Here is a 112,597-nt window from a genome sequence, read left to right as displayed (position 1 = left end):
GGCGCGCCGATTAAAGACATCGTAATCGTTGGCTTCGATAACATCAAGAATCTGGCGATAGAGCATGAGCGCTGACCACACCGGCCAACGGGCATCCCGCTCTAGGTAGGCCACCCCCACTTCGGCTTCCCGATAAAATTGCCGTGCCCGCTGAATTTGAAAGCGCATCAGTGCCCGCCAGCGATCGTCAATCACTCCCCGCTGCAAATCTTCTTCGGTGTAGTTAAAGGCAGCCAAGTCCTCTAAGGGCAGATAGATACGCCCCCGCCGCATATCTTCGCCCACATCCCGCAGGATATTGGTGAGTTGATTGGCAATGCCAAGGGCAATGGCTTGATCCTTGAGGGTACCTTTAGCCTGATAGGGATCCACCCAAGGGGAACACAGGCGATCGCTATAGGGGTTTCCCCCCATTACCTCAAGGGACATCAAGCCCACCGTACCGGCCACGCGATAGCAATAGAGTTCCAATTCAGCAAAGGTTTCATAGCGACTGCGGTGCAAGTCCATCCGCTGCCCAGCAATCATGTCCCGAAAGGGTTGGATGTCGAGGGGATAGTGTTCCAGCGTCGCTGTCAAGGCCAAGTCCATACCATCGTGGGGACGACCGGCAAAAATGTCCTCAAGGCGGGCTTCCCACTCGTCGAGGGTGGCCATTGTTGTCGTTGCTGCTTGCGGGCCATCCACCAGTTCATCGGTGCGCCGACACCAGACGTAAATCGCCCAAATGGCGCGGCGCTTGGCGGGGGGCATCAACAGCGTGCCGAGGTAAAACGTCTTGGCGTAGGTGGCAGTTACCTGACGACACAGCTCGTAGGCTTCGTCGAGGGAAATCAGGGGAGGGACGTACTCGGCTCTAGGCAGTTGCAGCATTGGCGACAGTCTGAGTAGAGGGTTTGGGGGGCTGTGGGGCGTTGCTCTCTGCGAGCCGCTTCGCGATCGCCTGCGCTGTCAGCTTACCAGAAAGTACCGCACCTTCCATACTCCCTAGGTAGGGCTGCATCGTGTAGCTCCCCGATAGGAAGAAGTTAGGAATGGGCGTGGCCTGATCCGGACGAAAGGCTTGGCGACCGGGGGTGGCTTTATAGACTGAGCGGGGGGTTTTCACCACCGCTGTTTTCAGCACTTTAGCAGGTTCCGGTAGGTGATTGGGGAAGAGCTTGGCCAGTTCCGCAAGGGTCGCCTCGACAATCTCCTCATCACTGCGGCCAATCCACTCAGCAGCAGGCGCCAATACCAGCTCTAGCATTGACTTGTCGGGATCGGCATAGCCCTTGCAGGTTTCGCTCATATCGGCATAGACACTCAGCAGGGGCGATCGCGAGAAGAGCAGGTGATCTACCGTGGGCAATTTGCGATCAAACCAGATTTGGACATTGATCACAGGGACGCCTTCGAGGCCATTGAGTTTCTGGAAAAAGGGCAGGTCTTGCCACGGCTTCGGCAGCAGCAGTTTAATGGCATCCACCGACATCGCTGAGACATAGGCATCCGCTGTAACTTCAAAGCGCTGTTGTCTCTCGCGATCGACCATGACAAAGGACTGCACCGAGAGATCCTCATTGAGGACAATCTCCCGCAGAGCCACATTGGTGTGCACTTCACCGCCCCGCGCCGTCACATAATCCACAATCGGCTGACACAACCGTTCCGGCGGTGCCCCATCCAAGAAGGCAATTTTTGAGCCATAGCGTTCCCGCAGAAAGCGGTTCATGGCCGTCAGGGGAATCGTGGCCGAGACCTCATCGGGGTTCAAAAAGGTGAGTGCCTTCGAGGCCGCAATAAAAATGTCGGAGTTCACCCGCTCATCAATCCCTTGGCGTTGCAGCCATTCCAGAAGGGTGTACTTGTCCATCGCCTCGACGTATTTTTGGCCGCGCACGATCGCTGGCCACAAGCCTATGGCAAAGCGGAATTTCTGCTCCCACGTCAGCATATCGTTGTTGCGCAAAATCGAGAGCAGCACATTAAAAGGCGAAGGAATATCGGGAACATCAAACCACGAGAGCACCCCCGGCTTTTCCGGTTGGTTAAAAATCAGGGCATGACGTTTCCATTGCAGGCGATCGCTAATTCCCAATTCCGCGAGGAGTTGCAGCATATTGGGGTAGGCGCCAAAGAAGGCGTGCAAGCCCGTTTCCACCCAATCCCCATCGGCATCCTGCCATGCTGCCACCAAGCCCCCAAGGACATTGGCACGCTCAAACACCATGGGCGTATGTCCTGCATCCACTAGATACTTGGCACAGGCTAAGCCCGCTAAGCCACCACCGGCAATTGCAACTCGCATGAATGACGCTACCCTAACTGACGAAGATGAACGCAATCCCCTAGGGGGACAAAAAGCTGTTCATATTATATTTACAAAACGTTACGGAGACACCCGCTTTAGGCTAATGTTCAGGTTGAACTTCTTGCTTCTACGCCACGACATCGTTAGATGCCACCACGCACCAAGTTTTGCTCAGTCTATACGTTAGCGTCGTGCACTTAGGCTCTCTGATTAGCATGACTTTATTTTGGCACAAAACAGAAAATAAAGCCGCCCTTTCGCGCTAGCTTGGTGGAGCCATAAAGGGCGTGGCTCTAGACCCATTTTTTTGGTAAATAAATATGACAATTAATGGTTTGGAATTTTCGGTATACACATTTAGGGGGGGATCGGTTATACACAAATAGAGAGCAAACCAAGAAATGTATTGATTGGTTGGGGCAATTTGGCAAGTCTCGGAGGAACACTGTCAATGTTTAGCGATAATAATACAGGTTTTACAAGCTGGCTCGCCGATCTCGTCAATGGAATGGGTCTGGCATGGTGGGTCAAGATAGAAACGAAAACCCCCCCCTGCACCTACTACTTTGGCCCTTTTCTGACGCCCATGGAGGCGGAAAAAGAGAAGGATGGCTACATTGAGGACTTAAAGGCTGAGGGCGCAGAGGGACTTGAGGTCAGTGTCGTGCGCTGCCGTCCTGAAGAGGTGACCATTGACGCCGAAAAAAAGACGCGGGTGCCCCTTAGTGTTGGCATGACATAGGTTAAAGTCTGAATTGGTTCTAAAACTCTGTCCCTACAGCATGGTGCCGTCTTAAAGTTTCTCCTAAGTCTCTGGACGCCAACCCCAACAAGGCTATGTTCAGCATTACCAAGGCGGATGGAATTCTCTGGGCGATCGCCTTTATTACGGGGTGTATTTGCAGTCTCTTTCAGTGGGGTTGGCTGGGGGTCTTGGCACTGGGGGGAATCCTCTACGGCGGGCGTCGTTGGGGCGGTAAGGTTTGGTTGCGGCTGCCTGCGAGTCAAAGTTTCGCGATCGCCACCTTGGTTGCCCTCTTGGCAATGGCCTATGTATGGCTGCGCACGCCCCAGCCGGGGGTGAATGACATCAGCAGTTTGGTGCCGCGTCTTGAGGCGTTGAATCTACCGTCAACGGTGCTTGTCGAGGGACGTGTTGAAACCACACCACTACCTAATCGCGCTGGGCGACGACGCTTTTTCCTAGGGGTGGAGCGTTATCAAAATCTCAGTCAAGTACCGACCCAAAGTGGGGTACTGCAAGGGAGAGCCAGTGGCCGCCTCTATGTGACGCTGCCAGCAGAGGAAGGGGCAAAGCTACATCCCAGCCAACGGATCCAGATTTCGGGGCGGCTCTATCTGCCTCGTGGGGGGGGCAGTGAGTTTTTTCGTGCCTTTAACTTTCGGCGGCAGCTTCAATTGCAGTACACCTTTGCCGGCTTAGCAGGCAACAAGGTCACGATTTTGGATCAGGGATCACCTTGGGGGTTGTGGGCACTGCAGCAGCGAATTGTGCAAGTCCATGCCCAAGGGTTGGGCGATCGCTATGGTGCTGTGGTCTCGGCAATGGTGCTGGGGAACCGCGCGGTGGCCATTCCCTTTGAGGTGCGCGACAGTTTTCGGCGCGTGGGGCTATCCCATGCCTTGGCGGCCTCGGGGTTTCATACGGCCATTCTGTTGGCGGTGGTCTTGGCGGTGGCGCGTTTCTTGCCGCAGCAGTGGCGCTATGGTTTGGGGGCGGGGGTCTTGGTGCTCTTTGCCTGTTTGAGTGGGTTTGCCCCCTCAGCAATTCGCGCTGTCTTGATGGGTTTGGCGGGGTTAGTGGCTTTGGTGAATGGTCAAAAGGGGCAACCCCTTGTGATTTTGCTGGCGATCGCCACTGCCATGCTGATCTACAATCCCCTGTGGATTGAGGACATTGGCTTTCAGTTGAGCTTCCTGGCCACATTGGGTCTAATTGTCAGTGCTCAACCGATCAGCGATCGCCTCGATTGGTTGCCAAACCCCCTGCGCAACCTTGTCGCGGTGCCCCTCGCCGCCACCCTTTGGGTACTGCCCCTCTCTTTGGCGATCTTTGGTATTTTTCCAGTCTATGGTTTGCTGGCCAATGTCGTTGCCAATCTGCCCCTAGTTCTCTTGACAGTTGGCGGCTTCATCAGTGCAATGGTCGGCCTCCTCATTCCGCCTGTGGGATCGGCCCTTGCTTGGCTCCTCTACTATCCCACGGCCTTTCTCCTGTGGCTGATTCAAACCATCGGCCAGTGGCCGGGGGCAACGATCGCCCTTGGCAGTTTGGGTTGGCTCCAAGTCGTCGTTCTCTATGGCCTGATTGTGCTTGTGTGGCTAAGTCCGCGCTGGCGGCGCCGCTGGTTTTTGCTGTTTACCTTTGGTGTCACTCTGGTTCTCGTGCCCTTTATTCTGCGCCAAAACACCCTCTTTCAAGCGACGGTTCTCGCCAATACACAGGTGCCGACACTGGTGATTCAGCAACCAGCGGGGACAGTGGTGATCAATGGGGGGGATTCCCAAGGGCTAACGGCTTTCTTGGCTCAAGAGGGCATTAACCGCATTGATTGGGCGGTGGCCAGCGATCGCCAGTATCGTCAACAACAGGGCTGGCGCGACATTCATGGGATCACCCCAATTCGCCAGTTTACGGATGTGCCAACGGCCAAGAGTGATCCTGCCTACCGCGAAATGTTGACTACCCTCAAGGTGCCCCATCAATCGCTCCCCCTGCGGCAACCCGTTCAACTGGGTCAGGTAAAAATTACTGTCCTGCGGGCGGATCCCGCTATCTTGACCTTGGAGATGGGCAACAGTCAGTGGCTCTTTGTCAGTGATCCGAGTCGCGATGCCGCTCAAACCGATTGGCTAGCCGTAACGCCCGTGGAGCCACCGCAGGTTCTCTGGTGGTGGGGGCGCAAATTAACGCCACGCCTCTTTGAGATTGTCAAGCCGCGCAGTGTCATTCTTGGTCGCAACGCCCTTGATCCCGCGATCGCCCGCTATCTCAAGGAGAAAGAAATTCCCTATTTTGTGGTCGGAGAAGCCGGGGAAGTGCGCTGGCAGGCGGATGGCTCCCTGAAGGCCAATGCCCCTCAAAACGATGGCTTGATTTAGGACTCACTTTGGCGCAATCGCAAGTGCGCGGTTGCCAATGTTTCTTGGAGTACCTGCTGAATGCGCTGCGGATCGGGAGTTTTGCCTCCCATTAAGTCACCAAAATAGACACAGGCCGCTTCCCCCAAGGCCCAAGTATAGGCCGCCGCCCAAGAGGCAGAGAGCACCGATCCCAAACCCGGAATAAACTTAATCAACTGTTGCCCCACCAACCGCGCCACAAATCCGCCACCAATGGTGGTTAAGATGCCCCCGGCTTGTGACGGCGAAAGGGTCTGACCGTACAACTGCCCCAACAGCACCACCATCACCACCTGCACGCCCACGAGGACTGGCATCGTGGCAAAAGGCAAAGGCACTGCCGCCAAGGTTCCCGCCATCACCGCAAAGGGGGCAATGTAGCGCCGCCCCACCTGACGATAGAGGGGAGCCAATTGATCACTGAGATGGGATTGGGCGATTAACTGGCGGAGCAGTTGGGCTTCTGCTTTCGGCAGCACCGTCTCTAGGGTGGCAGCAAGGGCCTCAAAGCCATAAAAAACAGGGGTGTAGCCGTCTTCCTCCAACGTAAAGTCAAGGGGAATGACGCGATCGCTAATGTCAGCAAAGCGTTCCTTCAGGCCGGCGATCGCCAAATTCACCTCAGGCATCTCTGGGGGGTAGGGCGGATGATTGTCTTGATGCGGGGGATACAGCTCGTGCAGACAGGTAATGGCCAAAATGAAGGGAATCTCGGGATGAGCTTTCTTCAATGCCTTTGCCACTTGGTGTAGGCGATCGCCCGCAAAATCTGTTACCTTGACCGTCAAAATAATCACCCGCGCCCGTTGACTTTGCTGCAACAGGTGATCCAATTCCGCCACCACCTCAGCCGTTTGCTCTGGCGTTTCCCCCAAGCCCACCGTATCAGTGAAGGTCAGTAGTGGCAGTTCAGCGGTGGGATAGTCATAGCGCTGTGTTTGCCGCGTATGGGGACGAAAGCCCGCCCCGACAATACTGGCATCGGCACCCGTCATTGCCCGCACAATCGAACTTTTCCCCGATTGGGGTTTGCCAATCAGCAAGACCTCCGTCGCCGGTAACTCCTGCCGTGCCCTAGCCAAGACCGCCGCCAGCGCCGTTGCATCCACCTGAAACCAGCGGCTTAGGAACTGCCCATATTGCCCTAAAAATTTAGGCTTGGGTTTCTCCACGGGCGTCGTCACCGTAGCTGGGGGATTCGCGGTAGATCGCATCCAGTTGGGCACGGGCATCCTCCACACTGAGAGAGCGCATCACCAACAGGGGTTCATCAATCACATGGCCATCGCTATCTAACAGTTCGGGATGGGTCACCCGTGGCGGTGAAAATTGGCGTTGCGATTCAATGCCGAGGGTCAACAAACTGCGAATCAGATTAGCCATGGCCAGTAGTGCCAAGACCGTAAAGGCAACAATATAAATCAACTGCAACATGAAGAGAGCACCTCCGAGCCAAGCGCCGAGAATGGTTTAAGCGTCACAAGATTTGGATAAGCGATAGTGGTGGGCAACCTGCCAGCACTCCATCAAAAGCGTATGCCACTGCATGAGTACCTGTGTATCAACCCCCACTTGTCCATCCGTTGCCCGAAAGAGGCTTTGGGTAGCAATCACATCGTTGAGGGCCGTCTCCACCCGTTCAAGGAGTGCCTGCTGTTCCGCCACGTTCAAGAAGGGAATCACTTCTGTCTGCAAAAGCGATCGCGATCGCGTGAACCAGTACTGAAAATCTTCAAGCAGCGGCTCTAGCAAGACCTTAAGCAGTTGAGGTTCAGGTAAATTTGAGTGCAGCATAGGGATTGATGAGGGCGACCTACTTCTATCTTAAATCTTAAACTCGTTTACATATTGTTACATTGTTAATCTTTGACTGCATCTTTCCTCGGGGCGATCGTTTGGAAGGAATCGAAGAGACGGTGTACCCTAAGAAAAGACTCAAAAATACCGATCTTGTCCCCATTACAAGTGTGCGCAGGTATGGACATCCGCGATTTTTTTGCCCAAAGTGCTGGCCGCTGGTTTTCCCAACGTACCAGTCATCACTTGGCCTTTAAGCAAACCGAGTCAGGCAAGTCTCAGTTAACCATTGAATTACTCTCTGTGGATGATCCTGCGGTCATTGCCCTGTGTCAGCAATATGACATGGATCCCGCTTGGGCAGTGTGCGGCGCACGGGTCAGTTGGGACGGCACGATGGAATGGGACAGCGAGAAGCACGAAGGCTCAACAGTACTGGTGCCGATCATGGATCAGGGGTCGCGGATGGAAGGCAAGCTCCTGCGGGAGATGGGCTATGCCGAAAAAGCACCGGTTGCCGGTCGCTTCAGTATGGGCAGTGATGGTGCCCTGACCTTGATTACCGAATACGAAACGATGTATTCCGAAGAGCGTCTTTGGTTTGCCAGCCCCAATCTACGCCTGCGCACCAGTATTCTCAAGCGCTTTGGTGGCTTTAGTATGGCCTCCTTCTGCTCAGAAATTCGCTTAGGGGTGACGCAACCCGCCAAGTCCTGATGGTCTTTCTCCACGTTGCCATTAACGTCACGGATTTGGAGCGAGCTGCGGCCTTCTATGAAGGGTTGCTGGGGCTTACCCCTGTCGATCGCCCCCTGAAATTTCCCGGCCGCTGGTATCAAATCGGTACGGTGCAAATTCATTTGATCCAAACCGAAAAGGTGCTGGATACTCGTCAAGATCAGCGGTGGGGACGTAACCCCCACTTTGCCCTTGGCGTAACTGATTTAGCTAGTCTCGAGCAACGCCTAGCGGCAGCCGAAATTCCCATGCAGCGCAGTGCCTCAGGACGAGCCGCAATCTTTGTCGCGGATCCCGATGGCAATCTGATTGAACTCAGTCAAGTGTCCTAGAGCACCAGCTTGGCCATTCCCAAGAACTGAATGCCCGTTGGCTCAATGGCAAAACGATAGGGCAAAATTTCCACCCCTTGGTTGTAGGCGGCACGTAAGAGTTGTCCATAGGCGGGGTCGGCACTATCCCCGGGCGCAAAGCGATCGCAATCACCGCGATTGATGAAATAGAGCATACACACACGAGTGTCTGGCTGGGTTTGCCGTAGCCATTGCAGTTCCCGCAGATGCTTTTGGCCTCGCGTGGTCACCGTATCAGGAAACAGGGCTAAGCCCCCTTGCGCCCAAGTGGTATTTTTCACCTCAACATAGGCAGGGGGCTGTTGGGGATGATCCGTCAAGTAAAAGTCAATGCGGCTGCGCTCTTGACCATAGGCCACCTCTCGCTGCTGAGTGCCGTAGCCAGCCAGTTCCGGTAGGATGCCTGCCGCCAATGCCGAAGCAATCACCCGATTCGGCAGACTCGTATTGACCCCTACCCACGTACCATCAACAAAAATCATTTCCCACGTATAGGCCAGCTTGCGCTTGGGATCCGCATGGTAGGAGACTTGGACGGGGGCACCCACTTGGCAAATTCCTGTCATCGGCCCTGTATTCGGGCAGTGGGCTGTGATGCGATCGCCAGAGGTCAACTCAATCTCAGCAAAAAATCGCTGATAGCGCCGACAGAGAATTCCTGCTTGGAGCGGTGGATAGTGCCAACACAATGTGGGAGTCACAGGCGACCCATAGAAAGCGCAAGCCTCTATTCTACCCCCAAAAGTAAAATGCCAGCCCCCCTTGGTGATATGGAAGCCAGCATTCTACGGAATATTAAAGGAGATTTAAGGTTAAGGTCTATATGGGCTGACCTCAATTGAATACCCCTATCATGGCATCACTTCTTGGCAGGGGCGACTTCCCTAATCTTTTCTTTATATTTATGTTGCAAAGGTCTGATCTTTCGTTACATGTCTTAGAGTTTCGCAGTATTGTCCTGAAAACTCCCCTGTCCTCGTCACAAGAAACGCCCCTAAATCCCGTAGTATTAAGATGTATGTCGCAAATCTTAAAAATTTCTGAGGTATGACCGCCGAAACCCCTGATGTTGCGCCCTTAGATCGGTTTGAGTGCCGTGCCTGCGGCTACATCTATGAACCCTCGAAGGGAGACGAGAATCGCTCGATTCCGCCGGGGACAGCCTTTGCTGATCTCCCCGTGAACTGGCGGTGTCCAGTGTGCAGTGCTCCAAAAAAGCAATTTAGCAACATTGGACCTGTGGGATCCCCCTCAGGCTTCAAGGAAAATCTGAACTACGGCTTGGGTGTGAATCGCCTCACCCCCGGCCAAAAAAATATCCTCATTTTTGGTGGTCTTGCCCTTGCCGTTCTTTTTCTACTGAGTTTCTATAATGTTCGCTAAACAAATTGACATTGATTGGCAAAAAATGAAAGGAATCAAGTTCCTGCATTGGCTCTTGGTGACCGTTGGCCTCTGGGTGAGCCTGAGTGCCTCTGCCCTTGCCATCCCCGCCTTGGACTACAACCCTTGGGAAGCCATCCAACTACCAACCACCTCCACCATTCTCGATATGAGCTTTATTGACCGCAATCACGGTTGGTTGGTGGGTGCCAATGCCACACTGATGGAAACTCGCGACGGTGGTCAAACTTGGGAACCGCGCACGCTGGTTTTAGATAATCCTGACTATCGCTTCAACAGCGTTAGCTTCCAAGGGAACGAGGGCTGGATTGTGGGTGAGCCACCCATTATGCTGCACACGACCGATGGTGGCCAATCTTGGAGCCAAATTCCCCTCAATCCCAAACTCCCCGGCTCACCCCGTCTGATCAAAGCCCTCGGCAATGGCGCTGCGGAAATGATGACCGATGTGGGGGCGATTTACCGTACCAAAGACAGCGGCAAAAACTGGCAAGCATTAGTCCAAGAAGCCATTGGCGTCATGCGCAACCTCAACCGTTCGCCCTCTGGTGAGTATGTGGCTGTCTCCTCGCGGGGGAGCTTTTACTCCACATGGGAACCGGGACAAACCGCTTGGGAACCCCACAATCGCACCACTTCGCGCCGCGTCCACAATATGGGCTTTACCCCGGATGGTCGGCTTTGGATGATTGTCAATGGCGGTAAAATTGCCTTTTCTGATCCAGACAATTCCGAGAACTGGGGAGAACTGCTGAGTCCCCTGCGTCGCAATAGTGTTGGCTTCCTTGATCTGGCCTATCGCACACCCAATGAAGTGTGGCTAGCAGGGGGTGCCGGCGTGCTGCTCTGTAGCCAAGATGGTGGCCAAACGTGGCAGCAGGATGTGGACGTGAAAAAAGTCCCCTCCAATTTTTATAAAATTCTTTTCTTTAGTCCCGATCAAGGGTTCATTATTGGCCAGAAGGGGATCTTGCTGCGGTATGTGACTGACTTGACGGCTCCTGCGGCGTAACGTAGAAAATAACTGCCGAGCATCTGGTAGAGTCTCGTTATGAACTCCAGCAGCACTTCATTCTCCCTCCATGAGGGTGGTCGCTTCTTGCGCAATATCTGGTACTATGGCCTGCCAGCCGCTGACCTCAAGCCGGGTCGGTGCCAAGCCAAGGTGCTTTTAGGGGAGCCTATTCTCTTCTGCCGTACCACCACAGGCAAGCCCTTCGCGCTGCGCAATCTCTGCCCTCACCGTGGCATTCCCCTGCACTATGGTCACTTTGATGGGGAAGAGGTGGAGTGCCCCTACCACGGCTGGCGCTTTAATGCCCACGGCCACTGTACGCTGATTCCCTCCCTGACCAGTGATAGTGATGTCGATCTCAAGCACTTTGGTGTGTTGAGCTATCCCGTACGCGAAGTGCAGGGCAATCTCTGGATTTTTTTTCCAGCCAATGAGCGCGATGTTAGTGAACCCACGCTAGAAGTGCCCCTTGTGCCCGGATTTAGTGCCGAGACCCAACCCCAAGCGGTGCAAAAGTTCATCTTTCCGGGACATCTGGATCAGGTGTTTATTAACTTTATGGATCCCTCCCATGCGCCCTTTGTACATGGGGCGTGGTGGTGGCGCAAGCGGGGCAAGCTCTTTGAGAAGGCAAAAACCTTTGATCCGTCGCCCTATGGCTTTACAATGCGCCGCCATCCCCTGTTGCGCAAGTCGTGGGCACACCATATTTTGGGCGGCCATCCTGAGGTGGAAATTATCTATCGGCTGCCGGGGATTCGTATCGAAACCAACTATAGCGATCGCCACACCTTTTGTTTTCTGATTACCCTCACCCCCATTAACGATCAGGAAACTGAACTCACCGCCACCTACTACTGGACCTTTCCGTGGCTAGCTCCCCTGAAACCGCTACTGGCTCCCTTAGCGCGGGAATTTCTCAACCAAGATTTGCGCATTGTGGCCAAGCAGAGCGAAGGTCTGAAGTACAAACCACCCTTGACGCTCATCAAAGAAGCAGATCACCAAGCCAAGTGGTATTACCAGATTAAACGCGAGTACGAAAAAGCCACCCAAGAGGGACGAGAATTTGTCAACCCCCTAAAAACCCAAGTCCTGCGCTGGCGCTAAAGGCAGCAGCCCCTCTGGTACGATCAGAGGGTTAGATCATTCACACTGGCTGTACCTATGCTCCTAGACCTATCGGGAAAACGCGCCCTTGTGACCGGCATTGCCAATAATCGCTCCATTGCTTGGGGGATTGCTCAACAACTCCATGCAGCAGGTGCCGAACTGGCAGTGACGTACCTTCCCGACGAGCGGGGAAAGCTGAAGCAAAAGGTCGAGGAACTCACAGCCCCCCTTGCCCCCAAGTTGCTCCTGCCCCTAGATGTGCAGCAACCTCAACAAATTGACGAGGCCTTTGCGGCGATTCAATCCACATGGGGTGGCTTAGATATTTTGATTCACTGCTTGGCCTTTGCCCAAAAAGAAGATCTCAGTGGTGATTTTTCCGCCGTCTCCCTTGAAGGCTTTAATCTCGCTCTCGACATCAGTGCCTACTCCCTGATCTCTCTCAGCCGTGCCGCTAAACCATTGATGACCAACGGCGGGTCAATCATTACCCTGACCTATTTAGGGGGTGTGCGGGTTGTGCCGAACTACAATGTCATGGGGATTGCCAAGGCAGCCCTAGAAATGAATGTCCGCTACCTAGCAGCGGAACTGGGTCCTCAAAATATCCGTGTCAATGGTATCTCCGCTGGTCCAATTCGCACCTTAGCCTCCTCAGCAGTGGGGGGCATTCTCGACATGATTCACCATGTGGAAGCCACGGCTCCGTTGCGACGCACGGTGACCCAAACCGAAGTGGGCAACACAGCAGCTTTTCTTGCTAGTGATCTAGCCAGTGGCATCACTGGTCAAATTCTTTATGTGGATTCGGGCTACTGCATCATGGGGATGTAGAGGGCATACGCTAGAGTAGAGTCAACGAGTTATTGACGAGGCAAAGCATGGGTTTACTTGATCGTGTGGGCATGGTGATTCGCTCTAACCTCAATGCCCTAGTCAGTGCTGCTGAAGATCCAGAAAAAATTCTTGAGCAAACAATTATTGATATGAATGCCGACTTGGTGAAGTTACGCCAAGCGGTTGCTCAGGCCATTGCCGCCCAAAAACGACTCGAACAACAGTACACCCAAAATCTCAAGGATGCCCAGCAGTGGGAAGAGCGAGCACGCCTAGCCCTCAGTAGAGGGGATGAAGCACTGGCTCTCGAAGCCTTGAACCGCAAGAAAACTGCCGCAGATACCGCTGTCGCCCTTAAAGCCCAAGTGGATCAAATGGCAGTGCAGGTGAAAACCCTCAAGGACAACTTGACCGCCCTTGAAAGCAAAATTTCTGAGGCGAAAACGAAGAAGGAAATGCTCAAAGCGCGTGCCCGTGCCGCTAAGGCCTCAGAGCAGATTCATCAAGCGGTCAGCAAGGTGGGCACCTCCAATGCGATGGCGGCATTTGAACGCATGGAAGATAAAGTCCTGCAAATGGAAGCCCGCTCCCAAGCGATCGCTGAACTCAGTGGTGATACGCTCGAAAGTAAATTCCAAGCGCTCCAAAGCAGTGCCAACAAACAAGATGTGGAATTTGAACTGCTGGAAATGAAGCGGCAGATGGGCTTGTTGCCCGATGCCCCCTCTGCGGGGACACTCCCCCAAACCGCCAGTGGCAGCAGTCAGTTGAATATTAATATCAACGTCTCTACTCCCGAAGTGCAGGACGCGCCACGCCCCAGTGCATCGTCTCAAAGTAAATCTATTGATGACGATATGGCAGAACTCCGCCGCCTACTGGATAGTTAACCTCAATGGGTCGCCTGGGATTCGAACCCAAGACCAATCGGTTAAAAGCCGAGTGCTCTACCGCTGAGCTAGCGACCCGCGCTGTTTCGCAGCTTTTCCAGTATAGAGAAAACCACCTTGAAAGACAAGGGGTTAGGGGGAAAGCCAGTGGGGAAATTGGCAAAATTGTTCTCGGCTGAGGAGATGGATGCGCGGATGTGCCTCGGCCTGGGCGCGATCGCTAGCGGTGGTATAGCCCCATGTCGCCAAGAAGAGTGCTGTTTCCCCGAGCGCCGGTGTAGCGGCAACCTGTAACAGTGCCCCGAGGCGATCCTCAACAAACCACAGGGGAGTGCCATAGGTTGACTGAAGCGCCTCAAGAATCACAGGCTTGGGCTGCTGTTGCTCTTTGCCATAGATTGCTTCTGGGGGAAAGGAGATGCCCGCTTGCTCCAGCAAATAGGTCACAAAGCGCTGCTCCTTGGTGGTGACAATGGCGAGGGGTTGACCTTGGGCTTGCCAGCGTTGCAGAGCCGCCACGACACCGTCATAAAAGTCATGGAGCGCCAGCCAGCTTTGCCAGTCCGTTGCAATCCAGCGATCGCGCAAGCTGTCCACCCGTTCTCCCAAATCGGTGGCAGTGAGGTGGTAGGTAGCAAGCAGGCGATCGCGCACCTTTGGCCAGTTTTGGAGAATCTCTTGAGTAGGGGTGCCTTCAAGGATTGCCCGCAACAGGAGCGGCATCTCCCAACCCACGGTAATCACAGGGCGCAATTGACCAAATTGCCTTTCTAGTTCCTCTAGGGAAAGCACAAGGGGCTGATCAGGCCACACCTGCTGATACACCCGCCAACTGGTTTGAAAATATTCCCGCAGGCCATTGCAGAGGACGCCATCAAAATCTAAGGCCAGTAATGAGGGTAATATTTGTGGCATTGCTGTCTAAAACCTAACTGGGGCGGGAGGATTCGAACCCCCGAATGGCGGGACCAAAACCCGCTGCCTTACCGCTTGGCGACACCCCATTGAGTCGCTTTGTTAGCATAGCAAGTTTGGCTTGGTTTGTTCAAGGGATGAACTGATTTTTTTTCGTGCCTAAATGCTGTAGTACAGGGGAAAGGACTTTGCCTCCCGTGGCTTAATAAAGACCTGCTGTTGGGGTTCAAGGTGCAGCTCGTCAAATCGCTCTCGCGATAGGTGTGCCATCAATTCCTGCCCGTCATCTAGGCGCAGTTCCACCTGGATTTCCCAGCCTAGGTGAATAATGCGGTGAATGCGAGCTGAGACGGTGTTACCATTGGGACTGGTTTCAATAATGATGTCGCGTGGGCGCAGAAAAATATCGCAGTGGGGAGCTGTGCCCTCGCTTTGTTGAAAGACAGGGGAGCGCAAGACATTCACAGGACCAATAAAGCTCATCACAAAGGGGCTAGCGGGATGGTCGTAAATTTCAGCGGGGGTGCCCACCTGCTCCACTTGCCCTTTGTTCATGACGACAATTTGATCCGCGACTTCCATCGCTTCCTCTTGATCATGGGTCACGAAGACCGTTGTCACATGGACATCATCGTGGAGGTGGCGTAGCCATGCTCGCAGTTCCTTGCGTACTTTGGCATCAAGGGCACCAAAGGGTTCATCTAGCAACAGCACCTTCGGTTCTACGGCAAGGGCACGGGCAAGAGCCACCCGCTGGCGTTGTCCCCCAGAGAGCTGAGAGGGGTAGCGATCGCCCAAGCCAGCCAACTGCACCAACTCGAGCAATTCCTCAACCCGAGCTTTGATCTTGGCACGGGGCACCTTGCGCAACTCTAGGCCAAAGGCGATATTTTGGCGCACGGTCATGTGCTTAAAAAGGGCATAGTGCTGAAAGACGAAGCCAATATTACGCTCTTGGACACTTTGATAGGTGGCGTCCTTGCCCGTGAGCAGAATCCGGCCAGTGTCGGGCATCTCTAAACCCGCAATCAGCCGCAGTAAGGTTGATTTGCCAGAACCCGAGGGCCCCAACAGCGCCACCAAAGAACCACTGGCAATATCCAAATCCACCTGCTTGACTGCTTGAAAGGAGCCAAAGGACTTAGAAACATTTTCAATAGTGATGCCCATAGCACTGCTAGCAATACTCTAGTTTCTCTATAAGATTACCGTAGTTTTGAAGCCCTGTGTCTTTGCCCATGCCTCAGTCAACAGCTTCTCCATCAATCATGCATTCAACAATTGATTTTCTGAGAGACTTGTCATAGCACCTAGACGCTTGCTAGAATCATAAAGCACTTTCAAGCCGGGATAGCTCAGTTGGTAGAGCAGAGGACTGAAAATCCTCGTGTCGCCAGTTCAATTCTGGCTCCTGGCATCTGACACAGGAAGCAAACCATCCCTAAACCCTAGAAATATCAAGGGTTTCAGAACTCGCATATTTTTTGATTCCTTGCTAATTCCGACTGATGATGGCTATTTGACCCCCAAAATTTAGGCAAGATTTAGGCAAGATTGTCATAGGACACTTAAAGCCATGGTGGTAGATTGGCGTAGGGGGCGTTCTCTCTGAGGCGGTCAAAAAGGAATTGATGCAAGGGGTCAATCATGAGTGAACCTGTAACACGGTCTGAATTGAGTCAAGTGTTGGATGCCATCCAAGGGTTGCAGGCCACGATTCAGGCAATGGACAAAAAGCTAGATATTCACATTGCCACTAGCAGATTGTCAAACGGCAGGATGGAACCGATGCCCGTCTGTGGGGGTTCTTGGTGACGCTGCTGGCTTAATCACTAAGCTGTTGTTCTTTGACACGCCACGCTTTTGATAAAGTAACGATAAATCTGAAGAAAAGATAAAAATTTAGCGTTGCAGATTTGGCTATTTCGCCTAAGATGAGGGAGACTCAACTGATCTCATTGATCCCCTGCCGTTGTCCCAAATACATAAATAGGCAAACTTCCTATGGCAATTGGTTATTTAGCGCTGGTTTTGCATGCTCACCTCCCCTTTGTCCGCCACCCCGAGAGTGACTACGTTTTAGAAGAAGAGTGGCTCTTTGAGGCGATTACCGAAACCTATGTGCCCCTGATCTGGATGTTTGAGGGGCTAAAGCGTGACGGCGTGGACTTCAAAATCACAATGAGTATGACGCCGCCATTAATTTCAATGCTGCGGGATCCGCTACTTCAGGAACGCTACGACCAGCACTTAGCGAAATTAGAGGAACTGGCGGAACTAGAGGTAGAGCGCAATACCTACAATGGCCACATCCGCTACCTTGCCGAGCACTATGCCCAAGAATTCAACCGCGTACGGCAGACATGGGAAAACTACGATCGCGACCTCGTCAAGGCTTTTAAGCAGTTTCAAGACACCAATAACCTTGAAATCATTACCTGTGGTGCCACCCACGGCTACCTGCCCCTCATGAAAATGTATCCCCAAGCGGTGTGGGCACAACTGCAAGTGGCCTGTGAGCACTATGAACAAACCTTTGGCCGCCCGCCCAAGGGCATTTGGCTGCCAGAGTGCGCCTATTACGAAGGCCTAGAGCGAATGCTTGCCGATGCGGGTTTGCGCTATTTCATTACCGATGGCCACGGTATTCTCTATGCCCGTCCCCGGCCTCGCTTTGGCACCTATGCGCCTATTTTCACCGAAACTGGGGTGGCTGCCTTTGGTCGTGATCATGAATCTTCCCAGCAGGTGTGGTCGTCAGAGGTGGGCTATCCGGGGGCGCCTGAATACCGTGAGTTCTACAAGGACTTGGGCTGGGAAGCGGAGTACGAATACATCAAGCCCTACATCATGCCCAATGGCCAACGCAAAAATACGGGGATTAAGTACCACAAAATTACGGGGCGCGGTCTTGGTTTAGGGGACAAGCAACTCTACGACCCCTATTGGGCACGGGAAAAGGCGGCTGAGCACGCTGCTAATTTCATGTTTAACCGCGAAAATCAAATTCGCTACCTGCACCACCTGATGCAGCGTCCGCCGATTGTGGTCTCTCCCTACGATGCTGAACTCTATGGTCACTGGTGGTATGAAGGGCCTTGGTTCCTTGACTTTCTCTTCCGCAAGGTCTGGTTTGACCAAGACACCTTTGCCATGACCCACTTGGCAGACTATCTGCGCGCCCATCCCACCCAGCAGGTGTGCCGTCCTTCCCAGTCCAGTTGGGGCTACAAGGGCTTTCATGAATACTGGCTGAATGACACCAATGCTTGGATTTACCCCCACCTTCATAAGGCTGCTGAACGGATGATTGAACTGGCCAAGGGGGAGCCGTGGGATGAACTGAGTTGGCGCGCCCTCAACCAAGCGGCACGGGAATTACTCCTTGCTCAATCCTCAGACTGGGCCTTTATTATGCGGACGGGAACGATGGTGCCCTATGCGGTTCGCCGCACCCGTAGCCACCTGATGCGCTTCCACAAGCTCTACGATGACATCAAGGCACAAAAAATTGATGCCGGCTGGTTGGAAAAGGTGGAAGCCATTGACAATATCTTCCCCCACATTAACTATCGGGTCTATCGCCCCTTGTAGTCGGGGTAGTGCCTAAAGAGCGCCAAAGCCTTTGCGTTTCTTTTGCTTCTTGGGCTTTTTGGGAGTCTGAGCACGTCCCCCTCGAGCCATTGGGTTCATACCCGGCATACCCATTCCCGGAAAGCCCCCTTGACCCATCTGCTGCATCAGCGATCGCATGCGCTGGAAATCGCTGACCAACTTTGTGACATCGGCCACTTGATAACCAGAACCTTTGGCAACCCGTTCACGGCGACTGGGGGAACTAGCCAGAAGTTCAGGATTGCGGCGCTCTTCGCGGGTCATGGAGTTAATCATGGCTTCCGCCCGTTTGAGTTGCACTTCCCCCTGCTGGAGTTGCTCCGTTGAAATTTTATTCATGCCGGGGATGAGCTTCATAATTCCCGCAAGGGAACCCATATTTTTTAGTAGGCGCAGTTGCTTGAGGAAGTCATCAAAGTCAAACTGGGCTTCGAGGATTTTGCGGGACATTTTTTCGGCATCGGCCAAGTCCACTTCCTCTTGGGCTTTTTCCACTAGGGTGAGGACATCCCCCATCCCCAAGATGCGAGAGGCCAAGCGATCGGGATAGAAAGGCTGGAGAGCCTCAACTTTTTCACCGACACCAATAAACTTAATCGGTTGGCCGGAGACTTGACGCACCGAGAGAGCTGCACCACCGCGTGTATCGCCATCCAGTTTAGTGAGAATGGCTCCGGTAATCCCCACCTGCTCATGGAAGGCACGGGTGAGGTTGGCTGCCTCTTGCCCCGTCATCGCATCCACCACTAAGAGGGTTTCGTGGGGTTGTACCGCGTCCTTAATGGCTGCCAGTTCCGCCATCATGTCGGCATCAATTTGTAGGCGCCCCGCTGTGTCAATAATCACGGTATCCACACCGAGTTCCTTGGCTTTGGCCACCCCTTGGCGAGCAATTTCCACGGGGCTAACTTCTGTACCCATCTCAAACACGGGCACGTCAATTTGTTTGCCGAGGGTGATCAACTGATCAATCGCAGCGGGACGATAGACATCAGTGGCCACCAAGAGGGTGCTGCGGCGTTCTTTGCGCAGGTGCAGGGCGAGCTTTGCTGTGGCAGTGGTTTTCCCCGTTCCCTGTAAACCTGCCATGAGAATAATCGTGGGCGGTGGCGCCACGTGAGCAAGGGGACTGTGGGATTCCCCCATGACCTCAACGAGGGCGTCGTAAACAATTTTGATAAATTGCTGATCGGGACGAACCCCGGCAATCACCTCGGCACCGATCGCCCGCTGCCGCACATTTTCAATAAAGTCTTTAGCGACCTGTAGGTTGACATCGGCCTCTAATAGGGCACGGCGCACTTCTCTAAGAGCTTCTTGGATATTGTTTTCCGTAATTTTGTCTTGACCCCGTAGGGTTTTCCAAGCAGATTCAAGGCGTTCGGCAAGGGCGTCAAACATGGATTACAGCTCAAGGGGCGACAAGAATTTCATGAGTCTTAGAGTATCTATGGTAGCAAACCGTCTTCCCCATACCGTCTTGGCTGCCAATTTAAGCAAAGGGCTGCAAGTTGCAATTTGTAGCAAAGTTAGCAGTGGTCGTCAACCGTATCCGCTAGGCTTTCATCAGATTTATGTCTGGAAGCCCGGTACTTTAGTACGGGGAGGAAAGACAGAGACGACTTTAGTCGGTGCTAGAGTTGATACAATTTTATCTATGGAACAGACCCTAACAGTCGTTTGCAAGCTTCAAACCACTCCTGAACAGTGTCTCAAAATCGAGAGATTCTTGAAAGCGTTTGCAGATGCTTGCAACTTTGCCAACAAAACCGTTCAGCCGACCGTAACGAATAAGATCACCATTCAAAACAGGGTTTATCAGGAACTTCGTTCTCGGTTTGGGTTAAGCGCTAATCAAGCAGTTCGGGTCTGTGCCAGAGTCGGAGCCAACCGCAAGACCGCCAAGCTGAAAGGTAAAGCGGTTAAAGAATTCAAGCCAACTTCAGCAGATTTTGATGCTCGCATCTTTACCTTTAAGGAAAAAGATGGGGCGGTGAGCCTGACTCTGTTGGAGGGTCGAGAGACCATTCGGCTCGATATGGGTGAATACCAAAGGGACAAGTTGAGAGGGCGAAAGCCCACATCTGCTCAGTTGTGCAAACATCGGGATGGCTCCTACTATATCCACATCCAATTAACCGAAGAGGTTCCTGAACCTTCTGAACCGAGCACCGTCATTGGTGTGGATTTGGGGCGACGAGAGATTGCTAAAACCAGTACAGGTGGAGGTTGGGATGGGAATCAATTAAACGAACTTCGAGATAAATTTCATCGAGTGAGAGCGTCGATTCAAAAACGAGCCTCGCAGGGCACGAGAAGTTCGCGGCGATCTTGCCGAAAACTCTTGAAACGGCTGGCGGGTAAAGAACAACGCTTTCAACAGTGGCTCAACCATTCGATCAGTGCTGCAATTGTCCGTGAAGCGAAAGCGCTCAATGCGGTGATCGCGATTGAGGACTTGACGGGAATTCGGGAGCGCCTGAATCAGCAACCCCGAAGCAAAACCGAACGCAGACGCTCCAATAGCTGGTCGTTCTATCAGTTGCGGCAGTTTATTGAGTACAAATGTCTGCGAGACGGCGTGAGGTGGGTGACGGTCAATCCAGCCTATACTAGCCAAACTTGCCATCGATGCCTGCATATTCATCCTGATCCTTGTCGGTCCTATCGAAATGGCAAAAAGTTTGCTTGTGGTCATTGTGGCTGGGTTGGTGATGCTGATCTGAATGGTGCCTCTGTGATTGCCTTATTGGGCGAGTCCGTAACGCTCGCTGGAAGTTCAGGCTATTTGGCTTGTCCAATGGCCTAGGGCTACTGAAAGTCCCCGACCTTGGTCGGTGGGAAGTTTACGGTAAGATAAGAACATTAGGGTTAGAGTCTTTATTTTTATCAGGTTCTATAAAGACGGCCTATTAAAGGCTCTGATCGGCGGGAGGTGTCCAATGCTTGTGATCCTCACCCAAAATCAGATTTTACCGTCACAGTCTGTGTGTCAATCCTGCTTGTTTGCCGATCGCCAAGGCCAACCCCGCTGGCAGGAGGGTCAGCTCCGTTGTGGGGCGCCTCTAGGGAGTACTGCTGAAGCGGGATGTCAACACTTTCGCTGTCAAATGGGGTTTCATTTAGTGGCGGTGTCAGATTTGCCGACTCCTCTCGAGCAAGACCATTGAGGGAAATCGCCACCAAGGAAGATCAATGCTGGAATTTGATAACTACGATCCGGGAGACTTTTACGACGAGTGGTTTCTAGCCAAAGGCCAGCCACGACCTTTTATTGAACCGCTGTTACAACGGGCGCGATCGCTACCGCCGGGAGAACTGCAACAGCGCCAAAAAATGGCACAACAGGTGATGTTTAATATTGGCGCTACATTTACGGTCTATGGTGCTGCTGAAGGCACCGAGCGGATCATGCCCTTTGATATTCTGCCGCGTGTCATTCCCGCCCAAGAGTGGCAAGCCCTTGAACGGGGTCTCAAGCAACGGATTGCGGCGCTCAATACATTTATTGCTGATGTCTATGGCGATCAAAAAATTATTAAAGATGGTGTCATTCCACGGGAACTGATTGAGTCGGCCAAGGGCTATCTGCGTCCTTGCCATGACCTGAAGCCACCGGGGGGCATTTGGTGCCATATTACGGGTACCGACTTAGTGCGCGATCGCGATGGCACCTTCTATGTCCTCGAGGATAACCTGCGTTGCCCTTCGGGGGTCTCCTATGTGCTGGAAAACCGCCGCGTGATGAAAAGCACGTTTCCCCTTGTCTTCAAAGAACTGCACATTCAACCCGTGGACGAGTACCCCAGCCATCTACTGGAAACGCTGTTGAACCTTGCGCCCCCCGGCCTACCGGATGCGACAGTGGTGGTACTGACGCCGGGGATGTACAATTCCGCCTATTTTGAGCATTCCTTCCTTGCTCAGCAAATGGGGGTGACGCTCGTGGAAGGGCGGGATCTGGTGGTGGCCGATGGTTACCTACAAATGCGCACAACCAAGGGTCTGAAGCGCGTGGATGTGGTCTATCGCCGTATTGATGATGACTTCATTGATCCAGCGGTATTTCGTCCTGATTCGATGCTGGGGGTCAGGGGTCTGATGGAGGTTTATCGCCAAGGGCGGGTCGCGATCGCCAATGCCCTCGGAACTGGCGTGGCTGATGACAAGGTGATTTATGCCTATGTGCCGCAAATGATTCGCTATTACCTCAGTGAAGAACCCCTACTACCCAATGTGCCCACCTACCTGTGCTGGGAGCCACAACAGTTGGATCATGTGCTCAAGAACCTCGATTCCCTGGTGGTGAAATCCGCCAACGAGTCCGGCGGCTATGGCATGCTCATTGGTTGTCAATCGACTGCTGAGCAGCGGGCAGAATTTGCAGAGCGGATCAAAGCCAATCCCCGCAACTACATTGCCCAGCCCACCCTTTCGCTGTCGCGCGTGCCCACCCTGCTGGGGGATGAAATTGTCGGCTGCCATGTGGACTTACGCCCCTATATCCTGTACGGTAAGGAAATTTATGTTCATCCCGGTGGCCTGACGCGGGTGGCGATGAAGCGTGGCTCATTGGTGGTGAATTCTTCCCAAGGGGGCGGGAGCAAGGATACTTGGGTGCTTAATGATTAGAGCCGTCTTTTGGGGACAGGGGATGCTAGCGGTAAGGCACCACCTATGTTAAACAATTATTAGCTATTAGCCAACGCTGATCGGTGAACTTAGCCTAAACTTGCTGAGGTACTGAAGGAACTTAAGCGCATGAATGAATTTGAGACATCCCCAACCACAGAAACCACCCATACGGAAAAGCCTATTTTTGAACCAACGCCGGCACCAGCACCCTTAGCGGAAGTAGAGTCTCAGCCAGCACCGCCGAAGGTGGGCGGTCTCACGGATGAACAGTGGCAACAGGCTCGTGAAAAACTCTATTGGCTCCTCACGGTCTTCCCCGATCAGGTTAGTGCCTTTCTGGGGGAATACAAGCAGCCCCTGCGCACCCTCCTCATCATTCTCGCCACTGTTCCTTTTGTGGCACTAGCGGTTGCTATTTTGGAAGTGGTAAATGCCATTCCCCTCCTAGGGCCGACCTGTGAACTCGTGGGCTTTGGCTACACTTGTTGGTTTCTCTATCGCTATGTCCTCTTTGAATCCGGTCGCCGTGAATTAGGGCAAAAGGTGAACGAGTATAAATCCCGTATCCTTGGCAATGAAGGCGGCAGTTCTTCTTAAGGGAATTCATGCGGCTGCACTACCTCCAGCACGTGCCCTTTGAGACCCCCGCCCATATTGCGCAGTGGGCGATCGCCCGTGGTTTTGATTGGCAAGGCAGTCATCTCTATGCGGGCGAGCCGCTACCCGCATTGACGGAGGTGGATGCGCTGATCGTGATGGGCGGCCCCATGGGGGTACACGATGAGGCTGTTTATCCGTGGTTAGGGGCTGAAAAAGCCTTTTTGCGCCAAGCGATCGCCAACGGGTTACCCATTTTCGGGATTTGCCTTGGTGCTCAGCTCTTGGCACAAGTCCTAGGGGCAGAGGTCACCGCAGCACCCACAAAGGAAATCGGCTGGTTTCCCATTGAACTGACAGCAGCCGCCCAAGCACATCCATGGTTTCAGAATTGGCCATCCCAACTGACGGTGCTGCATTGGCATGGGGAGATGTTTAGCCTCCCCCCGGGCGCGATTCCTCTCGCCAAAAGTGCCACCTGTCCGCAGCAGGGATTCTTGTGGGGCGATCGCGTTGTTGGTCTTCAGTTTCACTTAGAAGTAACCCCCGCCAGTCTTGGGGAGTTGATTCAGCACTGTCAGCACGAGCTAGTCCCCGGTCCTTACATTCAATCGGCCACAGAAATTCAAGCTCAAGCGGCACAAACAGCACTCTTGACCCCCTATTTAGAACGTTTACTTGAGCGCTGGATTCAGTCGTGATCATTACCAGTCGGCAGAATCCCTTGGTGCGCTCGATCCGTAAGCTGCACCACCGTAAATATCGCCAAGGGCACTTGCTTTTAGAGGGGACTCATTTGCTCCAAGAGGCGCTGGCAGCCGGCTATCGTTTATCGGTGGTTTGCTATACCAGCGCTTGGCAAGCAAAGCAATCACCAACATTTTGGCAGCAGGTTGTCCACAGGAGCGATCGCGCCGTTGAAGTCAGTGAAGAGGTACTGACTGCCCTCTGTACGACAACCACTCCCGATGGCGTCGTTGCTGTTGTCGACTATACACCCCTTCCTACCCTGCCACTCCAGCGTTTAGGTCTGTGCTTAGTCACACTTCAGGATCCGGGCAATTTGGGAACGATTATTCGCACCGCTGCCGCCGTGGGCGTTGAGGGGCTATTGCTGACCCCCGATTGCGTGGACATGACCCATCCAAAAGTGTTGCGTGCCAGTGCCGGCCAGTGGTTTCGCCTACCGATGCAAACCGTTAGCGATGGTTTGGCAACTCTCAAAGCCTACCAAGCCCAAGGATGGCAAATTGTCATCACATTACCAACCGCGCCACTGATCTATTGGCAGGCGGATTTTCGTCAACCCACGTTGCTGGTCATGGGAAATGAAGGCCAAGGATTACCCCCGGCCTACCAAGATCTCAGCTTTACGGCACTGCGGATTCCACAGGAGCCAAATGTTGAATCCTTGAATGTGGCGATCGCCACGGCAGTGCTCTTGTACGAAGTTTATCGCCAACGCTCGCTGGACTAAACCACAAAGAAGTTGAGAACGCCCACCACCAGCACTAGGGCAATCCATAGCCCGGAGCCAAGAAAAATTAACTGCTTTGAGCGATCCCAATCTTGGGGAGAGGCGTAGGCCACTGGCACACCCACCACCATCACAAAGGAGAGGATGACAAGGGCAGCAAGAGCCAGTTGAAAGAGAATCGTCATTGTTGCTAACTCCCAATCTTATCAGCGGCAATGGTAGCGAAGCGGCTACCTCTGAACTAGCATTATCGCCCATTTCTTGACCCTAAACTAGGCTCAGCAGCGAGTTATATCGCAACTATTGCCAGCCCTGAGCCAGCCACGATCGCGGATCAACGCACTCGCCATTAACGTACAGTCCCCAGTGCAAATGGGGTCCTGTGGAGGCACCCGTATTGCCAACCGTACCAATGACTTGCCCCGCCTCAACCATTTGTCCCTCTTGGACGTGGATTTGATCGAGGTGCAGGTAAATCGTCAGCACCCCCTGTCCATGATCAATACCGATCGTGTTGCCATGGATCAGAAATCCTTGGGATTCTCGCCCCACTAAGGCCACTCGCCCCCGCTGCGCCGCTACTACGGGTGATCCCTTGGGGCCTGCATAGTCCAAACCGCGATGGAAGTAGTCCTTGGCAAAAACCCCATTGTAATACCGCCGCACGCCGTAGGGTGTGGTCACAGGGCCACTGTTGGGGCGGCGAAAGGCACCTTGCCAGAGTTTTTCGGGGGTGACCAGTGCCTTAAAGGCATCCACGCGATCAAATTCAAAATCCGTTCCTGAGGAGTCTTTGCCCGGTGGGAGCCAAATACTTTGTACAGGAAAGGAGCGATCGCCCACCCACAGCAACATATTGCGGGTTTCATTTCCTGCCCGAACCACCAATGAACGGCGGCCGGGGGTCTGTAGTGGTGTTGTTGCCACAAACGCACGCCATTGCTGTGGGCCAATGGAGAAGACCGGCAGGGTTTTGCCCGCCACCTCGACTGTGGGCTGTTCTGAAGCGTTGACCACAATGGCCAGCGTATCTCCCAAAACAGCGCGATCGGGACTGACGGTGACCGTCAGCGGAATCGTAACTTGACTACTGGCGGGCAGAACGGTGGCAGTGATAATGGCGGGTACTAGCCACGGGAGAAGGCGATCGCTCATAACTTTAGAGGAAAAGGAAACCCAAAGTTAGACCGTTAAAGATATGCTGACGTTCCAACAAATTCATTAAATGAAAAAAGCCGCCAGTTAATTCACCGACGGCTGTAGGATTAGCACATTCCTGAACCCGATTTAACGGCGGGGCACTTTGGCGAGGTAGTCAATATCAGCGGCACGCAACTGCTGGGCATAGCGAGTCTTGGGCGCGATCGCTGCTGCCAAATCGCGGTATTTGCGGGGGTCGCCCTCCGGTAGCCGCCGCTCTTGGAACTTGCGATCGTAGAATTTCTCCAGTGTAAACCGCCAATCTGTGGTAGTGGTACCCACTTTGTCGCGGTATTCAAAGCCATAGCGCGGCGTCACGAGGTTAAAGGGACGTCCCTCCATCCGCTTGCGCTGGTAGGGCACCGTAAAGTCACCAAAGGCATTGGTGTATTCCTCACTGTCGAGGAGGGCATCGACAAAGCCATAGAAGCCAAGGGTGCCGATTTTAATTGACCAAGCAATTTTTTCCTCTTCGTTGTAGGCACTACGCCCCAAGAACCGCCGCAGGCAAACATCCACCAAGCGGTAGTTGTCATTCACAGCCACCACCGTATTGTAGAAGCGCTCTGATTTGGCCAGACCGCGAATGAAGTCCCGCACCGTAATCACTCGGTTCACTAATTGGGATTCCAAGGTGATTTGACGGTTAAAGGCCAAGGTAGCATGCTCACTAAACACCTGCCGATAGCAGGCCCAGATCACCTCGCGGATTTCCGAGTAGGAGGCCGCATCCTCAAGACGATAGATATAGGGGGTATCTTCGTTTTGATCGGCAGTGCCAAAGCTAGCGACACGGTGGTTTTGAGTCGTGGGCTTGTAGGCGAGTAGAGGTAAGTCCATGGATCTCTCCCAAGTCAAAGAGTGAAACAATAGCTAGCGCAGCGGAAAGGTCGCCGTCGGGTTGATCGACGCCGGTACAGTCGGGCGATCGCGCCGCGTGGTATCGGGGATTTGCACATTGGCCGTGGAGACCGGCTTGAACTGCACAGGCGTCACCTTGACCGATCGTGCCATCTCCAAGAAATTGCGAATGTCGCCCCACTTGTAGCGACTGTTCTCTAACTTATCGCGCCAGTAGTCACCATAGCGAGGGGTCACCAGATTAAAGGGGCGATCTTTATAGCGACGACGCTGGTAGGGCACCGTGTTATCGCCAAAGTTTTGCGTATATTCGTCACTGTCCACAAGGGTATCGACAAAGTTCTGCCAACCGTCGGTGGCAATGCGAATCGACCACGCCAGTTCTTCATCTTTGTTGTAGGGAGCACGCCCAAGGAGCCGCTTCAGGGCAATTTCCACCAAGCGATAGTTGGAATTGGTCTCCACCACCAAGCGGCGGAATGTCTCGGATTTGGCCAAGCCGCGAATAAAATCGCGTACCGAAATGGCACGATTGGCCAGTTGGGACTCCAGATGGGGCTGGCGGGTACTCTTGAGGACAACGTGTTCACTAAACACTTGGCGATAGGCGGCCCAAATCAGTTCATCAATATCCGACTGATCCACTGCATCCTCAAGGGAATAGCGCCAAGGGGTGTCTTCATTGGGCACTTCATAGCCCGGTACCCGCTGATTTTGGGAACTCGGGGCATAGCTGAGCAAGGGAATCGTCATGGCTTACACCTTTGGTTGAGAGGGCAAATAACGGTAGGGCAACGCAACGGGCACAGGTTTGACCGGTGTCGGCGGCAGATCCCGCTCTTGAGTCGTGTTGGGAACCGTCACCAAACTGGAGGTAGCCCGTGCCACATGGCGTTGGGTATCGAGGGTGGGCACCACAATTGAACGCGCCATAGAGAGGAAGTTGGCTGGAATCGCCCCCCGGATAATTTGCTTGTCCAGTGGCCCTGCGGTGTAGTAGCGCACTTGATAGTAGGAACGGCCACTGAGGGACATTTCCTTGTTGCGCCAATAGTCGCTGTAGCGGGGATTAACGAGGTTAAAAGGACGCGCCATGCGCCGCCGCCGTTGGTAGGGGACAATATCGGCACCAAAGTTTTGCTGGTACTCGTCGCTGTCCACCAAGGCATCAATAAATCCTTCTAGGCCACGGGTAGCTAGAATAATTGACCAAGCAATCTGCTCCTGCTGGCCATAGGTGGGGCGGCCAAGGAATCGCTTGAAGGAGACATCCACGAGGCGGTAATTGGAGTTGACGGCTGCCACTTGCTCGCGATAGACCTCGGACTTACCCAAGCCACGGATAAAATCCTGTACGGAAATGGCACGATTGCGCAGTTGGGATTCTAGGAAGGGCTGACGGTAGGAGGCCAAAATCAGGTGCTCACTGAAAATTTGGCGATAGGCGGCCCAAATCAGGGCATCCACGTCTGCGGCATCGGTGGCATCGGTGAGGCGGTAGATGACGGGATCATCCTCGGCGGGGACTTCATAACTGACCACCCGCTGGTCAAGGGTTCTGGGCTTCACAGCCAGCAAGGGTAACGACATAACTTTCCAATCCTTTTAGGTGTGCATGGACAGAGAGTCCCTTTGGAGGGCAAGTTGACAACGGGAACGCACAACAATGTCGGGGTCGCGATCGCTCAAATGATTGAGGAGTAAACGCACAGCGTCCCGAATGGCACGCGCAGCCGCCTGCTGATGCAGATGATCGAGGGCAACGCCCACGGCATAGCGAACCGCCCAATCCGCTGCTTCACTGTTGCGCTGGAGAACTGTGAGTGCTTCCCTTAATTGAGCCTCTCTGGCCGTCTCCTCAAGGATTAACTGCCAGCGGAGCGTTCCTAAGGCCTTTGTGGCGGCACGGCGAACACTGGGGGCAAAATCCGACTGCGCAGCAGCCAATAAGACCCGCAGGGCGGCAGGATGACCAATACTCCCCAAAACCCGCACCCCATAGGCCCGGGCACCGTAGTTGTACCCATCCAACTGTGCCAACAGCGGCTCCACGACAGCATCTCCAAGGGCAATGAGGCCTGCCACAGCGGCTTGGGCAGCAGCGGGGTTGTTGTACCCCAAAACGGCAATCAGCGTGGGAATGGCAGCGGTGTCTTTTTGCTGGGCAAGCTGAATCACCGCCTCGCATAGCGCCGAGGCAGAGGTGGCGGTCTCAACGGCATGGATATAGGTATGCAGATCACTCACAGCAGTTGATCCAATCCTTGAAAGAGGGAGAGGGTCTGTTCGGCTGGGGCAGCCTGCCGCAGTTGCTTGCTGAGGATGCCGTGGAGGGCAATGAGCTTGAAGCTCGCCTCAACACCTGAGTGCAAAATGGCCTCTACTGCTGGTAGATAGCCCATCGCTCCCAAATCCAGAAGCGCTGTCCGCCGCAGTTGCACATCCTCACTGTTGAGAGCCGCTAGCAAGCGATCGCCATATTCCGCTGCCCCCGTGAGCTGAAAAAGTGCCCGCGCAGCAGCAAATTGGACTCGCGGCATCTCATGGGTCAAGAATGGCTCAATCAGAGCAATGGCTTCAGTGGCACCGAGGTGACCTAAGCTTTCAATCACAGCTTCCACCGGCTGCACCAGATGCGGGCGACCGGGGACGAGCCGCGCCATCGCCACACCCCCTTCGAGGAGCGCTTGTAGGGGCGCGATCGCTTGGGGATCTCCCAACTGACCAAGGGCAATGGCCGCCGCCTCACGGACATAAAAATCCTCACAGCGCAAGCACTCAATTAAGGCCGGTACGGCTTGGCGATCGCTCAACTTACCCAAGGCACGGGCTGCATTGCGCCGCAGCGGGTAGCCCCCCAATTCTGTGCGATCGGCCTCATCGGCTAAAGCCGCTATCAACGCACTGACAATGGCCTGCCGCTCCGCTGCCGTTGCCGTTTCTAGGCCAAACTTCCCCAGCCACCACGCCGCATAGTAGCGGAGACTGGTATCCGTCCCCTGAAGCTGCGCCAGCATTTGGGGAACCGTGAGTTGTACCGGTTCAGAGACCGCCGTCATTCCCTCTCCAGACCTCAGCCACTTAGGAGGCGACCACGGGGGTAATGGAAACGATTTTGCCCCCCATGCGGGTAATGCGCTGCATCTCTTCATTCATGCGGTTGTAGGGCACCGTAATAAAGGTGCTCCCGCTGCGCCGAATCGGAAACCCCATTTTGTCGGTTTCTTCGTTTTGACGCAGACCCACAACCTCGTAGCGGAAAACGCGAGCGCCGGAGGGGCTAAGGGCAGCACTTCCAGACGCAGTTTGACCAAACATGACACCTGACTCCCAATCTCAAAAGGACGCTAAACAAACATTCCTAGGCAGGATTGACACTGACAATGCGAGCACCCGTGCGCTGAAGCTGCTGCATTTTGCTCGACAGTTGCTCATAGGGCACCAAGAAGGCGGTACTGCTGCGGCGCACCCCCGGATAGCCCGGTTGGCGAATGCCCGCCACTTCAATGCGATAGACGCGACCACTTTCACCAAAGGAACCACCCAAACAAGCCCGTGGGGGAACATCGGCACTGGGGGTGTAGTAGGCAAAGGCGGTATCGCTACTCGAAGGCGGCACCACCGTATTGGGACTGTTGGTGGCCAAATCCCGCGCTAAACGGGACATGCTGCCTTCTGCTTGGGCGCGATCGCTATTGGCATAGCCGCGATAGAGACGGAACATGCGGTTAAAGCCGACGGTTTTTTGCCCCGGCTGCGTATTAAAGCCGCGATAGTAGGGCACGACCCAATCCCCAAAGCTGTCGGTGTATTCGGGGGAGTCAATGTAGGAGTCAATGTCGGCATCAAAGCCCTCATTTTCGTAGAGATCCAAGTGGAAGATCACTTCCGACTCGTCGTAGGGTGCCCGCCCCAACAAATGTTTATAGTTCAGTTCAATGACACGGGTTTGAAAATTGCCGTAGAGAAACTTCTCTTTGTATAGTTCCGACTTGGCCACTGCGCGCACAAACTCCCGCACGGTAATTTTGCCATTGCGCAACAGTGACTCCGCACTCACCAAACGCTCCGATGCCATGACATAGTCATTGCCCAAGACCTGACGGTAAACGGCACGGATGACAGTCTCTAGATCTTCCTCGCTCCAGTTGGCACGCAGCTCCACCCGAGGAGCATCACTGAAGGCGGAGGTACCCAAGCGCGAAGCAGCAGCAGTAATAGCCACGGTACAAACTCCTAAATATCGAGGGTACAAACAAGCCCGGTGTTGTAAACAAAGGGTCAGCCCAACGCCGACAACATCTGCTTACCTCACCGGGCAACGAAGGGAAACGCCTATTAGCTGAGGGCGTTAATGGCGTAGTCGATGTAGGCGTTGGCTTCCACCGCAGCTTGGCCCGTCAAGCCATGATTGGCTTTGATGTATTTCAGAGCTTCCACATACCAGCTTGGGGAGAGATCAAACGTGCTGTTGATTTCAGACAAGCCAGCAATGAGGTACTCATCCATGGGACCAGTGCCACCAGCAACGAGGCAGTAGGTCACCATCCGCAGGTAGTAGCCGATGTCACGGGCGCACTTGGCTTTGCCTTCGGGGGTCGAGGCATATTGAGAGCCTTGCATGGTGGTGGTGTAGGGGAATTTTTGGTACACCGCTTGGGCTGCGCCGTCAATCAGGCTCTGAGCATTGTTGGTCAGGGCGCGAGCAGCTTCCATGCTGGCCACAGCGCGCTTGAAGCGACCGTCAACCGCTTGCAGTTCGGTGTTGCTGAGGAAACGACCTTGGGTATCGGCGGCGGCAATGGCTTCAGTAATCGGCGTTTTCATGGATAAAATATCTCCCTAAAAAATGTGCGTGTTCAGAACGGTCAAAGTTAGAGAACGTCAAAGGTGCCTTAGGCAACAGCGGCAGCGGCACGATCAAAATAGCCAGCGATTTCGGACATCAGGGCGCTGCAATCGCCAGGGGTGATGCCATTGGGATCATTGGCGATCGCGATCGCGGCATCTTTCATTTTTTGGATAGCCACAGCCACGGAGGAGCCGGGGGTACCAAGGGCTTGGTAGGTTTCCCGCAGACCGTTCAAGCAGCGATCATCGAGTACGCTGGAGTCACCGGCCAAAATGGCGTAGGTCACATAGCGCAAGATGATTTCCATGTCGCGCAAGCAAGCAGCCATACGACGGTTGGTGTAAGCATTCCCACCGGGTTGGATCAGTTGGGGTTGCTCTGCAAAGAGGGCACGAGCAGCGTTAGCAACGATCGTGGAGGCATTGCTGGTGATGCGGTTGACGGCATCCAGACGCTTGTTGCCTTCTTTCACCAAGTTGGACAGGGCATCGAACTGGGCGTTGGTGAGGAATTCACCCCGGGCATCGGCCTGAGCGACAACTTTGGCAAATGCATCTAGCATGGATCAATTCTCCTTAAAGGTTGTTAAAGAAGTGAGACCTTCTTGACATTCCTGCCCACAGAGATAACGCAGGATTCTTAGGGGGCTGATCAGCAACTCCCTAAAGGCTGTGCCAAGCAACCTGAGAGCGACCAAGCTGATCCTTGGTGTGTTTTTTAAGAAACGTGCAACGCTCTTGGGCGTGCCGGAAAGGTCTAACGATCACTAATGGGTTGTTCCGCAAAGGGGTCTGGGAAACAACAGCCGTGTTGTTAAACCCTTCAGGTATTTCTTATACAATGCGGTGGGAAACGTGTTTCGCCGTAGTTATTAATTTGTAAAATACTTTCGTGAGATAAATTAAGGTTCTGGCGATCGCCATAAAATTGGTGCCATTTGTCCTAAGTTTTTCCTAAGTTTCGTGAAGATTCTTTAACATTGTTCTCAGGAAGTTACGATTCCCATGAGTGAGCCGCTGCAATTTAGCTTATTTGACACCCCCACCGAGGCCGAACCTACACCAGCGACGCCCCTTGATCCTGCCACCTACGATCAAATTCCGCTGCGGGCTGAGGTGCCCATTCCCGCCGGTACCTACCGCGACTTAGAGGCGCTTGCGGCGCATTGTCAGCAGTGTCAACGCTGTGGCTTAGCGGCCACCCGTACCCATGTGGTGGTCAGCCGCGGCAATCCTGCGGCCAAGCTGATGATTATTGGTGAAGGACCCGGTCAAGCCGAGGATGAAAGTGGCCGTCCCTTTGTCGGTAAGGCGGGGCAACTCCTTGATAAAATCCTTGCTTCGGTCAATCTCGACAGTGAGCGGGATGTCTATATCTGCAACATTGTTAAATGCCGCCCCCCCGGCAACCGTGTCCCAACCCCCGTGGAAGCAGCGGCCTGTTTGCCCTACCTCTTAGAGCAGATTCGCTTGGTGAATCCCCGCATTATTTTGCTGGCGGGGGCAACGGCTGTGGCTGGATTGCTGAAAGATAATCGCGGCATTACCAAAATTCGTGGCCAGTGGATTGAATGGCAGGGACGGTGGTGTATGCCCATTTTTCATCCGGCGTATTTGTTGCGCAATAACTCGCGGGAGCCGGGCAGCCCCAAGTGGCTAACGTGGCAGGATATTCAAGCCGTGCGCGATCGCCTGCGCCAACTCGATGCTTAGATTACTCCTGACGGTGGGGATGTTCCTGCAAATAGCGCAGCCAAAGCTCTGAAAGTTCCCGTGCCTGTTGCTCCTTTTCGCCAACAATGTGGTACATTCGCCGCGGCCGACCACGACCTTCCACCTTCTTCCAATAACCATCAATAATCCCCTCATCCTCAAGGAATTTGAGGGCGCTGTAAAGCACCGTATCGGAAAGGCGGTAAAGGGGGTATTCATTTTCAATGGCTTGAATCAGCGCCGTGCCATAGGAGTCCCCCTTTTCCACAAGGGTATAGAGCACATAGCACACCGCAACTTCCTTGCTCAGGTAAACGGGCGGTGGCTGGCGGAAAAAGGTGTAGATATCTTCTAGTTTCATAACCTTATCCTCAGCAATGGGCTACTGCTGATATATTGACTCCCCAAAATTCCTTAAATGATGGGAGGGTCTGGATTCAACTCTGTTGCTGCAAAAGATAGGACACACAAATACTCCCCCCTTAATGTCAGCACTTTCCTCTAGTCTCATATCGCGCATCAAAGTCACTAAGTATTTATCGCTACTAGGACTACAATATTGTCTTGTCGCCCTTTTCTGAAAGATGGGATAGATCAAGAAGAAACCATCGTCTCCCCTATCAGCTTTCACGATTTTGAGCGTGTGCCATCCTTGTGAAAAGGACTGTACTTCTGATTTTAGGAAGTTTGAGAGAAAAGTGTTCCTTGCATCATAATTCCGCAGTTGGCAAAAATCAAGTCATTGGCTTGTTGCAAATTGATTTCAAGGGGCATCAGGGGCAAGATTTCTTAACAAAAATTCACGATAGATCTGCCAGCGTCGGCCATTGTGCACCAGCAGTGTGAGGTGGGATACCCAACAGCGAGCGGCAAAGGATTGTTCTTGAAAGTCTGCCCAAGCATGGTGAAAGTTTTCCTTGGTTAAATCGCGAAAGGCGATCGTCATGTGGGGAGTAAAGGGATGGCGTTGGGTAGGGGGGAGGTTCAGGGGCTTTGCTACCGCTTTGACGAGCTGTGCTTGTAGGGTCTTGAGGGCTGGGGTGGGTGCTACATGAATATAAATGACTCGCGGCGCAAAGGCGGCAAAGCCATCGAGGATCAACTCCACTGGAGCCGCTTGGTGGCAAAAAGTTTCTAGGGCTTGCTCCAGATCTGCGATCGCTGCATCTGGCCACCAAAAGGGGGGATAGAGGGTGACGTGGGGGGGAGAGCGCAGTGCCGCTTGGCTGTGGTAGCGATCGCAACAATACTGCTTGAGGCGGGTGACTTCAGCCTGAATGTCAGCATTGGGCAACAAAGCCATAAAGTAATGCCGCCGGTTCATTAGCGCTGTGCCACAACAGTCCAATGGCGATCGGAGGTAAGGGTGGCTTGCCACTGCTGCGGCGGCTGCGGCAATGTTCTTATGAGATCGCTCATTTCCATTAAGGTTAATGCCGCATGGAGGGAGTCAGCAAACAGTTGCCGCTGTTCCGGTGTGTCTTGGCCAGCATATTGGTCAACCAAGGCTTGCAGTTCTGCCACCGTTTCTGGACGACAGAGATCGCGGATAAACAGGGTGCCTTGGGGACGGAGCACCCGCAGCATTTCCCCTAGGGCAGGCTGAGGATCGGCTAAGTGATGGACAAGGCTATTGCTAATAACGACATCAAAGCTCGCTGCGGCAAAGGGCAAGGCTTTGGCATCCCCTTGCATAAAGTTTAATTGGGGACTGTGGTGCCGGGCGATCGCCAGCATGGCTGGACTGAGGTCAATCCCCGTCAGTTGCCAATGGGGATAGCGTTGATGCAGCATTTGCAGAATCCGCCCGTTCCCTGTACCCACATCTAAGACTTTGAGAGGGTGCTCAACACTGGGTAAGACTGCGGCTAAATCTTCACAGAAGGCGGCGTTAACGGCAGTAAAATCCATGGCGTCATAGGCGGCAGCCGTTTCTGGCGTCTCCATGACCTCAGGTTCAAGAATGCGTTGCAGCGGCATAGGCTATAGACCCGTGGCCGATCGCCCCTGCTTGGGTAAGCGCACAAACACAAAGTAGCTCAGATAGAGCATATAAATCACCAGTGCAACCGCCGCAAAGAAGCCAAGGGTCCCCGCGCGGGCTTGGGCATGGAAAATATCTTTGAACATCAGGGGCGGCTCGAGCCAGACTTGGCAACTGGGGGTCTGAACGGCACCAGCGACAAACGCACAGGGCAAATAAAAGGCCTGACCAATGGCGGCAAGGATACAGTAGAGCGTGATTGCCCAACGCCAACTGCTAAAGACTTGACCAATTAAATCTTGGCGATCGCTAATTTCTTCATTGAGATCCACCCAAAACCAGAGGCTAATGGGAATCAGCACCAAGGCCATAAATCCCGTGACGTAGGCCACTGGCCACTGCGGCATCATCAGGTACACCGTAATTGCCAATAGACTGGCCACCCGCCAATAGATAATCAGCAGTTGGGTAATTGCTGGCACATTTTTAACCGTTGACCACAGCAGTAGGATCAAGGGGAGAACCACAGTAAAGAGCACCGCAAGGCGGTAGTCCATCCACACGAGCGATCGCAGAAGTTCCAAGGACATGGCAGGCCACAGACCCAAGTGCAACGGTTCTATTATTAGGGATCGCCTTCCCAGGGCACAAGGCTAGAGCGATCGCACCCGCTCATACCAACGCATCAAAATCGCTGCTAACTTTTGCGAATCATGGCGCACGGTGGGTGTGGATTCATCCATCACATCGGCAAGAATCAACCGACAGTTTTGGCGGGCAAGTTCTTCGCGATCAATGGCCACAGCGGTACTGCCCTGCTGGGCATAGCGTTCAAGGTGAGCCGCACTGGGGGGATATTTTTGCACCAGCACCGCATCAAACAGGCGATCGCCCGTCACCCCATCAAGGGCACGCACATGATCACTCACAGCATAGCCATCGGTTTCCCCCGGTTGCGTCATAATGTTGCAGACATAAACACAGGGGCACTGCCGCTCCGCAAGGGCTTGGGCAATCTCAGGCACCAAGAGATTGGGAATGATACTCGTATAGAGACTGCCGGGGCCAAGAATAATGTAATCGGCCTCATGGAGGGCTTGAATGGCGCGGGGCAGGGCTTTGGGGGCTGGGGGCGAGCAGCCAATTTCGACAATTTTGCCGCGGGCGGCTGTAATGTTGGACTCCCCATGAATCAGGCGACCATCGGCAAGGCGCGCCCAAAGGGTCATATCTGTTAGGGTGGCTGGCAACACTTGACCGCGAATGGCCAAGACCGCTGAACTGGTGGCGATCGCCCGCTCCAGATCCCCCGTGATATTTGTCATCGCCGTCAGAAACAAATTGCCAAAACTGTGCCCCGCCAAGCCATCGCCCGCCTCAAAGCGGTACTGAAAGAGTTCGGTGACAATTTTCTCCTCATCCGCTAGAGCCGCTAAGCAGTTGCGAATATCCCCCGGGGGCAGCACCCCGATTTCTCGCCGCAGTCGTCCGGATGAGCCGCCATCATCGGCCATGGTCACAATGGCAGTGATATTGGAACTGTAGAGCTTGAGTCCCCGCAAGAGGGTTGACAGCCCCGTACCGCCCCCAATGGCCACAATTTTCGGACCTCGCCCCAAGCGCCGATGGGTAAGGAGTCGCTCCACAAGTGCCTTATCATCCTCTGGCAGCAGGACTTCCGTAATGGAACCAAGGGTACGGGCATAGCCCCAAGCAATCAGTGCCAACCCCCCAAGCAGCAGTAAAGGGCCACTAATGTAACTGGGCACAAAACGGGCAATACTTTGAACAAACTGCTCTAGGAATTGCAGGAAGTAAAAAATGGGGGTGAGGTTGATGCTAATGGCAAAGCCCAGACTGGCAAGCAAAACCCCCACTGCACTAATGAGGAGCCATCGCTTCACCAGTAGCCCAGGGAGCAGCCATTGGGACCACAAACGGATTTTACGACGCGCTGGACGCAGTCTCGCTGAGAGTTGTTGAGCCTTATTCGCTCTCCTCATCCGCACCAATACCCAAATAGGTTTTACCGAGGTAGCGGGCGAGGCGCTGGAGCGGATTGGTCACTTGGGTTTTGTGTTCAGCGTGGTTACTGTTCACAGGAACGCCTAAAATGCCTGAAAATTCGTCATCACTGATTTCCCCAGCCTGATGTTGGGCAAAGGAATCCACCACCTGCACCAGTTCATCGGTGGAAAACTCAAAACCATGTTGACTGGCAAAATCCACCACTTTCGGCGCCATTTCTCCCCGCAGCGCGGCCAGTTCCTCGGCATCGAGTTCGGCAGCCCCACTAATGTTGCCATCGCCTACCCCCAGAAGGTTTTCCAATTCATCCCGCAGTTTGGCATCCTCAGCGGTCTTTTGCATGAACGCTAATACCTGTGCCGTGGCCATAGGCTTCCTTCCTTCGGTCAGTAAACGTCTGCACGAACCGATTGGATTATAACATTCTCTAATGAGAGTATTTTTAGGCAACAGTTCTTAAGAATGGCACCTCGACCACTTGGGCAGTCACGCCCTCTGGGGTGTGCAACATTAACCCAGCACCACCAACCTTTGTGCGCACATAGCCGAGGCCAAAGGCATCCTTCTCTAGGGAAGTACAACTGGTGAGGAGACCCACTTTTTCACCGTCTAGGAGCAGGGGGGCGGGGGGTGTCACTGCGGCACTTAATTCCAGTCCCCAGAGATGTTGTTTAACCCCTTGGTAGGTGTTGAGGCGAGCGATCGTCTCTTGGCCAATATAACAGCCCTTATTGAAAGAAATGGTATGCCCTAGCCGTGCTTCGAGGGGGTTGTACTCTTCGGTGAGTTCGGCATCGGCAGCGGGGCGGCCTTGGCGGATGCGTAGGTGCTCCCAATCAGCATCACTCAGTTGGGGATAGGCATGAAGTAAATCGCTGAGGGGGCGATCGCTCCACAGGGTCAAACCCGGAATCGCTAAGCCACTGGTGGCCGCAAGGGTTAAGGGGGCGCCTTCGTGGGGGATAGTAACGTGATCGTAGGGATGATCCAATGCTTCTAGGCCAAACTGGGCAGTGATTGTTTCAGCAACGCCGCCAAAAACTCGATAGCAGTAACTCTCAGCGGTGCGATCGCTCACCTGAACATCATCGCCAAAGAAAATGTACTTATCGAGCCATTTCAGGAGAAACTCGCGGCGCTGCGGCGATACCAAGAGATCCACCCATTCCTGATGGACAAGGAGGGTGGCCAGATCAAGGGTACGAGCGGTTGAGGTCAGGAAAACGGTGTCAGCCCCTTGGCCGGGTTGCAGGACAAGGCAATTATTAGAGCTTTGGTTGTGCAAAAACTTCAGGCGATCGCCCCCCGTGAGGCGTAGGCGTCCCCAATGACTGCAATCATAGACTGCACCACTGGTGGAGACTGTTTCCAGCAGATCGGTCATTCTTTTACTCCCAAAAGAAGCAACTCCCGCTCAAGGAGCGATCGCACCCCTGCAAGATTGAAGTCCGGTTGCTCAGCTAATAACTCGGCCACGGTTTTTTGACCCGTTGCAGCCGTCAGGAAGTGCTGCTCAGCCTGATTGAGCTGAATCACATCATAGTGACAGTTAAAGACACAGCCACCCGGCCAACCGTCTAAGCAGGGGTGTCGCCACGCAATGGCCGCCAGCAGAGCCGCATCCTCAGACCAATCGTGACGGGGCAGCGGCGGCTTGGCCAAAAAGAACTCAAAGTGGGTCATTGCCTCAGGATCAAGGCATTCAATGAGTTGATATTGCTGGATTGGGTCTAAGTGCTGTGCCCGTTGCAACAGTTCTGGCTGGCTGCCCAATAGCCGCTCCAGCCGCCAAACTTGAGGGTTAGAAAAGCCAACGAATTCTAGGCCAGAGGCAGCAATGAGGTCAAAGAGGCTGGCGATCGTGTAGTCAATTTCTTGGGGATGTACATACATATCAGCAAAGCATTCATCCCGCTGATTTTCGAGGCTCCAGCGCTCCTGCTCACGCTTTTTCAGGCGATTGTTCTCTGGCAATGCCGCAAAGAGTTGCCGTCCAATGGCCACCCCCTCGCGATAGTTGTGGCGATCGCTCCCCTGAAGCAAGGCAATGGCCTGCTGCATCAGCTTAATTTCCCAGCGACCGCGTTCGCCATAGACAAAGATATGAAAAATGCCGCCGGGGGCAAGAACATCGGCAAGGGCTTGAATCCCCCGCTGTGGATCCGGCAGGTGGTGCAGCACCCCGACACAGTTAATCATCTGGAACCTTTGCCCCAGTTGTGCCACATCCTCTAGGCTCAGGTGGTGAAATTGGACATTGGTCGCACCCGATCGCCGGCAGCGTTCGCGGGCAATCTCCAGAGCACCCTCACTGAGATCCAACGCCGTAATCTTTGCTTGGGGATTCAAATGGGCGAGATATTCCGTTCCTACACCGGTGCCACAGCCGGCATCGAGGATGGCGACATCTAACTGGGAGGGATAGCGTCCTGTGCAAAAGCTATAGGCCGCCGGCCAAGACCAGCGCCAGTTGTACCCCGGTGGTGGCTCATCAAGAAGCGGTTCCGGCGGAAAAGGATAGGTATTGTACAGTTGCCGCACAGCAGCGGTAATCTCAGCCGCCGAGGTCATGATGGTTCCCCTTGAGATAAGCGTCGTAATAATTCTCGGGTGGTTGCCTCTGGGTCAGCCGCATCCATAATGGCGCGGACAACGGCCACCTGAGTCGCCCCGGCCTTGACCACCTCATCAATGTTACTGAGATCAATGCCGCCAATGGCAAACTGGGGCATCGGGGCGTGTTTGCGGGCGTATTGGAGATAGTCAAAGCCGACAGCCGCTTTACCGGGTTTAGTGGGGGTGGCAAAAATCGGCCCAACGCCAACATAATCGGCACCTTCGGCAATGGCACGCTCTAGTTCTTGGGGATTGGTGGTAGAGCGTCCCACCAGGCGATCGCGCCCTAAAATTTGCCGCGCCAGTTCCATGGGAATATCCGTCTGTCCGAGGTGGACGCCATCGGCATTGGCACCAACGGCAATATCCACGCGATCGTTGACCAAAAACAGGGCGCCGTAGCGTTGGCAGAGCGCTTGCAACTGGCAAGCCGTGGTTAGGCGGGTGTGATCATCACTGGTTTTGTCGCGGTATTGCACAAGGGGCAGTCCCCCCTTCAAAGCGGCTTCAACCGTTTCCAGCAGGCGATCGCTGGGGGCAGTCACCAGATAGAGCTTTGCTCCTTGCAGTTGTTTCAGTCGAGCATGGCGGGAGTTGAGGATCAGGGCTTGCTCCAGAATGTAAACGCGATAGCGGAGGGCTTTAGCGGTTTCACTCAGCTCAGTATCCGTTAATTTCGCATACTCCTCAATCACCCGCAGCGCTTCTTGGACACGGGCAAAGTTAGCGGTGAGCACCTCGCTGAGGGTCTGGCGATCGCGCTCCTGCGGATGACTCAAGGTAGTCCCCGGATCCTGATCCGTTTGTCGTGCCGCCCGCAACGCTGGGGTATGGTAGCGGCCAAGGGTTTGGCGCAAATCTTTACATTCCGCACTCAGGGCAGCATCTTCGCGGCCAAAGCGGCACCATTCCTCAATCACCCGCAGACCTTCACGGGCACGGTCAAGGTTGGCATCGAGAATCCGCCGGATGCGTTGCCCCTCAGATCCGGGAGCTAAATTTTGCATAGCACGTCCGATCCCCACAGAAAAGAATCAACACAGTTCTGTTCACCGTTCATCGGCATTGTTGATAGCGCAATGAAGTTTTTGATGAGCCGTTTCAGCATTCACTCCCAGCCGTGGTTGAGTCACCTATGTTTGATCCTAATGGGTTGGGGGACCCCCGTATTGGCGGCAGAACCGATTCCCATCCCCGTGCCACCGCCAGAGGTGAATACCGTCATCCCGATTCCCGTGCCTGCCCCAGAGGTGAGTACCGCGCCAATTCCCACACCACCGCCGCAGCAGCTTGACAACTCCCTCGAACGATTGCCGGTGCCCAGTGGCCCGATTCCGATGGGATTTGTAGGTAGCGATCGCGCGATGAATCAATTGCCCCCCCCACCAGACATTTCTGATGCCGACTTGGCAACGCTAGCTCCCGTAGCCCCCAGAACGCGGTTTCGGGTGATAGTTTTGGATTTGCGGGAGGATGATCTAGCCAATCAAGAACGCCTGCGATCGCTCGTTCCCGAAGTGATACCCATTACCCTTGGCCAGCGCCGCGCCCTGCAAGTGGGAAGTTTCCAAAACGAGGCCAATGCCACCGAAATGCGCGCTTTTATGGAGGTCAATGGCTTCCGCGCCGAGATTCAACGTCTCCCTTAAACAACCTCAAGCGGCTCACAAATGCGGCGAAAAGGCCTAAAGAGTGCATGCTTTTTGAGGCAGTAAACTTCCTGCTAACGCAGTCAATTTTTTATACACTTAGAGGATTAGGAGCAAATCGCCACAGGAGTTGAGTTGCTAAAAAATTCTAAGGATACAACCGTCGCCAAAGACAATAGCAATATCAACAAGATCGATGAGCAAGACCGTGCCTTTCATGATTGGTATCGGTTTGTGCTCTCTTATCCGCCCCATCTTGTGAGGGACTACATAGAAGACTTTGGCTTGAATACAGAGAGTGTCATCCTCGACCCCTTTTGTGGCACAGGCACAACACTGGTTGAGTCGAAGCTGCGTCGAATCCCCTCATTGGCTACCGAAGCCAATCCATTTGCCCATTTTGCAACATCCGTAAAGACGGATTGGCACGTTGATCCTGATTTACTCTACAGTCACTCCTGTGAGGTGGCAGAATTTGCCCTTGACATCCTGCGGCAGCAAGGGATAGAAGACGCCGTGCCTTTTGAGGGAAATATTGCCGATCTACCGTTACGCCAACTCTCCCCAGAGCAATATAAGCTCATCCTTACGGGGTCGATCAGCCCAATTCCCTTACACAAGGTCTTGGTACTCCTTGACTGTCTAGAAAAATCCAGAATAGAAAAGGTCTATCGGCATCAATTGCTGGCGATCGCCAACATACTGGTTTTTGCCGTGAGTAATTTGCGCTTTGGGCCTGAAGTAGGTGTGGGTAAACCCAAAGTTGATGCACCAGTGATTAGTGCTTGGCTCGCCAAGATTGCTGAAATGGCGGACGATTTGCGGCAGGTCAAAGATCAAGATGATACTCCTGCCCACGTCTATCTAGCGGATGCGAGATGTCCTGACCGAGTATTGCCGCCGCAGTCCGTTGATGCGGTAATCACGTCGCCCCCTTACCCCAACGAAAAGGACTACACCAGAACAACCCGCCTCGAATCGGTGGTATTGGGTTTTATCAAAACCAAAGCTGATTTACAAGCCTTTAAGAAGGGTCTCATCCGTTCTAACACGCGCAATGTCTATAAAGCGGATGATGACGATCAGTGGATTCAAGATCACCCCGAAATTCAGGCCATTGCAGAGACAATTGAACGCCGCAGAATTGAACTGGGGAAGACCTCTGGCTTTGAGAAACTCTACGGCAGAGTAACCAAACTCTATTTTGGTGGCATGGCGCGTCACTTGGCTGCCCTGCGATCGCTCTTGCGTCCCAATGCCCAACTGGCCTACGTCGTGGGTGATCAAGCCTCTTATTTGCGGGTGATGATTCGCACGGGTCAGTTATTGGCTGACATTGCCCAAGCCCTTGGCTATGAGGTTGTGCGCACGGATTTGTTCCGAACACGGTTTGCCAGTGCCACCAAAGAGCAACTGCGAGAAGAAGTGGTGATCCTACGCTGGAAAGGCTAATCGAGTCAGTCCAGATGGGCTGTACCTTAGAATTACGGTAGAATAAGGCATCAATTGGCAGTACACCCACCCTATGGTTACCTCTTGGGCGAAATGGTCATTGCCGCGACCTCAACGGCGCTCAACTCCGCTGCGCCAAAGGCGCTTGCAACGGCTGCGCTGGAAATCCTTTGTTTTTAATCTCCTGTCTGAGCGTCTTTTGCTGGTCATCGGCGGACTGGGGGCAGGCCTTCTGCTGTGGCAAACCGATGGCCCCTTGATGGTGGCAACCCTGAGTGGCGTGGGTACGATTTTTCTCCTCAGTCGCTGGCAACGCCGACTGTTGAGCCTATGGCAAGACCTTCGCCAACAGTTTCAGGAGTGGTTATACCATCCCTTTGCCTTTACAGTAGCTGGGGGGCTGCTGGCCTGTTTGGGTACCTATACCCTTCTGCATATCGGTCAACACACAGCGGATCCGTGGTTGGTGGTGGCCCTTGTCACCCTTGGCATCCTGTTAGTGGGCATCATTGCTCTCCTTGGCACAATCATCGGCCAACTGCAACAGCAGCATCAGACCCAACAGGTGTCCCAGTGGTTTGCTGACCTCACCCATCCTCAACCCCTGCATCGGCTAGTGGCCATTCGCCAGTTAGCTCGCGTCTCTAAGGGTGCCGATCGCCGTCAGGTGCAAGAAGCCCTATATCTGCTGCTGGGACAGGAAACGGATGCAATCGTTCGCCGTGCTGCCCTTGAGGTGCTCGATCACCTTGACAATGCTGCCTGAGTCCCTGAACTGGCTAGAGCGATGGTGCTTGGCTCGGCTGATTCGAGCGATCGCCAGTGTCATTGGGGTTGAGCCACAGCGATTCGACTACATTGGCTTTATTGAAATCACACGGCAAGTGAAGCAGGGGCGATCGCCCGCGCAGCAGCAGGCCATTGTGGCCACCGTCTTTGATCGGTTAGTCCCGCCGCTCATCAGCACCTTGGTGCGCACACTCTTTCGCCCCACCCGCTGGGTTTGTGAGTTGAATGCGTGGTTTGCCACCCGCCTCACGGGCTGGCTAGTGGGGGCCAGCGATCGCTACTGGGTCGAGGTCATTCCGCCGGATCAACCCCGCCAATGGCAACAGAGTGGCGTGCGCATTCAAAAATGCCGCTACCTCGCTGAATCCCAATGTGTGGCACTGTGTATGAACCTGTGCAAAAAGCCCACGGAGCAATTCTTTCGGCAGCGATTTGGCATTCCTTTGACGATGACACCCAACTTTAGCGACTACAGTTGCGAAATGGTCTTTGGTACCCCCGCCCAGCCGATTCCTGAGCCGACGCTGCCCCCGTGTTGGGAAGATCCGAGTCAAGCCCCCTGCCCCCACGTTTAAGTATTCCCTTGGGAAAGGATTGTTGCTGATTGACAATTCAAGATTATTTGAAATAACGTAGGGATGTCCCGCTGGAGCAGCAACGATGGGCGTTGGCATCGGCATTAACGGCTTTGGCCGCATTGGTCGCTTGGTTTTGCGTGCCGCATGGGGTTGGCCTGAACTGGATTTTCGCCACATCAACGAGATTAAGGGAGGCACGACCGCTGCCGCCCATTTGCTAGAGTTTGACTCGGTTCATGGTCGTTGGTCACAGTCCATCCAAGCCAAGGAGGGGGCGATCGCCATCAACGATCAGATCATTAGCTTTTCGGAAGCAAAAACCCCAGCAGAGGTGCCTTGGCAAGAACGGGGAGTCGAGATTGTTCTGGAATGCTCCGGTAAATTCCGTACCGCTGAGCAACTGGCGGCCTACTTTGCAGTTGGGGTGAAAAAAGTGATTGTTGCTGCCCCCGTCAAAGAACAGGCTCTCAACATTGTCATGGGCGTCAATGACCATCTCTACAATCCCCAAGCACACCACTTGCTCACCGCCGCTTCCTGTACGACAAATTGCCTTGCCCCCGTCGTTAAGGTAATTCACGAAACCCTCGGCATTCGCCACGGCTTGATAACCACGATCCACGATGTCACCAATACGCAAACGGTGGTGGATGCCCCCCACAAGGACTTGCGCCGTGCCCGCTCTAGTCTGATGTCTCTCGTGCCGACAACCACCGGTTCAGCCACTGCTATTGGGCTGATTTATCCAGAACTCCAAGGCAAACTCAATGGCTTGGCGGTACGGGTGCCCCTGTTGAATGCGTCGCTCACCGACTGCGTTTTTGAAGTCAGCCGCCCCACCAGTGTGGCCGAAGTGAATGCAGCTCTTAAAGCTGCCGCAGCCGGAGAACTCAAGGGAATTCTTGGTTATGAGGAGCGCCCTCTTGTTTCCATTGACTATTGCAACGACCCCCGTTCAAGTATTGTCGATGCCCTCTCCACCATGGTCGTGGATGAAACGCAGGTGAAAATTCTCGCATGGTACGACAACGAATGGGGCTACAGCAATCGCATGGCCGAATTAGCTCGCCGCGTCGCCACTACTTTGCCCTAAGGAGTCTGCTATGGCTGTGTCCACCAGTGTCCGCAACTATATGATTGTTACCCTCGCCTACTGGGGGTTCACGATTACCGATGGCGCACTGCGGATGCTAGTGCTGCTCTACTTTAACCAGATTGGCTACACACCGCTGCAAATTGCCTTCCTATTTCTCTTCTATGAAATTTTTGGCATTGTCACCAACTTTCTCGGGGGCTGGATTGGTTCCCGTTTAGGGCTGAATGTCACCCTCTACGCGGGCATTGGTTTACAGGTGATCTCACTGATCATGCTCACGCCCCTAACGCAGGACTGGCCCTTGTGGTTTGCGGTGCCCTATGTGATGGCGGCACAGGCGATGTCGGGGGTGGCCAAAGACCTGACAAAGATGAGTTCTAAGAGCGCCATTCGCCTAGTAGTGCCCCAAGAGGCCGAGTCACGGCTCTTTAAGTGGGTGGCGATTCTGACGGGTTCTAAAAATGCCCTCAAGGGGGTGGGTTTCTTTGTTGGCAGTGTGTTGCTGACGTTGGCGGGCTTTAGGGCGTCCCTGTGGATCATGGCGATCGCGCTTATCTTGATCCTGTTCAGTGGTTTGTTATTGCCACGGGGGATGGGGCAGATCAAAAAGAAAATTAAATTTCGCCAACTCTTTTCCAAGAGTAAGGAGATCAATATCCTTTCTGCCGCTCGCTTTTTCCTCTTTGGTGCCCGAGATGTCTGGTTTGTGGTGGGTTTGCCCGTCTATCTCCAAAGTGTTCTCAACTGGTCATTTTATGAAGTGGGGGGCTTTCTCGCCCTGTGGGTCATTGGCTATGGGGGTGTCCAGTCCTCGGCACCCCTTCTGTTGAAATACCTCAATCGCGGTCGCCCTCCCCAAGCCGCCACTATTCAGTTTTGGACGTTTACGCTGACGATTGTGCCAGCAGTCATTGCCTTGGGCTTGATGAGCAACTGGAATCCCAATGCCGTCATTATTAGCGGCTTGCTCCTCTTTGGCTTGATTTTTGCCATGAATTCGGCAGTCCACTCCTACTTGGTGCTGGCCTACACCGATGATGAAAAAGTGGCCTTGAATGTTGGCTTTTACTACATGGCCAATTCCGGGGGGCGACTAGCGGGAACGGTTCTCTCTGGCCTCATCTATCAAATTTGGGGCATTGTCGGCTGTCTGTGGGTTTCGATGGTCTTTGTCCTCTGTGCTGGACTCATTTCCCTGAAGCTAGAGGATCCGAAACGGCAGCAGCCCTACCCCTCGTTGGCGATGGGCGATGGTGAATAAGTGCAACATTTCCCCAGATCGGCTACAACTGAATAGATACAACTGAATAGAATTAAGATAAGGTACAGTTCTTTTCCCAAGGATGAGATATCCTCAACACGGTAAAAGCACGCGTGAGACAGGGTAGTACTTCCGGAAAAGGGCTGTAGGAGAGGTTCCCCGAGGAATTGCCATTATGATGCTCCCCCAAGAAATCATCGGCCAAAAAGTGTGGTTGGAAGTGGAACCCGAAGATGCCTACTATCCGGGTGAGAAAATTCGAGTACAGGCGGAAATTAGCCAGCCCACTGCTCCCCCGTGGTACTATGCTCGCTACATTAACCCACCCCGCTGGTTCCGCAACCAAGGCCAGTGGCTCACCCACCATGAGGCTGAGATGGCAGTGCTCTTGAATCCCGTCTTGGAGGATTTGGAGCTAGAGGAAGAGGACTACGACGGTGATGAGCTGACGAATGGCGATTTTAGCGATCGCTAGGAGCGTCTCGGGCGTATTGGTCGGGGTGGCGATCGCCCACTGTTAGCTGTTATACTAAACTCTATGAAGAGTGGTGTATTGGCAGCACCCATGAACGTTCTTTTTTGAACGGTTCAAAAATCTCCTTCCCCTAGGGAAGTGAGGGTGTCATTTTTTGAGATTGTTTGGGTGTGGTGGGCAATGTCCCGCCTTTTTTATTTCCTATGCAGATACAGATGCTTTTGCCGGTGGTGCAAACCCTTGCCCAGCAGGTTGCCGACCAAGAACACCTCGATCTGGTGAGTGTGCAGTGGCTGACCCATCAATCGCCGCCGATTTTGCGGGTGGAGGTGCGCCATCCTGAGAATGACACCAGCTTAGAGGATTGCGAACGCCTGAGTCGGGCACTGGAGATGGCTTTGGATGGGCTGCCAGAGTTGGAGTTTGCCTACGTTCTCGAGGTGTCGAGTCCCGGCCTGTCGGATTACTTGAGTAGCGATCGCGACTTTGATGCCTTTCGCGGCTTTCCTGTGCGGGTCACGACCACCGCACCCCATCGGGGCAAAACCCTTTGGGAGGGCAACCTGATTCGCCGTGACGAGGTGAATGTCTATCTCAATCAACGGGGGCGATCGCTGGCGATTCCCCGGTCACTCATTGCCAGTGTCCAACTGTACACCCCCAGCAGTGAGCCTTAGCAGCAGTTGATCTACTAAATGAACGAGGTTGTAACAGACGATGACCATCTATCGCTTACCCGGCCTACGGGCCATGATCAATGAAATCAGCCAAGAGCGGAATTTGCCCAAGCACGCAGTGCATCAAGCCCTCAAGGAAGCACTGCTCAAGGGATACGAACGCTATCGCCGCAGTCTGCGCCCGGATCATAGTCACTTTGAAGAAGACCACTTTGCCAACTTTGAAGTGGAACTAGACACCGAGCAGGAGGGCTTCCGCGTTTTAGCCACCAAAACGATTACCGAAACAGTGGCGAACCCCGATCGCGAAATTGCCCTTGCCGATGTGATTGAGGTGGTGCAGGATGCCCGTGTCGGCGATACGGTGCTGTTGGATGTCACCCCTGACCATCAGGAGTTTGGCCGCATGGCCGCCATGCAAACCAAGCAAGTACTGGCGCAGAAATTGCGAGATCAACAGCGTCGCCTCGTCCAAGAGGAATTCAAAGACCTCGAGGGCACCGTACTCATGGGGCGCGTTCTCCGTTTTGAGCGGCGATCGGTGATTATGGCTGTGCGCAGCGATGCTAGCCAACCGGAAGTGGAGGCTGAACTGCCGAAACGGGAACAACTTCCCAACGACAATTACCGCGCCAACTCCACATTCAAGGTGTATCTCAAGCGCGTCAAAGAGGGACCTCAGCGCGGCCCCCAATTGGAGGTTTCCCGTGCCGATGCTGGCTTGGTGGTCTATCTCTTTGCCAATGAGGTGCCAGAAATTGAGGATGAAGTGGTGCGGATTGTTGCCATTGCCCGCGAAGCCAATCCCCCAAATCATAAAGTCGGCCCCCGCACCAAAATTGCCGTGGATACCTTAGAGCGGGATGTCGATCCGGTGGGTGCCTGTATTGGGGCACGGGGATCCCGCATTCAAGCAGTCGTGAATGAACTGCGGGGGGAAAAAATTGATGTGATCCGCTGGTCGCCGGATCCAGCCACCTATATTGCCAATTCCCTCAGTCCCGCTCCGGTGGAGGATGTGCGGCTAATCAACCCCGAAGCCCGCATTGCCCATGTCCTTGTGGCACCGGATAAGGTCTCCCAAGCCATTGGTAAGGAAGGCCAAAATGTGCGCTTAGCAACTCGCCTCACGGGCTGGAAAATTGAGGTGCGCGATAGCTCCCAATACAACTACGAAGAGGAGGATCGCTTGGCCATGGCCGCCCTCGAAGAACAAGTTGCCAGTTAGGGATGATGGCTCTCCCCCAACGCCGCTGTGTGTCCTGTGGCCGCTTGGCTGATCGCTCAGAGTTTTGGCGAATCGTGCGCTGCTGGCCCGATGAAAAGGTGCAGTTGGATCGGGGGATGGGGCGATCGGCCTATCTGTGTCCCACTGCCGAGTGTCTCAAGGTGGCCAAACAAAAAAAACGCTTGGCGCGATCGCTCCGCTGTCCGATTCCCGAGGATATTTTTACGACCCTTGCTGCTCGCCTAGATGCCCATCACAACCATGACTGACTCCCCCATTTGGCAGCCCTTTACGCAAATGAAAACGGCAGATCCGCCCCTGAAGGTGGTGCGTGCCCAAGGTGCTCGCCTTGAACTGAGCGATGGCCGTCAGATGATTGATGCCATTTCCAGTTGGTGGGTGACGCTCCATGGCCATAGCCATCCTGTGCTGGCTAAAGCGCTCTATGAGCAGGCGCAAACCCTTGAGCACGTCATTTTTGCCGGCTTTACCCATGAGCCAGCGGAGCAGCTTGCCCAACTGCTGTGTGCCCACACCCCAGCGGGGTTACAACGGGTCTTTTTTTCCGATAATGGCTCAACTGCCGTAGAAGTGGCGCTGAAGATGGCCTACCAGTATTGGCAGCGGCGAGATCAACCCCAGCGATCGCGCTTCATTGGCTTTGCCGGGGGATACCATGGCGATACCCTTGGGGCAATGACCGTCGGCCAAAGTTCCCCTTGGTGGCAACCCTTTCAACCGCTGCTGCCCCCCTTAACGATCCTGCCCTACCCAGCAACCTATCCGGGGGATCCAGAGGTCGAGACCAAGGAGACACAGGCGATCGCTCAACTGGAGGACACCCTGAAGGCAGACCCCGATGCCTATGCCGCTCTCTTTATTGAGCCACTCGTACAGGGGGCAGGGGGAATGCGCATGTGTCGTCCCCAGTTTTTGCAAGCCATTTCTGCGATCGCCAAGGCCTATGGGGTGTTAGTGGTCTATGACGAGGTAATGACGGGGTTTGGCCGCACAGGTGCCCTCTTTGCCTGTGAGAAAGCAGGGACACAACCCGATCTCCTTTGTCTCTCTAAGGGCTTATCGGGAGGCTGCTTGCCCATTGCCGTCACATTGGCCACTGAGGAAATTTATCAAGCCTTTTATGCTGACGATCCTGCCCGTGCCTTCTTCCACAGTCATTCCTATACAGGGAATCCCTTGGCCTGTGCGGTGAGTGTGGCTTCATTTCAATTGCTGCTTGCAAACCCTGAAGCCTACCAAGGCCTAGAAGCGCGCCATTGGCAGTGTCAACAACGGTATCTTGCCGATGTCAGTAATCTCAAGCAATTTCGTACCTGTGGCACGATCGCAGCCATGGAATTAGAAACCGAGGCTTCCTACTTTAGTGACCTTGTGCCCCAACTGCGCCGCCGCTTTATTGAGTTGGGGGTTCTCCTGCGGCCGCTGGGGAATACGTTGTATATTTTGCCCCCCTATGGCATTACTGATGCGGAATTAGCCACGGTCTATCAAGCCATCCGCCAAGTGGCGATCGAGGTTGCCGCAGGTTATTTCACCGCAGCTTCGGCTTGAGTGGCCATGTAGCTGAGGAGCCAATTGACAGCAGTGGCACAGCGGGTACGGCGGGGGTTGAGTTCTTTGATCTCGTAGCCAGCAAAGCCCAACTGTTCCTTGAGAAGTTGCTTGTGGGCAGGGGGAATGGAGCGGGTGAGCTTGACAATGGCAGGGCGGCTGCCAATGAAGTCGGGGGGTTGGGGATAGTCTTGCTGCCATTCCGGGGGCACGCGATCGCTCTGCCAAGTTTGGCTGTGGGCGTCATAGCGATAGCCCAAGCAGTGCCACAGGAGCTGATTGACCGTAGCATCATCCAATTCATCATTGAGAATTTGCCATAACGTGGCTTCTGTCAAAGGGGGGAGTGACGAATCGGGAATGCTCATTGCCTCGCTTAATCGCTAGCCTCGCTGTTATCGCGATAACTATTTAATCATATTGGAATCTTAGTCGTCGCTTTATTATACTTAAGTCATTTTTCATTTCTCGTTGGCATAGCTGTAGGCTCGATGCCACACTTTTGTCTGAGCAGAGGGTGTGATCCGCATCCAGTGACGACTCAGGGGAGGTGAGACGAGAGTGCGTAGGAGCAGCCACAGGGTTTTCCATTCACTGGGGGCTTTCTGCCATTGCCAACGGTTGGGTTCACAGAAAAGTAAGGTGACCAATTGGCGGTATTGAGCCAAGGTTAGGGCGTCGAAGTAAATCTCTAGGGTCGTTGGATTGGGCATATCAACAACTTGGCCGCTGAGGTCAATGCCTGCCTCTAAAAGCCGACAGGTGAGGGGTACACCCATCGCAGAGGGGGGGAGGGGTTGATGCAGATGCACGATCGCCCCCCCTTCAGAAAGACGAATTGTCGTGCCCCACAGGGCAGTGGTTTGATCCCAAGCAAGATGGAGTTCAACGGTTTGCTGTACATTGAGCCAATCATAGGGGTCGGGACGGGGGCGTTCGATGAGGCTGTAGAGGGCAAGTGCGAGAATCACCAAATTGTAGAGGTTCCAGACCCATGCCAGTAGTAGCCCCTTGGTGTGTAATGCCTGCCAATTTAATACAGCCGCAGCCACAGAGAGAACAAAAAGCACAAGGAGCGGTGCCGCTAGGGGCCACTGAAAATGGTAGCGATCGCGATAATTGCCCTTGGGGGTCACCCAAAAGCCGCGACCAAAGGGACGCAACAACGTATCAATCACCGTCAAGGTCAACGGCACACATTGAAGAACCGCATAGATATCGGACACCAAGGCAGAGCGACTTTGGCCATTGAGCCAGCGGAACGTACTCAACAGCAGCCAGTAGTAGGGCACAAAATAGTAGAGCCACTGCCGCAGGGTCGTTTCAAGGGGGACGACACCCCAAAAGGCAGCAATCAAGGGCAACAGCAGCAACAGCAAACGCATCGGACTATGGAACCATTGTGTGATCCCCTCTAGGTGGGCAAGGCGCTGAAGCCCAGTGAGATTGGGTACCCGCAGTGGACTTGCCGCAATGAATAAGCCTTGGAGAGTGCCCCGTGCCCAGCGCTGACGCTGACGAATATGCGCCGTCATGTCCTCTGCACACAAGCCCGCACTCAGACTTTCATTCAGGTAAATCAGCCGATGACCCGCTGCCGCTAGTTTAATTCCTGTGTAGTAGTCCTCACTGAGGGATTCAGTGACAAAGCCGCCAATGGCCTCGAGGGCCGATCGCCGCACCACAAAGGAACTGCCGTAGCACAGCGCTGTTTCAATGCCATCCCGCAGGACTTGATAATGACGGGAGAAGATTTCCACCTCTTGGGGCAGATGATCCTCAAGGCCAAGGTTGCGGGCAATGGGATCGGGATTGTAAAAGCTCTGGTAGGTTTGGACAAGGCCAATATCAGCGGTCTGGAAAAAGCCCACAGTGCGGGTGAGAAAGTTACGAGTGGGAACAAAATCAGCATCAAAGACTGCAATTAGTTCACCCTTGGTTTGTGTAAGGGCATGGTTCAGGTTACCCGCCTTTGCATGGCGATTGTCTGGACGGCTGAGATACTCACAGCCCAGTTCACAGGCCAATTCGCGGAGGGCAGGGCGACGGGTATCGTCAAGCACATAAATACGCTTGTGGGGATAGTCGAGGGCTTGGCAACCGACAATCGTGCGTCGCAAAAGCGTCAGGGGTTCATTGTAGGTGGGAATCAAAATATCCACCCAAGGCTGATAGTGGCCACTTTTGACCGCAAGGGCAGCAGCATCGGCTTCAGGACGACGATTTTTGATGTGCAAGAGTAGGTAGAGTTGTAGGCCATAGCCCGCCATCATGAAACCTTCAATGCCCAGTAGGAGTAGGCTAACGGTAGCCTCTGGGGTGGTGCGCAGATTGAGGGTGGCCAGCGATCGCCACAGCAGATAATGCAGCATCATGGCCATTAAACTGCCAACGACAATGACCCGCGCCCACTGCTGCTGCACCTTTCCCCAGCGCAAAACAACACTGCTCAGAACCACCATCAAGCACAAGGGCCAAAAAATCCACGGCTTGTCCAACTGTTCAACGGCGAGCCAAGGAGGGACAGGGGGCATCGCTGGAGCCTCAAGCAACTGAATAGTAATGTAACGAAATGTAAACCAACCATTGGACGGGTGACGACATTTCCAAGGTTCCCCGCAGTAGCGATCGCCCCCAGCCGTATGTCAGGATCAAAATCACCAAATCCTGATGTAATGCTATGACCGATGCCCAAGAGGGGACAAAGCTACCCCCCTTTATTTTTCACAACCAATTCCAAGGCTGGATGGAAGTCTATGCGCCCGTTCAACGCTACGAAACCTATTTGAACAATCACCAAGAATGGTTTCACCGCTGCGCCCATCCCATGAAAACAGAACCTGTGGGCAAGCATGGCTACATTCTCACCATTGGCCGCTACGGTTCCCATGGCTATGAAGTGGAACCCAAAATTGGACTGCACCTGCTGCCCCAAGAGCAGGGGGTCTATCGCATTGAAACGATTCCTGTGCCCGAACAGCCGTTTTTGAACTACGAGGTAAATTTTCAAGCGGCAATGGCCTTGGTACCGATGCGAGCCACCCCTGAGACGGATAGTGATCTACTCGCCCTGAATGTCATTGATTACACGCGGGTCAATTGGGAACTGGATTTGCGGGTGGAAATGTACTTTCCTCGGTTTATCTACCGTTTGCCCCATGGCCTGATTCAGGGAACAGGCAACCGCGTCTTGGCTCAAATTGTCCGCCAAGTGTCCTACCGCCTCACGGCAAAGGTGCAGGATGATTTCCACAAAACCATTGGCCTCGACTTGGGCAAACGCTGGCGCCGCAAACGCTTCCATGCTGAACGGGTGCGCACCCTCACCCCTGCTCCTGATATGCCCGACGAGCCTGAGCCACCTGCTGCTTGAGCATTGTCACATCTGTACCGAGTTGACTGCCCATACCAATGGCGATCGCCCCCGCTCTCCACAGGGGCACGACATCTTCCCAACCAATACCGCCACAGGGAATCAGGGGAATCTCAGCCAACAAGGGTCGCAAAGCGCGCAGATAGCTCGCACCCCCCACCGCCATCACTGGAAAAACCTTCACTGCCGTTGCTCCCGCTTGCCAAGCGTGGAGAATTTCCGTTGGCGTCAATGCCCCCAAAATCAGAGGACAATTGGCATCCTTTGCAAGGGGCACCACCTCTATCGCTGTATGGGGGGTCACTAAAAATTGTGCGCCAGCGGCGATCGCCCCTTTGACCATTTCTAGGTTTTGCAGGCTCGCTGCTCCAATAGTGCAGTGGGGAGCGTCTTGACGGAGGTGTTGCAAGACGCCAGCAGCATCGGGGGTTGTCCAAGTCACCTCTAGGCAGGTGAAGCCCGCTTGAATATACATTTGAGCGCGGGCGATCGCTTCATTAGGATCAGCAGCACGCACCACTGCAATCAAGGGCAGGCCTGGCAGAAACGCTAACTGCTGCGGCTTGGGCATGGCATCACCACCATTCAGCAAGGGGGCAGGAGCACAGTGATAAGATAGAAAACTCCCCCTACCCCTAAACTAGGCTATATTAGCAATACCCTTGCGAGCTTCAAATGGGTGATAGCGTCAAAGTCCTGAGTGAAAATCGCCAAGCGCGCTTCCAATACGAAATTCTGGAAACCTATGAATGTGGTCTCGTGTTGCTGGGCACTGAGGTCAAGTCCATTCGTGCTGGCAAGGTGAATTTACGGGATGGCTTTGCCCGCATCCGCAATGGTGAAGCGTGGTTGATGAATGTCCACATTTCGCCCCACGAGAGTACCAACCAATCCTACAACCATGACCCCCTGCGCGATCGCAAGCTCCTTCTCCACAAACAGGAAATCCGCAAGCTAGTGGGCAAAGTGGAACAAAAAGGACTCACCCTTGTGCCCCTAAAGCTTTACCTGAAAAATGGTCGCGTTAAGGTCTCCATAGGGCTGGCGCGTGGTAAGAAGCTCCATGACAAACGCCAAGACCTCAAGCAACGGCAGGATAAACGGGAAATGGAGCGGGCAATGAAGCAGCGCTAAACCTAGCTTTGGGGTGTGGGTACAGGAACAATGTTGGTTTCCGTGCCGACGGGTGTTGCCGGGGCAGGCGTACTTCCCGTTGCTGCTTCCCAAGAGTCATTGGTGAAATACACATGGCCGAGCACCCGTCCTTCATAGGTGCGCCGCGTTAACCGCCAAGTGGGTTCCAGTTGAAACTTGAGAAATTGCCCTTCCTGCATGCCGTGGGTGCGGCCAATGACCATACGCGGACCGCCGCGATTGCTGCTGCCAACAAGGAGCAACTCGCCATCCCCCTGTTCAATGCGCAGACCATACTGCAACCCTAAATCCTGTTGTGCCACCCGAATCGAGTAGCCATTGCTATCCGTAGCCCGACCACAAATGCCCGTAAAGTCAAACGTCGTCAGCAGCGGGTCAATCACCACGGGGTTGCTGCCCGACTCACTCCAGCAGGGACGAGTATCCTTAATTTGCTCCACCACCAGCAGGCGATACCCACCGCGTGCAAGGGGCACAGCCATCACCACATAGCGGCTTTGATCCACTTCCGTTTGTGTAAACATATTGGCTTGGGCAGGCCGAGGGGCAATTGTTCCCAAACAGGCCACCGTCAATAGGCTCAGGCCAAATTTTTGCCAGTATTTCATAGGGACACTCCTCAGCAGAACTTGGAGGTTTTGACAGTTAAATGGATTCTACTGTTCCACTACGATCCACGCCGACTAACTATCAAAATTCTAGAAATGATTTTTCAGAGACCGTCAGGCATCAATGGTGAGCGGTCAAATCGAGGCCAATCACTTGGGTATGTTGACCCCGCGCTTGGGTGACGCCAATCGTGCGCTGAGCCGCTTCAATCATCGGTCGTCGCAGACTGACGACAATAAACTGCGCCTCTTGGCTCTGCTGCTGAATCATTTTGGCAAGGCGCTCGACATTGGCACCATCGAGAAACATATCCACCTCATCAAAGGCATAGAAGGGGGAGGGGCGATAGCGTTGTAGGGCAAAGATAAAACTGAGGGCCGTGAGGGATTTTTCACCCCCCGACATTGAGGCCAAGCGTTGTACGGGTTTGCCCTTGGGATGCGCCACCAAATTCAGGCCACCCGCAAAGGGATCTTCGGGACTTTCCAGTTGCAGATAGCCATCGCCATCGGAAAGGGTGGCAAAAATGGTTTGGAAGTTGGCGTTGACGGCATCAAAGGCTTCACGGAAGGACTGGTGACGCAGGGTAGTGAAGTTCTCAATCCGCAGTAAAATTTCCGTCCGCTCCGCTTCTAGAACGGCAAGCTTCTCCTGTAGCTCATTGAGCCGCCCCTGTGTCTCCTCAAATTCCTGAATCGCCAACATATTGACGGGTTCCATGGCACGCAGCCGTTTTTCGAGGGCTTGGCACTGCTGTTGAATGTCGCTGAGGGAGAGATTGGCGGGCACTTCGGGCAATGGCTGCGGTAGGGGGGGTGCCTCGATGGTGCTTAATTCCTGAAGTTGGGCGTGCAGCGTGGTGAGGGTGTCGCTGGCTTTTTGGTATTGCCATTCCAGTTGTTGATAGTCCTTTTGCTGCTGCCGTAGTTGGTAGTCTTGGCGATCGCGATCGCCCTTGAGGTGGCCAAGGCGAGCCTCTAACTCACTGAGGGCAGTTTGCGTGCTTTGAATTTGCGTCGCTAAGTCCCCAAGCGTCTGATCGAGGGCTTGCTGCTGACAGAGTGTCTCCTGCTGGGCTTGACGCAGTCGCTGAATCTCCTGTTCGATTTGTTGCAGGTCTCGTGCCAGTTGCTCGAGTTGACGGTGGCGATCGCCCAAGGCTTGATCCACTGTTTGCAGGGCAGCTACATGGTCGGCGTGGATTTTTTCCTGTGCCTGAAGCTGTTCCTGAAGGTGTTGCCACTGCTGATGGCTGGGATTGGCTTCAAGGGCATTGAGGGCAAGGCGTTCGGCGGCGAGTTCTGCTTCGAGTTCAGGAAGGCGAGCCTCTAAGTGCGCGAGTTCAGTTTCTGCGGCAGTTAACTCTTGGCTCAGGTGCTGCTGCTGACGTGCTAAGTCTGCTTGCTGGCGGTTGAGGTGCTGCTGTTGTTGCTGAAGTTGCTCCCATTGCCGCTGGCGATCGCGATGGCTTTGGCGGGCTTCACTCAGGGCTTGGCTTAGCTCAGTCACTACCCCCTGTTTTTGCGTGCGCTCTTGAATGAGGCGATCTAACAGGCGTTCCAGTTCCCCAAGGCGATCGCGCACCTGTTGGACTTCTGCCGACTCTTGGGGGGTGACCCCCTGACCAAAACGGAGGGTGTTAGTGCGACTATAGCTCCCGCCGGTCATTGCCCCTGAGGGTTCCAGTAAATCTCCCTCTAGGGTGACCATCCGATATTGCCCTAGGTAGGGTCGCGCCGCCTCAAGGCTCTCAAAGACCAGCGTGCTGCCAAACACATAGGCAAAAATGGGGGCATATTGCGGCTCAAAGGTGACAAGATTCAAGGCATAGTCAATACAGCCTGCCAAGGCAATGGGGGAGAGGGTCTTGGGACGTGCCATCTTGTTCAGGGGCAAAAATGTGGCCCTACCGGCCCGTTCCCGCTTGAGGATGGCGATCGCTGCCGCCGCCACACTGTCATCCGCCACAACGATATTGCCTAGGCGTGCCCCGGCCGCAATTTCCAAGGCCAGTTGGTAGCGGGGTTCCACTTGCCCGAGCTGTGCCACCAGCCCAAACACGCCGGGGAGATCAGCACTTAAAATGAGCCGCGCCGCAAAACTGCCTTGGCTTTCCTGAACCGCCTGTTGCCGTGCTTCCAGTTGATCCAGCTCCCGCTGCTTTTGGCGCTGTTCTCGCTCAAGGCGTTGATAGGTTTCTTCTGTTAAGCTCAATTGCTGCTGCGCTGTGGCCAGTTGTTGGGCGAGGGTTTGTAGTTGCTGCTCCTCTTGTTGGACTGCTGCTGCGGTCTTTGTGAGGGCGTCTTGCAATTCCAATTGTTGGGCTGCTAAGGTGGTGGCCGCTTGGCGCAATTCCCCCTGCCGCTGCCGCAATTGTTGCGATCGCTCCTGAAGACGCGAGAGTTCACTGCGACTCGGTTCCAATTCATGGATCAGGGCATCAATCCGCTGCCGCCGCTGGCTGTGCTCCTGAAACCAAGCTTGGGCTGCCGTATTCAACTCCTGAGCTTGCTGCCGTAGGGCGTCGAGGGCGGCTTGGCTGGTGGCAACGGCTGTCACTAAGGGGGGGCGATCGCCCTGTTGCTGTTCTAACTCTTGAGCAAGTTCCTGTTGCAGCAACCGTTGACTGTGGTACTGGGCTTGCCGTTGCTGGAGTTGTTCTGCCAACTGTTGCTGCTGCTGTTGGTAGGCCGTTTGCTGGCGTTGACACTGCCGCTCTTGGGCGTGGAGATCCGCCAACGCTGCTTGCAGGCGGAGGTAAGCTTCTTCACCAAGGGCTTTCACCTGTTGATTGAGTTGTTCCAGCGTAACCGTTGCGGCTTCAATCTCCCGTGCCTTTTGTTGCAGTTGGGCTTGGCGTTCAGCTTGTTCTTTTTGTAGCGTCTGAATCTGGGTTTGTAGTTGCACCTTTTGCGCTTCTTGGGCTTGCCATTGGCGCACCAGCAGCCATTGCTCTCGCTCTTGCAGTTCCAAGCGTAGGGCTTGATATTTTTCCGCTTGCAGGCGATCCCGTTGCAGGCGATCGCGCTGTTGCATCAATTCCTGCTCAACAATGCGAAAGCGTTCTTCGCGCTCCTTGACCGTATCTAATTTTTCGCGAGCTTGGGCAATCTTGCGGTCAAAATCCGCCACTCCTGCCAATTCATCAATAATTTCCCGCCGTGCCTTGGCATTCATGGAAATGATACTGGTGACATCCCCCTGCAAAACCACGTTATAGCCTTGGGGATAGATACAAAACGCCTGCAACTGGTCGTGCAGTTCATTCAGCGTACAGGGTTGATCATTGACTGCATAGGTCGAGGTATAGGTGCCCTGCTTGGTTACCCGCAGTCGCCGTGTCACCCGCCATTCCGTGTCGGCATCCAGTGCAAAGGTCACCGTGACTCGCGTTTCGACAACACTATGGCCGCGCCGCGTTTGGCTATGGTTCACCAAATCGGGCAATCGTTCTGCCCGCATCCCCTTAGACCCTGCAAGGCCAAGGGCAAAGAGCAACGCATCCAAGAGGTTTGACTTGCCTGAGCCATTGGGGCCTGAAATGACCGTAAACCCCGGCAGCAGCGGAATCACGGTTGTGCCGCCAAAGGACTTAAAATTCGTGAGTTCTAACTGCTTGATGTACACAGCCAAGGAGCGTGCCTAACCGTTTCATTATGCCCAAAGATGCTCCCCTTGTTTGCCACGGAAAATCAAGCTAAAATCAAATAACTCATAGTCGTTTCGAGTTTGTTTTAGCCATGACACCGCCACGGATTGAAAACGTTGTCATTATTGGTTCTGGTCCTGCAGGCTACACAGCAGCCATCTATGCGGCTCGCGCCAACCTCAAGCCCTTTATGTTTGAAGGCTATCAAGTTGGGGGGCTGCCGGGGGGACAACTCATGACCACCACCGAAGTGGAAAACTTTCCCGGCTTTCCCGAAGGCATTCAAGGGCCCCAACTGATGGCACGAATGAAGGCGCAAGCGGAGCGCTGGGGCACAGAAATGGTTACGGAAGATGTGATTCAGGTGGATTTTAGTCAACGCCCCTTTCTCATTAGCTCAGCAGAGCGGCAGGTCTATGCCCACAGCGTCATTATCTGTACGGGTGCCACGGCCAAACGACTCCATCTCCCCGGTGAAGAGCAGTATTGGACCAAGGGAGTGTCCGCCTGTGCCATTTGTGATGGGGCAACGCCAATTTTCAAGGATGTGGAGTTGGCGGTGATTGGTGGCGGCGATAGTGCGGCGGAGGAAGCAGTCTATCTCACTAAATATGGCTCCCACGTCCATCTTCTTGTGCGCAGTGACAAAATGCGCGCCAGTAAGGCGATGCAGGATCGCGTGTTTGCCAATCCTAAAATTACGGTTCACTGGCAAACCGAGGCACGGGAAATCCTTGGCGATGGCAATTTAATGACGGGTCTGCGGATTATCAATAAAGCCACAGGGGAAGAATCCGTCCTGCCGGTGCGCGGCCTATTCTATGCCATTGGTCACACCCCCAACACCCAACTCTTTAAGGATTTTCTGGAATTGGATAGCGTCGGCTATATCGTCACCCACCACGGGACACAAACAAATGTGGAGGGGGTTTTTGCCGCAGGGGATGTTCAAGACCATGAATACCGCCAAGCGGTAACAGCGGCAGGTAGTGGTTGTATGGCCGCCCTTGATGCAGAACGCTGGCTCTCGGCGCGGGGGCTAATTCAGGAGTTTCACCAAACGGAAACCGAGACCAAACCCGCAGAAACGACGAAACCCACTACATCCCCAGAACAGGAGTTTGATCCCAATGCCATTAAGCACCGCGGCAGCTATGCCTTGCGTAAACTCTTCCACGAGAGCGATCGCCTGCTGCTGGTGAAATATGTCTCCCCCACCTGTGGCCCCTGCCATACCCTCAAGCCCATTTTGGATCGGCTGGTGGACGAATTCGATGGCAAAGTACAGCTCATTGAAATTGACATCACTGAAGACAGCGCGATCGCCGAGCAAGCGGGAGTGACTAGTACACCGACGATTCAACTCTTCAAAAACAAAGAACTCCTAGAGGTGATTGTCGGCATGAAACCCAAGAGTCAGTACCGCGAGACCATCCAACGCTACCTTGCCTAGGCTCTAGTTAGTCAGGGGCATGATTAGCGAGATCGGACTACTGACCGTTGCGGGTCTGGCGGCGGGCTTTGTCAATGCCATTGCCGGTGGGGGCACACTGATTAGTTTCCCTGCCTTGGTGGCGATCGGCTTGCCGCCAGTGGTTGCCAATCTCACGAGCACAGTTGCTCTAGTTCCCGGTTACTTGGGGGCGACAGTGGCGCAACGACAGGATCTTAAGGGGCAGCAACGGCGCCTTGGTTGGCTCTTTCCCAGTGCAGTGGCTGGGGGCATCACAGGGGCAATGTTACTGCTGCACACCAATGAGGCACTGTTTAATGCCTTGATTCCCTATTTGCTGCTTTTAGCCGCTGTCCTCTTGGGGATTCAGGAGCAGGTGCGGGCTTGGTTGCTGCGGCGGATCAGTGCGCCGGCCGTATCTGAAGTGGGAGCCATTCCTCTAGTGTTTCTAGCGGCGGTCTATGGTGGCTATTTTGGTGCGGGTGTGAGTGTGATTCTACTCGCCGTGCTGGGCATTGTTCTCGGGGAAAGCTTGACGCGCCTCAATGGCTTGAAGCAAATTTTAGCCTTTGGGATCAATGTTGCCGCTGCCGCATTTTTTGTGGTGTCTGGGGAGGTGGTGTGGCCCGTTGCCTTGGGGATGGCGATCGCTACCATTTTGGGCGGGCTTTTGGGGGGTAAATTTGCCCGGACGGTTAACCCCCTGCTGTTACGCCGTACAGTCGTTCTTTTGGCCGTTGTGCTGGCAATCATTTACTGGTTGCGACAGCGATAAACTACCCCACCAGAGATGGAAAGTTCCGTGAGATTTGCCAAACAAAGCCCGTGACGAGGATTGAACTCGTGGCCTCACCCTTACCAAGGGTGTGCTCTACCACTGAGCTACACGGGCAAAAATTCCCAGAGCTTTATCATAGCCCATTGGGGGAACAATTGCACGGCTTGGCTGCGAGTTTTTGCTAAAAATTGCGACGAGAGAAAATCCAAGTGGCGATCGCCAGCAATGCGACTGTGTAAATCACGCCATAAAAGGCATTGGCCACGAGTTCCGGTACAGAGGGCAGCATGCCATAGACCGCTGTATTCTTAAAATCCAAGCGGGATAAATCGGGAAAGATCAGATAGAGAAACTGCATCAGTTGCCGTACGGCATCACTCTCCATCTTTTGGCTGAGGATCACCAAGTTTTGGCTAAAGTGCCCCATAAAGTACAGTGCCACCGTTAGCAGCGTGGCAATCAAGGAACTGGTGAAACTGCCAAAAAGCAAAGCGGCTGCCGTCAAGAGGGCGAGTTGCAGCGCAATGTAGAAAGAGGTCACCATCAAAGGGCCTGCGGGATAGGCAAACTGATTCAAGCTCATCAGAATAAACAGAATCAGCGTCATCAGTGCCACCAGTACCAGCAGAACCGCCGATAGGCCTAAATGTTTGCCAATAATAAATTCCGCACGGCTGATGGGTTTCGCCAACATCACCAAGATCGTGCGCTTTTCTATTTCTTTATTGAGCAGCCCACCCCCGACAAAGGCAGCAATCAGCAAACCAAAGAGGGAAATTCCTGCCATCCCCACATCAAGGCTAATTTTGTCTTGGGTGCCTGCTGACACCTGTCCCAAAATCACAACCGCTAAGGCTAGGCCAATGGCAAAAACAGCAGTGACGTAAAGAACCCGCTCCCGCAGTGTTTCATTGAAAACATTACGGCTAATTGTCCAGAGGCGACTCACCGTTAACGGCAACATGTCTGGTACCCCTTGAATTTACTCTCTTCTCAAAGAATACCCAATTTTGCTTTTTCGATAGCCTCAGCGTCCATAGGGAGAGCTGCTCGCTGTTTCACGGAGCAGTGGTATCTACGGCGGGGGCAGAGAGGTCAACGTCTTCATAAAACTGTTCAATGGGCACCCTGAGATCAATGCTCCGCAATTCGACGCGATCGCCCGCGCGGTAGCAGCGCAGCAGCCAATCCCCCACCTCATTTTTCTGGTAAATGTCGATCGCCATTTCCTCTGAGCTAGCGAGCACATAATCCACGAGGTTGGGGTTACGGCGGTAGAGATCGAACTTTTTGCCGCGATCGTAGGCTTCGGTAGCGGGTGAGAGCACCTCGACAATGAGACAGGGATAGGTGATGAAAAAGGGACTCTGGCGATCGCGATCGTCACAGGTGACACTCAGATCAGGATAAGTAAAATTCGATGTCTCGAAAATCTTCACGCGACAATCAGAAGTATAGGTTTTGCAGCCTTTACCCCGTAAGTGGGATTTAATAATTAACAAAAAGTTACCAGCAATATCGCTGTGGTTTCTTGTACCACCCGCCATCGCATACACGTAACCATCAATCAACTCGTGCCTTTCTAACTGCTGCTCTTCCCACGCAAAGTATTCTTCCGGTGTGAAATAGCGATCGCCCGTCTCCTTGGCAGTCATTATTGTCTGCATCTCTTTTGAAAACCTCACTCCTTTAGGATAGCCCGCCCTTTCCCTGACATCCCAAAGCCAACGTGCCACAATAGGCGGTGGGGACGCAGTTAGGAGTTTGAACGTAGTTCTTTTTGGAGAGGGTGCGACGTGTCCCTAAGTTCAAGTCTTGATTCCCACGCCCCTGAGGTAGCCATCCTGCGGGTGAGCGGCTTGCGTTGTGCTGGCTGCGTGCGATCGCTGGAAAACCAGTTAAAAGAGCAGCCGGGTGTAGATGCTGCGGCAGTCAATCTGGTCACGGGAACCGCCGTTGTCAGCTATTCCCCGACTGAGACAACCCCCAGCGCTATTGTCGAGAGCCTCAACCAAGGTCGCTTTCAAGCCACCCTTGCAGAAGACAATGCCCTTTTGGAACTGCCCACAGCCTCTGAGGAAACCTCTTGGCCAAGGTTGGCGATCGCCCTTGTGCTCCTGATTCTCTCCAGCGTCGGCCACGGGATTGATTTGCTGCCGGGGCACTGGCCGATGTTAGAGGCGATGATCTGGCACTGGGGGCTAGCGACCATTGCCCTTGTCCTACCGGGGTGGGAGATTCTGCAGGAAGGAATGATCGGCCTGTTCCAACGTCGCCCGAATATGAATACGCTAGTGGCTCTTGGCGCCTTGGGGGCTTACCTCACTAGTACGGTGGCGTGGCTGTGGCCGGCCTTGGGATGGGAGTGTTTCTTTGATGAACCGGTGATGATCCTTGGCTTTATTTTGCTGGGGCGATCGCTGGAGCAACGGGTACGTCAACAGGCACAACGGGACTTGCGATCGCTCCTTGCTCTTCAGCCAAAACAGGCGCTGTGGCAACCCAGTTTGACCGCTAGCGATCGCTGGCCTATTCCCGTCAGTCGTATCCAAGTGGGGGACTGGCTGTGGGTCGATGCTGGAGAACCCTTTCCCGCTGATGGCACGATTGTAACCGGGGAAACCTTAGTGGATGAATCCATGCTCACGGGGGAATCTCTGCCGGTGGCCAAGAGGGTGGGGGCAGCAGTTCTAGCGGGCAGTCGCAATGTTGGTGCTGCGGTCACTCTGCGGGTGGAACGCTGTGGCCGTGCCTCATTTTTAGGGCAGATTTTAGACCTAGTGGTGCAGGCACAAAATCGCAAAGCACCGGTGCAGCAAATGGCAGATGTGGTGGCCGGCTATTTTGGCTATGGGGTGCTAGCCTTGGCGGCAGCAACGGCACTCTTTTGGAGCGCGATCGCCCCCCATGTCTTCCCAGAAATGACCAATAGTGCACCCCTATTGCCCTTAAAGCTAGCCTTGAGTGTGCTGGTGATTGCCTGTCCCTGTGCCCTTGGGCTTGCTACGCCGATCGCGCTGCTTGTGGGCACCAGTCACGCCGCTGCCAAAGGCTTAATTATTCGAGGCGGCGATGTTCTTGAGCGTAGTCAGCAGTTGGACACGATTGTGTTTGACAAGACAGGCACACTGACGACCGGTGAACTGGCGGTGGCCGAGATCAACCTCTATGGCGCTCACTCCTCTCAAGAGGTGCTGTATCTGCTGGCCAGTTTAGAGCGTGAGAGCCGCCATCCCCTTGCAGTGGCGATTCAGAAGGCGTGGGCTGCGATCGGCCAGACAAGAGAGCGAGCAACGGCAACCGAGGTGGAAACTGCCCTCGGACTGGGGGTCAGCGGCTGGATTGAGGGACATTACTATCAAGCGGGTCGCCTCAGTTGGCTGCGTGAGCAGGGGGTTGACTGCCCTTCCCTAGACGTGGAAACCCATGTGGCCTTGGCCTGCGATCGCCAGTTGATGGCCGTCGTGACCTTTCGCGATCGCCTGCGTCCAGAGGCAGTGAGTACCGTTCAAGCTCTACAAGCCCAAGGCTATGCGATCCATGTACTGACGGGAGACACCGCCAAAGCCGCACAGCAACTTCTAGAACCTCTCGGCCTACCGCCAACGCATCTGCACACCGATCTTCAGCCGCAACAAAAACTTGCCCTCATTGAAGGTTGGCAAGCCCAGGGCAAAACAGTGGCCATGGTCGGGGATGGCATGAATGATGCGCCAGCTCTAACAGCAGCTCAGGTAGGGATTAGCCTTGGTACGGGTACAGAGGTAGCCATTGAAGCAGCGGATATTATCCTCACTCGCAATCATCTAGAGGATGTGCTCGCTGTGCTCACCCTTAGCCGTGCCACCTTCCGCAAAATTCAGCAGAATCTTCTTTGGGCAGTGGCCTACAATATCGTCGGTTTACCCCTTGCCGCCGGTGTCGGATTACCCCTGTGGGGACTCAGTCTCACCCCTGGCATTGCTGCCGCTTGTATGGCCGTGAGTTCGATTGCCGTTGTCCTGAATTCCCTAAGCCTCAGTCGAGCAAACTAGCTCGCGAATCTGTTGGGCATTGGCGCGCGTCAGCCGTTTCTTGTGGGGCAGGACGACCACTGCTGGCCCCCGTTTGCATTCCCCCATACAGCCCGTCGCCTTCAGGGCAATGGGGAGCTGTTGTGCCTCTAGTTCTTGCCACAGTTCCTTGGCCCCCCGCCGACAGCAAGAGGATTTTTGACAAATCAGCACCTTACAGGGCTGAGAACTCTTTGCCGCTGAGGGTTGAGCCGTTGCTAAAAATTCTAAATGACTGGCCTTGTATTGCTTGACCCAGCCATCGTACTTATCGCTGATCGTTCCCTCTAGCCGCAGGCGATCGCCCACCTTGGGGGGGTGTACTAATTCGCGCCGCAGTGACTTCTCCAGCTTGATCCAGACGCTTCCCGTGAGGGTTTTCAAAATTACGACCTTGGGCAGTCCCTTCTTATAAAAGACCTCTTCGACAGTGCCCTCAAGGCAAAATGTCGGCAAATCAATGACACCCAGACCCATGAACGTCAGACCTTGTTAGAAATTTTTCTCAATAAATTGAGTCTAGCATAGAAGGGACGGTCTTGGGCTTATCCCAGATCATTGTGAGATTTATCCGAGGAAGAATCATCTTAGCCGGAGAGAATCCGCTCCCACTCGGCCAGTAGGTTATCAATACTAGCGTCCGTTGTATTACTCACATCACTGCTGATCACGCTTGGCGTTGGGGCACTCTCAAGGTGGGTGCCCACTTCCTCAACGCTATTGGGAAAGAGTTCTTCGAGAGTCGGTTGAACAGCGGGGGGTTCCTCGGCAGCGAGATCGGGCATGAGGTAAATTTGGCGAATATCCGGCGGTAAATACTCTACGATGCGTGCTAGCCCCTCTTCTAAATGCTGGTTGAGTTCCTCAAGGCTGTAGGTTTCCCCTTGAACTTCTAGGTAGGCGCGCACGCGCTCAAGATTCCAGTGAAAGGTTTGGGTGGTCACCAGCACGAGGCGGCTCAGGGGACTCAGGTAGGCAAGGCTGGCTTCCAAATAGCACCAAAGGGGCGGTGGCGCATCCTGAAGAACATAGGTAATGTGCTCAATGCCGGGGAGTTCCTCTTGAATCAGGGTGGCGGTGCGGTTGACAATCCAATTGCGCAGGGAGCGAGCTTCCTCGTCACCGACTTTCACACCCTCAGGGGTAAACTCCACAAGGTCAAAGCTGAAAAATAAGCCATGCCAGACCTTGGCAAAAAGATAGTCCACTTGTACCGGCGATCGCCCGTGGTGCTGCAGCACACTATAGACAAGGGCGGCATAGCGACAATAAAGGGCAACAAAGTAGCAGCCGCGATCGCGCTCATCCTGAAAGGCCTTGATCAACTCCTCATCGGCAAGGGTGAGTAACGGTTGGATCAGCGGATGTTGCCGCTCCGCCATCATCGGAAAGGAAAGTGCCTTGACCATCTCACTGCCACTGAACCAGACAAACTGTCCTACGTCTTCGCCAAGTGGCCTATGCAGAATTCATCGTTGCCTTAGCCTTGGGTGCGATCGCGAAACAGGGGCAGGTAATCGCGGCTCTCCGTCCCCAGCCACCGATCCCAAAAGGTGAAATAGAGGCCATAGTTACAGCGAAATTGACTGTGGTGCAAACTGTGGTGGGTGGCGCCAATCAACCACTGCCCCAACCAATGCTCGGCAAAGCCACGGGGATAAATCTCTAAATTCAGATGGTTGATCACACTGGAGACCGTCATCAGGCTGAGCTGAATCACGATCGCGTAGGGGTGCAGCGGCACCAGCACAATAATCAGCGGCAGGAAAATGGCCTGTAGGAGCGCTTCCCACGGATGAAATGAAAAGGCCGTCCAAGGCGAGGCAACAATGCTATGGTGATGCACCCGATGGACACGGCGATAAATTTTCGGTTGGTGCATCCAGCGATGGAGCCAATAGTAATAGGTTTCGTGGAGCAGTAGCACAAGGCCAATGCTCAAAGGAAAGTAAATATAGTCCCAAAGGGAATTTAACTCCAGATAAACCGCTGTCCAGCCCCGCTGCCACATCACTGCGGCGATCGCCCCCGCCAACGCAAAAATAGCCGCTGTCACCAGCGACCAGCCAAACTCCTGCCAAAACTGTCCCCGCTGGTAGGGACGCAAATTGACTCGCCGTTTCCGCAGGGGCGTCCAGCGAGCGACAACATATACCAGCGAAAAACAGCCGGCCACCAGCACAAGGCGGCTGACCACCATCAAAAACATGACCCCAACCATGATGCCAAAGAGGCGGGGGTCACTGAGGTTGTAGGGAATCATGCAAAAACGTGCTAAATGCGTCCCCTAGACCCAGCCCAACCAGTGGAGCAAGCCTTCTCCTGTCCAATATTCCCATAACAAAAGAGCGACAAGGCCGACCATGGCAGCACGACCATTGATCCGCTCAGCAAAGGTATTAAAGCCGTACTTGGGGGTTTCCAGTTTTGGGGTGCGGCTTGGCTCCGTGGGGGTGGCCATGGATTACTCCTGCTCGTCTTCGTTTTCTTCTTCAGCTTCAGGGAAGTAGAAGCCTTGGGCGCGCTCGGTCAAAATAGACTTGCCAATCGAGAGGGCACGTTGAGCTTGAAGGGCAGCTTGGCGCTTCCAGACCGCACGGCGCATACTGCGCTTGGACTTCGAGGTTTTCTTCTTGGGGCAGGCCATGATGATCCCTAGGACTAACTTTCGCAATCTACTAGTGTATCCTAAACGCTTCCCTAGGGCAACCACCGATCCCCCCTAGGGACGGCAATGTTCCTCTTTTTGCACAAAAAACTATCACAGAGGGACACCACCCTTGTAATATCAGTAAGGGAATACTGAACCACCCCATCAGGGGATGTCCACTTCTACGAGCAAAGGGAATCGTCAGCTATGAGCAGTAAGCCAGACCGTGTGGTTCTCATCGGCGTTGCTGGAGACTCCGGCTGTGGTAAATCAACGTTTTTGCGCCGACTGGCCGATCTGTTTGGCGAAGAGTTTATGACTGTGATTTGCTTGGATGACTATCACAGTCTGGATCGCAAGCAGCGGAAAGAAACGGGGATTACGGCTCTTGATCCCCGCGCCAACAACTTTGATCTGATGTATGAGCAGATCAAGGCTCTCAAAAATGGCGAATCAATCATGAAACCCATCTACAACCACGAAACGGGGACGATTGATCCGCCAGAGAGGGTTGATCCCAACCACGTGATTGTGATTGAAGGGCTGCATCCCCTCTACGATGAACGGGTGCGATCGCTGATTGACTTCAGTGTGTATCTCGACATCAGCGACGACGTAAAAATTGCTTGGAAAATCAAGCGCGACATGGCCGAACGGGGTCACAGCTACGAAGACGTGATTGCCTCGATCAATGCCCGTCGCCCCGACTTCATGGCCTATATCGATCCCCAAAAGCAGTACGCTGATGTGGTCTTGCAAATTCTGCCGACCCAGTTAGTCAAAGAGGAAAAAGTCGGCAATATCCTGCGGGTACGGATGCTGCAACGGGAAGGCATCCCCGGCTTTGAGCCAGTCTATCTCTTTGATGAAGGCTCGACGATTACTTGGATTCCCTGCGGTCGTAAGCTCACCTGCTCTTATCCGGGCATTCGCCTCAGCTACGGGCCTGATGAATACTATGGCCACCCCGTTTCAGTGTTAGAAGTGGACGGTCGCTTTGAGAAACTCGATGAACTGATCTACATCGAAAGCCACTTGAGTAATACCTCTACCAAGCACTATGGCGAAATGACCGAACTGCTGCTGAAGCACCGTGACTATCCGGGTTCCGATAATGGTTCGGGTCTGTTCCAAGTGCTGACGGGGCTGAAAATGCGCGCGACCTATGAGCGCTTGACCTCGCGGGATGTGGCCACTGTCACCAACCGTTAATTTGGCCTGCCACATTGAGGGCACTGATGCAACCGCACCATCGATCGCTATGGTCATCGTTTTTGGTCTTTATCCTCTGCTGGTTGGTTCTCACGTGTGGCCAGCCAGCCTTGGCTGCTGATAGCGATGACCTGATCTTTGTCCCCCGCCAAGCCCAAAGTGTCCTCAAGCTCAATCAACGTCCCAGTAGCGATCCCCTCCGTTTTTTGTGGGAGCGTTTTGGGACATCCCAACTAGCTGATTGGGGCTGGTCGTGGTCTGAGGTCAGTACTTGGGTGGGAGAGGGGGTGACGGTTGCTCAGTTTCCCTGCCCGGAAGTGTGTCCATCGCCGCGGCAGTTGTGGATTCTCCCCCTGAAGCGCCCAGAGGCAGCAACGACTTTCTTAGAGACCTACTGGCAGAGCCATCCCTTTGAGGCGCAAGTCTATCAAAATATCCCCCTCCAAGTGGGCAAGGACTTGGTGACGGCACGGCTGGGCGATCGCCTGCTCCTCGCTGCCGATGTGGAGACTATGACCGCTAGCTTGGGGTCAGCCGTGACTGGGGATGCCAATCTGGCGGGTTTGAGCTTTTATCAAGCGGCGCGACCTCAATTAGACGCTCAACCTACGGCCCTCTACTATGCCAACCTGCAATCCCTGAGTCGTGAGGATCGCGACCTCGCACCCACCTACGATCGCCTGCTGTTGGCCGTGAAGGCGCAAAACAACGAGCTGCATCTGGAAACGCTGCTGCACCGCACTAGTGATCCGAAACTGTCTTCTGAGTCCCTTGACCTTGAGTTCCTGCGTGCCCAAGAACCGATGCCGACGCTGGTGGTTGCGGGTTCCCACTTGCCAGAGGGCTATCGTCAACTCACTGAGGCTTTGGCGGATTACCGCTTTGGTAAAACTCCCCAAGGGGATGATATTGCCAGCCAACTGCTGTGGGATTTGACAGCAGAGATACCGCTGGACGTGACGAGGCAAATTTTTCCCTTGGCCAGCGATCGCTTTAGCCTTGCCCTTTGGCGCCAAGGCGATGAACAGTGGCAATGGTGGTGGCAGACGCGCAATACCCCAGAGGCGGCAACTGTGCTGCAACAACTGGATGATCTGGCCCGAGCCAATGGCTATGAGGTGAATCGCTTGGTCTTGAATCAAGAACCCGTCACCGCTTGGGTGAAATTAATTCTTGACCCGCAAACCAGTGAAGGCTTGGTCTCTGATGTGGCCGCTGCCTATGAGCAACAGGGCGATCGCCTGATTTTGGCATCCTCCCTATCGGTACTGTCCCCTAGCCAGAATAAAAAGGTGTCTTGGTTGCCGGAGAACCTCCTGCTTCAGCGGCAAGGAATTCGTGGGCTGGTCTATGCCCGTTGGCCACAATTATTTGCCCCTTTAAGCCAGCGTTGGCCACTACTTCAGTATCTCAATGGCATCACTGCTGGCTGGTTGGAACGTCTGCAAAACGTTACGTTGGTGAATTATGGCGTTCGCGATCGCCTGCAACACCTAGAACTGATTCTCAGCAGCAAAAAAGATTAGAACTGTTAACAAATCCTTAATGCGCCTGTTATCAATTGTTGTACCGCCCTGGCTCAGGATTGGGTAAAGTAGGGAGTATTATGTTTGCAGACTGGGGTAAATATGACATCAGTCCTCGATGTGACCAATCGCGATCGCTTAATTGAAAGTGAAAGTTTAGCAGCCCGCACCCTACAGGAACGTTTGCGACTGGTGGAAGAGGTCTTGGTGGATGTCTTGGCGGCAGAATCCGGTCAAGAATTGGTTGATCTATTGCGGCGCTTGGGTGCTCTTTCTTCGCCAGAAGGCCATGCGCTCCATGCCCCAGAAGGGGAACTGCTGAAGGTCATTGAATCCCTCGAACTCAATCAAGCGATCAGAGCGGCGCGTGCTTTTAACCTCTACTTTCAAATTATCAACATTGTCGAGCAGCACTACGAACAACAATACAATCGCGAACGAGCGGCTCAAGAGGGATTGCGGCGCCGCAGTGTCATGAGTGAACCGATTTCCGGTGTCAGTGGTGAAGGCTTTCCCTTGCCCCATAATGCGGCCAATGCAACGGATGTGCGCAGTGGACCGAGTGAACGCCTAGAGCATAGTCTCTACGAAGCCATTCCCGCCACCCAGCAATACGGTTCCTTTGCTTGGCTCTTTCCGCGGCTGCATACGCTAAATGTACCGCCGCGCCATATTCAAACGCTTTTGGATCAACTGGACATTAAGCTGGTGTTCACCGCTCACCCGACGGAGATTGTGCGGCAAACGATTCGTGATAAGCAGCGACGGGTTGCCCGCTTACTAGAGCAACTGGATGTGCTAGAGGGGGCTTCTCCGCACCTGACAGACTGGAACGCCCAAACCCTGCGGGCACAACTGATGGAAGAAATTCGCCTCTGGTGGCGCACCGATGAACTGCACCAATTTAAGCCAGAGGTTCTCGATGAGGTGGAATACACGCTCCACTACTTCAAAGAGGTGATTTTTGCCGTCATTCCCAAGCTCTATCGCCGCCTTGAGCAATCGCTCCATGAAACATTTCCCTATTTGCAGCCGCCGCGGCACAATTTCTGTCGTTTTGGCTCCTGGGTGGGGGGCGATCGCGATGGCAATCCCTACGTCAAACCAGAAGTAACGTGGCAAACCGCCTGCTATCAGCGCAACCTAGTCCTTGAGGAATATATTAAATCCGTTGAGCGCTTAATCAATTTGCTCAGCCTGTCGCTGCACTGGTGCGATGTCCTGCCGGATTTGCTGGATTCCCTTGAGCAGGATCAACGCCAACTGCCTAGCATCTATGACCAGTATGCGGTGCGCTATCGGCAGGAACCCTACCGTCTGAAACTCACCTATGTGCTCAAACGGCTGCAAAATACCCGCGATCGCAACCGAGCGCTGCAAACCTACTGTATTCGCCGCAATGAGGCGGAAGAGTTAAATAATGGACAGTTTTACCGCCACGGTCAAGAATTCTTAGCAGAGCTGCTGCTGATTCAGCGCAACCTCAAGGAAACGGGACTGGCCTGCCGCGAACTGGATGATCTGATTTGCCAAGTCGAGGTTTTTGGTTTTAACTTGGCAGCCTTGGATATTCGCCAAGAAAGCACCTGTCACGCTGAGGCGCTCAATGAAATTACCGCCTATTTGGGCATTCTCCCCTGTCCCTATACGGAACTCTCAGAAACGGAGCGCACGCGCTGGCTCCTCAGTGAACTCTCGACCCGTCGCCCCTTGATTCCGGGGGAACTCCCCTTTAGCGATCGCACCAATGAAATCATTGAAACATTCCGCATGGTGCGGCAACTTCAGCAGGAATTTGGCACCGATCTGTGCGATACCTACATCATCAGCATGAGCCACGAGGTCAGCGATCTCTTAGAAGTGCTGCTCTTTGCCAAGGAGGCTGGACTGTTTGATCCCGCCACAGGCACCAGTACCCTACAGGCGATTCCCCTCTTTGAGACGGTTGAAGACCTCAAACACGCCCCCGCAGTGCTGACGCAACTCTTTTCTTTGCCCTTTTGCCACAGCTATTTGGGCAGCCACAGTACCCCTTTTCTGCAAGAGGTGATGCTCGGCTATTCCGACAGCAACAAGGATTCGGGCTTCCTCAGTAGCAACTGGGAAATTTATAAGGCACAACAACGGCTGCAAAAAATTGCCGAGAATTTTGGCTTCCAACTGCGGATTTTCCACGGTCGGGGTGGCTCAGTGGGGCGCGGGGGTGGCCCTGCCTATGCGGCGATCTTGGCGCAGCCAGAGCAAACAATTAAAGGACGAATCAAGATTACTGAGCAGGGGGAGGTGCTGGCCTCTAAATACTCGTTGCCGGAATTGGCGCTCTTTAACCTCGAAACAGTGGCCACAGCCGTGATTCAAGCGAGTTTGCTGCGCAGTAGCATTGATGAAATTGAGCCTTGGCACGAGATCATGGAGGAGTTGGCCACGCGATCGCGCCAGTGCTATCGCCATCTCATCTATGAGCAGCCAGAATTCATTGAATTCTTCAACGAAGTCACTCCGATCCAAGAAATTAGCCAACTGCAAATTAGCTCCCGACCCACGCGGCGGGGAGGCAAGAAAACCCTTGAGAGTCTGCGGGCAATTCCTTGGGTCTTTAGTTGGACGCAAACCCGCTTCCTGCTGCCAGCTTGGTATGGTGTAGGCACTGCCCTGAAGGAATTCCTTGAGGAAAAACCCGCTGAGCATCTCTCCCTGTTGCGCTACTTCTACTACAAGTGGCCCTTCTTCCGCATGGTGATCTCGAAAGTTGAGATGACCCTTGCCAAGGTGGATCTAGAGATTGCCCGCTACTATGTCCAAGAACTCAGCCAACCCCAAAACCGTGAAGCCTTCTTCCGCCTCTACGATCAGATTGCTCAGGAACATCGCCTGACCACAGAACTGGTGCTCACGATTACTGGCCATGAACGGCTACTTGATGGGGATCCGGCGCTCCAGCGATCGGTGCAACTGCGCAATCGCACCATTGTTCCCTTGGGGTTCCTGCAAGTATCTCTGCTGAAACGGCTGCGCCAGCACAACAGCCAAACCACCTCTGGGGCGATTCTCCGCTCCCGCTATGGCCGGGGTGAGTTGCTGCGGGGCGCCCTCTTGACGATTAATGGTGTGGCGGCAGGTATGCGCAATACGGGCTAAACAACACTGAACAACTGCTCCCCTTGAGTCGTATCTTCCCCTAGACTTCTGCAAAAACCGTTAATAGTGGCTGTTTTGGGAAAGACCCTTGATATAATCGCAACGACTCTTTTATTGACGACGCTATGAGCCACTGGCAACGGATTACGGGTGGTGTGACTGCCGCCAAAGGCTATCGGGCTGCGGGAATAACGGCAGGACTCAAAGCTTCAGGGGCACCGGATTTGGCATTGATTGTTTCCGATGTGCCGGCGATCGCCGCTGGGGTATTTACGACGAACCACATGTGTGCGGCACCGGTCACCTACTGTCGTCAGCGGTTACAAACCAAGGGAACGGCGCAGGCGATTTTGTGTAATTCGGGTCAGGCCAATGCGGCTACGGGAGAACAGGGCTGGCAAGCGGTTTTAGCCCAAGCAGATATGGTGGCAACGGCCTTGGGGGTAAGTCCAGAGATGGTGCTCGTGGCCTCGACGGGGGTCATTGGTCAACCCATTCCCCTTGAAAAGATGCGCCAAGCACTGCCAACGTTAACGGCAAACTTGAGTGATGGTGGCGGAGAGGCGGCTGCCCGAGCCATTATGACCACAGACTTGGTGCCCAAGCAAATTGCCCTCGAAGCCGAGTGGGAGGGGCAAACCATTCGCATTGGCGGCATGGCCAAGGGGTCAGGGATGATTCACCCGAATATGGCAACGATGCTGGCCTTTATTACCTGCGATGCTGCTGTGTCGCCCCATCTGTGGCAGGAGATGCTCCAACGTGCCTGCGATCGCTCCTTCAATCAAATTACCGTTGATGGCGATACCAGCACTAATGACAGTGTGATTGCTTTGGCCAATGGACAATCGCGTACCCCTGCGATTACGGAGCCGGGCGCAGCGGCCACCCGCCTTGAGGAAATGTTAACGGCGGTCTGTATCCATTTAGCGAAGGCGATCGCCCGTGATGGCGAGGGTGCGACCTGTTTGATGGAAGTTCAGGTGAGTGGTGCCAGTGATGATGCCGCTGCCCGTCAAGTAGCCAGAACCATTGCGGGTTCAATGCTGGTCAAATCAGCCATCTATGGCCGGGATCCCAACTGGGGACGCATTGCCGCTGCTGCTGGCCGCGCTGGGGTGCCCTTTGATGCCAGTAATTTGGCCATTTCTGTTGGGGGGATTGCCATGATGCGCCAAGGTCAACCCTTACCCTTCGATCGCGCCGCTGCAAATACCTATTTGGTCAATCAAGCAGCCGCCAGTACTGATGCCAGTGGTCAGCAATCCGTTGACCATCCCGTTGTTATCGAAGTGAGTATTGGCCACGGCAGCGGTCGGGGTGTGGCTTGGGGCTGTGACCTCAGCTACGACTATGTGAAAATCAACGCTGAATACACGACCTAACAGCCGACTGACCACATACCCCATATTTTGACGCTCATCCCGCTAACGCTACCCGACGCGCGTTTGATCACCCTCGCTTACTTAGCGGTAACCCCCTCTGGGTAAGGGCGAGACTGACGAATAGCCACTCAGCCTAGACTTGGTAACTTGACTCGTCCGCGTGCCAATGGTTGCTTGCCGAGTTAGGGGAAACATATGACCGCATCTGACCCGGCTTTTTGAACCGTGGGAACCCGGCTCCCAACTTCTGCCGCCGCTCAAACGCTTGATCTAGGGCGTGTCATCAGATAGATTGACCATCGGGGCAGTGTTTTGCTGAGGTAACATGAGGTCAGCATTCATCAGGAGTCCATCATGCATCGGTACGCCCTGCGAGATGACCAATGGGAAAGAATCAAAGACTTGTTGCCAGGACGTGAGGAGCATGTGGGCAGTACTGCTAAAGATAATCGACTGTTTGTCGACGCCGTGTTGTATCGCTATCGTGCGGGCATCCCGTGGCCAGCTTTACCAGAACGCTTTGGCGACTTCCGAGTCATCCATACCCGCCATACTCGATGCTCAAAAACAGGGGTTTGGGAGCGGGTCTTCAACGTTTTGGCCGAAGATGCGGATAATGAATACGCCATGATTGATGCCACCCTCGTACGGGCGCATCAGCACAGTGCTGGAGTTGCCCACAAAAACAAGAAGACGGCTGCCTTGTAGACCAAGCGATTGGGCGCAGTAAAGGTGGGTTGAGTACAAAGATTCATGCGCTGTGTGATGCCTTAGGTCATCCGACGGGGTTTTATTTGAGTGGAGGCCAAGTCCACGAGTTAGCGGGAGCAGATGTGCTGCTGGAGCTTGTTCAAGAAGGACAAGCATTACTGGCGGACAAAGCTTATGATGCAGATGAGCGGGTGCTAAGAGGGCTAGCGGAGAAAGGGTGCGAGGCTGTCATTCCGCCCAAGTCTTGTCGTAAACAGCGTCGTGGTTATGACAAAGAACTGTACAAAGCTCGGCACTTGATTGAGAATTTTTTTGCCAAGCTCAAGCAGTATCGAGGGATTGCCACACGTTACGATAAGACAGCGCGAAACTTTTTAGGTGCGATATATCTCGCTGCCGCTGTTATCTGGCTTAACTGATGACACACCCTAGATCGTCGTCGATCTGCTTGGCCTGCTGCTGGGTTAGTTTTAGCCTGTACTCGTACGTCAGGGTGAGCATGAGTGGATTATAGCTATTAGTCGCGCCCGATTTTCGGTGCTAGCTCAATCTATCCAGCAACAATCTGAGATTGAGTGACTGCTCCCTCTGGTCGCCCACCGCCGCTTCGCACGGCCTACGGCCTATACCACCACCTAAGCGCTTTGCGGTATAGACGGAGCACTGCGGCGAATTGTGGTAGGGTCGGATCAAGACCCGATCGCGATCGTGCCGCAAATCTTGACACGGGAATTGGGAATTACCGCCGATGCCATTCAAGCCATCACCCCGATCAGTGAGCAGCCTTGGCTAGTCAATAGTGCCTTCTCTAATCAAAGAGTGTGGGGCTTTGTTGCTGAACTCGCACCAAGGGCGAAGATTCCCCAGGCGGGGGGCAGGTTTCGGCTCGGGAGTCCGGACATCTCAGAGCTTCTAGCACAGTTGGAGTGCTTGCAATGTCGTGCTGTTTTGTTGCAATGGCTGTATCAGCCCAGACTGGTCTAGGCGATCGCTCGCTGCAGATGATTGTGCAGGGTTTTAGTGGGCAGGCCACTCTGGAGATGCTGCCACGGTAGGATCGTCTCCTCTGGCCAATTGGCAGTGACGTAGGCTTCAAAATCGGGCAACTGTCCGCGCAGTTCCTTAAATACCCGGCGATAACTGCCCAAGGACGTGCCATAGTGGCGCACCTGCTCTAAAAGGGGAGCAAGCCGGCGATCGCCCCGTGAAATTAAAGCTTGAATCAGCGAGTCATTATAGGATTCAGGGCGAAACTCAATCCCCAATTTGGCCAATTCTTTTTTTAGGAACTTGAGGCGTTTTTCGGCCACGGGTTGCACGCCCCACCACTGGAAGGGAGTATGAGCCTTGGGCACAAAGGTACTACAGCCAAGGGTGAGTCGCAGGCGCGGCGCTGTTTTTTTCAATTGGCGAAAGAGAGCCACTGTGGCTTCGACATCGGCATCGGTTTCTGTGGGCAGTCCCACCATGCCATAAAACTTTAGCCCCTTGAGGCCGCCGGCTTGGGCATGGCTAGCAGCAGCAAGAATCTCCTCAGTCTCAAGCTTTTTGTTGATCACTTGGCGCAGACGCTCAGACCCCGTTTCGATGGCGATCGTCAGGGATTGACTGCCCCGTTGACTCAAGAGTTGGGCAAGGGATTCAGTGACCGTATTTGTGCGCACAGACGCTAAACTCACCCGCACATGGTCAAATTGTGGTTGGCCGAGATGCTCAATCAAGGCGGGAAATTCGGGATGTTGGGTAATCGAGGCACCCAAAAGCCCTAGGCGATCGGTGACCGCTAGCCCCCGCTCAATGGCAGGAATCAGTGTTTCGAGGCTGGGTGTGCGAAAGGGCAAGGTCAAATAGCTGGCCAAACAAAAGCGACATAGCTCTGGACAACTGCGCACCACCTCTACCATGTAGATCTTTTCCCAAGCGGCAAGGGGGGTGACCACCGTTGAGGCAGCAAGGGTATTGCCGCGATGGACTTGTTTGGCCACTGTGGCGGGTACCGTGGACTTTTGGGGTTGAATCGCTTGCAGCGGGCCTGTGGCACTGGCATAACTGACGGCATAAAGACTGGGGACATAGAGGCCGGGCACTTGGGCAAGGGCTTCTAACTGGTGCGATCGCGGGGCAGTGCGCACCTGCGCCATTGTCGTCAGAAAGGGATCTAAAAGCGGTTCGGCATCCCCGAGCAAAATGACATCAAAAAAGTCGGCAAAGGGTTCGGGATTGGCTGTTAGCACCGGCCCACCGCCAAAGACCAAGGGATGGCAATCGTGGCGATCGCGCTGCCAAATGGGAATGCCCAACTGCTCCAAGAGCGCTAGTAGATTGCCGTAGTCCAACTCCCACGAGAAGGAAAAGCCGACCAACTGCGGATCTCGAGGCAGTGGCTCCTGCACATCGGTAAAGAGGCGACTCACCGCCACATCAGGACGGCTGGCCAGTTGTGCCCACACCAGTTGATACCCCAAGCTGGTAATGCCAACGCTGTAGGTATTGGGAAAGCCATAGATGACGCGCAGTGCCTCTGGCCGGGGGCGCGATCGCTCAAAGAGGAGTATTTCAGCAGCAAAGGGAGAATTCACCTAGGTTTCCGTTGACTTACGGCGGCTAGTTTTTGCGGTCTTGGTGGCCGTCTTTGTAGTGGTCTTTTTGGTGGTTGATTTTGGTTTCGGGGCAGTGGCCGTTGCGCTGCGGCGGGTTTTCTTCGGTGCTTTTTCTGCCAACAGGGGCAGGGCTTGCTCAAGGGTGATGGTCTCTGGGGTCACCCCCTCCGGCAGTGAGGCATTTACCTTACCGTGGTTGACATAGGGGCCATAGGGACCATCAAAGACTTGTACCGGCTCGCCATCCTCGGGGTGATTCCCCAAGACCGCTAGCACCTGTTTCTTGGCACGGCCACGACTGGATTTTGGGGTTGCCAGTAGCTCTAGGGCACGCTCTAGGGTAATCGTATAGACATCATCCTCCCCCTTAAGGGAGCGATAGTCCTTTTCCCCCTCAGGGTCATGGACAATGTAGGGACCAAAGCGACCTTGATTGGCCTGAATCAGCTTGCCCGTTTCGGGATGAACCCCCAATGTGCGGGGCAGCGACAACAGCGTAATCGCCAAGTCTAGGGTGACTTCATCGGGACTGACCCCCTTGGGTAGGGAAGCTCGTTTGGGTTTTGGATTGGCCTCTGTGGCTTCCCCCAACTGCACATAGGGACCAAAGCGCCCCGTTAGCAAGAAGATCGGTTCCCCCGTCTCAGGATGCACGCCCAGCTTGTCGGGCCCCTCTAGTTTTTGGCGAATGAGTTGCTCCACCTGTTCACGGGTGAGGCTACCGGGGGTGGCATCTTGGGGCAACGAGGCTTTAATCGGTTCGCTGCCATTGCCATTTTGATAGACGACAAAAGGCCCAAAGCGACCCACCACCACTTCGGCATTCAGCTCCGGCAGGGCGATCGCCCGTGCTTCTGTGGACTCAATCGTGCGCTCCCGCTCTTTGACCTGCTGCTCAAGGCCGTTTTCACCCAAGTAGAAGGATTCAAGGTAGGGCTGCCACTGCACCTCCCCCGTGGAAATATCATCAAGGGTTTGCTCCATCCGCGCCGTGAAGTTAATGTCCACCAAGTCGGGGAAGTATTTCTCCAGCAGTGCCGTAACCGCAAAGGCAGTAAAGGTGGGTTCAAGGGCATTGCCCCGCCGAATGGCATACTCGCGGTCTTGGATTGTGCTGATGATCGTGGCGTAGGTACTGGGGCGCCCAATGCCGGCTTGTTCGAGGGCTTTAACAAGGCTAGCTTCGGTGTAGCGGGGCGGCGGCTGGGTTTCGTGACCGACGCTTTCAAGGGCTTGGCAGCGGAGAATATCCCCCACCTGCATCAGGGGCAACATCACCTCTTGGCTTTCGAGGGCGGCATCGGGATCATCCGACCCTTCCACATAGGCACGGAAAAAGCCGGGAAAATCAATGCGTTTACCGTGGGCACGGAAAAGGGCATCCCCCGCCGTAATCGAAACCGTTAGCAGGGTGACGCGGGCATCGGCCATTTGTGAGGCCACCGTGCGCTTCCAGATTAGTTCATAGAGTTCCAGTTCCCGATCCTTAAGGCCGGTTTCTTGGGGGGTGCGAAACTGACTACCGGCAGGGCGAATCGCTTCGTGGGCTTCTTGGGCGCCCTTGGTTTTGGTGGTGTACTGGCGCGGCTGGGGCGACAAAAAGGCTTTGCCGTACATGGCTTCCACACAACTGCGAGCGGCAGCGATCGCCTGCTCCGACAGATGTACTGAGTCAGTACGCATATAGGTGATATAGCCCTCTTCGTAGAGCTTTTGGGCAATGCGCATCGTATCCCGTGCCGAGAGGTGCAGTTTGCGGTTGGCTTCCTGTTGCAGGGTCGAGGTGGTAAAGGGGGGAGCCGGTTTGCGGGTTTGTTGGCGCTCCTCTTGTTCGCTGACTGTCCACGTTTCCGTTAGCAAGCGATCGCGCAGGGCATTGGCCGCCGCCTCATCCAAGAGCAAGACGGCATTAGGGTTGCGGACCTGTCCCGTAGCCGGATCAAAATCATTGCCCGTGGCCAAGCGTTGACCGCCGACACTCACCAAACGGGCTGGAAAGAGGGTTCCCCGTTGATCCAGCGTGGCCTTGAGATCCCAAAATTGCCCCTTGCGGAAGGCCAGCCGTTCCCGCTCCCGTTGCACCAATAGACGCACTGCCACCGACTGCACCCGCCCCGCCGACAGATGGGGAGCAATTTTCCGCCACAGCAGGGGCGACAGGGTATAGCCCACCAAGCGATCGAGGATACGCCGCGTTTCTTGGGCGCGCACCAGTTGTTGATTGACATCGCGGCAATTGCGCAGGGCTTCTTGGATTGCCTCTTCCGTAATTTCATGGAAGACCATCCGCCGCACGGGCACCTTTGGCTCCAACAGTTGCAGCAAGTGCCAACTAATACTTTCACCTTCGCGGTCTTCGTCGGTCGCGAGCAGGAGTTCATCAGCGGTTTTCAGTGCCGTTTTCAGGTCTTTGACAACTTTTTGCTTGTCTTTGGGGACAATATAGAGGGGTTCAAAGCCAGCAGCGACATTCACCCCGAGGGTTGCCCACTCTTCCCCCTTGAGTTCAGGGGGTACATCAGCAGCGCTGCGGGGCAGATCACGGACATGACCCATCGAGGCTTCAACGCGATAGTCCGGGGGCAGAAATTTGCGAATGGTACGGGCTTTTGTCGGGGATTCAACGATGACAAGGGTGGACATAGCAGATGCTGCGGGATGGGTTTTTCGGCACTCTCAAGTTTAGCGATCGATCATAGAATTGTGTTCTCCCACCGTATCATGGGGAGCAAGGAGAAGCACTTCCTTATATTGATAACCCTAGCCTAACCAATTGGCGATGGGGATAATCTGTTTAGTCAGCATAACGGTTTTTAGGAAGCAGCGATGACTCAGCGTGGGGCAGCCCCAGAAATCGTGATCCAAACCCGCCACCTCAATAAATATTTTGGCGATCGCCACGTCCTGAAGGACATTAACTTCACCGTTGCTAAGCAAGAGGTGGTTGCCCTCATTGGCCCCAGTGGTTCTGGCAAAAGCACCTTGCTCCGCTGCTTGAATGGGTTGGAGACATACCAATCGGGGGAAATTCTCATTCTCGGCCATTACCTGCCCCCAGTGCCAACGCCGCAACAACTGCGGGTGATTCGCCGCGATGTGGGTATGGTCTTTCAGAGCTTTAACCTCTTTCCCCACATGACGGTCTTGCAAAACATCATCGAAGCACCGATCCTTGTGCGCAAACTCCCCCGCCGCGTGGCTATTGAAATGGCTGAAAGTTTATTGGCCAAAGTGGGATTGCTGGATAAACGGGATGCCTATCCTCGGCAACTCTCCGGGGGGCAACAACAACGGGTGGCGATCGCCCGCGCCTTGGCCATGCAACCGGAGATTCTCCTCTTTGACGAACCCACCTCTGCCCTTGATCCTGAGCTAGTGGGGGATGTCCTCGCCGTGATGCGCCAGTTGGCGGAAGAAGCCATGACCATGGTGGTGGTCACCCACGAAATGCAATTTGCCCGTGAAGTCTCTTGCCGTGTCGTCTTTCTTGCCGATGGCCAAATTATTGAGGAAGGATCGCCCCAAGAACTGTTTCGTCGTCCGCAACAGGAGCGAACCCGCCTCTTTTTAGAGCGTGTGCTGGTTAGGCACTAGCCTTTATAGGCCTTGATGCATTTTTCAACAAGGGGCTGCACCGCATCCACATCCTGCCAGCCAAGAATTTCAGTCACTTTCTTTTGCAGATTCTTGTAGGTGCGGAAGAACTCAGCAATTTCTTCGAGGCGGTGGGGCGCAATATCCTTGAGGGATTTCACTTCGGCATAGCGAGGATCATCAACAGGCACACAGAGAATTTTCTCGTCGCGATCGCCACTGTCAATCATCTCCAGCATGCCAATGGGACGGGCAGGAATCACGCATCCCGGAAACGTCGGCTCATCCATGATCACTAGACCATCGAGGGGATCGCCATCGTCCGCCAGCGTATTGGGAATAAAGCCATAATCATAGGGATAGGTCACTGCCGAATAGAGCACGCGATCGAGGGCAAAGACGTTCATTTCCTTGTCAAACTCATATTTATTCCGACTGCCCCCAGCAATTTCCACTAGCACATTGACAACACCCGGCTTGGGTTGGGCAGGAATACGACTCAGATCAATACCCATAGAATTGATGTTCACGCAACAAGTCTCCATCATAAATGCCGCAAGGGTACTGCCGCTATAGCCTAGGGAGACAGAACACTGTCCCGAGAAGCATTTTGCGTGAAGAGCTGTGGCCACAGTCCCCAAAGAGCAAAGAACAGGAACATCAGGCCGTGGCGATGATATAGAAAACTGAAGTCTAACTGCTGGTTGAGAATACTCATGAGAAGAACCCCACACACCATGGGCAGAGCTTGAACCACTGCACAGTAGATCATGAAAGAACGTAGCAAATGTACTGTGGGCACCTTGGTTAAGTGAAGGGAGAGCAAAACCGATGTCAATAGTGTCAAGAAAATGATTCCAGTGCTGGCAAATGGTATGAAAGCATTGAGTTCACTCAACTTATTGCCCGCAAAAAAGGGTGGGAAAGCCTTTGGCAAAACAAGATAAAATGGCAGAACCATAGATAGAAATATCAGTACAGAGGCAGATAAGGAAGTCAAAGCTGTTCGCCTGCTCGCAGAGCGCCAAAAAAGAACGAGTAGTAGAGGCAGTAACGTCAAAAAATTACTCCGTGAAGCTAGGGCAATACCAGTAAAAAGACTTGTAGCAGCCTTGGCAATGAGGGAGTGAGAGGATAAGGCTTTCGTTTGTAGAAAGATGGCTGTTAAAATATAGATACTGTTCGCAATCAGATCGCCACCTGAAATATACTCATATTGAAACGCCAATGATAACACTGATAGAAATATGAACATGATGATAGCTGAGACATGGCTTTCCAGATATATTCCCGTTAAAATCAGAAATATTCCCATCCAAAATAGATTTTGATAAGCACTGTTACCCAATAGAATAAATGGTGAAGCGATGAGAATAGCACCGGGTAGTGGCGTTATCTTACCACCAAGATGAGTGGTTGCCAAATAGGGGTATCGTCCCTGTATAAACTCCCAAAAAGCAATATTTAATGCTTCATCGCGATCGCTCCCCCGTCCAAGCAGGCCTGCCGTTTCTAGGGGATAGAGAATCCAAAAGCAAGCAATCCCCAAACCAATAATAAAAATTAGAATCGCCAAATAAAATTTAGAAACAAAAGAGAAAATCTGAGACTTAAACGTTAGAAGGAATAAAAGCCCTAATGCAATAAGGAAAATGTAGCTAAAAACACCAATTAAACCAAAGTATCTTTGAATCAGTGCCGTTGATGGCAAAGAAAAAAGCAATATAAAAGTAACAGCCAAGGATATTTTAGAGTCATTGCCACTCATTGTATTCAACTAAAGCACAGCCTTTTTCTAACATAGGGGATACAGGATTGATCCCTTGGGTCGCTTTCCGCTAAGGTTTTGGGGAGTCCCTTGTCAGCTTTGCCCTATGTCTCTAAAGCGGTTGGTGCTTGCTGCCCTCAGTGTGGTGGTAGCTACCCTGATTACGGTGTCGTTGCTCAGTAGTTACCTCGAACCCCAAACCCAAGGGCAAATTAACCTCTTTCAAACGAATTTGTCGCTGCAAGCTCGCGAATGGCAGGGGCTAGGGGATGCTGACACCCGCGATCGCCTTGTGGGGAATGTGGAAAGCGCAATCAAAGCCTATGAAGAGGTACTGGCCACGCCCACGCCACAAAACCAACGTCTGCGTCTTCAATTGGGACTGCTTTATGCCGATGCCGGCCAGCGCGATCGCGCCCTCAACACATGGCAACTTCTCATTAATGAAGCTCAAGGGGCAACCCGCAGTACCGCAGAAGTACTAATGGGGTTGTGGACGGATCCCCCGCAATTGCTGCCAGAGGCCGAACCATTGATTAAGAATACACTCCAAGGTTGGTTTCGCGATCGCGCCCTCGAACGCCTCTATGAACTGCAACAGCGATCCGATGCCCTGATGGCCTTGACCACCGCAGAACAAAATCGCGCCCAAGCAGCCTTCTATCGCCTTGCCCTGATTGGCACGACTCCTTTGCTAGGAAGTTTGATTGGGATTGTGCTTTGGATTGTCTGGATCTATCAACACCTGCGCCGCCGCCATCAAGGGAACACTCTGCCACCCCTGACCCCCGTGACATGGGGCTGGGAAACCCTCTGGGAAGGCATGGTGATCTGGTTTGCCCTCTTTTTTGCCATTAGTTTGGTGCTCATGCCCTTAGTGCGCTCCCTGATTGGCATGGGATTGCCGCTGCGCTCTGCCATGGCGCAAACGCTGTATGCCTTAGTGAGCTACGGGATGATGATGGTTGCTGGCTTGGGCTGGCTGTGGTACTTTCTGCGTCCCTTTGGTAAGCGCCCCGCGGATTGGTTACGTTGGCAAGGGGGGTTAGGGGGTGCCTTGCGTTGGGGGATCGGCGGTTATTTGGCGGCACTGCCCTTAGTTGTGGTCAGTTCGCTGATTAGTCAAGCCCTGCTGAAAAATCAAGGGGGTGGCAATCCGCTGCTGGAGATTATTTTACAAAGCCGCGATTACACCACCTTTGCCCTGCTCTATGTCATGGTGGCGGTGATGGCACCCTTCTTTGAGGAGATTCTCTTTCGTGGATTCTTCTTTCGTTCGGTACAATCCTATTTGCCCCTCGGCACAGCAATGGGGCTGACAGGACTCCTCTTTGCCATTGCCCACCTGAATTTAGCTGACCTGTTGCCCTTGACAGTTTTAGGAACCGTGCTCAGCTACATCTACTGGCGATCGCAAAACATTGGTGCGGCCATGATTCTCCACGGCATCTGGAACAGTGGCTCCTTTTTGGGCTTGCTCCTATTGAGCGGGTGGACGGAAGCGGGGTTCTAACTGCTGTACCAACCACTGGCGGGGCACCAACCGACCGGTAAGGGCAAGGAAGCGATTGGCGGGCTGACCGGGAATAACCGTGGCCACATCGGTTTGCAAAGCCGCAAGGGTTTCGGCCACCACTTGTTCGGGGGTATCCTGTTGGGCAATGAGAGCCGGGTTGCGGGTCATATCAGCGCGCTCAAAGAAGTTAGTGGCCGTGGGGCCGGGACAGACGGCGAGTACCCGAATACCCAAGGGTTTGACTTCTGCCCACAGGGCTTCGCTGAAGTGGCGAACAAAGGCTTTGCTGGCGGCATAGACGGCGAGATAGGGCAGGGGCTGAAAAGCAGCAATGGAGCTAACGTTGATGATCGTGCCTTGGCGGCGGGGGCGCATTTCTTGGAGCACGAGATGGGTGAGTTCCACCAGTGCTGTGATGTTCACTTGCAGCATGGCCGTCAATTGCTGGCGATCGCGATCGCCAAAGGCACCATAATCCCCAAAACCGGCATTATTGATCAGCAGATCTACGCTTAACCCCAAGGCTTGAATCTGCCCATAGAGGCGACAGGCGGCAGCGGGTTCACTCAGGTCTTGGGGAATACACACCACCGACACCTTTTGGCTCAGGCGCGTCTTGAGTGCCTCTAGGGTGTCGAGGGAACGCCCCGTTAGGATCAAGTTGTGCTGGCGATCGGCCAAGGCTTGGGCAAAGGCCTGCCCCAATCCCCCCGTTGCCCCGGTAATCAGTGCGGTTGCCATAAAATTGTTACGAAACTTAAAGATCGCTATCCTAAAAGTAATACATTTCGGGAATGGGCAGAATGACCTCTACGCTTTCAGCCACCGCAGCTTTTCCCACCGCCGATTGGACTTGGCGCGGCCATCGCATTCGCTACAGCGTCAATGGTAGTGGTGCCCCAGTGGTGTTGGTGCATGGTTTTGGTGCCTCTATTGGTCACTGGCGCAAAAATATCCCTGCCCTCACCGCCGCAGGTTACCGTGTCTATGCCCTTGATTTACTTGGTTTTGGTGCCTCGGCAAAACCAGATTTAACCTACAGCTTGGATCTGTGGGCCGAGCTACTGGCGGACTTCTGGCAAGCCCACATTGGCGAACCCGTGGTTTGGGTGGGGAATTCCATCGGTGGTCTGCTGTGTCTGATGATGGCGGCTCGCTATGGCCACACCTGCCGGGCGGTGAGTGTTCTCAACTGTGCCGGCGGACTCAACCACCGTCCCAATGAACTGAATTGGATGCAAAGCCTCTTTACGGCCATCTTTCGCACCTTGGTCGCCTCGCCGGGTATTGGTCATTTGATCTTTCACCAGATTCGGCAGCCGGAGCGCATCCGCAAAACCCTGACCCAAGTCTATGCCAATCCCGAGGCTATTACCGATGAATTGGTGGAACTGCTGCATCGGCCTGCTATGGATGCTGGCGCCAAGGAAGTCTTTGCCCGTGTGATTTCAGCACCGCCGGGACCGAAAATTGTGGATTTGCTGCCGGAGATTCAAGTGCCGATTCTGGTGCTCTGGGGCGAGGTGGATCCTTGGACACCCGTCTCAGGGGCGAAGCACTTTGAAGCCCACCAAGAGCGGCTGCCGATTCGCATTGAACGGCTACCGAATACGGGGCATTGTCCCCATGACGATCGCCCGGAGCTGGTGAACCCGATCCTCATTGAGTGGTTGCAACAGTTGGGGCACGCCTAACCCAAGAGGCAAGCAAGGGCATCGAGGCTTTCGGGCAATTGGGGCAACAGGATGCGATCGCCGACCATGGCGGCACACAGCAGCATCATGTAGAGAATCGAGAACTTAAAGAGGCTGCGTGCCTGTTCTTTGTCCTCTGGGGCTTGGGTCAACTGCCACGCGCGGTAAATAAACCAACTGCCAAGGGCGATCGCCACGACACCATAGCCCCAACCCACGACACCGCAAGGGTAGATCAACAGCAGACTGGTGGGCACCAGTGCCAAAGTGTAGAGGAAAATTTGCTGTGCCGTCACGCGATCGCCATCAACCACGGGCAGCATCGGCACCCGCACACGGGCATAGTCCTCTTGGATCAGCATCGCCAACGGCCAAAAATGGGGCGGCGTCCAGATAAAGATAATGGCAAACAGCACCCAAGCCGCCCAACTCAGTTCTCCTGTTACCGCTGCCCAACCCACTAAGGGGGGAATCGCCCCAGCCGCACCACCAATGACGATATTTTGCGGCGAAGACCGCTTCAGCCAGTGGGTATAGACCCCCACATACACCGCAATTCCCGCCATCGCAAGGCAGGCACTCAGGAGATTGGCAAAGACCGCCAAAAGGCTAAAGGCCGTTGTCGCCAAGAGCACTGCTAGAAACACCGCTTCCCAAGGGGCCACCCGACCTGCCGGCAAAGGACGATGGCGCGTCCGCTCCATGATTGCATCAATATCGCGGTCATAGAGACAGTTGATGGTATTGGCTGCCGCCGCCGCACAGGCACCACTGACAAGGGTTATCAGCAGCAATTGGGGAGCCACCTGACCTTGGCTTGCCACTTCCATTGCTGCCGCAGTCGTAATCAAAAAGAGCAGAATTAACCGAGGTTTGGTGAGTTGGACATAGTCCACTAATTTTGTCGAAAGATCCCCCGTTGAGGAGGAAAGTCTGGCTAGGAATGTCATGCGAGCCTCAAGATCGTTCAAAACTCATGCTTCAGGGAACCGGTTTGGCAATCGCGCCACGCCAATGTGGAAATCGCAACCAACAACCCCAAGAGGGTGGCGCCAACCATTTGATGGGCAACGGTGAGTGCCGGCACCTGTAGCTTTAGTTGTAGGGTGCTCCAGCCCAAGGCCACTTGCAGAGCCACCACGAGCAGGAGTGAGACACTCAGTTGCCGCAATAGGGGAGCCAAGGCTGGGCTGCGCCACGCCACAATCACAACCCCCAAGACGCTCAAGGTGGCTGGCACAACACCGACTAGATGGCTATTGAGCACCACACACAGGCGATCGCCATAGAGGCACTGATGCACCGCCCACTGTGAAGACACCAAGCCCCCCAACAAACTTTGGCCATAGACACATAGCGCGGCGATCGCTGCGGCTATCCGCAACCAACGGGCGTTTCCCGTGCCCCGAAAGGGAGCCAAGCCAACAGTGATGGCGGTCAACAGGCAAAAGAAGAGCAGTCCTGTGCCCAAGTGAGCCGTAACAATTTCAAAGCGCAGCAACTCCGTCACCGTCAGCCCACCAAGAATCCCCTGCAAAATCACAAGGCACAGTGCCGCCACAGCAGCAGAGGGCACCCAAGGGGGCAGAGCTTGCCGCCAAGCCACACTCAATCCTACAAAGGCGATCGCCATCAGCCCTAAACTGGTGGCCAGCAGGCGGTGAAACCACTCTAGGAAGATCTGCAAATCCATTTGCGGCACCAGCGTGCCAAAGCACAATGGCCAATCGGGACAGGCTAAACCGGCATCCATCACCCGTGTGGCACTGCCCACCGCCATCAAAAAGAGGGTAAAGACCGTCATCAGCAGCACGAGGCGAAAAATCCACTGGCGACGGACACTCGGATCACTGCCCAGGGTCAAGGGTGAGACATGAAAAGGACCCAGCACGGATTTTTCCTCGACAGCAACAACTTCTTCATGGTAAAGAAGCTAAGGGGGGGATCAGGGCTGGCGTGAAAATCTATAGCTTTTCTTTAAGTTTTCGCTAGAGTATAAATTTTTCTTGCCCTTGATTGCCAAATTTGAAGACCTAAAACGACGGCTCCCCGGCACTGGGTTGACGCTGCAAAAAGTGGAGAAAATCCAAGAGTTCTTCATCGCTCAGTTGCTGGCGCGATCGCTTGCCGTAGCGTTCGAGTAAACAGGCACGGCCTTGGGCTTCTGTCCATCCCAAGCGTTTCATTTCCACGGTGGTTTGGGCAATTTCATCCGCTAGATCCACGGGTTCGCGCTTGGTGGCGGGCTTCTCGCTGGCAGGTTTGACCGCTGGCTTACTGCGGCGGGGATGGGGAGGAGTGGTGGGTTCCAAGAGCAGATCAGTATTGCCGGCCTCTGACCAAGGCGCTGCCTCGAGGGCTGCCGGGGTGCGGGGAATCAGTTCCGCTTCCGTCTGCACCGGGAGGTGAATACCGAGAAGTTGCAGAGCACGCTGGCGGGCACTATCTTCCGCCTGTTCTAAAGTCGGTGCCGCAGCCATCCCTGTGGCTAGAATCGTATCGCCGACAAGGAGGGTGGTTTTGACAATAAAGAGGCCGTCATGAATTTGCACTAAATCACTGACAATGCTGCCGGTGGGGTAGCGGCGGTGGAATTCGCTCATGGGGTTGCCGCAATAAAACGACGCATCGAGTTGATCTTATCCTATCCTTGCTGGGGCGCTGGCCTAGAGGAGATTGAGTACTGCCTTGTGAACCGCAGCCGATTGCAGGTAGGGTTGATAGTTGGGCACGGGAGCTGCGAAGGTCTGTTGCCATTGGCGAATCAAAGCAGTGGGGTCAGGGGGCAATGCGGCTAGTTCAACCCCCGCCATACCCGTATCGGCCATGAGGTAACTCACCTTGGGATCATAGCTGAGGGCAAAGCAGCGACAGCCCACACTGGCGGCCATAATCAGGGCATGGAGGCGCATGGCGATCGCCCCCGCCGTTGTTGCCAACAGTCCCTTCATTTCGCGGGGATCCTCACAGGACACCAGTTGCGTCTGCTCAGGCAGCAATGCCCCATAGAGATCCTCAGCCAAGGGCAAATCCTGTTGGGGCTGAAAGGGCAACAGCAAAAGCGGCACCCCCGTCTCTGCCTGCCACTGCCGCAAGGCCATTTTCAGAAGCTGCCAGCGATCGCCCGTCAAGTGCCGATGCGGACGCAAACACACAGCAATGGGCGCCTTGTCCTTGGCGGGTAGAACAGGACGTGCTGACATCAGCCACACGGGATCGGCACCCTGTTGATGGGGAATGCCCCACTGCCGCAAGAGAGCCGCTGAGCCGGAATCGCGCACCGTGACCGCGAGACAACGCCGCAGAAGTGCCCGTGTCCACCAACGATAGAGGGGCGATCGCAGAGGGCCAATCCCCTGGGCCCAAGCAATGGTGCGACAGCCAAAGCGCTGTGCAAGGGTCATCAAACCAAGGTAATAGAGGGGACTGCGCCAACTGGTGACATCCTGAATTAGGCTCCCACCGCCCCAAATGAAGGCTTGGCTCTGTTGTAGGGTGCGTAGCACTTTTTGCCACTGGCGGCGATCGCAGGTAGCAACGCCATAGCGGGCTGCTGTGGCCGTAGGATTGCCGCTGAGGACGACCGGTGAAACGTGGGGCGGCAACTGTTCGAGGAGCGTTGCCAAGAGGGCTTCATCCCCAGCATTGCCATAGCCATAGTAGCCACAGAGAAAGACTTGACTCATACAACAGGCTCCACTAGTGGCACTGCCTGAAGAATCTGTTGAAGAACGTTGATCAAGGTGGGGGTGGGTTGAATGGCTGGCACCAAGGAAACGGCGTGGTGGGGATACCTGACTTGCAGCATTCCCAGTTGGCTGTGGACCTGATCAACGGTTTTGCCACCAAAAAGAAAGTAGCCATAAATTTTGCTCCTGGTATAGCCCTGAGCCATCCGCGTCTCAATCGCATGGTCTAAACTTCCGACTTCCGTCAGTAGCGCTGGACGCACACCACAGGTCTGACACAGGTTCTCAAACCAAGGGCGGACTTCAGACCGACGACTGCCGTGGCCAAGGAGAATATCGGCGGCTGCATCGGCGATCGCCCGTTGTAACCATGCTTGAAAAAGCGGCTGTTCCCCCAAGAAGGGAAGCAATTTGATAGGAAGCGCGGAGTCGGCTGCCGCGATCGCCAGCGGTAGATCCACCACCACATGGTTGCCCGGCAATAAAAAGAGGGGCAGGATCACCATCCCCTCAGCCCCCTGACGTTGAGCTTCCTGACTAAATTGGCGAATCTGCTCAGGCAGTGGCGCGCCTTCAAGGGTTCCCCAACCGACGATGCCCAGAGGGGTGAGTTGCTGGCACAGGAATGCCATCGCCTGCTGTGGCTCAGGGGCAGGACTGCCGTGGCTAATGAGAAAGTAGGCCATCATGAGGTAGCAAGGAAGCGCGATCGCCAAGTCTCACTCAAGAGTTCCTGTTGCGGAACCAAGACCTGTTCTCCAGAGGCCAACCACTTCACTTGCACCGTGCGATCCGCCGCTTCACTCTCGCCAATTACTAGACACACCGTAGCACCAACGCGATCGGCGCGTTTCACCTGCTTGCCAAAGGCACTGCCGCTGAGATCCACTTCTACCGTGTAGCCTTGATGCCGCAATTGCTGTGCCAAAATCAGGCCTTGGCGTTCGGCAGCTTCACCACGGGTCACCATATAAAGGTAGGGTTCATCCCGTGGTGGCAAGGGGCGATCGCGCAGGAGTAAAATCAATCGTTCCAGTCCCATCGCCCAACCAATGGCGGGAGTGGCGGGTCCGCCTAATTCCTCGACAAGGTGATCGTAGCGCCCCCCCCCACAGACGGTTCCCTCATTGCCCAAACTCAAATCCTGAAATTCAAAGGCGGTGTGGGTATAGTAGTCGAGGCCGCGCACAAGAGCAGGATTAATCTGGTAGTGGATGCCCAGATCCTGCAAGAGGGATTGCACCTGCTCAAAATGGTCGCGCGATCGCGGACTGAGATAATCCAACAGCCGAGGCGCTTCCTTGACAATGGCTTGGGTGCGGGGGTCTTTGCTATCGAGGATGCGGAGGGGATTGCGGTGCAGGCGTTCTTGGGAATCGGGATCTAACTCTGCTTTGTAGGGGGTGAGGTAATCCACCAAGGCCTGACGATATTCACTGCGATCCTCGCGATCGCCCACGGAGTTGAGCATCAGGGTTAACTCCTTCAATCCGAGGGCTTGCAAAATATCCAAGGCCACGGCAATGACTTCGGCATCGGCACGGGGATCGGCACTGCCTAAAACTTCCACCCCCAACTGGTGAAACTGGCGATAGCGACCGGATTGTGGCCGCTCGTAGCGAAACATGGGCCCTAGGTACCACAGACGTTGAACGCCGCCTTGGCTGTGCAAACCATGCTCAATATAGGCGCGCACCACCCCCGCCGTGCCCTCTGGCCGTAGCGTCAGCGACCGTTGACCGCGATCGCTAAAGGTGTACATTTCCTTACTGACAATATCGGTGGCTTCACCAATGCCCCGCTCAAACAGAGAGGTTTGCTCAAAAATGGGAGTGCAAATTTCGCGGTAGGCGGCGCGATCTAAAATCTGGTGAGCAATGGTTTCTAAATACTGCCAATAGACCCGCTCAGCGGGCAAAATATCGCGAGTTCCCCGTGGTGCTTGCAAACCCATGTGTGGTCAATGCGCAAATGAAACAGACGTATTATACCTGCCTAGCTTCCTAGTAACTTCTCCACCCGCTCTAGAACCTCGCGAATGTGCTTTAATTCCCCGAGAATTTCCTTGAGGAGATCATCGGTGGGATTGGGGGGCGTCGTCTTTAATTCCACTTGGAGGGTAGTAATGCCCATTACGTCACGGGCAAAGCGAGCCACTTCATTGGGGTGAAACAGCAGCGGTTCACGACGGCTTTTGCGATGCTCTGGATTGAGACGTTGGGGATCAAAGGGGGGATTAATGGTTTCATTATTGGTATTGACATAACGATAAATAGACGCACGGGAGCGGCGGAGAGTTTGCTGCACCTGATCAATGGTCATTAACTCATCCCCCCCCGTAGGATAGGAAGAACGCTGCATTGAGAATGGCCAAACGGTAATGTTGCTATCAAACTTATTTTACTGTAAGGATGTAGCGATCAACCCGTCAAGTTTTCATGCTAATTCCTTCGGCGTTGGGCGGCAAGGGGCGTTGTTGCTGTGCCAACAGGCCGCTAGCAAATGAGAGTGCCATCGCCGAGCGATCGCCCCCCGCTAAATCCGCAAGGGCTTGGACACGTGCCTCATCGCTTAAGTATTGCACACGAATTACCGTTGTGGCGGTACTGGGGTCAATGTCCTTTTGCACCAAATAGTGGTGATCAGCCGCTGCCGCAATCAAGGATTGATGGGTAACGCACAACACCTGATGGGTTTGCCCCAATCGGCTTAAACTCTCGGCGATCGCCCCGGCGACGCGGCCGGAGACCCCGACATCAATTTCATCAAAAATCAACGTTTTCGGTGTTTGCTGTGTCGTCAAGCAGGTCTCCAACGCCAGTAAAAATCGACTCATTTCACCGCCAGAGGCAATCTCCCCGAGGGGTTGCAGGGGTTGACCGGGGTTGGCACTCCAGAGAAAGGTAATCTCATCACTGCCGCTACTACTGGCTTCCGTGGTCGTTAACTGCACCGTAAAACGGGCTTGGGGAAGTCCAAGGGGGCAAAGGTGGGTCAGGAGGTCTTGTTCTAGGCGTTCGGCTGCCTTTTGCCGCAATTCATGGAGGTGCTCGCTGGCCTGCTCAAGGACTTGCCGCAGTTGGGCAACTTCTGCTTCTAGGTGCTCTTGGCTAGTAGAGGCATCCCTGAGGGCAGCTAATTCTGCTTGGATGCGATCGCGATAGGCAATGACACTGGCCAAATCAGGACCATACTTGCGACACAGGCGTTGTAATTGGTGAATGCGCTGACCTAGGGCATCGAGTGTGGCTGGATCGGCATCGAGGCGATCAGCATAACTGCGCAGTTGGCGAGCGGCTTCTTCGGTGTGGGCGATCGCCCCCTCTAACAATTCGCTCATCGGCTGAAGCGCTGGATCCCAGTCGGCAATGGATTGCAGTGCCCCTTGGGCTTGGGCTAGTAACGTCACCACACTGGGTTCCCCTTCGTAGAGGAGGTGATAGGCCTGTTGGCTTTGGCTTTGCAGTTCCTGTACATGGCTGAGGCGTTGGTAGTCCTGTTGCAATTGGGTTAGTTCTGCAGGGTCTTCTAGGGCAGCCGGCAGCAGTTCTTGGAGTTGAAAGTGCAGTAAGTCGAGTCGCTGGAGCCGTTGCTGTTCCTGAGCGGCAAAATCCTGCAATTCCCGTTGCCGTTGTTGCCATGCCCGATAAGCGTCTGCCACCCGTTGCCGCTGGGTCATTAAGGCCTCGCCCCCATAGCGATCGAGCCAATCCCGCTGTTGAGAGGTGCTGGCCAGTTGTACTGCCTGTCCCTGAGCTGTCAGGCGCACAAGGTGCCGCCGCAATTCCTGAAGTTGTTGGCGATTCACGAGCACACCATTGACGCGGCTGCGACTGCGAAAGGTCTCCCCCTTGAGACTAAACTCGCGGCTACAAATTACCTCATCCCCTTCAGCATCAATTTCTAGGGTGGCCAGCCAGTCTCTCACTGGGGGGGTCAGGGTGAAAATGGCTTCGATACAGCCTTGCTCTGTCCCCGATCGCAATTGCCGTGCCGAGAGCTTCCCCCCAAGGAGGGCATCAATAGCATCGAGGAGGATTGACTTGCCTGCCCCAGTTTCCCCCGTGAGGACATTTAACCCCGGCTGAAAGGTCACCTCTAGCTCCGCAACGAGGGCAAAGTTCTGAATCCGCAGCGTTTGTAGCATTGTGGCTCCACTAGAGCAACGGTTCTAGGGCCATCCTTGAGAAAAGGGCGGTGACCCACTTTTGGGATCGTGCGACTTGATTTTGTACCGCTGATTAGCCTACATAGTATGAAGGTAACATTTTGCAACAATGTGAGGAGCGACCGCGCGGATGATCACGGAGGCAGCGATCTCGGCCACGGTTCCCAAGGAATTTTTAGGTCCCCCAGTGGGCTTTAATCCCACCTTAGTGATGTTTTTTGCCGCATTTGCGATCGCCATTCTATCCACTTGGGGCTACTTTCAGGGTCACTGGCCGGGCTGGGTCTCATTTGTGGCCAATATGCTGGCCTTGCACCTCATGGGCACAGTGATCCACGATGCCTCCCACAATGTTGCCCACAGTAACCGCATCATGAATGCGATCATGGGTCATGGCAGTGCCCTCATGTTGGGGTTTGTTTTCCCGGTCTTTACCCGCGTGCACATGCAGCACCATGCCCATGTCAATGATCCGGAAAACGATCCCGACCATTACGTTTCCAAGGGGGGACCGCTGTGGCTGATTGCACCTCGCTTTTTCTACCATGAGGTGTTCTTTTTTAAGCGGCAGCTTTGGCGGAAGTACGAACTCCTCGAGTGGTTTCTCAGTCGCTTGACGCTGGTGGGCATTGTCACCTTTGCGGCGTTTAATGGTTATTTAGACTACGTGCTCAACTATTGGTTTTTGCCCGCTGGGGTGGTGGGTCTGATGTTGGGGCTATTTTTTGACTATTTTCCCCATCGTCCCCATACTGAGCGCGATCGCTGGCACAATGCGCGGGTCTATCCCAGCCGCCTCCTAAACATTCTCATTTTTGGCCAAAATTATCACCTCATCCACCATCTCTGGCCGAATATCCCTTGGTACAAAGTGCAGCCAGCCTACTACGCCGTCAAACCCCTCCTCGATGCCCACGGCTGCAAACAAACCCTTGGTATATTGGAACCAGGGAATTTCTTGCCCTTTCTCTATGATGCTTTGGTGGGTTTGCATTTCCATCGCCCTCGTTCTTCCTGAGGTGAATCCCCGGTATGGTGACTGACGCTGCGGGCGATCGCCCCCCTGTGGTGGCGGTTGAGAACTTACAAAAGTCCTACCGTAGCGGATTTTGGCTGCGGACAGTGCTCACGCCCCTCAAGTCCGTTTCGCTGCAAGTGCACCAAGGGGAAACCTTTGGCCTGCTGGGGCCTAATGGTGCCGGTAAAACCACCCTACTGAAGATTCTCTTGGGGCTGGTGCAACCCAGTGCCGGTCAGGGTACGCTGTTGGGACATCCCTTGGGCGATCGCGCCGTGCGACAGCGGATTGGTTACCTGCCTGAAAACCCCTACTTTTACGACTATTTAACCGCTTGGGAGTTCCTAGAGTTTACGGCAGGACTCTTTGGCCTCAGTGCTGCCACCCGCAAGGAACGCATTCCTCTACTGTTGGAAATGGTGGGCCTCAACCTCAAGGATGCCCGCAAAAAGCAAATGCGCCGCTACTCGAAGGGGATGGTGCAGCGGGTGGGGTTGGCGCAGGCCCTGATTAACGATCCTGAAGTGGTCTTTTTGGACGAACCCATGTCCGGTCTCGACCCCCTTGGCCGCTACCAAATTCGCGAGATCATTCTTTCCTTAAAACAGCAGGGCAAGACCATCTTCTTTAATAGCCATGTCTTGGCGGATGTCGAGGCCATTTGCGATCGCATTGGCATTTTGGCGCAAGGGCAACTGATTTGCGCAGGCGGTGTGGATGAACTCCTTGGCAGTAGCGAAGCTTACCATGTGGTGGGCAAAGGGGGTCATGTGGATGGCCTTCAGGAATGGCTCTATTCCTTAGAAATTCAGGGCGATCGCTGGCAAGGAGTGATCAAAATTCCCCTACAACGCTTTCTCACCCTTGTTGAAGAAATGGGGGGCAAAATCCTCCAACTGCGCCTTGCTCGCCCCACCCTAGAAGAGTTTTTTGTGGAACAACTGCGCCAACAGGGGATTCAAGTGACCCATTAGGGATGCAATCCCTCTGAAGTTCTCGTTACAAAAGGTCATCATCGATGCTGAACTGGCGCCGTTTTCTCTGGTTGAGTTGCTTGGCCGCTCTTTTAGTGGTTGCCTGCGGTACCTCTGCCTCTTCTGTGGCCACTGATGCCCTCAGCCAGAAAATTGAGCAGTTGCGACAGGCGCCCCTTACTGTCGTCGTTGAGGATGCCCAAGGCCGTCCGATTCCCAATGCCCGCGTCCAACTGGTGCAGCAAAGCCACGCCTTCCCCTTTGGTGTTGCCCTCGACACGGAGATGTTTCGCCCCAGCCCACCCCCGGCGGCCCCTTGGTACAAGCAGACGGCTCAGACAAACTTCAATGCTGCCGTCCATGAAAATGCCCTCAAATGGTATCAATTGGAGCCAGAGCAGGGCAAGCTGGACTTTACCATGGCTGACACTATCTTCAACTGGGTGCAGGCGCAGGGCTGGCCAATGCGGGGGCATACTCTCTTTTGGGAAGTGGAGCAGTTTAATCCCCCTTGGTTGAAGGCGCTACCACCGGAGCAATTGCGCGCAGCGGTGAAAAATCATGCCATTACCGTCTGTCGCCACTATCGCGGTCGCATCAATGAGTTTGATGTCAATAATGAAATGCTCCATGGCAATTTTTTTCGTAGTCGTCTCGGTGAGGGCATTGTCAAGGAGATGTTTGAATGGTGCCGTGAGGGCAATCCCAATGCGATTCTCTATGTCAATGACTACGGCATCATTGAGGGCGATCGCCTGAACGACTATGTTGAGCAGATTCGGAGTCTCTTGGCGCAAGGGGTTCCCATTGGCGGTATTGGTATTCAAGCCCATCTGGAATATCCCTTGGATGAGGCCAAAATGCAGCGTGCCCTTGATACCCTTGCCCAGTTCAATCTGCCCTTGAAAATTACGGAAGTGAGTGTGAGTTTGGCGGACGAACAACAACAAGCCCAGACCCTGCGCCAGATTTACCGCATTGGTTTTGCCCACCCCGCAGTGCAGGAAATTTTACTTTGGGGCTTTTGGGCGGGGAACCATTGGCGTCCCCAAGCCGGACTCTATCGCCAAGACTTTTCCGCCAAGCCAGCGGCGATCGCCTACCGTAAACTCCTTTTTGAGGACTGGTGGACAAGGGTGACTGGTCAAACCAATGCCCAAGGCCAATGGCAAGGACGCGGCTACCTTGGTCGCTATCGTTTAACAGTGACAGCCCAAGGCCAAACCCGCACACAGGAGTTGACCCTGCCCCAAGGGGGGACAACCGTCACCGTTCGGCTGTCAGCCTAGCCCCGCATCGCCGCCATCAAAAGGGACAGCCAACCCAAGGGATTGCCGCCAGCGTAAATGTCTATGACCGCCTGAGCCAGTTGGGGTAGGCTGCGATGGCCGTAGAACCAAGGGGGCGTCACCGGTAAATGGAAGGGAACCCGCACCACAGCTTTTTCGGGATAGTCAAACAGGAAGCTATTGTGCACCACGCCCACCCCAGAGCCAATCGCCGCCGGTGTATGTCCGGGAAAGGCCCCCCAAGGGGTACAGCCCAACCCATAGGCTAAGGAAACCCAGGCATTGATGGCAATGGAACCGTAGCGCAGTTGGGCGATCGCCTGCTCCAGCGCTTCTGCATGGCTGGCCTCAGTACGCGGATCAATGATTAGACTACAGCCGAGGGTACCCCAAAGTCGCTCATTGACAAAGGGTACAGCAGTGGCGAGGTAGGCGGCAGCATCACTCACGGGCAATTGCACCTCGGCCAACAGACCACAAAAGACCTCTTCTTGGAAAATGCGGGGATTGGCCGTCGGGGTGAGGCCTTCAATCAGGGTCCAAGGAATCGTGCCTTCGACAGCGGGACTCAGCACCGTGGCTTGGGGATAATCCGCTAGAAACGACTCATAGCGGGCGATCGCCCCCGGATAGTAGGCAGGGCGGGGCGGAATCGCTTGCAGTTGTGCCTTCAGGGCATTGAGGAATGCTTCTCGCTGGGGCCATCCGGCAGCCGTGACGAGGATTTGCGCCCCAATGCAGTTAAAGCTGGCGTTATGGACAAGGGCACTGGCCACTTGGCGGGCTTGGTAGGTCAGTTCTGCGGCTGTCCATTCCCCGGGAACGATCAACAGGGGAGTGACATTTCCCAATTCCGCCGTCACGGGTTTGGTTAGCTTGCGTTGTTGGCGGGCTTTGCGAATGGCCTGCTCCGCCGCCGTTTCTCCCCAAACAAGGCGATTATAGGTGTGGTGGGAACCGGTAATGTGAATGTGCTGCGTCAACGGATGATGGCAGAGGGCTTCCCCTAGGGCGGCATCTCCTTCCACAATCTCAAGGAAACCCGCCTCAATCAAGGGCGCACAAATCTTGCGAAAACAGTCCGTTAAGGGCGCCAAGAGGGGATTCATCTTCAGCAGTGCCACTCGATTGGCCGCCACCAGTTGATAGAGGGCATCCGCCAAGCACAATGATGTGGTGTTGCCAGCCCCCAGCACCACAGCAACTCCCGGCGGCGGTGGGTTACGGTAGGCACTGCCCTGACTGGTGGGTTGATCGGCTTGCAGCCAAACTTCGGCGTTCACCCCAAACCACAATAGCCGCTCTTGCCAATTGCGCGGCAGAATGTCAGCGATCGCCTGACCGGTGGGGGCGGTTCGCCAGCGGGGCACTGGGGGGGCGGCTTCGTGACGCAGGGCATAGAGATAGTGATCCAACTGGAGAATGAGTCCCAAAGGGCCTGTTGTCCACTCTTCCCCTGCCCAAACCCCTTGGGGATCAATGCCTTTGATTTGACAGGCCAAGTTCACCCATTCTGTAGCATGGCGACGGGCAAGGGTCTTCATCGCTTGGAGATAGCCCATGCGCTCTCGTGGTGCGAGGGATTGCCAGCGGCTGGCCTGCTGATGGAGACGTTCAAGTTCGGGAATTGTGGCTGTTGAGAGTGTCATAGCAGTTGGTTGCGTTGCTCCTGTGGGCATTAGTTAACAGCGGTGCCGGTTCTGGGCGTGCTGTTGTGCTCAATACTCCTCTGCCAAGAAACTCAATCGCGATCGCCAGCCCGCTGCGCTACATTAAAAAATTATGAACGATGCAAGGGAGGTAAGGCGTGATTCGTCCCGAGAGCGAAGTCATTTTAGAAGTGAGAGACTTGACGGCCAGTGTGGAGGACACCCCCATTCTCAAGGGCCTGAACTTGACGATTCGCGCGGGAGAAATCCATGCCATCATGGGGCCTAATGGCTCCGGCAAAAGCACCTTCTCCAAAATTCTCGCGGGTCATCCCGACTACACTGTAACCGGTGGCGAAGTGCTCTACAAAGGCAAAAATCTCTTGGACTTACCCCCTGAAGAGCGTGCCCGTGAAGGCGTCTTTCTGGCGTTTCAATACCCCCTTGAAATTCCGGGGGTGAGCAATCTCGACTTTTTGCGGGTGGCCTACAACGCCAAGCGTAAGCACCAAGGCCTCGACGAACTGGATGCCTTTGACTTTGATGATCTGGTGCGGCAGAAAATTGAACTGGTGAAGCTAGATGAAGGCTTCCTCAATCGCGGGGTAAATGAGGGTTTCTCTGGCGGTGAGAAAAAGCGCAACGAAATTCTGCAAATGGCACTCCTGGAGCCAACCCTTGCCATTCTTGATGAAACTGACTCTGGTCTTGATATTGATGCCTTGCGCATTGTTGCCAATGGCGTCAACCAACTTACTCGCCCCGATAACTGCATTCTCCTGATTACCCATTATCAACGGCTGCTGGACTACATCGTGCCCGACTATGTCCATGTGATGGAGGGGGGACGGATTATCCTCACTGGTTCGAAGGAACTGGCACTCGAACTCGAAGCACGGGGCTATGACTGGGTTCGTGAAGAGGAGGGGGCTGTATCATGACCATTACAGTCAACGCCAATTCTGATCAAGCGGATCTGCCCAAGGCCAGTCGCACGAATGAACTCAATGACCTATTAAACCTCGCACCGCCCCCGCGCCATGCTGAGTTGGAAGCACTCCGCCAAGCAGCCCGCGATCGCCTCCATGAGCAAACGTTGCCTACCCCCCGTGATGAGGACTGGCGCTTTACAGATTTATCGGCTTTACGTGCGCGAACCTTCCAAGCACCCATTGCCCCCCTCAATCCGGAAATTGTTGCCGAAGTGCGGCATCTGCTGTGCGAGCGCAGTTTTCCAACCGTTGCGCAAATTGTTCTGATTGATGGCTATTTTTGCGGAGAACTCTCCCGTGTGAATGCCGCTGGGGTTGAGCTATTGCCCCCTTCCCTGCCAGCGATCGCGCCGCCAGAGGTCTTTAGTGATCTCAATACAGCCATGCTGGCTGATCGCGTTTGCCTGCGTCTCACGGGGTCTCTGCCGGAACCAGTGGAAGTGTTTTGTGTCAGTAGTCGGCAGCAGCAGAGCGTTGTTTCACCCCGCCTCTCGGTTGAAGTGGCTGCCCACGGTCAAGCTACCCTGATTGAACGCTTTTTGTCCCTAACAGGCGATCAACAGTTTACCAACAGTGTCACGGAACTCTCCCTAGAGGTCAGTGCCCGCCTGCGCCATGTGCGAATTCAACACCAATCACCAACAGCGATTCACATTGGCTGTACAGCGGTGTGCCAAGCCCAAGACAGTGACTACGAGGGGCACGCCATTGATTTGGGGGGATGCTTGAGCCGCCACAATTGGCAGGTGCAGATCCAAGGTAGTGGCAGCCAGACAATTCTCAAAGGACTGGCGATCGCCATGGATAGCCAAATTATGGATACCCACTCGGCAGTGTTCTTTAATGCTCCCCATAGCGGCAGTGAACAGATTCACAAGTGCATTCTTGGCGATCGCGCCCACGGTATTTTTAATGGTCGCGTTGTTGTGCCCCAAGTAGCGCAGCTCACGGATGCTAGCCAACTCAATCGCACGCTGCTACTGTCCGACAAAGCCCGCGTGGATACCAAGCCCCAACTGGAAATTGTGGCTGACAACGTCAAATGCTCCCACGGTGCCACTGTCAGTCAACTGGCGGCAGAGGATATCTTCTATCTGCGCAGTCGTGGCCTTGATGAGCGCCAAGCGCGGGATTTACTGGTGAAGGCCTTTGCCCTTGAGCAACTGGTGGAGATTGAGCCAGACCCCCTGCGGCAGGAAATTGAAGAAGCGCTCTTGGCTAAATTACATTAAAACTGGTCTTTCTCTGTTGCGGGGTTAGCATTTCCCTAGGAGAATCAAGTGGCGATCTCGCCCCCAACATAGCCGTTGCTGCTGTACTAGTCGGTGGAGCAAGCGAGTTACAGTAACGCGGCTGATGCCTGTGTAGTGGGATAGTTGAGTATGGGTGAGCCGCACAGACAAGCGAACACCAGTGGATGTTTTAATGCCAATCATTTGAGCTAGCACAACTAACACTGCATACAATCGCTCTAAAGCACTGGGATAATGAACTGCCTTCAAAAAGAGATCACTATATTGCTGTCGATACTGCTGTCCTTGACAAATAAGTTCTTGCAAATCGGAAGACTGACGTAGCTCAGGGGATGTGAACGAAAGGAGGCGACTTGGGCTGAGGGCTTGTATTTCGTAACAAAGATGAGAGGAGCCGCAAACTGTCATTCCTGTGGTACCCAGTCCAACAAAGCAAAGATTACCGTCGCTGTCTACAAGATTAATCTCAAGGATGCCTGTTTGAATGAACCAAATGCGGTCGTGGAGTATAAGAGACGCCTTGGGGGATAGTTCAGAAACTTGGTAACTCTTACCTCTACTCGTGTAGAGATTAACTAGTGAGTTCAGAAGAACTGCCATTGCTGAAATACCAAAAGGTAATGATTATCATTATTAGTAACAGAGGCAACCCATCACTTACCCTGATTCAATGAGTTGCCCCAAAACCTCTAAAAGACCTATAGACCGAATTCTTTCTTGAGCTGCGTTACCCACTGCTGAATTCGTTGATCCGTCAGATCGGACTGGTTATCTTCGTCAATGAGCAGTCCCACAAACTGATCTCCCCGCAGCGCTTGGGATTCGTTGAATTCGTAGCCCGTAGTTGGCCAGTACCCTATGGTTACTCCACCGCGTTCACTGATTTTAGCCTCAAGAATACCAATGGCATCGCCAAAGTTATCGGGGTAGCCCACTTGATCCCCTGCACCAAAATAGGCAACCTTTTTGCCACTAAAATCAATGCTATCTAGCTCATCGTAAAAGCCATCCCAGTCAGCTTGGAGTTCCCCAACATTCCACGTGGGACAGCCGATAATTAGGCGATCGTAGGCCTCAAAGTCAGTAGGGTCGGCTGATGCAATATCGTAAAGTTGAACAGCGGCTATCTCGGCAAAAGCCGCTTGAATCTTTTCTGCAATCATTTGGGTGTTGCCTGTTTGGGTGCCGTAAAACAAGCCAATTGTTGCCATGGATAACATCCTCGTAACTGCTGTTGCATAGCGTTCTCCTAGGATGTTCTGAGGCGATCGGCAGACATTAGGAAGAACAAGAAGGTAATGTCCTCCTTTGCTTATTATTGCAAATTTATCTCAAATACGGCTCTTTTCTACCAAAATTCGCCGCAGTGCTCTGCCTATACCGCAAAGCGCTTAGGTAGTGGTGTAGGCCGTAGGCCGTGCGAAGCGGCGGCAGTCACTCAATCTCAGATGGTTGCTGGATAGATTGAGCTAGCACCGAAAATCGGGCGCGACTAATAGCTATCATCCACTCATGATCACCCTGACGTACGAGTACAAACTCAAACTAACCCAGCAGCAGGCCAAGCAGATCGACCACGATCTAGAAGTGTGTCGCCGAGTAATGATGCGCTGAGGGAACGCAAAGACTGGATTGCTTCGCGCAAATGTCTGGTTAACGCTTGCTCTGTGCATAGCGAGTACATCATCTCAGCGGATGCCCCCTATCCCAGCTTCAACGTGCAGTGCCAACGATTGACTCAAGCAAGGCAGACCAACCCTGATTTAGTGTCAGTTAACGCCCAAGCATTGCAGCAAGTCTTGAAGCGGCTAGACCAAGCGTTTGAGCGACGGCAGAAGTTGGGAGCCGGGTTTCCACGGTTCAAGAAACCTGGCCAGATGCGGTCATACGTTTTCCCCCAACTCGGCAAGCAACCATTGGCACCCGGACGAGTCAAGTTACCGAGTCTGGGCTGGGTGGCTATTCGTCAGTCTCGGCCTTACCCAGAGGGGTTTACCGCTAAGCAAGCGAGGGTGCTCAAACGCGCCTCTGGTTATTACCTGCTGCTGACGTTTCAGGCTGATATTGCCATCCCAGAGCCGCCATTGGGGGGTCATGTGGTTGGCGTCGATGTTGGCTTGGAATACTTTCTCTCCACCTCGGATGGGCTTCAACTCGCACGACCCAAGTTTTTCGTAGAGATGCAACGCAAGCTTCAATTGCTGCAACGCAGACTGAAGCGAAAACAGATTGGGTCAGCCAACTGGAAGAAGATTCAACGGAAGGTGGCGAAGCTGCATGAACAGATTGCCCGCACCCGCAGGGACTTTCACTTCAAGGTTGCCCACCAGCTTTGCGATTCCGCTGACGTGATTGTGGTTGAGGATTTGAATCTGATTGGCCTCAGTCGTGGGACTCTGGGCAAGCACATGCTGGATGCGGGTCATGGGCAATTCCTGAACGCGGTGTTGCCTTGGGTGGCCTGCAAGCGTGGCAAGGCGGTTGTCAAGGAGAAAGCAGCGGGCACCTCTCAAGAGTGTCCCAACTGTGGCGAAGCAGTCCGCAAAACGCTATCACTCCGTTGGCATGAGTATCCCTGTGGCTGTTCAATGCCTAGGGATATCGCCGCTGCATTCGTGTTGCGGAATCGATTGGCGGTGGGGCGCACCGTCTTGAAAACGCCCCTAGAGAGGTTCTGGCGGGGATGACTTTCGGGTCATCTAGTCAAGATTCTGTGAACGGGGAATCTCCTGCTATACGCCTAGCGTTAGCGGGATGAGCGTCAAAAAACCGCTAAAAAGCTTTTGTCTCAAGGGAAGCACATAGTAAGCGAAATTTCGAGGCGACTTGCCCTACCGCTGAGTTTTATGTCGAGATCAACGGCTCATCAACTATAACCGACGGTTGCCACTGGTAGCGCCTCAAGTTAATGCGATCGCCCTCCTCAAAAATAATCTCCTCTGCCTCTAGGCGCCAGCGCTGTAATTCATCCGTCCCTTGGCGTTGGGGCGCGTAGGAAATTTTGCCTTGGGCATTGACCACCCGATGCCACGGAATGTCAGAATTCGGTGCCACTTGATAAAGGGCATAGCCCACGTAGCGCGCATGCCGTGGCCAACCACACAGGGCGGCAATTTGGCCATAGGTAGCGACATATCCTACGGGGATTTGCTTCACCAGCCAATAAATTTTTTGTTGAAAGGTCAGCGCCTGCGTGTCTGTCTTCATAAGATTTCACATTTTAAGGCACATTCAACCCCTGTAAATCCGTATTCCTACGGAGGGAAGCATCAAAACGAACCACTTAGATTAAACATTAAGGGCGGTAACAGGATTACTAAATTCAATTAAGAACAACTGCCCCCGAAAAGATAAATCGGTCATGATTTAAGCAGCAGCAATGCTGAAGCAGGGGAGGGTGGAATTCTTTGCTTTGTGTTTAACCATGATGTGTTTCTAATCTAATTGCTTTTTGCTGAATGATTACCTCTATGCTTTTTTAACTTGAGTTTCCGATTGTCTTTGTCGATATTCTTGACCCTATTTGATGGAGTCGCCCTATGACCATGACCAGTTCCCGACCCCAAGCCACCGCTGGCGATCGCTACGGTGTTAACCATCTCCTGCGCAAAAAATACCCGAAACGCCACCATCACTACGCTTTTTGGGACTTCTTTCAATTCGATAGCGATCGCGGTACCTATACCGATTGGAACAATGCCCGTAACCTCCTAGTCACCGAAGACTTCATCATTGGCCTCATTGAAGGCCTTGAAGAGGAAGTTGGCCCTGCTTCCAGCGTCGTCATGTACAAAATTGGTGAAGAATGGGGACGCCGTGATGCCCGCTTTTTCCAAGAGTGGTTTCCCACGGAATATGGCTATGAGCAGGGGATCAAGCAAATGCGGCTCCCCTATGTCCTCGAAGCTTGGTGGTGGCCCTGCACAACCCAAGGCTGGGGCAACTGGGAAGTGGATCTCAGCGAGCAAAAACACGGCTTCATGTTTATCAATATCTTTGACTCTGTTGTGGCGCGTACCTTAGGGGACGTTGGCCGACCTGTGTGCCACCTCTACGCAGGACTCTTTGCCGGTTTCTTTAGTGGCCTGATTCAAAAAGAACTCAGTTGTATTGAAATCCAGTGCTACGCTATGGGAGAAACCTACTGCAAGTTCCTTCTCGGTAAGCAGGATCGCATTGATGCCGCTGCCTTCTGGCAAAACGAAGGAGCCTCCGCCAAAGATATTGAAAAACGGCTCCGCAGTGGAGAACTGGTCTATGAAAAACCTAAACGGTAATTGGCAACAGCAAGCCGTTGCTGAATTCTTTGAGGAACTGAACTGGCTGGGCTTGGTGCGCCCGCAGTCGGTGGCGGAAGCTGTGGTACTCAATTGGCAATCCCTGAAAGTTGGCGAATTTTGGCAGCGGGTCAATTGGCTGGGTCTTGAGGTCAAAGGGGCGATCGCCCCCACGAGTCCCACAGAATGGCCCAGCTACCGCGTCAAGGACTTCTTTGGTCACATGAACTGGGAAGGGATTGGGGTCATCTTGCCTGCGATCTCACCCCCGCCAGCGGAGGAAATGGCGGCTCCCCCCGTTGCTGCCCCTGCCACCCCTTGGGCTGCTTGGTCAGTAGAAACCTTCTTCCGCCAACTCAATTGGGAAGGGCGTCCGGATCAGGCCATTTCCCTCGAGCCGAGTCTGTGCCTCTGGCGCCTATCGGTCAAAGACTTCTGTGCCAGTCTGCCTTGGGCAGGTCAACCCGTGATTGCCCAAGTGAGCAAAGTAGAAGCGCCGCCCCCTGTCCCCGTCGAACCCGAAGTCACCCTCTCAGACTTATCAAACCTGTTTTAGGAGACCCCTATGCACACCGAGTTAATGAATCTCTACTACAAAGCCGAAGAAAACTACCTCAGCAATGTGGACATCAAAGTCTTCCGCCACCACATCGAGTCACTCCAGCAGCGGTTGAGTACCTATGAATTTCTGCGGGATCATGAAATTGAAATCTTTCAGCCCGTGGCCGACGCCCTGCAAAAGAAATACCCCACCGAAAATCCCCAAACCCTTGAGCAAGTATTGCGTCAAGCGATCGCCCTACTACGCTATGCCGCCATGGCAATGCTGCTGAATAACCCCGAGTTTTTGCAGCATCGGCTCCTCGAGTGGCTCACGGAAGTGGTCAGCGCCCACCAAACCCAAACCCTATGGAGCAGTTGCCATGAGCTTCTCAGTGCCCGCCTCAAGGAAATGCTTACTGACGCCGAGCAGGACTTAATTTTACCGCTGTTGGATCACGCCCAAGCGACCCTTGTGGGCTTGCCAGCGGTGGTCTCTGTCCACGCCTAGGTTAGGGTTGGAAGTCTGCTGAACGTGCTTGTTATGCCTACGAATGAGGATGTCCTATGATCTCCGTTGCTGATTTGGTCAAAGACCCCGTCATCCCCGGCAATTACTACGCTGCCGATGCCTATGTGCAGGGGGATTTTGAAGCGGGTCTGATTGAAAACCGCAAAGGTGCCCGTCTGATTGCCCTACCCGATATTTTGCTTCAAGCCATCTATGCCGGTCTCGATCAAGAAGTGGGGCAAGCCTGTGGGGTCGTGCTTTTTAACTGTGGTCGCTGGTGGGGTAAGAACTTTTATCGCCGCTTTGTCGAGGATGTCAGTGAGTACTATCGCCGTCCCCTTGCGGAAATGGAAATGGTGGAGTTTCTCCAGTGCCTCAAGGAATGCTGGAAGACCCACGGTTGGGGCACGATTGATCTCGATGTCAGCTTCTACCAACAGGGCTTTTTGGTGGTGAAAACGTGGGACTCCCCCTTTGCGGCGGCGGCTCCCAAAAATACGGGTCAGCCCCAATGCGCTGCTGAAGCGGGGATTTTAGAATCCTTCTTTAGCCAACTGACCGGTCGCGATCTCCACTGTGTGCAAACCGCCTGTGAAACCCTAGGGGCAACCAGTAACCTCTTTGTCTTGGGCTTGCGGGAGCGGGTCGAACCAGCCAAGGCTTGGCTGCAAGAGGGACAGGATCATGACACGATTATGGAGCGGCTATGTCGCGCTCAAGCCGCTTGAGTATGATCCTAAAGTAACTCTCTATGCGTCATTAAAAGGAGAAAAGAGCAGTGGCCAAAGTTGTCAAACTTGAACCCATCTCGCGGGAAACCACGATTAATACCAATGACAATTTGCTGTCTGCTCTATTGGACTCTGAACTCCATGTGCTCAAGGAGTGTGGCGGGCGCGGGATGTGTGCCACCTGCCATGTCTATATCAAAGAGGGGATGGAGAGCCTCTCCCCGATCAATAAGCGTGAGCAACGCACCCTTGAGGTGATTACAACAGCGAATGCCACCTCTCGCTTGGCCTGTCAGGCACGGGTACTGGGGTCGGGGGTGGTGGTGGAGCTACCCTCAGGGATGTATGTCAACGCGGTTGAAGATATTGAGTCTTTGATTGGGCGGCGGGCTGAGCAGGATATTTTGCACCCCCTCGATGGCCGCGTCTTGGTGGAGGCGGGCAAGCTGATTACCCGCACGATGATTACACAGTTGAAAGATACCCAAGTGCAGGTGGGGCAATATCTCGCCAATACGTCGGATGCCTAACCAACCATTTCATTTTCATCCTCAGGGAGGCACCATTTATGGAAGACCGTAGTTTGAATTCCCATGACACGCCATCTCGCAGGGGGCTAGCACCCCTAGAATGGGGCGCAACAGGGTTAACGGTTGTGTTGTCAGTGGCGGCGGCTGCGACCCAACAGGCCATTTTGACAGCGATCGCCCCTTTGCCCCTTTCGTTGGCGGTGGGCTTAAACTTAGTGAGCCGTAAAAAACTAGATGACCAGTTCCAAGCCTTTGTGCAGCAACAGGAGACCAAAATTGCTGAACTAGTGGCCTCCCAAGGGCAGCAGCAGTCAGAGTTGGGCAGCCTTACCCTTGCCCTGAGTCAGGTGCGCGATCGCCTTGAGGATGTGCAGAAACAGGTCATGCAACTCAACCAAGGGGCACGGGATCTCCACGACTACACCCGCATTCTTGACACCGAGCAAAAACAAATTGAAGAAGTGCTGGATTGCTTGCGGGAAATCGAGAAAAATACCCAAGTGATCCAAGTGGATCCCAGCCATGCCAAGGCCTACTACAATCGCGGTCTGACCCATCAGCGTCTAGGGGATGCCGAAGCGGCGATTCTCGACTACTCCGAAGCCATTCGCATTAATGAGAACTATGCTAAGGCCTACCACAATCGCGGTGTTGCCCGCTCCACCCTTGGCGATCGCAAGGGAGCAGTAGAGGATTTGCGCACAGCGGCGAGGCTGTTCTTTGAACAAGGGGACATTAGCAGTTATCAGCGGGCACGGGATCTGGCCAAGCGTATCCATGAAGTGGGGAGTATTGAACAGGACAATAAAGAGGTGCCCTTAGAAATCCTCTTCTCCTAGGGGACAATTCATTTTGCTGCTGACTCTGCATTGACAGGGGCGAGATCCCGAATCATTCTGAGAAATGTTTTTCGTTGATGGTTGAGGCTCATTGTTGGCCACGGCTCGTGCTGCCCAAACCTCCCGTTACCGACTGGTGGATCTAGCCGGTCAAGGCCAGTACGGACAAGTTTATCTGGCGGTCAATCGCGAGTCGGGTGACCTTGTGGCAATTAAGGTGCTCAACGAGCGGCAATTGCTGACCCGTGGCTTTTTGCGGGAATTGAATTTTCTCCTGACGCTTCAGCATCCCCATGTGGTGGGCTGTCAGGCGATTGACTATATTCGCGTGCACCATAGCCCCCAAGTGAGCCGCAGTTTGGTAATGGACTATTGTGCCGGGGGGACATTGCGATCGCTCCTAGAGCAAGAACAGGCCTTACCCCTGACCACTGCTTTGCGCCTCATATTGGATGTGCTGGCAGCCTTGGCCTATGCCCATCATCGCGGCATTCTCCACTGCGATCTCAAACCGGAAAATATCCTGCTGGAGGTGACTGCTACGGGCTGGCAGGCAAAGGTGTCCGATTTTGGTGTCGCACGCCTCATTGAGGATGTCAAGGGCAGCGGTCAAACGGGATCCCCTGCCTATATGGCGCCGGAGCGTTTCTATGGTCAGACGATGCCCGCTTCGGATCTCTATGCAGTGGGGATTCTGATGTACGAGATGATCGTTGGCGATCGCCCCTTCCACGGCACACCTGCTGAACTCATGGCTGCCCACCTCAGCCGACCCTATACCCTGCCTGAGGGACTGCCCTTTCTGGTGCGGAGCATTATTGCTAAAGCGTTGGATAAACTCCCGCAGCGCCGCTATAAAAGTGCAGCGGAAATGACGATGGCGGTGCAACTAGCCCTAGAGGTGATCGAAGCAGAGCGTCACGAGCAGCCGCTACTGTTTTCGAGGTCACCGGCGGCGGTTTGGCTGGGGGAACCTCAAGGCTATTCTTTAGCGATACTGCCCCAACAGGTTGCCAGTACAGCCACAAAGTTCTATGGGGTGGTGGGCGATCGCCTCTGGGCTTGGCAAGCTGGGGAGACTGTTCCCGAAGCGATGGGTCAATGGCCGCTACCACCGCTGCCCATTCAACTCTATGGCGGTGAAGTCAGTGCTTGGCTGCGAATCAATGTGCTGCCGCCGCAGCTTTTCTGCATCCATGACCAGCTTATCCCCCTAGACTGTCATCTTCGCTCTACTCTGAACCGCTTAGCCATTGACACCACTGGTTATTGGTGTGCAGAAACCCAGATTGATAGTGCAGCAGCGGAATTACAGCTTCATGTTCAACTGATCAATGGTCAAGGGCAGCGGACTCTCCGTTGTGGATGGCAGGGACAGACGTTTGTGGATACCCTTCTCCTCAATCGTCGCTATGGCGTGGTGATTGGTCGATCGCAACATCCTGAGACGGAACATGCCACCACCCATTTTCAACTCTTTGACCGCCGAGGACACTGGCGGCTATCCACCCAACTGCCTGCCCACCTGACATTGTTTACCCCGGCCCACCACCAGCCATGGCAACTAGCGGCATTTGAAGATCATCCACAGCAACCTCTATTGATGCTCCTGCATTTGCGGCCTTGGCGGATTCAACGCTTGGGGCTGCGGTTTCGTCCCCAATTTCTCTGTGCGACGCCTTGGGGCTATGTGGTGGCGGGTCGCCATAGTTTGAATTTAGTGACCCACAGTGGTGAAATTGTCGGCACGGCTGAAAGTGAACAGGCGATTGATGGCCTCGGCTTTACGGGCGATCGCCACCTTTGGTTGATTCGCCACTACCAAGACAAGTACGTGATCCAAACGTGGGACATTACCACCTGGGAAATTGACCTCATCCTCTAGGCCAGCAACCTATGATAGAAAGAATAGCCGTGGGATATGCCCATGAAACAGCCTCAGATTCTCAAAATTACCCGCAAAGCGGCCAGTCTTAAACAAAAGCAAAAGCAGCAGTCCTCTCCCGCCACCCCTGATGTTACGGCGACAACGGTAGCCTCTGAACCCGTCGTTGAGGTCGCAGCGGGCGATCGCGACAGTGCTCAAGGGCGCCAACATTGGTGGAGTGAACGCTGGATTGGTGTGCTAGAGTCCTTTGGCTGGCGCCGCCGCCTAGAGCGGGCACGCAATTATGTCCGTGAAGGACGAGTTCTCACCCTGGAATTCAAGGGCAACCAAGTCCATGCCCAAGTTCAAGGCACGGCTCCCGAACCCTATCAGGTCAAACTGCATTTGGATGCCTTTAGTGAAGAGCAGTGGCAATATGCCATTGATGGCATGGCACAAAAAGCCTTCTATGCCGCGAAGCTCCTAGCGGGTGAACTGCCCCCCAGTATTGAAGAAGTCTTTACCCAAGCTGGACTGAGTTTATTTCCCTTTAC

At 54.1% G+C, this 112,597-nt stretch carries 115 protein-coding genes and 4 tRNA genes (2 of these 119 cut by a window edge); 58 read left to right on the top strand and 61 right to left on the bottom strand.

Annotation, left to right across the window (positions count from 1 at the left end; genetic code table 11):
• Positions 1-873: the 5' portion of a phytoene synthase gene (locus tag KV190_RS13240; protein WP_460193865.1), read on the bottom strand. The gene continues 63 nt to the left of window position 1, outside the view; 873 of the gene's 936 nt are visible here — the first part of the coding sequence; it begins with the start codon at positions 871-873; its stop codon lies off the left edge, out of view.
• The gene (gene pds / locus KV190_RS13235) at positions 857-2,290 is read right to left on the bottom strand and encodes a 15-cis-phytoene desaturase (protein WP_460193864.1); all 1,434 of its coding nucleotides are present in this window, start codon (positions 2,288-2,290) and stop codon (positions 857-859) included. Before pds ends, KV190_RS13240 begins: the two co-directional genes overlap by 17 nt.
• Before the next feature lie 454 nt (positions 2,291-2,744).
• On the opposite strand from pds, the gene KV190_RS13230 reads away from it, so the two are divergent.
• Both KV190_RS13230 and KV190_RS13225 read left to right on the top strand, forming a co-directional pair.
• Positions 2,745-3,035, top strand: a complete 291-nt coding sequence (locus KV190_RS13230; protein ID WP_302679204.1) for a DUF1816 domain-containing protein — start codon at positions 2,745-2,747, stop codon at positions 3,033-3,035.
• A 95-nt stretch (positions 3,036-3,130) separates the two neighbouring features.
• On the top strand, positions 3,131-5,416 hold the full coding sequence (locus KV190_RS13225; RefSeq protein WP_460193863.1) for a ComEC/Rec2 family competence protein: 2,286 nt from the start codon (positions 3,131-3,133) through the stop codon (positions 5,414-5,416).
• Here KV190_RS13225 and KV190_RS13220 read toward each other — a convergent pair.
• Genes KV190_RS13220 through KV190_RS13210 form a run of 3 tightly spaced genes read right to left on the bottom strand, consistent with a single transcriptional unit; the run spans position 5,413 to position 7,231 of the window.
• Entirely contained in the window at positions 5,413-6,621 is a 1,209-nt protein-coding gene (locus KV190_RS13220; protein ID WP_460193862.1) for a GTPase family protein, read from the bottom strand. The two genes, KV190_RS13225 and KV190_RS13220, sit on opposite strands and share 4 nt — an antisense overlap.
• Complete coding sequence (locus tag KV190_RS13215; RefSeq protein WP_149819439.1) at positions 6,590-6,871, bottom strand: DUF2973 domain-containing protein; 282 nt, start codon at positions 6,869-6,871, stop codon at positions 6,590-6,592. Before KV190_RS13215 ends, KV190_RS13220 begins: the two co-directional genes overlap by 32 nt.
• Positions 6,872-6,907: 36 nt before the next feature.
• Positions 6,908-7,231, bottom strand: a complete 324-nt coding sequence (locus tag KV190_RS13210) for a DUF2605 domain-containing protein (RefSeq protein WP_286625093.1) — start codon at positions 7,229-7,231, stop codon at positions 6,908-6,910.
• Positions 7,232-7,414: 183 nt separating this feature from the next.
• Here KV190_RS13210 and KV190_RS13205 point away from each other — a divergent pair, with 183 nt between their 5' ends.
• Both KV190_RS13205 and KV190_RS13200 read left to right on the top strand, forming a co-directional pair.
• Positions 7,415-7,951, top strand: a complete 537-nt coding sequence (locus KV190_RS13205; protein ID WP_460193861.1) for a phycobiliprotein lyase — start codon at positions 7,415-7,417, stop codon at positions 7,949-7,951.
• A complete protein-coding gene (locus KV190_RS13200) occupies positions 7,951-8,304 on the top strand; it encodes a VOC family protein (protein ID WP_460193860.1) in 354 nt (117 codons plus the stop codon). Before KV190_RS13205 ends, KV190_RS13200 begins: the two co-directional genes overlap by 1 nt.
• Here the strand turns inward: KV190_RS13200 and sfsA are convergent.
• Positions 8,301-9,026, bottom strand: a complete 726-nt coding sequence (gene sfsA, locus KV190_RS13195; RefSeq protein WP_460193859.1) for a DNA/RNA nuclease SfsA — start codon at positions 9,024-9,026, stop codon at positions 8,301-8,303. The two genes, KV190_RS13200 and sfsA, sit on opposite strands and share 4 nt — an antisense overlap.
• A gap of 346 nt (positions 9,027-9,372) precedes the next feature.
• Here sfsA and KV190_RS13190 point away from each other — a divergent pair, with 346 nt between their 5' ends.
• Genes KV190_RS13190 through KV190_RS13170 form a run of 5 tightly spaced genes read left to right on the top strand, consistent with a single transcriptional unit; the run spans position 9,373 to position 13,584 of the window.
• Complete coding sequence (locus KV190_RS13190; protein WP_149819429.1) at positions 9,373-9,708, top strand: rubredoxin; 336 nt, start codon at positions 9,373-9,375, stop codon at positions 9,706-9,708.
• A gap of 25 nt (positions 9,709-9,733) precedes the next feature.
• Entirely contained in the window at positions 9,734-10,741 is a 1,008-nt protein-coding gene (locus KV190_RS13185) for a photosynthesis system II assembly factor Ycf48 (RefSeq protein WP_460193857.1), read from the top strand.
• 39 nt (positions 10,742-10,780) lie between these two features.
• Positions 10,781-11,854, top strand: a complete 1,074-nt coding sequence (locus KV190_RS13180; protein ID WP_460193855.1) for a Rieske 2Fe-2S domain-containing protein — start codon at positions 10,781-10,783, stop codon at positions 11,852-11,854.
• Between the two features lie 57 nt (positions 11,855-11,911).
• Positions 11,912-12,691, top strand: coding sequence for an enoyl-ACP reductase FabI (fabI, locus tag KV190_RS13175; protein WP_460193854.1), 780 nt, complete (start codon positions 11,912-11,914; stop codon positions 12,689-12,691).
• A 47-nt stretch (positions 12,692-12,738) separates the two neighbouring features.
• On the top strand, positions 12,739-13,584 hold the full coding sequence (locus tag KV190_RS13170) for a PspA/IM30 family protein (protein ID WP_460193853.1): 846 nt from the start codon (positions 12,739-12,741) through the stop codon (positions 13,582-13,584).
• 6 nt (positions 13,585-13,590) lie between these two features.
• Here KV190_RS13170 and KV190_RS13165 read toward each other — a convergent pair.
• The 4 genes from KV190_RS13165 to KV190_RS13150 form a co-directional block, all read right to left on the bottom strand.
• Positions 13,591-13,662 (bottom strand) — tRNA-Lys (locus tag KV190_RS13165).
• A 54-nt stretch (positions 13,663-13,716) separates the two neighbouring features.
• Positions 13,717-14,499, bottom strand: a complete 783-nt coding sequence (locus KV190_RS13160) for an HAD family hydrolase (protein ID WP_460193852.1) — start codon at positions 14,497-14,499, stop codon at positions 13,717-13,719.
• A gap of 17 nt (positions 14,500-14,516) precedes the next feature.
• Positions 14,517-14,588: transfer RNA gene (locus tag KV190_RS13155), tRNA-Gln, on the bottom strand.
• A 70-nt stretch (positions 14,589-14,658) separates the two neighbouring features.
• Positions 14,659-15,669: a sulfate/molybdate ABC transporter ATP-binding protein gene (locus KV190_RS13150; RefSeq protein WP_460193851.1), complete on the bottom strand. Its 1,011-nt coding sequence runs from the start codon at positions 15,667-15,669 to the stop codon at positions 14,659-14,661.
• Between the two features lie 174 nt (positions 15,670-15,843).
• Here KV190_RS13150 and KV190_RS13145 point away from each other — a divergent pair.
• The 3 genes from KV190_RS13145 to KV190_RS13135 all read left to right on the top strand — a co-directional run bounded on the left by KV190_RS13145 (position 15,844) and on the right by KV190_RS13135 (position 18,093).
• A tRNA-Phe gene (locus tag KV190_RS13145) sits at positions 15,844-15,916 on the top strand.
• 230 nt (positions 15,917-16,146) lie between these two features.
• The gene (locus KV190_RS13140) at positions 16,147-16,314 is read left to right on the top strand and encodes a hypothetical protein (RefSeq protein ID WP_460193849.1); all 168 of its coding nucleotides are present in this window, start codon (positions 16,147-16,149) and stop codon (positions 16,312-16,314) included.
• A gap of 189 nt (positions 16,315-16,503) precedes the next feature.
• On the top strand, positions 16,504-18,093 hold the full coding sequence (locus KV190_RS13135) for a glycoside hydrolase family 57 protein (protein ID WP_149818172.1): 1,590 nt from the start codon (positions 16,504-16,506) through the stop codon (positions 18,091-18,093).
• Between the two features lie 12 nt (positions 18,094-18,105).
• On the opposite strand, the gene ffh is transcribed toward KV190_RS13135, so the two are convergent.
• On the bottom strand, positions 18,106-19,515 hold the full coding sequence (gene ffh / locus KV190_RS13130) for a signal recognition particle protein (RefSeq protein ID WP_460193848.1): 1,410 nt from the start codon (positions 19,513-19,515) through the stop codon (positions 18,106-18,108).
• A gap of 328 nt (positions 19,516-19,843) precedes the next feature.
• On the opposite strand from ffh, the gene KV190_RS13125 reads away from it, so the two are divergent.
• The 6 genes from KV190_RS13125 (at position 19,844) to KV190_RS13100 (ending at position 24,823) form a co-directional block, all read left to right on the top strand.
• Positions 19,844-20,923, top strand: a complete 1,080-nt coding sequence (locus KV190_RS13125) for an RNA-guided endonuclease InsQ/TnpB family protein (protein ID WP_460193847.1) — start codon at positions 19,844-19,846, stop codon at positions 20,921-20,923.
• Positions 20,924-21,056: 133 nt separating this feature from the next.
• Positions 21,057-21,284 (top strand): hypothetical protein, encoded by a 228-nt coding sequence (locus KV190_RS13120; protein WP_024125006.1) that lies wholly within the window; start codon positions 21,057-21,059, stop codon positions 21,282-21,284.
• Positions 21,285-21,309: 25 nt separating this feature from the next.
• A complete protein-coding gene (locus tag KV190_RS13115) occupies positions 21,310-22,746 on the top strand; it encodes a circularly permuted type 2 ATP-grasp protein (RefSeq protein ID WP_460193846.1) in 1,437 nt (478 codons plus the stop codon).
• A 129-nt stretch (positions 22,747-22,875) separates the two neighbouring features.
• The gene (locus KV190_RS13110; RefSeq protein ID WP_460193845.1) at positions 22,876-23,346 is read left to right on the top strand and encodes a CAAD domain-containing protein; all 471 of its coding nucleotides are present in this window, start codon (positions 22,876-22,878) and stop codon (positions 23,344-23,346) included.
• 8 nt (positions 23,347-23,354) lie between these two features.
• On the top strand, positions 23,355-24,047 hold the full coding sequence (locus KV190_RS13105; protein ID WP_460193844.1) for a type 1 glutamine amidotransferase: 693 nt from the start codon (positions 23,355-23,357) through the stop codon (positions 24,045-24,047).
• Positions 24,047-24,823, top strand: a complete 777-nt coding sequence (locus KV190_RS13100) for a TrmH family RNA methyltransferase (protein WP_460195296.1) — start codon at positions 24,047-24,049, stop codon at positions 24,821-24,823. The genes KV190_RS13105 and KV190_RS13100 overlap by 1 nt, the downstream gene beginning before the upstream one ends.
• On the opposite strand, the gene psbZ is transcribed toward KV190_RS13100, so the two are convergent.
• The 11 genes from psbZ to KV190_RS13045 all read right to left on the bottom strand — a co-directional run bounded on the left by psbZ (position 24,820) and on the right by KV190_RS13045 (position 32,298).
• Entirely contained in the window at positions 24,820-25,008 is a 189-nt protein-coding gene (gene psbZ / locus KV190_RS13095) for a photosystem II reaction center protein PsbZ (protein WP_181496775.1), read from the bottom strand. The two genes, KV190_RS13100 and psbZ, sit on opposite strands and share 4 nt — an antisense overlap.
• A gap of 115 nt (positions 25,009-25,123) precedes the next feature.
• Positions 25,124-25,978, bottom strand: a complete 855-nt coding sequence (locus tag KV190_RS13090; RefSeq protein ID WP_460193842.1) for a M23 family metallopeptidase — start codon at positions 25,976-25,978, stop codon at positions 25,124-25,126.
• 132 nt (positions 25,979-26,110) lie between these two features.
• The gene (locus KV190_RS13085; protein ID WP_460193840.1) at positions 26,111-26,863 is read right to left on the bottom strand and encodes a phycobilisome rod-core linker polypeptide; all 753 of its coding nucleotides are present in this window, start codon (positions 26,861-26,863) and stop codon (positions 26,111-26,113) included.
• 33 nt (positions 26,864-26,896) lie between these two features.
• Positions 26,897-27,637 carry a phycobilisome rod-core linker polypeptide gene (locus KV190_RS13080; RefSeq protein ID WP_302676357.1) on the bottom strand — a complete coding sequence of 247 codons (741 nt, stop codon included), beginning with the start codon at positions 27,635-27,637 and terminating at the stop codon, positions 26,897-26,899.
• 3 nt (positions 27,638-27,640) lie between these two features.
• Positions 27,641-28,474, bottom strand: a complete 834-nt coding sequence (locus KV190_RS13075; protein ID WP_460193838.1) for a phycobilisome rod-core linker polypeptide — start codon at positions 28,472-28,474, stop codon at positions 27,641-27,643.
• A gap of 15 nt (positions 28,475-28,489) precedes the next feature.
• Positions 28,490-29,131 (bottom strand): HEAT repeat domain-containing protein, encoded by a 642-nt coding sequence (locus tag KV190_RS13070; protein ID WP_460193837.1) that lies wholly within the window; start codon positions 29,129-29,131, stop codon positions 28,490-28,492.
• Entirely contained in the window at positions 29,128-29,943 is an 816-nt protein-coding gene (locus tag KV190_RS13065) for a HEAT repeat domain-containing protein (protein ID WP_460193836.1), read from the bottom strand. Before KV190_RS13065 ends, KV190_RS13070 begins: the two co-directional genes overlap by 4 nt.
• 22 nt (positions 29,944-29,965) lie before the next feature.
• Entirely contained in the window at positions 29,966-30,202 is a 237-nt protein-coding gene (locus KV190_RS13060) for a phycobilisome linker polypeptide (RefSeq protein WP_149818199.1), read from the bottom strand.
• A 43-nt stretch (positions 30,203-30,245) separates the two neighbouring features.
• Complete coding sequence (locus KV190_RS13055; RefSeq protein WP_250683568.1) at positions 30,246-31,109, bottom strand: phycobilisome linker polypeptide; 864 nt, start codon at positions 31,107-31,109, stop codon at positions 30,246-30,248.
• Positions 31,110-31,222: 113 nt separating this feature from the next.
• The gene (gene cpcA, locus KV190_RS13050; protein ID WP_149818203.1) at positions 31,223-31,711 is read right to left on the bottom strand and encodes a phycocyanin subunit alpha; all 489 of its coding nucleotides are present in this window, start codon (positions 31,709-31,711) and stop codon (positions 31,223-31,225) included.
• Positions 31,712-31,779: 68 nt separating this feature from the next.
• Positions 31,780-32,298: a phycocyanin subunit beta gene (locus KV190_RS13045; RefSeq protein WP_011057792.1), complete on the bottom strand. Its 519-nt coding sequence runs from the start codon at positions 32,296-32,298 to the stop codon at positions 31,780-31,782.
• Positions 32,299-32,740: 442 nt separating this feature from the next.
• On the opposite strand from KV190_RS13045, the gene KV190_RS13040 reads away from it, so the two are divergent.
• Complete coding sequence (locus KV190_RS13040; protein WP_460193834.1) at positions 32,741-33,448, top strand: uracil-DNA glycosylase; 708 nt, start codon at positions 32,741-32,743, stop codon at positions 33,446-33,448.
• Position 33,449: 1 nt separating this feature from the next.
• On the opposite strand, the gene KV190_RS13035 is transcribed toward KV190_RS13040, so the two are convergent.
• The 9 genes from KV190_RS13035 to KV190_RS12995 all read right to left on the bottom strand — a co-directional run bounded on the left by KV190_RS13035 (position 33,450) and on the right by KV190_RS12995 (position 41,083).
• Complete coding sequence (locus KV190_RS13035; protein ID WP_149818207.1) at positions 33,450-33,809, bottom strand: PadR family transcriptional regulator; 360 nt, start codon at positions 33,807-33,809, stop codon at positions 33,450-33,452.
• Positions 33,810-34,211: 402 nt separating this feature from the next.
• Positions 34,212-34,772, bottom strand: coding sequence for a 2'-5' RNA ligase family protein (locus tag KV190_RS13030; protein WP_460193832.1), 561 nt, complete (start codon positions 34,770-34,772; stop codon positions 34,212-34,214).
• Positions 34,772-35,428, bottom strand: a complete 657-nt coding sequence (locus KV190_RS13025; RefSeq protein ID WP_460193831.1) for a class I SAM-dependent methyltransferase — start codon at positions 35,426-35,428, stop codon at positions 34,772-34,774. The genes KV190_RS13030 and KV190_RS13025 overlap by 1 nt, the downstream gene beginning before the upstream one ends.
• A 3-nt stretch (positions 35,429-35,431) precedes the next feature.
• Positions 35,432-36,022, bottom strand: a complete 591-nt coding sequence (locus KV190_RS13020; RefSeq protein ID WP_460193830.1) for a DUF3177 family protein — start codon at positions 36,020-36,022, stop codon at positions 35,432-35,434.
• Positions 36,023-36,085: 63 nt separating this feature from the next.
• Positions 36,086-37,435 (bottom strand): gluconeogenesis factor YvcK family protein, encoded by a 1,350-nt coding sequence (locus KV190_RS13015; protein WP_460193829.1) that lies wholly within the window; start codon positions 37,433-37,435, stop codon positions 36,086-36,088.
• Positions 37,419-37,829: a hypothetical protein gene (locus KV190_RS13010; protein ID WP_460193827.1), complete on the bottom strand. Its 411-nt coding sequence runs from the start codon at positions 37,827-37,829 to the stop codon at positions 37,419-37,421. Before KV190_RS13010 ends, KV190_RS13015 begins: the two co-directional genes overlap by 17 nt.
• A gap of 73 nt (positions 37,830-37,902) precedes the next feature.
• A complete protein-coding gene (ygfZ, locus tag KV190_RS13005; protein WP_460193826.1) occupies positions 37,903-38,844 on the bottom strand; it encodes a CAF17-like 4Fe-4S cluster assembly/insertion protein YgfZ in 942 nt (313 codons plus the stop codon).
• Positions 38,841-40,031, bottom strand: a complete 1,191-nt coding sequence (locus KV190_RS13000) for a class I SAM-dependent methyltransferase (protein ID WP_460193824.1) — start codon at positions 40,029-40,031, stop codon at positions 38,841-38,843. The genes ygfZ and KV190_RS13000 overlap by 4 nt, the downstream gene beginning before the upstream one ends.
• Positions 40,028-41,083 (bottom strand): thiamine phosphate synthase, encoded by a 1,056-nt coding sequence (locus tag KV190_RS12995; protein WP_460193823.1) that lies wholly within the window; start codon positions 41,081-41,083, stop codon positions 40,028-40,030. Before KV190_RS12995 ends, KV190_RS13000 begins: the two co-directional genes overlap by 4 nt.
• Positions 41,084-41,224: 141 nt before the next feature.
• Between KV190_RS12995 and KV190_RS12990 the strand changes: the two genes are divergently transcribed.
• From KV190_RS12990 to bioA, 11 genes are all read left to right on the top strand, one after another.
• Positions 41,225-41,725, top strand: a complete 501-nt coding sequence (locus KV190_RS12990) for a hypothetical protein (RefSeq protein ID WP_460193822.1) — start codon at positions 41,225-41,227, stop codon at positions 41,723-41,725.
• A gap of 135 nt (positions 41,726-41,860) precedes the next feature.
• Positions 41,861-43,177: a TRM11 family methyltransferase gene (locus KV190_RS12985; protein ID WP_460193821.1), complete on the top strand. Its 1,317-nt coding sequence runs from the start codon at positions 41,861-41,863 to the stop codon at positions 43,175-43,177.
• A 73-nt stretch (positions 43,178-43,250) separates the two neighbouring features.
• Entirely contained in the window at positions 43,251-43,943 is a 693-nt protein-coding gene (locus KV190_RS12980; protein WP_460193819.1) for a hypothetical protein, read from the top strand.
• Positions 43,933-44,541, top strand: coding sequence for a DUF4033 domain-containing protein (locus KV190_RS12975; RefSeq protein WP_460195295.1), 609 nt, complete (start codon positions 43,933-43,935; stop codon positions 44,539-44,541). The genes KV190_RS12980 and KV190_RS12975 overlap by 11 nt, the downstream gene beginning before the upstream one ends.
• 85 nt (positions 44,542-44,626) lie before the next feature.
• Positions 44,627-45,637, top strand: a complete 1,011-nt coding sequence (locus KV190_RS12970) for an ArsJ-associated glyceraldehyde-3-phosphate dehydrogenase (RefSeq protein WP_460193817.1) — start codon at positions 44,627-44,629, stop codon at positions 45,635-45,637.
• A gap of 10 nt (positions 45,638-45,647) precedes the next feature.
• Positions 45,648-46,901 carry an organoarsenical effux MFS transporter ArsJ gene (gene arsJ, locus KV190_RS12965; protein WP_460193816.1) on the top strand — a complete coding sequence of 418 codons (1,254 nt, stop codon included), beginning with the start codon at positions 45,648-45,650 and terminating at the stop codon, positions 46,899-46,901.
• Positions 46,902-47,076: 175 nt separating this feature from the next.
• The gene (locus KV190_RS12960) at positions 47,077-47,376 is read left to right on the top strand and encodes a hypothetical protein (RefSeq protein WP_460193815.1); all 300 of its coding nucleotides are present in this window, start codon (positions 47,077-47,079) and stop codon (positions 47,374-47,376) included.
• Between the two features lie 203 nt (positions 47,377-47,579).
• Positions 47,580-48,053 (top strand): ribosome maturation factor RimP, encoded by a 474-nt coding sequence (rimP, locus tag KV190_RS12955; protein WP_460193814.1) that lies wholly within the window; start codon positions 47,580-47,582, stop codon positions 48,051-48,053.
• Between the two features lie 40 nt (positions 48,054-48,093).
• Positions 48,094-49,281, top strand: a complete 1,188-nt coding sequence (gene nusA, locus KV190_RS12950) for a transcription termination factor NusA (protein ID WP_149818240.1) — start codon at positions 48,094-48,096, stop codon at positions 49,279-49,281.
• A 2-nt stretch (positions 49,282-49,283) separates the two neighbouring features.
• Positions 49,284-49,550 carry a YlxR family protein gene (locus KV190_RS12945; RefSeq protein WP_460193813.1) on the top strand — a complete coding sequence of 89 codons (267 nt, stop codon included), beginning with the start codon at positions 49,284-49,286 and terminating at the stop codon, positions 49,548-49,550.
• Positions 49,528-50,853, top strand: a complete 1,326-nt coding sequence (gene bioA / locus KV190_RS12940; RefSeq protein WP_460193812.1) for an adenosylmethionine--8-amino-7-oxononanoate transaminase — start codon at positions 49,528-49,530, stop codon at positions 50,851-50,853. The genes KV190_RS12945 and bioA overlap by 23 nt, the downstream gene beginning before the upstream one ends.
• Here bioA and KV190_RS12935 read toward each other — a convergent pair.
• Together KV190_RS12935 and KV190_RS12930 are read right to left on the bottom strand one after the other, a co-directional pair.
• Positions 50,829-51,221, bottom strand: coding sequence for a DUF1823 family protein (locus KV190_RS12935; protein WP_460193811.1), 393 nt, complete (start codon positions 51,219-51,221; stop codon positions 50,829-50,831). The two genes, bioA and KV190_RS12935, sit on opposite strands and share 25 nt — an antisense overlap.
• Positions 51,222-51,314: 93 nt before the next feature.
• On the bottom strand, positions 51,315-53,387 hold the full coding sequence (locus KV190_RS12930; protein ID WP_460193810.1) for a glycosyltransferase family 2 protein: 2,073 nt from the start codon (positions 53,385-53,387) through the stop codon (positions 51,315-51,317).
• Between the two features lie 146 nt (positions 53,388-53,533).
• On the opposite strand from KV190_RS12930, the gene KV190_RS12925 reads away from it, so the two are divergent.
• The gene (locus KV190_RS12925; RefSeq protein WP_460193809.1) at positions 53,534-54,226 is read left to right on the top strand and encodes a DUF1997 domain-containing protein; all 693 of its coding nucleotides are present in this window, start codon (positions 53,534-53,536) and stop codon (positions 54,224-54,226) included.
• Here the strand turns inward: KV190_RS12925 and eda are convergent.
• A complete protein-coding gene (gene eda / locus KV190_RS12920) occupies positions 54,177-54,797 on the bottom strand; it encodes a bifunctional 4-hydroxy-2-oxoglutarate aldolase/2-dehydro-3-deoxy-phosphogluconate aldolase (protein ID WP_460193808.1) in 621 nt (206 codons plus the stop codon). The genes KV190_RS12925 and eda overlap by 50 nt on opposite strands.
• 104 nt (positions 54,798-54,901) lie before the next feature.
• Between eda and smpB the strand changes: the two genes are divergently transcribed.
• A complete protein-coding gene (smpB, locus tag KV190_RS12915) occupies positions 54,902-55,360 on the top strand; it encodes an SsrA-binding protein SmpB (RefSeq protein ID WP_297051891.1) in 459 nt (152 codons plus the stop codon).
• A 2-nt stretch (positions 55,361-55,362) separates the two neighbouring features.
• Here the strand turns inward: smpB and KV190_RS12910 are convergent, their stop codons facing one another.
• On the bottom strand, positions 55,363-55,989 hold the full coding sequence (locus KV190_RS12910) for a DUF3747 domain-containing protein (RefSeq protein ID WP_460193806.1): 627 nt from the start codon (positions 55,987-55,989) through the stop codon (positions 55,363-55,365).
• Between the two features lie 121 nt (positions 55,990-56,110).
• Positions 56,111-59,617, bottom strand: a complete 3,507-nt coding sequence (smc, locus tag KV190_RS12905) for a chromosome segregation protein SMC (protein WP_460195293.1) — start codon at positions 59,615-59,617, stop codon at positions 56,111-56,113.
• Between the two features lie 113 nt (positions 59,618-59,730).
• Between smc and trxB the strand changes: the two genes are divergently transcribed.
• Together trxB and KV190_RS12895 are read left to right on the top strand one after the other, a co-directional pair.
• Entirely contained in the window at positions 59,731-61,092 is a 1,362-nt protein-coding gene (gene trxB, locus KV190_RS12900; RefSeq protein ID WP_460193805.1) for a thioredoxin-disulfide reductase, read from the top strand.
• Between the two features lie 19 nt (positions 61,093-61,111).
• A complete protein-coding gene (locus tag KV190_RS12895; RefSeq protein ID WP_460193804.1) occupies positions 61,112-61,867 on the top strand; it encodes a sulfite exporter TauE/SafE family protein in 756 nt (251 codons plus the stop codon).
• Positions 61,868-61,912: 45 nt separating this feature from the next.
• On the opposite strand, the gene KV190_RS12890 is transcribed toward KV190_RS12895, so the two are convergent.
• The 3 genes from KV190_RS12890 to KV190_RS12880 all read right to left on the bottom strand — a co-directional run bounded on the left by KV190_RS12890 (position 61,913) and on the right by KV190_RS12880 (position 63,528).
• Positions 61,913-61,984: transfer RNA gene (locus KV190_RS12890), tRNA-Thr, on the bottom strand.
• Positions 61,985-62,051: 67 nt separating this feature from the next.
• Positions 62,052-62,834, bottom strand: a complete 783-nt coding sequence (locus KV190_RS12885) for an ABC transporter permease (protein ID WP_206199492.1) — start codon at positions 62,832-62,834, stop codon at positions 62,052-62,054.
• A 94-nt stretch (positions 62,835-62,928) separates the two neighbouring features.
• Positions 62,929-63,528 (bottom strand): Uma2 family endonuclease, encoded by a 600-nt coding sequence (locus KV190_RS12880; RefSeq protein ID WP_460195291.1) that lies wholly within the window; start codon positions 63,526-63,528, stop codon positions 62,929-62,931.
• A 138-nt stretch (positions 63,529-63,666) separates the two neighbouring features.
• Between KV190_RS12880 and KV190_RS12875 the strand changes: the two genes are divergently transcribed.
• Positions 63,667-65,904 carry a heavy metal translocating P-type ATPase gene (locus KV190_RS12875; RefSeq protein WP_460193803.1) on the top strand — a complete coding sequence of 746 codons (2,238 nt, stop codon included), beginning with the start codon at positions 63,667-63,669 and terminating at the stop codon, positions 65,902-65,904.
• Here KV190_RS12875 and KV190_RS12870 read toward each other — a convergent pair.
• The 5 genes from KV190_RS12870 to KV190_RS12850 form a co-directional block, all read right to left on the bottom strand.
• Positions 65,881-66,399 (bottom strand): (2Fe-2S) ferredoxin domain-containing protein, encoded by a 519-nt coding sequence (locus KV190_RS12870; protein WP_460193802.1) that lies wholly within the window; start codon positions 66,397-66,399, stop codon positions 65,881-65,883. The genes KV190_RS12875 and KV190_RS12870 overlap by 24 nt on opposite strands.
• Positions 66,400-66,509: 110 nt before the next feature.
• On the bottom strand, positions 66,510-67,331 hold the full coding sequence (locus KV190_RS12865; protein ID WP_460193800.1) for a hypothetical protein: 822 nt from the start codon (positions 67,329-67,331) through the stop codon (positions 66,510-66,512).
• Positions 67,332-67,402: 71 nt separating this feature from the next.
• Complete coding sequence (crtG, locus tag KV190_RS12860; RefSeq protein ID WP_460193798.1) at positions 67,403-68,185, bottom strand: 2,2'-beta-hydroxylase CrtG; 783 nt, start codon at positions 68,183-68,185, stop codon at positions 67,403-67,405.
• A 24-nt stretch (positions 68,186-68,209) separates the two neighbouring features.
• Positions 68,210-68,383, bottom strand: a complete 174-nt coding sequence (locus KV190_RS12855; protein ID WP_149818048.1) for a hypothetical protein — start codon at positions 68,381-68,383, stop codon at positions 68,210-68,212.
• A gap of 3 nt (positions 68,384-68,386) precedes the next feature.
• Complete coding sequence (locus KV190_RS12850) at positions 68,387-68,569, bottom strand: 50S ribosomal protein L32 (protein WP_024124949.1); 183 nt, start codon at positions 68,567-68,569, stop codon at positions 68,387-68,389.
• Between the two features lie 210 nt (positions 68,570-68,779).
• On the opposite strand from KV190_RS12850, the gene KV190_RS12845 reads away from it, so the two are divergent.
• The 6 genes from KV190_RS12845 to KV190_RS12820 all read left to right on the top strand — a co-directional run bounded on the left by KV190_RS12845 (position 68,780) and on the right by KV190_RS12820 (position 77,528).
• A complete protein-coding gene (locus KV190_RS12845) occupies positions 68,780-69,784 on the top strand; it encodes a phosphoribulokinase (RefSeq protein WP_149818046.1) in 1,005 nt (334 codons plus the stop codon).
• A gap of 26 nt (positions 69,785-69,810) precedes the next feature.
• Complete coding sequence (locus tag KV190_RS12840) at positions 69,811-71,310, top strand: DUF3352 domain-containing protein (RefSeq protein WP_460193797.1); 1,500 nt, start codon at positions 69,811-69,813, stop codon at positions 71,308-71,310.
• 102 nt (positions 71,311-71,412) lie between these two features.
• Positions 71,413-74,448 carry a phosphoenolpyruvate carboxylase gene (ppc, locus tag KV190_RS12835; RefSeq protein WP_460193795.1) on the top strand — a complete coding sequence of 1,012 codons (3,036 nt, stop codon included), beginning with the start codon at positions 71,413-71,415 and terminating at the stop codon, positions 74,446-74,448.
• A 125-nt stretch (positions 74,449-74,573) separates the two neighbouring features.
• Positions 74,574-75,833 carry a bifunctional glutamate N-acetyltransferase/amino-acid acetyltransferase ArgJ gene (gene argJ / locus KV190_RS12830; protein ID WP_460193793.1) on the top strand — a complete coding sequence of 420 codons (1,260 nt, stop codon included), beginning with the start codon at positions 74,574-74,576 and terminating at the stop codon, positions 75,831-75,833.
• Between the two features lie 354 nt (positions 75,834-76,187).
• Positions 76,188-76,963, top strand: a protein-coding gene (locus tag KV190_RS12825) for an IS5 family transposase (protein ID WP_460193791.1) whose coding sequence is annotated in 2 segments (ribosomal slippage) — positions 76,188-76,535 and positions 76,538-76,963 — 774 coding nt in all. Because the reading frame shifts where the segments join, the coding sequence is not laid out codon by codon here.
• Between the two features lie 256 nt (positions 76,964-77,219).
• Entirely contained in the window at positions 77,220-77,528 is a 309-nt protein-coding gene (locus tag KV190_RS12820; protein WP_460193789.1) for a hypothetical protein, read from the top strand.
• On the opposite strand, the gene KV190_RS12815 is transcribed toward KV190_RS12820, so the two are convergent.
• Together KV190_RS12815 and topA are read right to left on the bottom strand one after the other, a co-directional pair.
• Positions 77,525-79,123 carry a B12-binding domain-containing radical SAM protein gene (locus KV190_RS12815; RefSeq protein WP_460193788.1) on the bottom strand — a complete coding sequence of 533 codons (1,599 nt, stop codon included), beginning with the start codon at positions 79,121-79,123 and terminating at the stop codon, positions 77,525-77,527. The genes KV190_RS12820 and KV190_RS12815 overlap by 4 nt on opposite strands.
• On the bottom strand, positions 79,124-81,787 hold the full coding sequence (gene topA, locus KV190_RS12810; protein ID WP_460193786.1) for a type I DNA topoisomerase: 2,664 nt from the start codon (positions 81,785-81,787) through the stop codon (positions 79,124-79,126).
• 183 nt (positions 81,788-81,970) lie between these two features.
• Between topA and KV190_RS12805 the strand changes: the two genes are divergently transcribed.
• A complete protein-coding gene (locus KV190_RS12805; RefSeq protein WP_460193785.1) occupies positions 81,971-82,738 on the top strand; it encodes an amino acid ABC transporter ATP-binding protein in 768 nt (255 codons plus the stop codon).
• Here KV190_RS12805 and KV190_RS12800 read toward each other — a convergent pair.
• Positions 82,735-83,247, bottom strand: a complete 513-nt coding sequence (locus KV190_RS12800) for an inorganic diphosphatase (RefSeq protein WP_286649992.1) — start codon at positions 83,245-83,247, stop codon at positions 82,735-82,737. The genes KV190_RS12805 and KV190_RS12800 overlap by 4 nt on opposite strands.
• A 68-nt stretch (positions 83,248-83,315) precedes the next feature.
• Positions 83,316-84,506, bottom strand: coding sequence for a hypothetical protein (locus KV190_RS12795; protein ID WP_460193784.1), 1,191 nt, complete (start codon positions 84,504-84,506; stop codon positions 83,316-83,318).
• A gap of 106 nt (positions 84,507-84,612) precedes the next feature.
• Between KV190_RS12795 and KV190_RS12790 the strand changes: the two genes are divergently transcribed.
• On the top strand, positions 84,613-86,019 hold the full coding sequence (locus KV190_RS12790; protein ID WP_460193783.1) for a CPBP family intramembrane glutamic endopeptidase: 1,407 nt from the start codon (positions 84,613-84,615) through the stop codon (positions 86,017-86,019).
• Here KV190_RS12790 and KV190_RS12785 read toward each other — a convergent pair.
• Positions 85,987-86,763, bottom strand: coding sequence for an SDR family NAD(P)-dependent oxidoreductase (locus tag KV190_RS12785; RefSeq protein ID WP_460193782.1), 777 nt, complete (start codon positions 86,761-86,763; stop codon positions 85,987-85,989). The genes KV190_RS12790 and KV190_RS12785 overlap by 33 nt on opposite strands.
• A 62-nt stretch (positions 86,764-86,825) precedes the next feature.
• Between KV190_RS12785 and KV190_RS12780 the strand changes: the two genes are divergently transcribed.
• Complete coding sequence (locus KV190_RS12780; RefSeq protein WP_460193780.1) at positions 86,826-87,716, top strand: alpha/beta fold hydrolase; 891 nt, start codon at positions 86,826-86,828, stop codon at positions 87,714-87,716.
• Here the strand turns inward: KV190_RS12780 and KV190_RS12775 are convergent.
• From KV190_RS12775 to recN, 8 genes are all read right to left on the bottom strand, one after another.
• Positions 87,713-88,666, bottom strand: coding sequence for a heme o synthase (locus KV190_RS12775; protein WP_460195290.1), 954 nt, complete (start codon positions 88,664-88,666; stop codon positions 87,713-87,715). The genes KV190_RS12780 and KV190_RS12775 overlap by 4 nt on opposite strands.
• Before the next feature lie 17 nt (positions 88,667-88,683).
• Positions 88,684-89,607 carry a COX15/CtaA family protein gene (locus KV190_RS12770; protein WP_460193779.1) on the bottom strand — a complete coding sequence of 308 codons (924 nt, stop codon included), beginning with the start codon at positions 89,605-89,607 and terminating at the stop codon, positions 88,684-88,686.
• Between the two features lie 142 nt (positions 89,608-89,749).
• A complete protein-coding gene (locus KV190_RS12765) occupies positions 89,750-90,319 on the bottom strand; it encodes a hypothetical protein (protein WP_460193778.1) in 570 nt (189 codons plus the stop codon).
• A gap of 63 nt (positions 90,320-90,382) precedes the next feature.
• Positions 90,383-91,402 carry a polysaccharide pyruvyl transferase CsaB gene (gene csaB / locus KV190_RS12760; RefSeq protein ID WP_460193777.1) on the bottom strand — a complete coding sequence of 340 codons (1,020 nt, stop codon included), beginning with the start codon at positions 91,400-91,402 and terminating at the stop codon, positions 90,383-90,385.
• Positions 91,399-92,094: a sirohydrochlorin chelatase gene (locus KV190_RS12755; RefSeq protein WP_460193775.1), complete on the bottom strand. Its 696-nt coding sequence runs from the start codon at positions 92,092-92,094 to the stop codon at positions 91,399-91,401. Before KV190_RS12755 ends, csaB begins: the two co-directional genes overlap by 4 nt.
• Positions 92,091-93,359 carry a histidine--tRNA ligase gene (gene hisS / locus KV190_RS12750; RefSeq protein WP_460193774.1) on the bottom strand — a complete coding sequence of 423 codons (1,269 nt, stop codon included), beginning with the start codon at positions 93,357-93,359 and terminating at the stop codon, positions 92,091-92,093. The genes KV190_RS12755 and hisS overlap by 4 nt, the downstream gene beginning before the upstream one ends.
• Positions 93,360-93,400: 41 nt before the next feature.
• Positions 93,401-93,766 (bottom strand): resolvase, encoded by a 366-nt coding sequence (locus KV190_RS12745; RefSeq protein WP_460193773.1) that lies wholly within the window; start codon positions 93,764-93,766, stop codon positions 93,401-93,403.
• A 67-nt stretch (positions 93,767-93,833) separates the two neighbouring features.
• Entirely contained in the window at positions 93,834-95,552 is a 1,719-nt protein-coding gene (gene recN, locus KV190_RS12740) for a DNA repair protein RecN (protein ID WP_460193771.1), read from the bottom strand.
• A gap of 154 nt (positions 95,553-95,706) precedes the next feature.
• Here recN and crtR point away from each other — a divergent pair, with 154 nt between their 5' ends.
• Genes crtR through KV190_RS12725 form a run of 3 tightly spaced genes read left to right on the top strand, consistent with a single transcriptional unit; the run spans position 95,707 to position 98,854 of the window.
• Positions 95,707-96,591, top strand: a complete 885-nt coding sequence (crtR, locus tag KV190_RS12735; protein ID WP_460195289.1) for a beta-carotene hydroxylase — start codon at positions 95,707-95,709, stop codon at positions 96,589-96,591.
• A 14-nt stretch (positions 96,592-96,605) separates the two neighbouring features.
• Entirely contained in the window at positions 96,606-97,565 is a 960-nt protein-coding gene (locus tag KV190_RS12730; RefSeq protein ID WP_460193770.1) for an ABC transporter ATP-binding protein, read from the top strand.
• 44 nt (positions 97,566-97,609) lie between these two features.
• Positions 97,610-98,854: an endo-1,4-beta-xylanase gene (locus KV190_RS12725; RefSeq protein WP_460193768.1), complete on the top strand. Its 1,245-nt coding sequence runs from the start codon at positions 97,610-97,612 to the stop codon at positions 98,852-98,854.
• On the opposite strand, the gene KV190_RS12720 is transcribed toward KV190_RS12725, so the two are convergent.
• The gene (locus tag KV190_RS12720; protein WP_460193765.1) at positions 98,851-100,503 is read right to left on the bottom strand and encodes an aldehyde dehydrogenase family protein; all 1,653 of its coding nucleotides are present in this window, start codon (positions 100,501-100,503) and stop codon (positions 98,851-98,853) included. The two genes, KV190_RS12725 and KV190_RS12720, sit on opposite strands and share 4 nt — an antisense overlap.
• 158 nt (positions 100,504-100,661) lie before the next feature.
• Here KV190_RS12720 and sufC point away from each other — a divergent pair, with 158 nt between their 5' ends.
• Together sufC and sufD are read left to right on the top strand one after the other, a co-directional pair.
• Positions 100,662-101,444, top strand: coding sequence for a Fe-S cluster assembly ATPase SufC (sufC, locus tag KV190_RS12715; protein WP_460193763.1), 783 nt, complete (start codon positions 100,662-100,664; stop codon positions 101,442-101,444).
• Positions 101,441-102,727: a Fe-S cluster assembly protein SufD gene (sufD, locus tag KV190_RS12710; RefSeq protein WP_460193760.1), complete on the top strand. Its 1,287-nt coding sequence runs from the start codon at positions 101,441-101,443 to the stop codon at positions 102,725-102,727. The genes sufC and sufD overlap by 4 nt, the downstream gene beginning before the upstream one ends.
• A gap of 24 nt (positions 102,728-102,751) precedes the next feature.
• Here the strand turns inward: sufD and KV190_RS12705 are convergent, their stop codons facing one another.
• Together KV190_RS12705 and fldA are read right to left on the bottom strand one after the other, a co-directional pair.
• Positions 102,752-102,931 (bottom strand): helix-turn-helix domain-containing protein, encoded by a 180-nt coding sequence (locus KV190_RS12705; protein ID WP_460193759.1) that lies wholly within the window; start codon positions 102,929-102,931, stop codon positions 102,752-102,754.
• A gap of 515 nt (positions 102,932-103,446) precedes the next feature.
• Positions 103,447-103,959, bottom strand: coding sequence for a flavodoxin FldA (gene fldA / locus KV190_RS12700; protein ID WP_460193756.1), 513 nt, complete (start codon positions 103,957-103,959; stop codon positions 103,447-103,449).
• A gap of 456 nt (positions 103,960-104,415) precedes the next feature.
• Between fldA and KV190_RS12695 the strand changes: the two genes are divergently transcribed.
• Positions 104,416-105,435: an RNA-guided endonuclease InsQ/TnpB family protein gene (locus KV190_RS12695; protein ID WP_460193755.1), complete on the top strand. Its 1,020-nt coding sequence runs from the start codon at positions 104,416-104,418 to the stop codon at positions 105,433-105,435.
• 157 nt (positions 105,436-105,592) lie between these two features.
• Here KV190_RS12695 and KV190_RS12690 read toward each other — a convergent pair whose 3' ends face one another.
• Positions 105,593-105,955 (bottom strand): MGMT family protein, encoded by a 363-nt coding sequence (locus KV190_RS12690; protein WP_460193754.1) that lies wholly within the window; start codon positions 105,953-105,955, stop codon positions 105,593-105,595.
• Between the two features lie 332 nt (positions 105,956-106,287).
• On the opposite strand from KV190_RS12690, the gene KV190_RS12685 reads away from it, so the two are divergent.
• From KV190_RS12685 to KV190_RS12650, 8 genes are all read left to right on the top strand, one after another.
• The gene (locus tag KV190_RS12685; protein ID WP_460193753.1) at positions 106,288-107,025 is read left to right on the top strand and encodes a V4R domain-containing protein; all 738 of its coding nucleotides are present in this window, start codon (positions 106,288-106,290) and stop codon (positions 107,023-107,025) included.
• On the top strand, positions 107,006-107,581 hold the full coding sequence (locus KV190_RS12680; protein WP_460193751.1) for a hypothetical protein: 576 nt from the start codon (positions 107,006-107,008) through the stop codon (positions 107,579-107,581). The genes KV190_RS12685 and KV190_RS12680 overlap by 20 nt, the downstream gene beginning before the upstream one ends.
• Positions 107,582-107,590: 9 nt before the next feature.
• Positions 107,591-108,076 (top strand): phycobilisome protein, encoded by a 486-nt coding sequence (locus KV190_RS12675; RefSeq protein ID WP_460193749.1) that lies wholly within the window; start codon positions 107,591-107,593, stop codon positions 108,074-108,076.
• 56 nt (positions 108,077-108,132) lie between these two features.
• Positions 108,133-108,804, top strand: a complete 672-nt coding sequence (locus KV190_RS12670; RefSeq protein WP_460193748.1) for a V4R domain-containing protein — start codon at positions 108,133-108,135, stop codon at positions 108,802-108,804.
• Between the two features lie 50 nt (positions 108,805-108,854).
• Positions 108,855-109,337 (top strand): 2Fe-2S iron-sulfur cluster-binding protein, encoded by a 483-nt coding sequence (locus KV190_RS12665; RefSeq protein WP_460193747.1) that lies wholly within the window; start codon positions 108,855-108,857, stop codon positions 109,335-109,337.
• A gap of 38 nt (positions 109,338-109,375) precedes the next feature.
• Positions 109,376-110,176: a tetratricopeptide repeat protein gene (locus KV190_RS12660; protein ID WP_460193746.1), complete on the top strand. Its 801-nt coding sequence runs from the start codon at positions 109,376-109,378 to the stop codon at positions 110,174-110,176.
• Between the two features lie 94 nt (positions 110,177-110,270).
• Positions 110,271-112,061, top strand: a complete 1,791-nt coding sequence (locus tag KV190_RS12655) for a serine/threonine-protein kinase (protein ID WP_460193744.1) — start codon at positions 110,271-110,273, stop codon at positions 112,059-112,061.
• Positions 112,062-112,103: 42 nt separating this feature from the next.
• On the top strand, positions 112,104-112,597 hold the 5' portion of the coding sequence (locus tag KV190_RS12650) for an SWIM zinc finger family protein (protein ID WP_460193743.1). 475 nt of this gene lie beyond the right edge of the window; 494 of the gene's 969 nt are visible here — the first part of the coding sequence; it begins with the start codon at positions 112,104-112,106; its stop codon lies beyond the right edge, outside the window.

It is taken from the genome of Thermosynechococcus sp. FA-CM-4201, from assembly GCF_054689355.1.
The sequence above is the reverse complement of the archived record's forward strand: the minus strand, read 5'-3'. Positions and strand labels throughout refer to the sequence as shown.

Excerpts from the sequence above, each read along its gene's own strand:
- pds (WP_460193864.1), bottom strand. The coding sequence starts at position 2,290 with ATGCGAGTTGCAATTGCCGGTGGTGGCTTAGCGGGCTTAGCCTGTGCC.
- KV190_RS13230 (WP_302679204.1), top strand. The coding sequence starts at position 2,745 with ATGTTTAGCGATAATAATACAGGTTTTACAAGCTGGCTCGCCGATCTC.
- KV190_RS13225 (WP_460193863.1), top strand. The coding sequence starts at position 3,131 with ATGTTCAGCATTACCAAGGCGGATGGAATTCTCTGGGCGATCGCCTTT.
- KV190_RS13215 (WP_149819439.1), bottom strand. The coding sequence starts at position 6,871 with ATGTTGCAGTTGATTTATATTGTTGCCTTTACGGTCTTGGCACTACTG.
- KV190_RS13210 (WP_286625093.1), bottom strand. The coding sequence starts at position 7,231 with ATGCTGCACTCAAATTTACCTGAACCTCAACTGCTTAAGGTCTTGCTA.
- KV190_RS13205 (WP_460193861.1), top strand. The coding sequence starts at position 7,415 with ATGGACATCCGCGATTTTTTTGCCCAAAGTGCTGGCCGCTGGTTTTCC.
- KV190_RS13200 (WP_460193860.1), top strand. The coding sequence starts at position 7,951 with ATGGTCTTTCTCCACGTTGCCATTAACGTCACGGATTTGGAGCGAGCT.
- KV190_RS13190 (WP_149819429.1), top strand. The coding sequence starts at position 9,373 with ATGACCGCCGAAACCCCTGATGTTGCGCCCTTAGATCGGTTTGAGTGC.
- KV190_RS13185 (WP_460193857.1), top strand. The coding sequence starts at position 9,734 with ATGAAAGGAATCAAGTTCCTGCATTGGCTCTTGGTGACCGTTGGCCTC.
- KV190_RS13180 (WP_460193855.1), top strand. The coding sequence starts at position 10,781 with ATGAACTCCAGCAGCACTTCATTCTCCCTCCATGAGGGTGGTCGCTTC.
- fabI (WP_460193854.1), top strand. The coding sequence starts at position 11,912 with ATGCTCCTAGACCTATCGGGAAAACGCGCCCTTGTGACCGGCATTGCC.
- KV190_RS13170 (WP_460193853.1), top strand. The coding sequence starts at position 12,739 with ATGGGTTTACTTGATCGTGTGGGCATGGTGATTCGCTCTAACCTCAAT.
- KV190_RS13160 (WP_460193852.1), bottom strand. The coding sequence starts at position 14,499 with ATGCCACAAATATTACCCTCATTACTGGCCTTAGATTTTGATGGCGTC.
- KV190_RS13150 (WP_460193851.1), bottom strand. The coding sequence starts at position 15,669 with ATGGGCATCACTATTGAAAATGTTTCTAAGTCCTTTGGCTCCTTTCAA.
- KV190_RS13140 (WP_460193849.1), top strand. The coding sequence starts at position 16,147 with ATGAGTGAACCTGTAACACGGTCTGAATTGAGTCAAGTGTTGGATGCC.
- KV190_RS13135 (WP_149818172.1), top strand. The coding sequence starts at position 16,504 with ATGGCAATTGGTTATTTAGCGCTGGTTTTGCATGCTCACCTCCCCTTT.
- ffh (WP_460193848.1), bottom strand. The coding sequence starts at position 19,515 with ATGTTTGACGCCCTTGCCGAACGCCTTGAATCTGCTTGGAAAACCCTA.
- KV190_RS13120 (WP_024125006.1), top strand. The coding sequence starts at position 21,057 with ATGCTTGTGATCCTCACCCAAAATCAGATTTTACCGTCACAGTCTGTG.
- KV190_RS13115 (WP_460193846.1), top strand. The coding sequence starts at position 21,310 with ATGCTGGAATTTGATAACTACGATCCGGGAGACTTTTACGACGAGTGG.
- KV190_RS13110 (WP_460193845.1), top strand. The coding sequence starts at position 22,876 with ATGAATGAATTTGAGACATCCCCAACCACAGAAACCACCCATACGGAA.
- KV190_RS13105 (WP_460193844.1), top strand. The coding sequence starts at position 23,355 with ATGCGGCTGCACTACCTCCAGCACGTGCCCTTTGAGACCCCCGCCCAT.
- psbZ (WP_181496775.1), bottom strand. The coding sequence starts at position 25,008 with ATGACGATTCTCTTTCAACTGGCTCTTGCTGCCCTTGTCATCCTCTCC.
- KV190_RS13090 (WP_460193842.1), bottom strand. The coding sequence starts at position 25,978 with ATGAGCGATCGCCTTCTCCCGTGGCTAGTACCCGCCATTATCACTGCC.
- KV190_RS13085 (WP_460193840.1), bottom strand. The coding sequence starts at position 26,863 with ATGGACTTACCTCTACTCGCCTACAAGCCCACGACTCAAAACCACCGT.
- KV190_RS13080 (WP_302676357.1), bottom strand. The coding sequence starts at position 27,637 with ATGACGATTCCCTTGCTCAGCTATGCCCCGAGTTCCCAAAATCAGCGG.
- KV190_RS13075 (WP_460193838.1), bottom strand. The coding sequence starts at position 28,474 with ATGTCGTTACCCTTGCTGGCTGTGAAGCCCAGAACCCTTGACCAGCGG.
- KV190_RS13065 (WP_460193836.1), bottom strand. The coding sequence starts at position 29,943 with ATGACGGCGGTCTCTGAACCGGTACAACTCACGGTTCCCCAAATGCTG.
- KV190_RS13060 (WP_149818199.1), bottom strand. The coding sequence starts at position 30,202 with ATGTTTGGTCAAACTGCGTCTGGAAGTGCTGCCCTTAGCCCCTCCGGC.
- cpcA (WP_149818203.1), bottom strand. The coding sequence starts at position 31,711 with ATGAAAACGCCGATTACTGAAGCCATTGCCGCCGCCGATACCCAAGGT.
- KV190_RS13045 (WP_011057792.1), bottom strand. The coding sequence starts at position 32,298 with ATGCTAGATGCATTTGCCAAAGTTGTCGCTCAGGCCGATGCCCGGGGT.
- KV190_RS13040 (WP_460193834.1), top strand. The coding sequence starts at position 32,741 with ATGAGTGAGCCGCTGCAATTTAGCTTATTTGACACCCCCACCGAGGCC.
- KV190_RS13035 (WP_149818207.1), bottom strand. The coding sequence starts at position 33,809 with ATGAAACTAGAAGATATCTACACCTTTTTCCGCCAGCCACCGCCCGTT.
- KV190_RS13030 (WP_460193832.1), bottom strand. The coding sequence starts at position 34,772 with ATGAACCGGCGGCATTACTTTATGGCTTTGTTGCCCAATGCTGACATT.
- KV190_RS13025 (WP_460193831.1), bottom strand. The coding sequence starts at position 35,428 with ATGCCGCTGCAACGCATTCTTGAACCTGAGGTCATGGAGACGCCAGAA.
- KV190_RS13020 (WP_460193830.1), bottom strand. The coding sequence starts at position 36,022 with ATGTCCTTGGAACTTCTGCGATCGCTCGTGTGGATGGACTACCGCCTT.
- KV190_RS13015 (WP_460193829.1), bottom strand. The coding sequence starts at position 37,435 with ATGAGGAGAGCGAATAAGGCTCAACAACTCTCAGCGAGACTGCGTCCA.
- KV190_RS13010 (WP_460193827.1), bottom strand. The coding sequence starts at position 37,829 with ATGGCCACGGCACAGGTATTAGCGTTCATGCAAAAGACCGCTGAGGAT.
- ygfZ (WP_460193826.1), bottom strand. The coding sequence starts at position 38,844 with ATGACCGATCTGCTGGAAACAGTCTCCACCAGTGGTGCAGTCTATGAT.
- KV190_RS13000 (WP_460193824.1), bottom strand. The coding sequence starts at position 40,031 with ATGACCTCGGCGGCTGAGATTACCGCTGCTGTGCGGCAACTGTACAAT.
- KV190_RS12995 (WP_460193823.1), bottom strand. The coding sequence starts at position 41,083 with ATGCAAAATTTAGCTCCCGGATCTGAGGGGCAACGCATCCGGCGGATT.
- KV190_RS12990 (WP_460193822.1), top strand. The coding sequence starts at position 41,225 with ATGGGTTGGGGGACCCCCGTATTGGCGGCAGAACCGATTCCCATCCCC.
- KV190_RS12980 (WP_460193819.1), top strand. The coding sequence starts at position 43,251 with ATGGTTACCTCTTGGGCGAAATGGTCATTGCCGCGACCTCAACGGCGC.
- KV190_RS12975 (WP_460195295.1), top strand. The coding sequence starts at position 43,933 with ATGCTGCCTGAGTCCCTGAACTGGCTAGAGCGATGGTGCTTGGCTCGG.
- KV190_RS12970 (WP_460193817.1), top strand. The coding sequence starts at position 44,627 with ATGGGCGTTGGCATCGGCATTAACGGCTTTGGCCGCATTGGTCGCTTG.
- arsJ (WP_460193816.1), top strand. The coding sequence starts at position 45,648 with ATGGCTGTGTCCACCAGTGTCCGCAACTATATGATTGTTACCCTCGCC.
- KV190_RS12960 (WP_460193815.1), top strand. The coding sequence starts at position 47,077 with ATGATGCTCCCCCAAGAAATCATCGGCCAAAAAGTGTGGTTGGAAGTG.
- rimP (WP_460193814.1), top strand. The coding sequence starts at position 47,580 with ATGCAGATACAGATGCTTTTGCCGGTGGTGCAAACCCTTGCCCAGCAG.
- nusA (WP_149818240.1), top strand. The coding sequence starts at position 48,094 with ATGACCATCTATCGCTTACCCGGCCTACGGGCCATGATCAATGAAATC.
- KV190_RS12945 (WP_460193813.1), top strand. The coding sequence starts at position 49,284 with ATGATGGCTCTCCCCCAACGCCGCTGTGTGTCCTGTGGCCGCTTGGCT.
- bioA (WP_460193812.1), top strand. The coding sequence starts at position 49,528 with ATGCCCATCACAACCATGACTGACTCCCCCATTTGGCAGCCCTTTACG.
- KV190_RS12935 (WP_460193811.1), bottom strand. The coding sequence starts at position 51,221 with ATGAGCATTCCCGATTCGTCACTCCCCCCTTTGACAGAAGCCACGTTA.
- KV190_RS12930 (WP_460193810.1), bottom strand. The coding sequence starts at position 53,387 with ATGCCCCCTGTCCCTCCTTGGCTCGCCGTTGAACAGTTGGACAAGCCG.
- KV190_RS12925 (WP_460193809.1), top strand. The coding sequence starts at position 53,534 with ATGACCGATGCCCAAGAGGGGACAAAGCTACCCCCCTTTATTTTTCAC.
- eda (WP_460193808.1), bottom strand. The coding sequence starts at position 54,797 with ATGCCCAAGCCGCAGCAGTTAGCGTTTCTGCCAGGCCTGCCCTTGATT.
- smpB (WP_297051891.1), top strand. The coding sequence starts at position 54,902 with ATGGGTGATAGCGTCAAAGTCCTGAGTGAAAATCGCCAAGCGCGCTTC.
- KV190_RS12910 (WP_460193806.1), bottom strand. The coding sequence starts at position 55,989 with ATGAAATACTGGCAAAAATTTGGCCTGAGCCTATTGACGGTGGCCTGT.
- trxB (WP_460193805.1), top strand. The coding sequence starts at position 59,731 with ATGACACCGCCACGGATTGAAAACGTTGTCATTATTGGTTCTGGTCCT.
- KV190_RS12895 (WP_460193804.1), top strand. The coding sequence starts at position 61,112 with ATGATTAGCGAGATCGGACTACTGACCGTTGCGGGTCTGGCGGCGGGC.
- KV190_RS12885 (WP_206199492.1), bottom strand. The coding sequence starts at position 62,834 with ATGTTGCCGTTAACGGTGAGTCGCCTCTGGACAATTAGCCGTAATGTT.
- KV190_RS12870 (WP_460193802.1), bottom strand. The coding sequence starts at position 66,399 with ATGGGTCTGGGTGTCATTGATTTGCCGACATTTTGCCTTGAGGGCACT.
- KV190_RS12865 (WP_460193800.1), bottom strand. The coding sequence starts at position 67,331 with ATGGTCAAGGCACTTTCCTTTCCGATGATGGCGGAGCGGCAACATCCG.
- crtG (WP_460193798.1), bottom strand. The coding sequence starts at position 68,185 with ATGATTCCCTACAACCTCAGTGACCCCCGCCTCTTTGGCATCATGGTT.
- KV190_RS12855 (WP_149818048.1), bottom strand. The coding sequence starts at position 68,383 with ATGGCCACCCCCACGGAGCCAAGCCGCACCCCAAAACTGGAAACCCCC.
- KV190_RS12850 (WP_024124949.1), bottom strand. The coding sequence starts at position 68,569 with ATGGCCTGCCCCAAGAAGAAAACCTCGAAGTCCAAGCGCAGTATGCGC.
- KV190_RS12845 (WP_149818046.1), top strand. The coding sequence starts at position 68,780 with ATGAGCAGTAAGCCAGACCGTGTGGTTCTCATCGGCGTTGCTGGAGAC.
- KV190_RS12840 (WP_460193797.1), top strand. The coding sequence starts at position 69,811 with ATGCAACCGCACCATCGATCGCTATGGTCATCGTTTTTGGTCTTTATC.
- ppc (WP_460193795.1), top strand. The coding sequence starts at position 71,413 with ATGACATCAGTCCTCGATGTGACCAATCGCGATCGCTTAATTGAAAGT.
- argJ (WP_460193793.1), top strand. The coding sequence starts at position 74,574 with ATGAGCCACTGGCAACGGATTACGGGTGGTGTGACTGCCGCCAAAGGC.
- topA (WP_460193786.1), bottom strand. The coding sequence starts at position 81,787 with ATGTCCACCCTTGTCATCGTTGAATCCCCGACAAAAGCCCGTACCATT.
- KV190_RS12805 (WP_460193785.1), top strand. The coding sequence starts at position 81,971 with ATGACTCAGCGTGGGGCAGCCCCAGAAATCGTGATCCAAACCCGCCAC.
- KV190_RS12795 (WP_460193784.1), bottom strand. The coding sequence starts at position 84,506 with ATGAGTGGCAATGACTCTAAAATATCCTTGGCTGTTACTTTTATATTG.
- KV190_RS12790 (WP_460193783.1), top strand. The coding sequence starts at position 84,613 with ATGTCTCTAAAGCGGTTGGTGCTTGCTGCCCTCAGTGTGGTGGTAGCT.
- KV190_RS12785 (WP_460193782.1), bottom strand. The coding sequence starts at position 86,763 with ATGGCAACCGCACTGATTACCGGGGCAACGGGGGGATTGGGGCAGGCC.
- KV190_RS12780 (WP_460193780.1), top strand. The coding sequence starts at position 86,826 with ATGACCTCTACGCTTTCAGCCACCGCAGCTTTTCCCACCGCCGATTGG.
- KV190_RS12775 (WP_460195290.1), bottom strand. The coding sequence starts at position 88,666 with ATGACATTCCTAGCCAGACTTTCCTCCTCAACGGGGGATCTTTCGACA.
- KV190_RS12765 (WP_460193778.1), bottom strand. The coding sequence starts at position 90,319 with ATGAGCGAATTCCACCGCCGCTACCCCACCGGCAGCATTGTCAGTGAT.
- csaB (WP_460193777.1), bottom strand. The coding sequence starts at position 91,402 with ATGAGTCAAGTCTTTCTCTGTGGCTACTATGGCTATGGCAATGCTGGG.
- KV190_RS12755 (WP_460193775.1), bottom strand. The coding sequence starts at position 92,094 with ATGATGGCCTACTTTCTCATTAGCCACGGCAGTCCTGCCCCTGAGCCA.
- hisS (WP_460193774.1), bottom strand. The coding sequence starts at position 93,359 with ATGGGTTTGCAAGCACCACGGGGAACTCGCGATATTTTGCCCGCTGAG.
- KV190_RS12745 (WP_460193773.1), bottom strand. The coding sequence starts at position 93,766 with ATGCAGCGTTCTTCCTATCCTACGGGGGGGGATGAGTTAATGACCATT.
- recN (WP_460193771.1), bottom strand. The coding sequence starts at position 95,552 with ATGCTACAAACGCTGCGGATTCAGAACTTTGCCCTCGTTGCGGAGCTA.
- KV190_RS12730 (WP_460193770.1), top strand. The coding sequence starts at position 96,606 with ATGGTGACTGACGCTGCGGGCGATCGCCCCCCTGTGGTGGCGGTTGAG.
- KV190_RS12725 (WP_460193768.1), top strand. The coding sequence starts at position 97,610 with ATGCTGAACTGGCGCCGTTTTCTCTGGTTGAGTTGCTTGGCCGCTCTT.
- KV190_RS12720 (WP_460193765.1), bottom strand. The coding sequence starts at position 100,503 with ATGACACTCTCAACAGCCACAATTCCCGAACTTGAACGTCTCCATCAG.
- sufD (WP_460193760.1), top strand. The coding sequence starts at position 101,441 with ATGACCATTACAGTCAACGCCAATTCTGATCAAGCGGATCTGCCCAAG.
- KV190_RS12705 (WP_460193759.1), bottom strand. The coding sequence starts at position 102,931 with ATGATTGGCATTAAAACATCCACTGGTGTTCGCTTGTCTGTGCGGCTC.
- fldA (WP_460193756.1), bottom strand. The coding sequence starts at position 103,959 with ATGGCAACAATTGGCTTGTTTTACGGCACCCAAACAGGCAACACCCAA.
- KV190_RS12690 (WP_460193754.1), bottom strand. The coding sequence starts at position 105,955 with ATGAAGACAGACACGCAGGCGCTGACCTTTCAACAAAAAATTTATTGG.
- KV190_RS12685 (WP_460193753.1), top strand. The coding sequence starts at position 106,288 with ATGACCATGACCAGTTCCCGACCCCAAGCCACCGCTGGCGATCGCTAC.
- KV190_RS12680 (WP_460193751.1), top strand. The coding sequence starts at position 107,006 with ATGAAAAACCTAAACGGTAATTGGCAACAGCAAGCCGTTGCTGAATTC.
- KV190_RS12675 (WP_460193749.1), top strand. The coding sequence starts at position 107,591 with ATGCACACCGAGTTAATGAATCTCTACTACAAAGCCGAAGAAAACTAC.
- KV190_RS12670 (WP_460193748.1), top strand. The coding sequence starts at position 108,133 with ATGATCTCCGTTGCTGATTTGGTCAAAGACCCCGTCATCCCCGGCAAT.
- KV190_RS12660 (WP_460193746.1), top strand. The coding sequence starts at position 109,376 with ATGGAAGACCGTAGTTTGAATTCCCATGACACGCCATCTCGCAGGGGG.